The sequence below is a fragment of the Nocardioides sp. NPDC047086 genome (assembly GCF_040643685.1).
Classification (GTDB): Bacteria; Actinomycetota; Actinomycetes; order Propionibacteriales; family Nocardioidaceae; genus Nocardioides.
The window spans coordinates 56004-166477 of sequence record NZ_JBEYUV010000008.1 but is presented as its reverse complement, the minus strand read 5'-3'; the positions used below and the strand labels follow the sequence as shown (position 1 = coordinate 166477).

Here is a 110474-nt window from a genome sequence, read left to right as displayed (position 1 = left end):
TTCTTTTTGTTGGGGGCCACTAAAGTCGAGGTTCGTCGCCCACAACTGCAGACTCGGCCGCCACAAGTGCGGACTCGGCCGCCACAACTACCGATTCGGCGATCAGGGAGTACGCCGCCGCAGCGTCGCCGAGCCGAGAGCGAGGCCGGCCACGACGAACCCGGACACGACGGCCAGGTCGGTCCAGACGTCACCGGTCTCCGAGGAGGTGACGAGGTGGGTCATCGCGTCGACGGCGTAGGAGAGCGGGAGGAGGTCGGAGATGGTCTCGAGGACCGCCGGCAGCGAATCGCGGGGCACGAGCAGACCACACAGCAGGATCTGCGGGACCACGATCGCCGGCATGAACTGGACCGCCTGGAACTCGGTCGTGGCAAAGGCCGAGACCAGCAGCCCGAGCGCGGTGCCGAGGACGGCGTCGACGATCGCGACGACCACGAGCAGTGCGACCGAGCCGTCGATCTCCAACCCGAGCAGACCCACGCTGACCCCGACCGCGACACCCGACTGGACGGCGGCCAACAACCCGAAGGCGAGCGCGTAGCCGAGCAGGAAGTCGCCCTTGCCCAGCGGCATCGCGAGCAGCCGCTCGAGCGTTCCCGAGGAGCGTTCGCGGAGCGTGGTGACCGAGGTGACCAGGAACATCACGATGAACGGGAAGATCGCCAGCAGGGCCGGACCGATCTGGTCGAAGACGGGCGCGGGCGAGTCCTCGTACATCCACCACAGCAACGACATCAGCAGCGTCGGCAGCACCACCAGCATCACCAGGGTGCGGTGGTCACGCCGGATCTGGGCGAGCACCCGCCCCGCCACCGCGAGGGTCCGTCGCAGACTCATCGTGCCGCCTCCTTCACCAGCGTCAGGAAGGCATGCTCGATGTCGTCGGCGTCCGCCTTCTGCTTGATCTCGGTCGGGCTGCCGTCGGCGAGGAACACGCCCTCGCGCATCAGCAGCAGCCGGTCGCACCGGTCGGCCTCGTCCATGACATGGCTGGACACGATGACAGCCGCGCCGGCCTCGGCCAGGGCCCGGAACGTCCCCCACAGCTGCTCGCGCAGCACCGGGTCGAGCCCGACCGTCGGCTCGTCGAGCACCAGCAGCGACGGCGAGCCGAGCAGCGCGGCCGCGAGCGAGACCCGCGAGCGCTGGCCGCCGGAGAGGTCGCGTACGACCTGGTCGGCATGGGACACCAGGTCCACCGTCTCGATCGCCGACGTCACCGAGGAGGCGGGCGCGCCGAGCACCTTCGCGAAGAAGCGGAGGTTCTCGGTGACCGTCAGGTCGTCGTAGACGCTGGAGGCCTGCGTGACGTAGCCGATCCGCGAGCGCAACGAAGCAGACCCCGCGGGCTCGCCGTGGACGGTCAGCGTCCCGGTCACCTTCGCCTGCACCCCGACGAGCGCCCGCATCAGCGTCGTCTTGCCACACCCCGACGGCCCGAGCAGCCCGGTCACCTCACCGGCCCGCACGGAGAAGTCGAGGTCGTGGAGGACCTCGCGCTTCCCGCGTACGACCCGGAGGCCGGACACCTCAACCACGTTATTCATCACACGATGAAATGTCGCACGCCGGCCGTCGCCGCGCAAGAGGCCTACGGCAACGGTCCGGTCAGATATCCCTGGACCACCGGCGCGTACGTCGCCACCAGCGTCTCCGCGGGCGCAGAGGCCAGCGGCTCGATCCGGGCGACGTAGCGGAGCACGACGATCCCCACGAGCTGCGAGGCGACCAGGGTCATCCGCCGGTCCGGGTCGTCGAGCTCGAGCGCCTCGCCGACCGGCCCCAGGATCAGCCGGCCGAACGCCTCCGGCACCAGCGCCTTTCCCTCTGGCTCGAAGACGCTGCGCACCAGCGCCAGCAGCGGGAGCCGCGACTCCTCGTCGTCCCACACGCTCAGCAGCAGCCTCACCAGGCGCTCCCCCGCACCGTCGCGCCCACCGGCGGTGATGATCGGCGCGATCTCCCGTGGGTCGATCCGCAGCTCGAGCGAGGCGACGAAGAGGTCCTCCTTGGTGCCGAAGTAGTGGTGCACCAGCGCGGAGTCGACACCGGCGGCGGTCGCGATCCCGCGGACGGAGGTCGCGGCGTACCCCTGCTGCGCGAAGCGCTGCCGAGCCGCCGCCAGGATCGCCGCCCGCGTGTCCGGCGAACCGGGCCTGCGTCCTCGCCGCGGTGCTGTCGTGCTCATGCGGCCACGCTAACCCGACGGCGTCGGCTCGCGGCGCGGCTCCGTCCGGCGCAACCAGGCGGCGGGTCGCCCGACGAGCCATTCGAGCGGCCCGGGCCGGCCCCACGCGGTGACGAGCGCGCCGATCCCCATGACGACGAGCACGTGGAAGACGTACGTGTCGGGCGTCTCCGGCGGCCAGACGGCATCGGTCCTCATCACCACGTGCAGCGTGTAGAGGGTGAGGGTCATCGTGCCGGCGCCGAACAGCACCGCCATCGCGGTGCGCCCTCGCTCCGGCAGCCGCAGCGCGATCATCTGGCAGGCGCCGATGACGAACATCGAGCTGCCGATCGACTGCGCCAGGTCGAACGGCGTGGACGAGTGCGGCGCGACGACCAGCAGCCACTGCCAGCCGCCGTCGACCGGCGTCTGCCCGTAGAGGCCGTAGCTCATCGCGGTCAGCGCCCCGTCGATGTCCGTCCCCGGATAGCTGCGCAGCAGCACCTCGGCCACCGACGGCAGCCGGGTCAGCCTCTCCGAGAGCCAGGTGGCCGCGACGGAGATGATGATGCCGCCGGTCCAGAGCATCGAGACCACGAGCCGGTTCCGCAGGTCGATGCGGCCGATGGCCATCCCGATCAGCAGGTACGCCAGCCACGGGACGGCCGGGTAGTAGCCGGTGAAGAGCAGCTCGGCGAGCAGGCGGCCCGGCTCCAGCAGCTGGGATGGCTCCGGGCTGGCGAACTGCCGCGGCGGCAGCATCGGGCGGACGACCTGCGACAACAGCGGTCCGACAACGACCCAAACCGCACCGAGCAGCCACAACCACCGTGCCCGCAGCCCGAGGAACGGGATGCCGATCAGGAACAGCACCCCGTAGTAGGTCAGGATGACCGCGATGTTGGTGCCGAGCGACCCGAGCACCAGCCCGAGCGCGGCGATCAGCACCGCCCGCGCGGACAGCCCCAGCGACCGGGACGCGAGCACTCGGCCCCGCACGGGTTCCTGACGTCCGGTCATCAGCGCCAGGCTGACCCCGGCGAGCACCGCGAAGAGCGCCGCCGACCGGCCACCGGCGACGGCCTGGATGCGGGTCAGCTCCCCGGAGGCGTCCACCGGCTCGAGCACGTGCGTCGCCATCATCCCCAGCAACGCCAGGCAGCGCGCCACGTCGACACCGACGAGACGCGTCGAGAGTCGATCGGAGAGCCGATCCGTCAGCACTGACATCGCCCCCAGAGTAGAGATATCTCACGCACGCCGCGGCTTCACCCACCCACAGCACCTGCTTTACCGTGAGAACGATGTCCGTCGATGCCTCCCTGAGCCGCCCCTGGGTCGGGCACGATGCAGGCAGCAGCGGCTACCGGCGGATCCTGATCGGCCTCTTCGCCGCCGGGATCGCCACGTTCGGGCAGATGTACTCCACCCAGGGCATCCTCCCCACCGTCGCCCACGCGCTCGAGGTCAACGAGGCCTCCGCCGCGCTCACCGTCTCGATGGCGACCCTCAGCCTCGCGGTCAGCGTCCTCGGCTGGTCGTGGGTCGCCGACCGCATCGGCAGGGCGCCGGCGATGAAGATCGCGCTCTCGATCTCCCTCGTCCTCGGCCTGCTCACCCCGCTCGCCCCCGGTTTCACCACCCTCCTCGTGCTGCGCAGCCTCGAAGGTCTCGCCCTCGGCGGCGTACCCGCCCTCGCGGTCGCCTACCTGGCCGAGGAGATCCACGTACGCCACGTCAGCCTCGCCGCGGCCATCTACATCTCCGGCACCACCGTCGGCGGTCTTCTCGGCCGGGTCATCACCGGGCCGTTCGCCGACCTCGGCGGCTGGCGCCTGGGCGTCACCGCCGGCGGCGTCCTCTCCGCGATCGCCGCGATCATCGCCATCACCCTGATCCCGCGCGCCCAGGGCTGGGTCAGGCCGACCGGCAAGCCGACGACGTCCGTACGCGAGGGGGTGCTCGCCAACCTCCGCGACCCGGGCATGCTCGTGCTCTACGGGCAGGCCGCGCTGATGATGGGCGGGTTCGTGGCGACGTACAACTATCTGGGGTTCCGCCTCGAGCGCGAGCCCTTCGGGCTGCCGGTGGCGATCTCGAGCCAGATCTTCTTCGCCTACCTCGGCGGCACCGTCTCCTCCTCGGTCGCGGGCCGGCTGGCCGCCACCCACGGTCGGCGAAAGGTCATGCTGACCTGCGTCGTCATCACGATCGTCGGCATCGTGATGACCTTCCCGGACAACCTCGCGACGGTCCTGACCGGCCTCGTCGTCCTCACCACCGGCTTCTTCGGCGCCCACGGCGTCGCCTCGGGCTGGGTCGGGGCCCGGGCACAGGTCGGCAAGGCCCAAGCCAGCGCCCTCTACAACCTCTTCTACTACGGCGGCTCGAGCCTCTTCGGCTGGCTGCTCGGCTACGCGTACGTCGTCGGCTGGTGGGGCGTCGCCACCGCCGTCCTCGCCCTCACCCTGACCTCGCTCACCTGGTCCTGGCTCGCCGCCCACGACTGATCCCGCTCGCGGCTCGACCGACGGAGAGGCTCAGGCCTGGAAGTGCTTCCGCGCGAACTCGAGCGACTCACGGAGGTCGGCGACGCGCTCGGAGCGCGAGCGGGCGCGTCGGGTGCTGATCTCGAGCACGATCTCGCCGTCGAAGCCGGAGGCGGCGAGATGGCGCAGGAAGCGGTCGGCACCCATGTGGCCGCGGCCGGGCACGAGATGCTCGTCCTTGGCCGAGCCGGTGCCGTCGGTGAGGTGGATGTGCCGCAGCCGCGGACCGAGCCGCTCGGCCATCTCGATCACGTCGTCCCCCGCGATCGCGGCATGGGAGAGGTCGATGGTCGTGTTCGCATAGGACTCGGTCGAGGGGTCCCAGTGGGGCAGATACATCTGCGTCGCACGCTTGGCCGCCCGCCACGGATACATGTTCTCCACCGCGAACTTCAGCCCGGTCGAGCGCTCCAACGTGGCGATCCCGTCCACGAACCCGGCCGCATACTCGCGCTGCCAGCGGAACGGCGGATGTACGACGACCACCGCTGCCCCGACCTCGGCGGCCATCTCGGCGGACCGCTCGAGCTTCCCCCACGGCTCGAAGCCCCAGACCTGCTGGGTGAACAGTAGCGTCGGCGCGTGGATCGCGACGATCGGCAGGCCGTGGTGCTCGGCGAGCTGCTTGACCGCATGGGTCTGCTGCGACAGCGCGTCGATACCGACCATGATCTCGACCCCGTCGTAGCCCACCTCCGCGGCGTACGTGAAGGCGTGGGCGGTCGACTCGGGATAGGTCGAGGACGTCGACAGCGAGATCATCGCGGGCCTCCTATTCGGGCCTTCCCGGGTTGGAACTGCCGATGAAGGACAGGTGATCGAGACGGTCGAGGATCAGCCCCTCACGCAGTGCCCACGGGCAGATCTCGAAGGCGGGAAGGTCGAAGATGTCGAGGCATGCCTCGGCGACCAGCGCGCCGGGCACGATCTGGTGGGCCCGCGACGGGCTGACCCCGGGCAGCTCGGAGAGCTCCTCGAGCGACATCTCCAACAGCTTCGGGATCCAGCGCTGCAGCTCCGCCAGCGGCAGCTGGCGGCGCACGCGCAGCCCCTCACCGCTCGGCGCGGCCCCGCAGATGCGTGCCAGCGAGCGGAACGTCTTCGAGGTCGCCACCGCCATGTCGGGCTGCCCGTCGCGCAGTATCTTGCCCGCGTCCTCAGCGATCGAGGCGCGGATCGTACGACGCAGCTCCCGCAGCTCCTCCTCCGTCGGCCGATCACCGAAGTAGGTGCGCGCGAGCCGGCCGGCGCCCAGCGGCAGCGACCAGGCGACGTACGGCTGCTCGTCCAGGCCGGCCGCGATCTCCAGCGAGCCACCGCCGATGTCGAAGACGGCGAGCCGTCCGGCGGACCAGCCGAACCAGCGGCGTACGGCCAGGAAGGTCAGCCGCGCCTCGTCGTCGCCGGGAAGGACCTCGATCTCGACCCCGGTCTCGGCATGTACGCGGTCGAGCACCTGCTCCGAGTTGCCGGCATCGCGCACCGCCGAGGTCGCGAACGCCAGCATCTCCGAGACGCCCTTCTCCTCCGCGACCGCCACCGAGTCGCGGGTGAAGGCGGTCAGCGCCTCGATCCCGTCCTCGGTCACCTCGCCGGCCTCGTCGAGGTGCTCGGCCAGCCGCAGCGGCTGCTTGAACGAGTACGCCGGTGACGGGGCCGCCCCGCCGTGGGCGTCGACCACGAGCAGGTGTCCCGTGTTCGATCCGATGTCGAGTACGCCCAGACGCATAGGTCGACTTTAGTGCCACACCGTCATCCGCGCGGAACCCATGTGCACGGACGAGGCGCTACCAGCAATCGCGCTTGTGCACCTTGTACGTCACCGGCATCTGCCATCCCAGGTGACTCGCAATCCGATCGCCTGCGTAGTCGGGGATCGAATCCTGGATCATCCCCACGACGAAGTCCGTGAACGACAAGTCGTACGCAGTCCACTCCAGGAATCCTCGGTCGAAGACGATGATCGGCATCGAGTCGTCCGCCAAGTCCCAACAGTATTGGTTGGCGTCACTCGACACCGCCCAGCACAGCAACCTCGGCGAAGCCTCAGCGAGCCGCCCAACTTTGGGCACCGTCTCGATCTCCCAGCCGTGTTGGGCATCCCGAGTCTCGATCGCCATGTCGAATACCCCGACATCTCCAAGATCGGCTGTGGGAGCCGCGCTCGCAAGGTGGTTGCCGAGTGTCTCGGCGTCGGCATCTCGCATGGCTTCGAGGTCGGCGGTTGGAGCCATGATCGACAGATGGTCACCGAGTTCCCCGGGACCCACGTCTCGCATGAAGTCGAGGCGCGGGAGCAGCTTCTTCATGGCCTCGACAATGCCCATCGCATCGTCCAGAGCCTGGTGGGTCTCACCAACGGTGATGGGCGCGTCACCCAGGGACGGGTACTCGGTGTCGTGCCGACGCAACCGCATCGGCCCGAACGGGCGTACCACGCCTGCGGCACGTCCCAACCGAGCCTGGACAGCCTGCTGAGTCGCCTTGTGGGCACCGATCTCCGAGCGTGCGTGCGGTCGAAGCCCCTGCTTGGCGAGAGTCGCCGTGAGCGCCTTTCGTGCTGCGTCGTAGATCAGCGGGAACGCCGAAGTCGGGTGCGTGTCCACCATCAGCTTGGCTGCTTCGAGGTGCTAGTCGGCGTGGCTCATCAGCAGATCGGCATGCTCAGTCGACGGGGCGACCCGCTCGAGATCACCGTGATCGATCATCGTCTCGAGCTCTGCGTCGCCCTGGGGCCAGTGTCCGGGCAACGCTTCAGGCTGATCAGTCATCGCCGCTTCCCATCAGATGAACGAGAGGACGGGCCAGGATCGTCGCCTTGAAGGAGCCCCCGTCAGCCGTCCACGCCTCCGGCGTCACCACACGGTAGTTCACCTCGCGGCGCAGCGTGCGCTCGACAGGCTCGATCGCCTCGAACAGCTCGTCGCGGTCGGGGGTGCCGATCACCAGCAGGTCGATGTCACCAGGCACGGCGCCTGGCTGTTGGGCATAGCGAGCCGCCCACGAGCCGTGGATGAAGGCCTCATCGATCCCCGACACCTGTTCGAGTGCCTCTCGGAGAAGGCCGACGGGCCCGAAGGTCAGCGCCATGACTTCAGCCAGCGGGCGGTACAGCGGATGGTCCGTGGTAGGGGCGACGGCCCGATTGCGCCCACGTGCCGTGCTCTGGACCAGGCCCGCTTCCTCGAGACGATCGACTTCGCGCTTGACGGTCGGCACCGTCGTACCGACCGCCGCTGCAATCTCGGACAGGCTCGGCTGCTCGTCGGGGTGTAGCAACACCCACGCCAGCACTTCTCCCTGCAGCCGCGAACGCAGCAGCGGCAGAAGAGTCGGACTCGACGTTTTCATAAAACGAACCATACCGTGCGTTTTACGAAAAGGTCACCCCGTTCAGCGGTCGGCGGTAGCCACCGCGCGCTCGGGGCTGGGAGCCGCAGCGGGCACAGGCCGCTCACCGATCCGGGCGTTGACGGCCCCGGCGAGCACGACCACCAGAGCGGCGACGGCGGGCAGGAGGAGCGCCGCGTCGGTGCCCCAGCGTTCGGCGACGCCGCCGGTGACCGCGGAGGCGAGGGACTGGCCGAGGATGACCGCTGAGCCGAGCAGGGTCATCACGGTGGCAGACCGGCCGACCGGGCTGCGGCGGGCGCCGAGGCCGTACTGCGTGACCAGGGTCGGCCCGATGCCGAGACCGATGACGAGGAGGGCGAGCACCATCCCGGTCACCGAGGAGACGCCCGGCAGCGCGAGGGCACCCACGAACATCATGCCGCCGAAGACCAGCCAGCGTGCGGCCGAGGTGAAGCCCACCGGGAAGAGGGCGACGCCCAGCGCCAGCGCGGCCGATCCGATGCCCATCGCGGCGTAGACCAGGCCGGCCTCCTCGGGACGGCCGTGGTCGGCCATGAACGCGGTCAGCGAGGTGAGCATCGAGCCGAAGAAGAGCCCGACGCCGAGGATCCCGACCACGATCACGACCACGCGCGGACGGGCGAGCTCACGCACGGAGCCGGCGACCGGCGTACGGCTGGAGGAGGCCTGCGCGGTCGCGGCGCTCGGGTGGAGGGCGAAGGCGGAGACGAAGACCAGGGTGAGCATCGCGGCGGCGACGACCGGCGCCCACGGGTCGATGGCGACGGCGAGGACACCGGCGACGACGGGTCCGACGATGAAGACGATCTCGTCGGCCGCCGACTCGTAGGCCATCGTCGAGTTGAGCACCCGCACCCGGCGCCCCGGGACGACGCATGCGGAGATGATCGCCACCAGCCGCGAACGCGACAGCGGCGCGATCTGCGGGGCGGTCGCACCGACCAGGAACGCCACCGCGAGCACGGCCACGTCGGGCAGCGGGCTGTAGACGACCCAGGCCATCGCGCCCAGCGCCGCGGTGCTGGCGACGCTGATCACCAGCAGCACGCTGCGCTGGCCGAACCGGTCGACGCCGGCACCGAGGATCGGACCGCACACCGCGGCACCGATCCCGACCATCGCCGAGTTCAGACCGCCGAGCGCCAGCGAGTCGCGGCCCGCGACGACCAGCGTCAGCACCCCGACGACCACCATCGCGTACGGCAGCCGCGCGACCAGCGCGAGCGGGAAGTACGTCCCCCCGACGGCGCGCACCAGACTCTGCTCGCCCTGCTCCGACATCTCTGTGACCTCCCGCTGCGAACCGCGGCTCTGTGCCGCCTTGGTCCGCCGGCGGGGCCAGCGCGAGGTGATACACACAATGGATACGGAGCGGTCGCTCCGTCCCTACAAGAATACGCCGCCCGCCCCGCCCCTCCGGAATCGCCGCCGAGTCGTCTCCGTCACGGTTCGAGGTCGACCAGCCCCTTGCCGCTGAGGATGTCGAACGGCACCGACACCTGGTCGTGGGCGATCACCCAGGTGCCGTCGATCTTTCGCAGCCCGTAGGTGACCCGGACCCACATCCCGGTCGTCACGACCCCGTTCCTCATCGTCCCGCTGAGCCGGCCGAAGGCGTACCCGTACGCCACCTCGTCACCGACGGTGAGCGTCAGGTCCCGCAGCTCGTAGTCCACGGTCTCGAAGACCTCGAAGACCCTCGCCCAGTTCGCGAGCTTCGCCTCGATCCCGACGTGCTGGAGCGGCGGCTCGACGTCGAAGGAGATGACGTCGGGTGCGTACGGCTCCCGCAGGGTGTCGAGGTCCTTGGCACGCAGGCCGTCGATGACCCTCTCGATCTGGCCGCGGATCGCGGCCTCCTCGTGCACGCTCATGACCGCCCCACCTCGGTGCCGACTCTGATCATGTTGGACTCCTTGTTCTCCGTGGTGGATGTTGCCCTCCGACGACGCAGGCGACCGAAGTGTCAGGCCGGTCTCACAGATCGGGTCGCCGTTTCGTCGGATCGGTTGTAGACATGCAGACCGCGCAACCCCGAGAAGCTGCGTCCGTGGAGCGCTCGGTGAACCACCGGTCATCGACTCACCACGTAGGCTTGCGAGGTGCCTGAGGTACCCCTGGATTTCCCGCGCGCGTGGGTGGAGTTCGTCAACCCCGACGACCCCGACGAGCGGATGCGCTGCGACCTGACCTGGTTGACGTCGGCGTACTCCTGCATCTTCGGCAACGGATGCCCGGGGATGTTCAAGAGCTCGCCGGACGTGGGGTGCTGCACGCTGGGGGCGCACTTCGCCGACGAGGAGGACGAGGCCCGGACGGCGGGGTTCGTCGCCGAGCTGACGCCGGAGATCTGGGAGCAGCACCCCGGCCGCAAGGTGAAGACCGACGACTGGGTCGAGCTCGACGACGACGGTGAGCGGAAGACCCGGGTAACGGAGTTTCGCGGCCAGGAGTCCTGCGTCCTGGCCAACCGGCCGGACTTCGCCGGCGGATCGGGCTGCGCGCTCCACATCCTGGCGGCGAAGGAAGGCCGCGAGCACTTCGAGACGAAGCCGGACGTGTGCTGGCAGCTGCCGATCCGGCGTACGTTCCGTGACGTCGAGCTGACCGACGGGACGACCTACACCGAGGTGACGATCACCGAGTACGACCGGCGCGGCTGGGGTCCGGGCGGCCACGACCTGGACTGGTACTGCTCCGGCAACACCGAGGCCCACGTCGCCGTCGAGCCCGTCTACCTCACCAACGCGGCCGAGCTGACCGAGCTGATGGGCAAGGCTGCGTACGCCGAGCTCGTCCGTCACTGCGAGGCGCACGTCCGGTCGAGGTCCGCGCTCGCCCTCCATCCCGCCAGCCCACGCTGAGCGGCGCTGAACCCCGGGGTGTATCTCGACATCAAGAGATAGTGACCCTGGATTGGTCTCTCTCTCAGCGAGAGTTCAGAATCGTTACATGCGCCTGGACCATGTTTCGTACGCTGCAGGACCCGATGGCTTGGCACAGACCGCCAAGCAGCTCGGTGAGCTGCTCGGCCAGGAGTTCGTCGACGGCGGCGTCCACCCTCGCTTCGGCACCCGCAACTACATCCTTCCGATGCGTGGTGGTCTCTACCTCGAGGTCGTCGAGGCACTCGAGCACCCCGCCAGCGACAAGGCCCCGTTCGGGCAGGCCGTCAAGGCCCGCTCCGCCCTAGGCGGCGGCTGGATCGGCTTCGTGATCGGCGTCGACGACATGACCCCGATCGAGGAGCGGCTCGGCCGCAAGGCGGTTCCCGGCAACCGTCACCTCCCCGACGGCCGCGAGCTCCACTGGCAGCAGATCGGCATCAACGGCCTGATCGCCGACCCGCAGCTGCCCTACTTCATCAAGTGGGAGACCCCCGAGCTCCACCCCGGCAACGCCGGTTCCGACATCACCCTCACCGACCTGGAGATCTCCGGCGACCCCGAGCGGGTCAAGGACTACCTCGGTGACGAGCTGCGCGAGCGCGTCGACCCGTGGACCGGCAAGCCCGCCGAGAACGTCCACATCGACTGGGTCGCCGAGCACGGCACCCCCGGCCTGCTGGCCGCCAAGTTCGTCACCCCGCGCGGCGAGGTCCGGATCTGACCCGGCTCGACCTGCCGGGGGCGACGGGAGCGATCCCGAGCCCCAACATCTGGAACCACACTGCGACGTACGAGATCGAGAACCGTGCGCTCGACCCGCACGGCCGGCTCTGGGCAGCCATGGCCGACGCCGCGCCGTGGGCCGGGCGCGACGTCCTCGACCTGGGCTGCGGGACCGGGTTCTACCTGCCGAGGTTCGCCGAGACCGCCCGCACCGTCACCGGCATCGAGCCCCATCCGGATCTCGTGACGCTGGCCCGGCGGCGTACGAAGCGACTTCCGAACGTCACCGTCCACAACGGCGTCGCGCAGCAGCTGCCGCTCCCGCCGGCATCCGTCGATGTGATGCATGCCCGCTGGGCCTATTTCTTCGGTCCCGGCTCCGAGCCGGGGCTCGGCGAGCTCGACCGGGTGATGCGCCGCGGCGGCGTGGCGACGGTGATCGACAACGACGGCTCCCGGTCGAGCTTCGGCGCGTGGTTCCGCCGCGGCTACCCGAAGGTTCCGCCGCCGGAGGAGCAGGAACGGTTCTGGTCGATGCACGGCTGGACACGCGTCCCCGTCGACATGGACTGGTCCTTCGGCTCGCGCGCGGACCTGGAGGCGGTCGTACGCATCGAGTTCGACCCCGCCACGGCGGCCGCGATCCTGGAGGAACACCGGGGGACGTATGTCGACTACGCGGTGAACCTCTGGTGGAAGCGTTTCTGAATCACCGCACACGGCTGTGGAAAAAGCGTGACCATTGAGACTCCCCCCAAGGAAAGGAGTTTCACCATGCACCACATCCCACGTCTCGGGCGTCGGCTCGGCACGGTCATCGGCACCCTCCTTCTCACGGTCGCGGCCTCCCTCGCCGCGGTCAGCGTCACGGCCGCGCCGGCTCACGCCGATGCCTGCTACACCTGGAGCGGCACCCTGCAGCAGGGGTCCTCGGGCAACGCGGTCACCCAGCTGCAGATCCGCGTCGCCGGCTGGGCGGCCTCGGGCACGGTCTTCTCGATCGACGGGTCCTACGGCCCGGCGACGACGACCGCGGTCCGAAACTTCCAGGCCGCCTACGGGCTCTCCGCCGACGGAGTCGCGGGCACGAACACATTCAACAAGATCTACGCCCTCCAGGACGATGACTGCACCCCGATCCACTTCGACTGGAGCGAGGTCGACGACGTCTGCTACGGCGGCTGGCCCACACCGATCTCCGGCGTGACGGTCGCGCAGGTCAAGGCCAACCTGATGCAGGCGATGTGGCGTGCCGAGGCGATCCGGCACCGGCTCGGCGACAACCCTCTGCGGGTCACCTCGGCCTACCGCTCGAAGGCGTGCAACGACGCCGTCGGCGGCGCCTCCAACAGCAACCACCTCTACGGACGGGCCATGGATCTGGTTCCCGGCAGCAGCGCGACGACCATGTGCGGCATCGCGCGTGCCTCACGCCAGTCGTTCCCGCAGGTGCTCGGGCCGGGCTACCCCGACCACAGCGACCACATCCACCTCGGCATCCAGTCGAGCGTCTACCACAGCGCCTCGCAGTGCTTCTGACCCTCTCAGGGTGACTCGGTGAGCTGGTCGGGATCGGCATCGGTCCCGACCAGCTCGCGAAGCTTGTCGTTGACGTCCCAGATCCCGACGTTCATCGCGGCGGTGATGGTCGCACCACGCCGCCAGTAGGCGATGAACTCGTCACCGTCGGCGTTGCCGCGGAGCAGCACCTCGTCCTCGGGCGCGGAGCGGCCGACGTACTCCATCGAGAACTCGAACTGGTCGGTGAAGAAGTAGGGCTGCCAGTCGTAGGCGCCGCCCTTGCCCAGCATCGACCTGGCCGCCAGCCGGCCCTGCCGGATCGCGTTGTCCCAGTGCTCGACCCGAAGCGGGCCGAGGACCGTGTGCTTCGCGAGCGCGGCGTCGCCTGCCGCGAAGACCCGAGGATCAGACGTACGCAGCCCCTCGTCGACCACGATGCCGTCGCCGACCTCGAGGCCGGCCGCCTTCGCCAGGTCGGTGGCCGGTGCCGCACCGACGGCGACGAGCACGATGTCGGCGGGGATCTCGCCGGCGCTGGTGCGTACGACTCCCGGCTCGATCGACTCGACGGTCGTCCCGGTGTGGATCTCGACGCCGTGGCGGGTGTGGAGGTCGGCGACATGCTCGGCGAGCACCGGGCCGAGGACGTTGAGCAGCGGCTGTGCGGCCGCCTCGAGCACCACCGCCCTTCCGCCGAGCGCGGTCACCGACGCCGCGACCTCGAGGCCGATCCAGCCGCCGCCGACGGTGACGACCCTGGTGCCGGGCTCGATCGCGTCCTTGAGACGGCGGGCGTCCTCGACGGTGCGGAGGGTGGTCGCGTTCTCGACACCGGGGATCGGCGGGGTCTTCGGCTCGGCGCCGGTGGTCAGGAGCACCTGGCCGAACGGCAGCTCGTCGCCGGTGTCGAGCACGACCTTCCCGTGGTCCAGGTCGAGGGCGGTCGCGGTGGTGCCGGTCAGGACGGTGACGTCCTTCTCGGCGTACCAAGCCTCGTCGTGGGAGAGCTTGAACTCCTTGGCGCCGGAGAGGAAGTCCTTGGAGAGCTGCGGTCGCTCGTAGGGAAGCTCGGGCTCCTTCCCCACCAGGGTCAGGCGGCCGGCGTACCCCTCGTCACGAAGGGCTTCGATGGCGCTGACTGCCGCGAGACCAGCACCGATGACGACGATCTGCTCAGTTGCCATGACCCCATCGTCGCGCGGAACCGGTGAACTATGAAGACCCTCGGACGGTGAGGGCGGGTTTCAGCATCACCCCGGGCGCGGCGTAGGACGGGGTGGCGAGGAGCTCCTCGAGCGCCTTGACCAGCTCGCGGGCGGCCTCCTCGAGCGGGGGACGTACGGAGGTGATGCCCGGCGGCACCGTCTGCGCCACCTGGGAGTCGTCGAAGCCGACGACGGCGATGTCCTCGCCGAGGCGGAGGCGGCGCTCGAAGAGTGCGTGGAGCACGCCCATCGCGAGCGTGTCGGAGGCACAGACGAGCGCGGTGGGCTCGGTCTCGTCGAGGAGCGCGTCGGCGGCAGCCTTGCCCGAGCTGATCGAGTCCTCGGTGCGCGAGGCCAGACCGGTGGTCGAGAGACCGTTGGTGTGCATGGCGTGGATCCAGCCGCTGCGTCGCTCCTCACCCAGGAGCGAGTCCTTGTGCCAACCGATCCAGGCGATCTTGGAGTGACCGCGCTCGATCAGGTGCTCGGTGGCGATCTCGGCACCGTAGGCGAGGTCGACGTCGACCCAGGGATGCTTGGCGTCGGGCTGGGTCCAGGGGCGCCCGAAGGAGACGAACCGCGCGCGGCGCGACTGCAGCCAGGTCGTCTGCTGGCCGCCGAGGTGGGTGTCGGTCACGACGAACGCGTCGACCGCGGTCGACCTGAGCAGCTCGTCGTAGCCGTCGAGCGGATCGGCGGGGTCGCCGTAGAAGAGGAGCACGTGGTAGCCGGTCTCGGCGGCGGCCTCGACGAAGGTGTGCACGAACCGGTCCATCATCGCGTTGGCGGTGCCCTCCTGGAGGGCGGGCATTCTGAGTCCGATCAGATGACTGGCTCTCGTCCGCAGGCTCCGGGCGGCCCGGTTGGGCTGATAGCCCAGCTGGTCGATCGCTTCCTGCACCCTGGCCAGGGTGTCGGCACGCAGCAGATCAGGGTTGTTGACCGCGTTGGAGACCGTCTGGCGGGACACGCCGGCCAGCTCCGCGACGTCCGCCAGGGTCGGCGGAGCGGCCGAGATATGACCGCCGGAACGCGGCACCGCCACGCTCTGCCTCCCTTGATGCCGATGTGGAACTCTGGATCGTTCCAAGCCATGGTAACGAAGGCTGACCTGTTGGGATGCTTTCGGGCTCATCTCGCTCCCCGTCATCGGCCAGGTCTCGACCCGCTTCGCGGGTTCGCAAGCTCACCCGCTGCCCTCGCTCGACCTCCTCCCGTTGCGTCCCCGCTCGTTCCTCGCGGGAACGCAGGCTCGGATGTCGGTGCCGTGGTCTAGGTTGCTGGCCATGGCTACCGCTCGCTCGTCCAAACGCGCCACCTACCGCTGCTCCGAGTGTGGCTGGGAGACCGCGAAGTGGGTCGGTCGCTGCGGCGAGTGCCACGCGTGGGGCTCGGTCGCCGAGGCGGCAGCCCCGATCGGACGTACGCAGGCGGCCCCCGTCTCCACCGCGGCGGTGCCGATCGGGACGGTGTCGGTGACCGAGTCGGAGCGGCGTACGTCGGGGGTGCCGGAGCTCGACCGGGTCCTCGGCGGCGGCCTGGTGCCGGGGGCCGCGATCCTGCTCGCCGGGGAGCCGGGCGTCGGGAAGTCGACGCTGCTGCTCGAGGTGGCGGCGCAGACCGCCCGCTACGGGCGCCGCGCGCTCTATGTGACCGGTGAGGAGTCCGCCTCGCAGGTGCGTCTGCGGGCCGACCGGACCAACGCGATCCAGGACGAGCTCTATCTCGCCGCGGAGACCGACCTCGGCGCCGTGCTGACCCACATCGAGGAGACCCGGCCCGACCTGATCGTGGTCGACTCCGTGCAGACCATCGGCGCCTCCGGGGTCGAGGGCGTCCCGGGCGGGGTGACCCAGGTGCGCGAGGTGGCGGCGGCGTTGATCCGGGTCGCCAAGACCCGCAACATCACCACGGTCGTCGTCGGGCACGTGACCAAGGACGGGGCGATCGCCGGGCCGCGGGTGCTGGAGCACCTGGTCGACGTGGTCCTCCACTTCGAGGGCGCGCGCGACTCACGGTTCCGGATGGTGCGGGCGATGAAGAACCGCTTCGGCCCGGTCGACGAGGTGGGCTGCTTCGACCTGTCCTCGGACGGCATCGTGGCGGTCACCGACCCGTCGGGGCTCTTCGTGGAGACCCATCATGTCTCCGTCCCCGGCACCTGCGTCACCGTGACCATGGAGGGTCGCCGGCCGCTGCTCGCCGAGATCCAGGCGCTGACCGTGCTGGGCGCGGAGGAGCGGGCGAAGCGTACGACCTCGGGGTTGGACGGTTCTCGGCTCGCGATGATCCTCGCCGTGCTGCAGCGCCACGCGAGGGTCGGTCTCTCCGGTCGTGACGTGTTCGCCTCGACCGTCGGCGGGGCCCGGATCAGCGACCCGGCCGCCGACCTGGCGATGGCGCTCGCGGTCGCCTCGAGCCACACCGGCACGCCGACGCCGCGTGGCGTGGTCGCGCTCGGAGAGATCGGCCTCGCCGGCGAGCTGCGCCGGGTGCGTGATCTCGACCAGCGGCTCTCCGAAGCGGCTCGACTCGGGTTCACCGTCGCCGTCGTCCCGGCCGAACCGGGGGCGCCCGTGCCGAACCGCCCCAAAGAGCGCGATGTCGACGGGATGCGTGTCTTTGAGGTCCACAGCATCAGTGCCGCGCTGGAATTCCTCCGCTTGGTGTGATCGGCTTGGTGACTCGTGGCCGAACGTTCTCGGCATTACGGTTGGATCCACGGTTAGAATCACCTCATCCCACTCCGAAAGGATTCTCGTGCCCGCCGACCGCACCGCGGACTCCATCCGACTGCGCGAGACGCTCGCGCTGATCGCGCCCGGAACACCGCTGCGTGACGGGCTCGAGCGCATCCTTCGCGGCCGCACCGGCGCGCTGATCGTGCTCGGCCACGACAAGATGGTCGACGGCATCGCGACCGGTGGCTTCACCCTCGACGTACCGTTCACCTCCACCGGCCTGCGTGAGCTCGCCAAGATGGACGGGGCGATCATCGTCGACGACTCGCTGAGCCGGATCGTCCAGGCCGCGGTCCACCTGATGCCCGACCACACCATCCCCTCGACCGAGACCGGCACCCGGCACCGCACCGCCGACCGGGTCGCGAAGCAGACCGGTCGCCCGGTGATCTCGGTGTCCCAGTCGATGCAGATCATCGCTGCGTACGTCGGGGAGACCCGCCACGTCCTGGAGGACTCCGGCCAGATCCTCTCCCGCGCCAACCAGGCGCTGGCGACCCTTGAGCGCTACAAGCTGCGCCTCGACGAGGTGGCCTCCACCCTGTCGGCGCTCGAGATCGAGGACCTGGTGACCGTACGCGACGTCGCCGTCGTCGCCCAGCGCCTGGAGATGGTCACCCGCATCGCTCGCGAGATCGAGGACTACGTGCTCGAGCTCGGCACCGACGGCCGGCTGCTTTCCCTCCAGCTGGAGGAGCTCATCACCGGCGTCGACGCCGAGCGCGAGATGGTCATCCGCGACTACCTCCCCCGCGGCCGGCGTGCGCGTTCCCCCGAGGAGCTGCTCGCCGAGCTCGAGGCGCTCAACTCCGCCGAGCTCGTCGACCCCGCCGCCACCGCCCGGGTCCTTGGCCTGACCACCTCGGACGCGCTGGACGGCGCCGTCGCCCCGCGCGGCTACCGCCTCCTCGCGAAGGTCCCCCGCCTCCCACCCGCCGTCGTCGACCGCCTCGTCGACCACTTCGGCACCCTCCAGAAGCTCCTCTCCGCCAGCGTCGACGACCTGCAGGCCGTCGAAGGCGTCGGCGAGCTCCGCGCCCGCTCCGTACGCGAAGGCCTCTCCCGCCTCGCCGAGTCCACCATCCTCGAACGCTACGTCTGACAGGCCGAGGCGTCACCCCGGTCGGCCCAAGCGTCAGCCAGGTCGGCCGAAGCGTCACTTACGTCGGCCGAGTTGGCAGCCAGTGACGCCTCGACCGACACGGGCGACGTCTCGGCCGACGTAACTGACGTCTCGGGCGACGCGGGTGACGGCTCGACTATCGGCTGACCGGGGAGTCGGGTTCCGTACGCGACAGGGCGGTGCCCGGCTTGTAGAGGCCGAAGGTGGCCGATGACGGTTCGCCACCGAGGGCCGAGGCGACGATCACGAAGAAGTTCGGCTTGACCCACGGGCCGTGGCCGGTGCACTCGCCGGCGACGACACGGCGGCCGGTCCAGGTGAGGGGGAGGGTGGTGACGACATCGCGGCGTACGACGATCTCCTTGGTCGGCACCGCCTTGGCGCAGTCGACCGTCGACCAGACCAGATCGCCGCCCTTCTGCGAGATCCGCACCTGGAGCGCGTCGGCGGACAGCTTCCAGGTGCAGGCAGAGGCCTTCACCGTGCGCAGCTGCAGCGGGATGGTGACGTTGTCGTAGGAGTAGCCGTCGGCGATGGCCGGCTCGACGACGATGTCGGAGGGCGAGCACTCGCCGGTCGGCTCCGGCGGGGCGCTGCTCTTCGGCTTCTCGGGCTTGTTGCCGCCCGCGTTGCCCGCCTCCTTCGACGGCTTCGTCGTGGGCGTCGGGGTGACCGTCACGGTCGCGGTGGGCTCGTCGGCCACGGGGGTCGCGGCGTCGTCCGAGGCGTCGGAACCGCTGAAGAAGAACCGCGAGATCCCGACGATCAGGAGCAGGACGATGCCGAGCACCGCCAGCCGCCGGCGCCAGTAGACGGCGGCCGGCAGCCGCCCTCCCGTCCTTCTCGCACGCGCCATAGGCGACACCGTAATGATCCCGTGCCCGGGTTTCGGGGTGCCACTCCGTGGCAATACCTGTCGCACGGCACAATCTGGGTGTGACCGCTCTCCACGACGCCGTTCTGCACTGGTACGACGCCAACGCCCGTGACCTCCCGTGGCGCTCCGCGACCGCGTCACCATGGTCGGTGATGGTCAGCGAGTTCATGCTCCAGCAGACCCCGGTCTCCCGCGTGCTCTCGATCCACGAGGTCTGGATGGAGCGCTGGCCGACCCCGGCCGACCTCGCCGCGGAGCCGACCGGCGAGGCCGTACGTGCCTGGGGCCGCCTCGGCTACCCCCGCCGGGCGCTGCGGCTGCACGCGGCCGCCACCGCGATCGTCGAGCACCACGGCGGCGAGGTGCCCGCGGAGTACGACGAGCTGATCGCGCTCCCGGGCGTCGGCGACTACACCGCTGCGGCGATCGCGACCTTCGCCTTCGGCAGGCGCCACGTGGTCCTCGACACGAACGTACGCCGCGTCTTCGCCCGGACGCTGAGCGGTGTCGAGTTCCCCGCCCAGTCGGTCAACAAGGCCGAGCGTGCGCTCGCCGCCGACGTACTCCCTCAGGACGATCCGACCGCGGCCACCTGGTCGGTCGCCGTGATGGAGCTCGGCGCCCTCGTCTGTACCGCGGCCAACCCGGCCTGCACCCGCTGCCCGGTCGCGGACCAGTGCGCGTGGCGCGCCGCCGGCCACCCGGCGTACGACGGTCCGCCTCGTAAGGTCCAGACCTGGGCCGGCACCGACCGCCAGTGCCGCGGCCGACTGCTGGCCGTTCTCCGTGACGCCGACTCCCCCGTCCATCGGAGCCGTCTCGACGTCGTCTGGTCCGACGAGACCCAACGGCAACGTGCCCTGGAAGGCCTCCTGAAAGACAACCTGGCCACCGAGGTGGAACCAGACTTCTTCGCCCTCCCCTAACCAACCGCCGAAACCGCAGAAATGGCGGACGAAACTCTACTTTCGTCCGCCACAACTAACGACTCGGCCACCAATTCCACCGATTCGGGAAAGCAAACGCCCCGGCCGCGGTGGCCGGGGCGTTGCTTGGGGTCGAACTACTCGGAATCCGACTTCGGCTTCTCGATGTTGGTCGGCTCGTCCTGGTCGGGGAGCTCGATATCGGACACGGTCGCACCCTCCAGCGGAGGTACGTCCGGAACGACGGAGCGCTTCTGACCGGTGAAGGTGAACTGGGCGGCAGGGCCCTCACCCTCGACGTCGACCAGCACGATCTCGCCCGGGCCGATGTCGCCGTAGAGCATCTTCTCGGCGAGCACGTCCTCGAGCTCGCGCTGAACCGTGCGGCGCAGCGGGCGAGCACCGAGAACCGGGTCGAAGCCGCGCTCGGCGAGCACCTTCTTCGCGGCCGTGGTGAGCTCGATGCCCATGTCGCGGTCCTTGAGGCGGACCTCGACGGCCGCGATCATGTTGTCGACCATCGAGATGATCTGCTCCTGCGACAGCGGCGGGAACACGATGACCTCGTCGACACGGTTGAGGAACTCGGGCCGGAAGTGCTGCTTGAGCTCGTCGGAGACCTTCGCCTTCATCCGGTCGTAGGAGCCCGCGGCGTCGCTGGCCTGGGAGAAGCCCAGGTTGACCGACTTCGCGATGTCCCTCGTGCCGAGGTTGGTGGTCATGATGATGACGGTGTTCTTGAAGTCGACCACGCGGCCCTGGGAGTCGGTCAGACGACCTTCCTCCAGGATCTGCAGCAGCGAGTTGAAGATGTCCGGGTGAGCCTTCTCGACCTCGTCGAAGAGGACCACGGAGAACGGCTTGCGGCGCACCTTCTCGGTGAGCTGGCCACCCTCCTCGTAGCCGACGTAGCCCGGAGGCGAACCGAAGAGCCGCGAGACCGTGTGCTTCTCGCCGAACTCCGACATGTCGAGCTGGATCAGCGCGTCCTCGTCGCCGAAGAGGAACTCGGCGAGCGTCTTGGACAGCCACGTCTTACCGACACCGGACGGACCGGCGAAGATGAACGAACCGCCGGGGCGCTTCGGGTCCTTCAGGCCGGCACGCGTGCGTCGGATGGCGCGGGACAGGGCCTTGACCGCCTCGTCCTGGCCGATGACGCGCTTGTGGAGCTCGTCCTCCATGCGCAGCAGTCGCGCGGACTCCTCCTCGTTGACCTGCACGATCGGGATACCGGTCGCCACGGCGAGCACCTCGGCGATGAGCTCCTCGTCGACCTCCGCGACCTCGTCCATGTCACCGGCACGCCAGGCCTTCTCACGCTCGGCCTTCTTCGCGATGAGCTGCTTCTCCTCGTCGCGGAGACGCGCTGCGGCCTCGAAGTCCTGGCCGTCGATCGCGGCCTCCTTGCGCTGGCGCACGTCGGCGATCTTGTCGTCGTACTCCCGCAGGTCGGCGGGGGCCGTCATCCGACGGATCCGGAGCCGGGAGCCGGCCTCGTCGATCAGGTCGATCGCCTTGTCCGGCAGGAACCGGTCGGAGATGTAGCGGTCGGCCATGGTGACCGCGGCGACCAGCGCCTCGTCGGTGATCGTCACCCGGTGGTGGGCCTCGTAGCGGTCGCGGATGCCCTTGAGCATCTCGATCGCCACCGCGATCGTCGGCTCCGGCACCTGGATCGGCTGGAAGCGGCGCTCGAGAGCGGCGTCCTTCTCCAGGTACTTCCGGTATTCGTCCAGCGTGGTCGCACCGATGGTCTGCAGCTCACCACGAGCCAGCATCGGCTTGAGGATCGAGGCAGCGTCGATCGCGCCCTCGGCCGCACCGGCACCGACGAGCGTGTGGATCTCGTCGATGAACAGCACGATGTCGCCGCGGGTCTTGATCTCCTTGAGCACCTTCTTGAGGCGCTCCTCGAAGTCACCGCGGTAACGCGAACCGGCGACGAGCGCGCCCAGGTCGAGCGTGTAGATCTGCTTGTCCTTGAGCGTCTCGGGAACGTTGCCCTTGACGATGTCCTGGGCCAGGCCCTCGACGATCGACGTCTTGCCGACGCCGGGCTCGCCGATGAGGACCGGGTTGTTCTTCGTACGCCGCGACAGCACCTGCATCACGCGCTCGATCTGGCCCTCGCGACCGATGATCGGGTCGAGCTTGCCCTCACGGGCGTCCTGGGTCAGGTTGCGGCCGAACTGGTCGAGCACGAGGCTCGAGGACGGCGCCTCGGTCGAGGTCGTGCCGGTCGACGCGGTGGCGCCGGAGGTGCCGGCCTGGCCCTCCTTGCCCTGGAAGCCCGAGAGCAGCTGGATGACCTGCTGGCGGACCCGGTTGAGGTCGGCGCCGAGCTTCTGCAGGACCTGGGCGGCAACGCCCTCGCCCTCACGGATCAGGCCGAGCAGGATGTGCTCGGTGCCGATGTAGGAGTGGCCGAGCTGCAGCGCCTCGCGCAGCGAGAGCTCGAGCACCTTCTTGGCGCGCGGCGTGAACGGGATGTGCCCGGACGGCGCCTGCTGACCCTGGCCGATGATCTCCTCGACCTGGTTGCGGACCGCCTCGAGCGAGATGTCGAGGGACTCGAGGGCCTTGGCAGCGACGCCTTCGCCCTCGTGGATCAGGCCGAGCAGGATGTGCTCGGTCCCGATGTAGTTATGGGAGAGCATGCGGGCCTCTTCCTGGGCCAGCACGACCACCCGGCGGGCTCGGTCAGTGAACCGCTCGAACATGTACGCATCTCTCCTAAGAATTCTGGGGCGTCACCAAGATTCAACCCCGCAGACAGCCTACGCGTTCCCGACAACACAACGCGATCCGTGCGCTGAGAGCGAACACGCGTTCCGTACGCCGGACAGACGCCGGGTCACGGCCGACCGCACACAAAGGCGGCTGCCGCGCCCCGGAGGGCGCGACAGCCGGACGTTCGGTGCGGTGAGACCCGTTTGTCAGTGAGCCGCTTCGAAAGCCGCTCGGACCTCAGCCGGAATGCGACCACGGTCGGGAACGGTGTAACCGTTGGCCTTCCCCCACTCGCGCATCACCTTCGGGGTCGAGCCACCTGCGGCGGGCGCCTTCTTGGCGCTGCCGCGACGGCCACTCACCTTCTGGGCGTGGCCGACGAACAGCGCGAGAGAATCACGAAGCTTTGCCGCATTGGCATCGCTGAGATCAATCTCGTAGGAGGTGCCGTCCAGGGCAAAAGACACCGTTTCTGCAGCTTCCGAGCCGTCGATGTCATCCTCGAGGATGATCTGAACCTTCTTTGCCATGTTCCTACCTTCACTGCTCTTCACCCGGAAACGGGCCGAATATAGCCATCGCCGTTAAGCGAGATGCCCATAGCATTACATACGATCCGGATGAATCAACAGGTCGCCATACTGAAAAGACTAACGAACGGCATTTCGCTGGAATATGAGTTCCAGCCCTTGCAGAGTCAGCCACGGAGAATACGCCGAGAAGCATTTACTCTCATCGAGAACGAACTCCGCCAGATAGCCGGTCGCAATCACCGTCGTCCCGTCGCCGTCCACCCCCAGCTCGGCGATGATCCGAGCGACCAGACCCTCGACCTGAGCGGCGACTCCGAAGACCATTCCGGACTGCAGCGCCTCGACCGTGTTCTTGGCGATCACCGACCGCGGACGAGCGAGCTCGACCTTGCGCAGCTGCGCACCACGCCGCCCCAGCGCCTCCAGCGACAGCTCGATCCCCGGCAGGATCGCGCCACCGACGTACTGTCCCGCCGCGTTGACCACGTCGAAGGTCGTCGCCGTGCCTCGGAAGTCGACCACGATCGCGGGGCCGCCGTGGAGGGCCACGGCGGCGACCGCGTTGGCGATCCGGTCGGTGCCGACCTCGCGCGGGTTGTCCATGAGGATCGGGATGCCGGAACGTACGCCTGGCTCGACCACGACGCTCTCGACCGAGCCCAGGTGGCGGGCGATCATCTCGCGCCACTCGTGCAGGACCGAGGGCACGGTCGCACAGACCACGACCCCGGAGACACCCGCGACCAGCGAGTCGCCCATGGTCCCCCGCAGCAGCGCCCACCACTCGTCGGCGGTGCGGTGCTCGAGCGTGGAGACCCGCCAGTCCGCGGACACGACGCCGTCGGCGATCAGCCCGAGAACCGTGTGGCTGTTGCCGATGTTGACAGCGAGCAGGGACATGGCGGGACGCCTCAGCCCTCGGACAGGTCGAAGCCGATGTCGAAGACCTTCACCGAGTGGGTCAGCGCACCGACGGAGAGATAGTCGACACCGGTCTCGGCGACCTCGCGGGCCCGGTCCAGGGTCAGCCCGCCGGAGGCCTCGAGCACCGCACGGCCGGCGGTGATCTCGACGGCCTCCTTCATCGTCGCGGTCGACATGTTGTCGAGCATGATCCGGCCGCAGCCCGCCTCGAGCAGCGCCGAGAGCTCCTCGAGCGTGGTCACCTCGACCTCGATCGGCACGTCCGGGTAGGCGAACTTCACGGCCTCGTACGCCTGCACCGCGCCGCCTGCGGCGACGATGTGGTTGTCCTTGACCAGTGCCATGTCGGAGAGCGACATCCGGTGGTTGGCGCCGCCGCCACAACGCACCGCGTACTTCTCCAGCGCGCGGAAGCCCGGCAGCGTCTTGCGGGTGTCGAGGACCTGGGCGCCGGTGCCCTCGAGGGCCTCGGTCCAGGCCGCGACACCGGTGGCGACGCCGGAGAGGTGGGAGGCGTAGTTGAGCGCCGTACGCTCCGCGGTCAGCAGCCCGCGCGTCGGTCCGGCGATCCGCATGATGACGTCCCCGGGCTTCACCTTGGAGCCGTCCTTGACGCGGTCGGTGACCGTGACCGAGTCACCCATGACGTACGCGAAGACGAGCTCGGCCACGCCGAGGCCGGCCACGACGCCGTCCTCACGAGCGGCGAAGACACCGATCCCGGTCGAGTCGGGGGCGATGGTGGCCACGGAGGTGACGTCCTCGCTGGGCATGTCACCGGGAGCGGACGTGGGCAGGTCCTCGTCGAGAGCGAGCTCGACGGCGTCGTAGACCTCGCCGGCGTCCAGGCCGGCCTTGGTCAGCTCGTCACGCAGCTGCTGCGGGATCTCGTCGAAGGGCACGCGTCGGATGGTCATCAGGCTCCTGCCAGGGTTGAGGGGTCGGTCGCCGGCGTCGGCGTGAACGAGGCAACAGTCTCGCCGTCCCGGAGCCGTACGTCGAAGTGGCCGGCGAACCCGGCGTCGTCACGCTCGGCGAAGTCCTCGCGCCAGTGGGACCCGCGGGTCTCCTCGCGCAGCAGCGCGGACCTGGCGAGCGCGAGCGATACGGTCAGCAGGTTGGTCGTCTCCCAGGCGGCCGGGTCGATCTCGGTCGCCGGCGTGCCGCCGAGCTGCTCGAGCTCGCCGACCGCCTCGGCGAGACCGGTCGCGTTGCGGAGGACTCCGACCTTGGTCGTCATCGTCTCCTGCAGCTGCTTGAGCGCGGCGCCGGGAACGAGCGCGCGGCCGATGCCGGGACCGGGGGCGGGATCCTCCAGCTGCCGCAGCTCACCGGGCAGCACCTCGGCGATCCGGCGCGAGAAGACCAGCCCCTCGAGCAGCGAGTTGGAGGCGAGCCGGTTGGCGCCGTGCACGCCGCTGCAGGCGACCTCGCCGGTGGCGTAGAGCCCGGGCACGTCGCTGCGGCCCCACAGGTCGGTGCGTACGCCGCCCGAGGCGTAGTGGCACGCCGGGGCGACCGGGATCAGGTCGATCGACGGGTCGACGCCGTGCTGCTCGCAGGAGGCGAGGATGTTGGGGAACCGCTTCTCCCAGAACTCGCGGCCGAGGTGGCGGGCGTCGAGCCACATGTTGGGGTGGCCGGTCTCGAGCATCCGCTTCATGATCGCCTTGGAGACGATGTCTCGCGGCGCGAGGTCGCCGAGCTCGTGCACGCCCTCCATGAGCCGAGCCCCGTCCCAGTCCACCAGGAAGGCGCCCTCGCCGCGTACGGCCTCGGAGATCAGCGGCTGCTGACCACGGGAGTCCTCACCCAGGTACATCACCGTGGGGTGGAACTGGACGAACTCCAGGTCGCGCAGGGTCGCGCCGGCGCGCAGCGCGATCGCCATCCCGTCCGCGGTGGCGACCGCGGGGTTGGTGGTCTGCGAGAAGACCTGGCCGAGACCGCCGGAGGCCAGGACGACGGCCCGGGTACGCACGATCCCGACGCCATCGACATCGCCCTCGCCCATCACGTGGATGGTCAGGCCCGCCACGCCGCCGTCGGCGGCCGTCAGCAGGTCGACGACCATCGCGTGCTCGAAGACCAGGATCTCGGGAGCGCGGCGGACGGCCTCCATCAGCGCGCGCTGGATCTCGGCGCCGGTCGCATCGCCGTCGGCGTGCGCGATCCGGTCGCGGCGGTGGCCGCCCTCGCGGGTGAGCGAGAGGTTGCCGGCCGGGTCCTTGTCGAACTCGGCGCCCCACGCGATCAGCTCACGGACCGCCTCGGCGCCCTCACCGACCAGGACACGTACGGCCTCCAGGTCGCACGCCCCGGCACCTGCCACGAGGGTGTCGACCTCGTGCTGAGCGGGGGTGTCGCCCTCGCCGAGGGCCGCTGCGATGCCGCCCTGGGCCCACTGCGTCGAGCCGGCCTGGAGCACGTCCTTGGTGACGACGGCGACCCGCTCGACCTGGTCCTTCAGCCGTAGTGCCGCGGTCAGCCCGGCGATGCCCGAGCCCACCACGATCACGTCCGCCCACTCGGTCCAGCCCGGATCGCGGGCGGACAGGAGCTCGATGTTCATGCTGGCACGCTACTGCGTGAGAACGAGCGGTCCACGCATCTGGTCGGTCCCTGGAACCGGCTCGCTCCGGTCGGAGCCGAGCGCGACGATGTGGTTGGCCTCGTCGACATGCACGACGTGCGGCTCGAAGGCGCGAGCCTCCTCGGTGCTCATCTGCGCGTACGCGATGAGGATGACCAGGTCGCCGGGGTGGACGAGGTGGGCGGCGGCGCCGTTGATCCCCAGGACCCCCGACCCGCGCTCGCCCGCGATCGTGTAGGTCTCCAGCCGGGCACCGTTGGTGATGTCGACGATGGAGACCAGCTCGCCGGGGAGGATGTCCGCGGCGTCGAGGAGATCGGCGTCGACGGTGACCGAACCGACGTAGTGGAGGTCTGCCTGGGTGACCGTGGCGCGGTGGATCTTGCCGGTCATCATGGTGCGCAGACGAGTCATCGGGATGCTCCGATCGTGAGGCTCATGTTGTCGATGAGTCGGGTGGTGCCGACCCGGGCGGCGATGAGGATCCGGGCTTCGGTGGCCGGCTCCGGGTCGGTGGGCAGTGCCGCGAGCGCGGGATCGGTGACCACGAGGTAGTCCAGGTCGACCCCCTTCGCCCGGCGCAGCTCGGCTCGAGCCGCTTGGAGCGCGGCGTCGATACCGTGGGGGGCCGCACGCTGTGCGGCGTAGAGCGCCCGCGACAGCGTCGTCGCCTCCTCCCGCTGCTCGGCCGAGAGGTAGCGGTTGCGCGAGGAGAGGGCCAGGCCGTCGGGCTCCCGCTGCGTCGGTGCGCCGACGACGTCGACACCGAGGCACAGGTCGGCCGACATCCGGCGGATCAGCGCGAGCTGCTGGTAGTCCTTCTCGCCGAAGACGGCGACGTCGGGCTTGACCAGCCCGAACAGCTTCGCGACGACGGTGAGCACGCCACCGAAGTGGCCCGGCCGGGTCGTGCCCTCGAGCACGTCGGCGAGCTCGCCGGGAGCGACGGTCACCTGCGGCAGCCCGCCGGGATAGACCTCGTCCACCGACGGCGCGAAGACGACGTCGACACCCTCGCGCTCGCAGACCTCCAGGTCCGCCTCGAACGTGCGCGGGTAGCGATCGAGGTCCTCCCCGGCGCCGAACTGCAGCGGGTTGACGAAGATCGAGACCACGACGGGACCGCCGCCGACCCGCTCCCGGGCGACCCGCATCAGCGACGCGTGGCCCTCGTGGAGGGCACCCATGGTTGGCACGAAACCCACGAGAGTGCCCTCACGACGGGCAGGGTCGAGGAGCTTCGCGAGCTCCTCGCGGGTGGATGCGACTTCGCTCATCACTGGTTCCAGGTGTGGATCGGACGCGGCAGCGGCTGCACGGCGGCACGGTCGGCGTCGTCGAGCAGGTTCTTGATCTTGAGCGCCCGGATCGGCAGGAGCCGCCCGTCCGAGACGGCCCGGTCGAGCGTGGCCCGCGCCATGGAGACGTACGACGCCAGGGTCTGCGGCGCGTTGGTGCGGATGTCGTCGAGGTGGGCCGCCACCGTGCCTACGTCGCCGCGGACGATCGGGCCGGTCAGCGCCGCGTCGCCGTGGTCCAGGGCGTTGTCGAGGGCGGCGGTCAGCAGCGGCCGCAGGGTGCCCGCGGGGTCGGTGGCACCGGCGGCGGCGAGGATCTCCATCGCCTCGGTGACCAGGGTGACCAGGTGGTTCGCGCCGTGGGCGAGCCCGGCGTGGTAGAGCGTCCGCATCTCCTCGGGCACCCACATCGGCGTGCCGCCGAGGTCGTGGACCAGCCCCTCGGCGAAGCCCCGGTCGGCGGGCGTGGCAGCGGTCAGGCCGAAGACGCAGCCGGAGAGCCGGGCGAGGTCGACCGAGGTGCCGGAGAAGGTCATCGCCGGGTGGACGGCCATCACGTGGGCGCCGATCGCGGCGGCCGGCTCGAGGATCGCCAGGCCGTGGCGGCCGGAGGTGTGGGCGAGGTACATCCCGGGCCGGATGGCGCCGGCGTCCGTCATCGTCGTGACGACGTTGCCGAGCATGTCGTCGGGGACGGTGAGAAGAAGGAGGTCGCACGCTCTGGCCACAGCCGTGGGCTTGGCGACAGGAACGCCGGGAAGAAGGTCCGCGATGCGTCCGCGAGAGGCGTCCGACTCGCCCGCGACCGCCACGATCTCGTGGCCCGCGGAGCGCAGTGCTGCGGCAAGGGCGGCCCCGACGCGACCAGCGCCGACGACGCCCACCCTGAGTGGGTTCATGGTTGTAGACCTTTCGTTCCAGTCCCTCCGACCACTCCCCCTTGTGAGCGGAGCCGGGATGGGTACCAGACGTTGTGCCTGCCTGCTCGGCCACCGTGACCGAGCCGTATTGCTTCGGGCTCCGCTTCAGCAGAGCCGAAACAACCGTACGCCGCCCGTCATCCATCCGAAACATCAAGATCACGTGACTGCCATCACACCAGCATGGCCGCGGTCACGGGCAACACGCTGAACCAACGGCTGGGTATCACCTCGCCCCCAGCATTGGAGTCCCCGGTGCGCGGCGTGGAACAATCCACCCCTCCTCGCCATCTACCTAAGGGTTTGTGTTCAGTGCTCCGTAACGTTGCCGTGCTGCTTGCCGGCGGTGTGGGCTCCCGCGTGGGTCTCGACATCCCGAAGCAGCTCATCAAGATCGCCGGAATGCCGATCATGGAGCACACCCTCGGCGTGCTCGACCGCCACCCGCAGATCGACGAGATCATCATCCTGATGGCCCCCGGCCACCTCGACGCCGTGCACGCGATGACCCGCGACGGCCGCTACCCGAAGGTCACCAAGATCCTCGAGGGCGCCGACACCCGCAACGAGACGACCAAGCGCGCCCTGGCCGCCCTCCCCGAGGGCGAGGACTGCAACGTCCTCCTCCACGACGCCGTACGCCCGCTGCTCAGCGAGGACGTGATCACCGACTGCTTCAAGGCGCTGGTGACCTACCAGGCCGTCGACGTGGCGATCCCGTCCGCGGACACGATCATCGAGCTCAACGACGACAACACCATCTCGCAGATCCCGGACCGCTCCCGGCTGCGCCGCGGCCAGACCCCGCAGGCCTTCCTCGCCTCGACCCTGAAGCGCGCCTACGAGATCGCCGACCAGGACCCCCACTTCAAGGCGACCGACGACTGCAGCGTCGTACTGAAGTACCTCCCCGACACCAAGATCTGGGTGGTCGACGGCCACGAGCAGAACATGAAGGTCACCGAGCCGATCGACGTCTACATCGCCGACAAGCTCTTCCAGCTCACCGCGCACCAGCAGTTCCCGCAGAAGGCCGAGGCCGACTACCGGGCCGCGCTCGAGGGCAAGAACATGGTCGTCTTCGGCGGCAGCTACGGCATCGGCGCCGACATCGCGGAGCTGGCCGAGTCCTACGGCGCCAACGTCGCCTCCTACAGCCGCTCGGCCACCAGCACCGACGTCTCCAAGCGGGCCGACATCGTCGCCGCCGCGGCCGACGCCGGCAAACGCTTCGGCTCGATCGACTTCGTGGTCAACACCGCCGGCGTGCTGCCGCGCGGCGAGCTCGCCACGGTCTCCGAGGAGACGATCTACAGCGCGACCGAGATCAACTACATCGCGCCGGTCCTGATCGCCCAGGAGTTCTTCCCCTACCTCGCCCGGGCGAAGGGCTCGCTCCTCTTCTTCACCTCGAGCTCCTACACCCGCGGCCGCCGCGGCTACGCGCTCTACTCCTCGGCGAAGGCGGCCACCGTCAACCTGACCCAGGCCCTCGCCGACGAGTGGGCAGACCAGGGCGTACGCGTCAACGCGATCAACCCCGAGCGCACGGGCACGCCGATGCGCACCAAGGCGTTCGGCCAGGAGCCGTCCCACACGCTGCTCGAGTCGAAGGCGGTCGCCCGGGCGTCGCTGGACACCCTGATCGCGTCGAGCACCGGCCATGTCATCGACCTGCGCCGCATCGACCCGATCCAGGAGGCCCTGGACGCTGCGGCGGGGAACTGACCCGATGACCAGCGCTCCCACGGTCCAGGCGGACACGGCCCCCGCCTCTGAACCCGCCCCCGAGCCCAAGAAGCCCGTACGCCGCTCCCGGCTCGGCGCGCTCGACGCGCTCCGGTTCATCGCGGCAGCCGTCGTCGTGGGCTATCACCTGACCGGGATCGCGACGCCCTACTGGGGCATCGACCCCCGTGAGGTCTTCCCGACCCTCAACCACGTCACCCGCTACGGCTACCTCGGCGTGGAGCTCTTCTTCATCATCAGCGGCTTCGTGATCCTGATGACCGCATGGGGACGTGACCTGCCCCGGTTCGTCTCCTCCCGCGTCGCCCGGCTCTTCCCGGCCTACTGGGTCGCGGTGATCATCACGCTGATCCTCCAGGCCTACTGGAAGGGCGGCCGCGACCAGGGGTTCGTGGGCGGCCTCATCAACATGACGATGACCCAGGACGCCTGGAACGTACTCAGTGCCCAGGGTGCGTTCTGGACGCTCTGGATCGAGCTCAAGTTCTACCTGCTGATCGGGGTCTTCCTGCTCGTCGGGATCACCAAGCAGCGCGTCATCGCGGTCGTCTTCCTGTGGCCGCTGCTCGCCCAGGTCGCCCGCGCGACCGACTCCGGCATGCTCAACTCCCTGCTCTTCGCCGAGTACGCCCCGTTCTTCGCGATGGGCATGGCGCTGTTCCTGATCTACCGGTTCGGCAACTCGTTCATCGCCTGGCTCGCGGTGGCCTACAACGTGATCCTGGGCATCCGCCAGGCGACGGAGTACGCCGACCGGGCCACGGAGCTCGTCGGCGCCACCGTCTCGCCGGTGGTCACCGGCTGGGCGATCGTGGGGTTCGCGGCGCTCGTCTGGCTGGTCTCGGCCGGCCCGCTGGGCCGGGTGGAGGCGCGCTTCCTGACGACCCTCGGGGCGCTGACCTATCCGCTCTACCTGATCCACGCGCAGTTCGCGTTCTGGGTGATCGACACGTTCCACGGCCGCTACGACGAGTACGTCGTCCTGGCCGCCGCCGTCTCGACCGCCCTCGTCCTGGCCGTCGCGCTCCACTACCTCATCGAGCGCCGCCTGCACGATCCGGTGCGTGACGCCGTCCTGCGTGGTTTACGGGAGACTCCGCTCCAGCAGCGCTAATGTCGCTCCATGCGGCCCCGGCACGTCAATCCATCCCGTGTGCGTCTGCGCCAGGAGATGGCGCGCTTCGCCAGGGGCACCAAGCGTGGCATGCGTGTCCTCGACGCCGGTGCGGGCCGCTCGCCCTACCGGAGGCTGTTCAAGCACGCCCGCTACGAGGCCGCCGACTTCGCGCAGCTGGACTCGTCGTACGCGCCCCTGGACTACGTCTGCGACATCACCGACATCCCGGTCGATGACGGGTACTTCGACCGGGTGATCTGCAACCAGGTCCTCGAGCACGTGCCCGATCCGGAGAGGGCCATCGCCGAGCTCTACCGCGTGCTCAAGCCGGGCGGCCGGATCTTCCTATCGGCGCCCCTCTTCTTCGCCGAGCACCAGAAGCCCTACGACTTCTTCCGCTACACCCAGTTCTCGCTGCGGAAGATGTTCGAGGAGGCCGGCTTCGAGATCGCCAGGATGAACTGGCTCGAGGGCTACTTCGGCACGGTCGCCTACAACTACCAGATGATGGCCCGCAACCTCCCCACGAACGTCGGCGAGCTCCGCGGTCGCGGCCTGCGCTGGAAGCTCGCCTACATCGCCCCGATCGTGCTCCTCAACCGGAAGGTCGCGGTCCACCTCAGCCGCCTCTACGCGCGCCTGGAGGTCTCCGGTCGCCGCTTCGAGCGCGGGATGCCGAAGAACTACGTCGTGGTCGCGCGCAAGCCCGCCGCGGGGACGCCGCCCGCGTCGAGGCTGCCCGCGGCCGAGACGAAGACCGCTCCGACCACCGCCGAACTCCAGGCCGAGGTGGAACGGCTGAGGACCGAGACCGTACGCACCCGGGAGTCCGTACGCGACCCGCTCGTCGACCTCGCGCTCCCTGCCGAGGTCCGCACCGTCCTCGACGGCGTCCGCGCCGAGCACCTGACCTACCTCAAGCCCGAGAACCTGCAGGTGCTCGCCCGCCAGGTGCTGGACGCCGACCTCCACGACCGGCCCGGCCTGATCATCGAGACCGGCACGGCGCTCGGTGGCTCCGCGATCGTGATGGCGGCGGCGAAGGACCCGAAGCGGCCGATGCGGGTCTACGACGTCTTCGGGATGATCCCGGAGCCGTCCGAGCGTGACGGCGAGGACGTGCATCAGCGCTACCGGAAGATCGTCAGCGGCACGTCGAAGGGGATCGGCGGGGACACCTACTACGGCTATCGCGACAACCTCTACGACGAGGTGAGCGCCTCGTTCACCAGGCACGGAATCGATCCGGCGCAGCACCACGTCGAGCTGGTGCAGGGCCTGTTCCAGGACACCCTGAAGATCGACGAGCCGGTCGCCTTCGCCCACCTCGACGGCGACTGGTACGAGTCGACGATGACCTGCTTGGAGCGGATCGTCCCCCACCTGGTCGTGGGCGGACGGATCGTCCTCGACGACTACTTCCACTACAGCGGGTGCCGCGACGCGGTCGACGAGTACTTCCAGGACCGCCCCGGCTTCCGGCTGGAGCGGCGGACGAAGCTGCACGTGGTCCGCACGGACTGACGTCCGCGCGCGCCGATCAGCGTCGCTGCAGGTGCAGGACGTCGTTCGGGCCGAACGACACCTCGAAGTTCGGGCGCACCTCGCGGGGCCGGCCGAGCCTGGTCTGCCAGTTCCAGTTGTGGACGGTGAACCGGAGCCGCAGGTCCAGGTTGCGCGCGTCCTCGGAGAACTCCTCGAAGACCTCCGCCAGGTCGAACCGGGAGGCGAGCCGGAAGGCACCCCGGCCCTCGGGCGAGACCTCGAGCGGCAGCGCGGCCACCTCGCCGGTCTCGTTGCAGACGGCGTCGAGGGTGACGATCCGATCGGCCATCACACCCTTCGGCCACTCGCCCGTCACGTGGAGCGTGGCGTCGAAGCGGAGCGTACGAGAGTCACGGAAGGCGGCCGAGCTGGCCTGGGTGCGCCCCAGCCGGCTGGCCGGACCCGGGAGCCGGGTGGCGACACCCTCGGGCATCGGCCGCGCCCAGCCCAGGGCGTGGACGTCGAGCCGGGCACGTGCCTTCTCGATCCGGCCCGGCCGCTGCGCGACCGCACCCTCGAAGGCGACCCGCCAGTCCTCGAGGAACGCGCGCCAGGTGTGTTTGTCGGCCTTCTCCAGCGCCTTGCGGGACATCTCGGCCACCATCTCGGGGGCATCGATCATCCGGATGCAGCGGTCGGCGACGGCGTCGATGTCCTCGGCGTCGACGATGAAGCCGTCGACACCGTCGCTGATCTGCTCGCGCGGACCGTAGTTGATGTCGTAGCTGATCACCGGGCAGCCGAAGGAGAGCGACTCCAGGGTGGCCAGCGGGTAGCCCTCGTTGACGCTGGTCATGATGAAGCCGGTGGCGTGCAGCAGCGCTTCCTTGGCCCGCGGGTCGTGACCCATGAGCTGGACGTTCTTGCCGACGTCGAGGGTCTCGATCAGGTCGGCGAGGGGTCGGTAGAGCTTGCCGTCGCCGTAGATCTGGAACTTGGCCTCGGGCCGCTTCTCGATCACCTTCGCGAAGGCCTTGATGGCGTGCTCGAGGCGCTTCTGCGGCTCGAGCCGGGCGACCGTGACGAACGTCGCCGGCTCCCGCTCGGGCATCGTCTCGGGCAGCTGCGGAAGCTCGACCGGGTTGGGCACGACGAACCGGTGCGAGGTCGCGCCGTAGCGCATCGCGATGTGCTCGGACTGGCGATGGGTCAGGTTCACCAGGGCGTCGTACTCATGGATGTTGTCGAGCAGCGGGGAGTACTTGCCCGAGAGCTGGGAGTTCCAGCGGCGCTCCTTCACGACATGGTTGTTGTGCATGAGGTGGAGGAAGTAGAAGCGGTCGTCCTGGCGGGGCATGACATCGCGCAGCGCGAACCGGGAGTCGGTCACGAAGAAGACCCGCTCGGCGTCGCCGGCGAGGATCTCGAGCCAGTGCCAGAGCCAGCCGCCGACGGTCTCCCAGGACCGGATCGGACGTCCCTCGGTGTCGGTGAGGATGTAGGGCACCCGGGACGCGGCCGGGGCACCCGGACCCGGCGCCCGCAGGTAGATCGACCCGTCGGCGCGACGGTAGTCGCGCGCCAGGTCCTTCCCCGACTGTGAGTGGGCGGTGTAGTAGACGGTGCCGTCGGGGTGCAGTACGTCCGAGGTGGTCGTGCCGGCCACCTCGGCCAGGCGTCCCCCGAGCGCGGCCACGGACTCGTCCGGCGCGTCGGTCGGGGTGTTCTGGCGGTACCACTCGTAGAGGTTGAGGAGGTCCATGCCCTCGATCAGCTGGCCGGACTCGCGCAGCACCGCGCGCACCTCGTCGTAGACAGGCTTCGACTCGGTGGTCAGCAGCGTGGTCGGGATCCCGGTGTGCTGCGTGATCAGGCGGTTGCGCATGATCATTGCCCGCGTCTGGCCGCCGAACTTGGTCGCGATCTCGTTGCACATCGTGAGGTAGCGGCCCTCGGGGAGCGCGACCTGCTCGTGGGGGTTGGGGATCGGCATGCGCAGAGATTAGTCGGCGTCTTTGGGGAATGCCGATTCTTCGGGCAGGATATCCGGCCTGGATCATAGGGGGAAACGTGTGAACGGACCGCGAACATCGCGGCTCCGCCCGACGACACTGCGTCGAACCATCAATGAAGGAGTCCCATGGCCAGCCCAGCTCGACGACTCGCTCGCCAGCTGCTTCCCGAGCGCCTGCGTCAGAGCCTGACCGCCCGGGTCCCGTCCATCTCGGAAGGAACAGCGCAGCCCGCGAAGCCGGCGCCGATCTCCATCGAGGTCGAGCCGCTCGTCGTCGCCGCTGACCTCGACGGCGCGGTGAACGCCGCCGGCGGCGGCTTCTACGAGCGCGCCTGGGCTCTGTTCCAGGGCATCCCGGTGGAGACGTGGGCCGTCAAGGCCGCCGACGAGTACGTCATGTCCGGCCTCCACGTCGACCCCGACACGACCCGCGCGACCCTGCGCGACCTCGCCGAGTCCGGCGCTGCGGACGTCCCGGGGCGCGCCTGGCTCGCGATGACCAGCCGCGTCTTCGGCTTCGGCGACCAGGAGCTGGCCCGCAGCCTCTACGCCCGGCTCGACGAGGCCGTCGGCGACGGCACCAACGGCGACACCAAGTGGGTCGTCGAGAGCCGTGACTGGCTGCGCCCGTGGGTGGCGGCCGACAACGACGAGCCCGACGCCCCGGCCGCACCGGAGGGCACCGTCTCCTACGCCGTCGTCGACTACGGCCACCCCGGCCGCTCCCGCGCCTCGGCCAACATCGGCGACCACGTCCAGACCGTCGCCTCCCTCGGTCACGTGGTGCGCCACAAGGACCTGGAGTTCACCGGCGAGTCCGAGCTCGACGACCTGGCCAACCGGCTGCGCGAGCGGGTCCGCCCCGAGCGCGTCCGCGAGGGCCTCTCCGCCAAGGTCCAGCTGATGACCCTGCAGCGCGACGCGTCGATGTACCAGCCGGTCCCGGAGGACACCTGGATGCTCGGCTTCGGGTGGTACATGCACCCGATCTTCGAGATGCGCTACGGGATGCCGTTCCACAAGAACCTGCGCCCGATCTTCGTCTCGTTCCACTGCAGCACCCGCGCCATGATGACCGACGAGACGATCGAGTACCTCAAGAAGTACGCCCCGATCGGCTGCCGCGACTGGACGACCGTCGACATCCTGCTCTCCGTCGGCGTGCCCGCCTTCTTCTCCGGCTGCCTCACCACCACGGTCTCGACCGTCTTCCCCGACGCAGACGAGCTGCCCGGTCCCGACGCCCCGGTCGGCTACGTCGACGTCTTCGACGGCTCCATCCCCGAGGGCGCCCCGACCTACGCCCAGGGCGGCCTCGACGAGGTCCGGTTCCGCCCGTTCGTGCAGAACATCGACGACGCGATCACGATGCTCGAGGGCTACCGCCGCGACCACCACACGCTGGTCACCAGCCGCCTGCACTGCTACCTGCCCGGTCGCAGCATCGGCATCGACATCGACTTCCGTCCGAAGAACCTCTCCGACCCGCGCTTCGCCGGCCTCAACCCGCTCACCCCCGCCGAGTTCGACGGCATCCGGGAGAGCATGAACGACCGGCTCGAGACGATCCTCACCAAGATCTTCTCCGGTGCCAGCGTCGAGGAGGTCTACGCGCAGTGGCGCGAGATGAACGCCGCCGACGTCGAGATCGCCCGTCAGCGCCGGGCCGGCGCCCGCAAGGTCGGCGAGCTGGTCAGCTCGATCGCCGAGGACGTACGCAGCAACCCGGTCAACACCCCGGAGCAGGTCCCGGCCGACGCCATCCACGTCGCCGTCTCCGCCCGCCCGAAGCAGCGCCCGAAGCTGCGCCGGCTGATCAAGTCCATCGCCGCGCACTCGTCGCGTCCGGTCCACCTGTGGGTCCAGACCGGCGGCGCCGACCTGCGGCTCGACGAGCTCGCCCGGCCGGGGATCACGCTCAGCGCGCTGGACGTCTCCGGCTTCGACGGCATCAAGCAGCCCGACGGCAGCACGCTCCCGATCGGCCAGGTCGAGCGGCTCGTGGTCGCCGACCTGCTGCCCGACGTCGACAAGCTCGTCATCCTCCCGGTCTCCGCCGTGCTGACCGAGGACATCGCCGGGCTGGCCGACACCGACCTGGCGGGCAACCTGCTGGCCGCCGCCGACGTCGTCGGCACCCGCGGGATCAGCGGTTTCCAGCAGATCCACGCCGCCGCCAACAAGCAGGCCGAGCGCACCACCGAGGCGGCCGAGCTGCGTCGGGACGGCCACCAGCGGCATGCTTTCGACTTCGACGCCTTCGACATCGAGGTGCTCGTGCTCGACGCCGCCCAGTGGCGCGACAAGGGCCTGCTCGCCTCGCTGGCGCCCTATGTCGAGACCTACGGGATGACCTACCGCAACGCGCTCCTCCTCGAGGTCGGCCCGCACCGCGTGGTCCTGCCGGAGCGCTGGAACGCGATCCCCGACAAGACCTCGGTGAACAAGCCGGCTCTCGCCCGGCTGCCGTGATCCTGGGCTGAGCCCGTAGACACGGCGATGGCGCGGTCCCCGCAAGGGGCCGCGCCATCGCTGTCTCTGTGCGAAGCCCTCAGGGCTTGTCGAAGAACCGTTCCACGACCCGCTCGGTCGCCTTGCCGTCCTGGGTGTACTGGTACTTGGCATTGAACGCGGCGATCCGGTCGCGGTGCTCCGCCTCGAGCCGGTCCAGGTCGGACAGGGCTGCGACGACCTGCTCGGCGGTGTCGAGCATCGGCCCGGGGGCGGTGTCGGCGTAGTCGTAGAGGAAGCCGCGGATGCCGCCGGTGTAGTCGGACAGGTCGGGCACCAGGAACACCATCGGCCGCCCGGTGAGGGCGAAGTCGAAGCGCAGGCTGGAGTAGTCGAGCACCGCCGCGTCGGAGGCCAGGATCAGGTCGTTGATCTCCGGGTAGTCGGTGACGTCGATGATCCGGGCGGTGCGCTCGCTGCGCTCGCTCCCCTTGGAGTTGAAGCGGTGACCGCGCAGGAGGATGACGTACTCGTCGCCCAGCGCCTCGCTGGCCGCGACCACGTCGAGGTGCTCGACCATCTTCGCCGAGCGGTAGTTGAGCGCCAGGTGGTCCCGCCAGGTCGGGGCGTAGAGGACCACCTTCTGGTGGGAGCCGATCCCGAGCAGGTTGCGCGTACGCTCGCGGTCGTCCGCCGCCGAGGGGCGGACCAGCGCGTCGTCGCGCGGATAGCCCTCGCTGTGGATCGGGCCGTCGTAGGCGTACTCCTCGCGGTAGTAGCGGTCCATCTCCGGCGTCGGGGTCAGGATCAGGTCCCACCCGGCGGTCGTACGGTCCAGCTCGGCCTCGCAGCGCAGCGGCGAGAACATCTTCGCGCGCCACATCCGCAGGCCCATCGACTTGGCCGGGTAGCCGTGGAAGGTCTGCAGGAACCGCTGTCCCTCCCGCTTTCGCCACCAACGGTCGAAGTCGATGTTCTGCACGAGGTATTTCGCGGTGCCGATGACCCGGTACCACTCCGGGCTCTGCAGCACGACCGGGATGCCGCCCTCGGGGACCCGGGAGGCGTGGTCGGCGACGCCCCAGTAGAGGGTGAGGTCGGGCCGGGTGCGACGCAGGTGCTCGTGGATCGCGAGCTGGGAGTCGGTGGCGGTCGAGCCGGCGTAGGTGGAGAGGTAGACCGCGGACTCGTCGATCGGCTCCTCGGCCGCCAGGACGCGCTCGCGGGCGAGGTTGTGGGCGTAGCTGCCGGCGTGGTCGACGGGGATCGGCGGCTGCAGGGTGATCCCCGGGCCGTTGCCGTTGACCGGGCGCAGCCGGACCTCGTCACTGGTCTGGAACTCGGCCTGGTGCTCGAGGAACGCGGTGGTGTGGCGTACGTTGCCCGGGCGCTTGGCACCGCAGGTGAGCTGGAACTGGTAGACACCGCTGGGCAGGACGGACTCGCCCAGGCCCCACTCGTTCCAGCGCAGCGAGAAGACGACCTCGAAGGAGGCGGTGCTGCTATCGGGGCCCGTGTCGATCTTGACGGTCTCGCTGTGCCGCGAGCCCGCGAGGGTCAACCGGGCGTGCTTCGGGATCGAGCTGAGCCAGCGGCCCCGCACGGTGATGCGGCCCTCGCCGAGCTCGACGCGGTCGATGGCGACGGTGTCGGCCACCTCGATGATCTGGGTGTAGCCGCGGCCGTCACGCGAGGCCAGCACGCTGCCACCACATTCGCCGGCCCACGGCTCCCCGAGCGGGTCGGTCCAGACGATCCGGCCCGAGGTCCCGTCCTGGAGCGTCTCCAGCCGCCAGGCGGCGGGCGTCCCGGGCTCGACGGCCCCATGGGCGGGCAGGCTGAGCGTGACCTTGCCGTCCTTGACGGGCGCCTCGATGCGTACGCCGCCACCGATCGCCCGCACGGCCTGCGGCAGCTCGCCGGCCAGTGTCAGGGAGACGGTGCGGCCCTCGACCTGCGCCTGCTCCAAGGAGGTGGCCGTCGTCGGGACGGCGCGGAAGCTGAGCTGGTCCAGGAAGCGGTCGCAGGCCACGGACAGGCCGGCGGAGGTGTGCACCCTCGGCCGGTAGCGCGTGGCCAGGTTGCCCGCCGGGCCGCGCGTGTCGATCTGGACCTCGCTGGTGGTGCGGACGACGCCGTCGACGCCGACGGTGACCTCGAGGTGCCAGCGCCCGGCGGTGAGTCGGGTGAGGTCGATCTCGGCGCGGCACCCGCCGGCGCGGTAGTCCTGGTACTTGTGCCCGATGGTCATGTTGGCCTGCTCGTCACGTCGCGACGTCACGGTCAGGTCGATCGGCTCGGGAAGCGTCGCGTCGGGATCACTCGCGGCGCCGTCCTCGTCGTCGGCGTCGACCAGGTCCGGCACCAGGCGCGCGGTGAAGAACGGGGTCGTCTCGGCGAGGTCGACGAGCTCGATCCGTGCCACCAGGTCGACCACGACCCGGTCGGAGTCGAGCGGGCGTACGTCTCGCACCAGCACCCGCGCCGGTGTCTCGTGCTCGTTGAGCGTCGTCACGGCCTCGGGCAGGTCCGTGTCGGGGAAGATCCCGCGCACCTGGCCGCCCACGACCTTGGTGCGCAGGTTGCCCCGCTCGAACCAGCGCGACGCGACGAACGCGGTCAGCTCCTCGCGCCGGTCGGCGATGAGGTAGGTCAGCCGGGCCCGCACCTCGACCGGCAGCTTGAGCCACACCTCCGACGAGACGTCGCGCTCGATCTCGATGACGAGGTCACGCAGGCTGGTCCACTGCTCGGCGCTCATCCGCTCGACGTCACCGAGGATGGTGTTGGCGCGGCCGGCGAGCCCGCCGAGCGCCCAGTGATCACGCAGACCGGAGTCCAGCTCGCCGATCGCGACCCAGGTCGACCGGGTCTGCTCGATCCACTCCTCCATCCCGAGGGTCTGGTCGTGGAGCTGCTCGACCGGGGTGCCGTCGGCACGGTCCATGTCCACGCAGACCGGCGCGGTGACCACGTCGAAGCGGTTGGCCTTCAGGTAGCCGTCGAACCCCACCGCGTCGGCACCGCCACGGCCGCCGAAGCTGAAGCCCTGCCGGCGCCAGAACGAGGTGCGGAAGAGCCGGTTGCTCACGCCGACATCGCTCAGCGCCTCCGGGAACTCGTCCAGGGTGAGACCGGAGCGGTTCTCCGCGTGCACGAGGTCGTAAGCCGGCACCACGGGCGGGGAGAGCCGCTGGCGGCTCTCGATGCGACCGACCGCGAGATCGGACCCGCTTGCCTCCAGCGAGGTGACCAGCGTACGCATCGCGTTGGGGGTGAGGAGGTCGGCGGCGAGCAGGAAGCAGACGTAGCCTCCCCGCGCTGCGCGGCCGCCACGGTCGCGGGCCTCGGCCTGCGTCGCGGAGCTGTCCAGCAGCCGCAGGCGGTAGTCGTCGGGGAGGTCGCCGAGGATCTGGTCGCTCACCACGCTGGCCTCGCCATAGGGCGCGATGAGGATCTCGAGGGTCGTGTGCGTCTGCTCACGCACGGAGAGGAGCGACTCGGCGAGGTACTGCTTGTCCTGGTCGGTTACCGTCACCACGACGGAGACGAGCGGACCGCGCTCGTGGCCGAGAACGCGATGCCCGGCGTCACGAGCCAGTCGACGGACGCCCTGAGGCATCCTTCGTTCGGCGCGACGCAGGACGTCGACGATTCCCTGACCCATGCACATTCCTTCTCGGTACGAGGGCGTCCCGGATGACGCGCCCGCGAATCTGATCGAACTCAGAGGTTACAGGCGAACGAACAGTCTCCCGCACTCCGGCCGATACCCCACAGGGAACCCTCGCGGTGGAGTCTGCCGACCGAGACGACGATGTCGCCCGGCAGATGCACGGTGCTCAGGCACACTCCCGCGCCGGGTCGCTCGCCTCGAACAGCGTCGTCGTCGATCAGGTCCACGATGTCGACGACACCACGGCCGGTGAGCTTCACGACGCACTCCGCCCGGGTCCATCGTTCCCAGAACCCGTCGGTGCCGAACCGCCGCCCGAGGGCCATCGGGACCGTACGGTCCACCTCGGCGTCGACCGCCACCGGCACGTCGTAGGAACCCGCCCAGGCGACCACCCGGCCGTCGTGGAGGTGGCTGCGGGCGCGATATCCGGCGAGCTCGGCATCGCTGCCGACGCGGAGCCGGCCGTCGAGCATCAGATCGAGCCGCCGCCGTCGATGACGATCGACTGGCCGTTGATGTTGGTCTGCTCGAGCAGCAGCATCCGCACGGTCGGCACGACGTCCTCGGGGGTGGTCATCGCACCCGAGGGCGTACGCCGCGCGATCGACTCGAGCTGGTTCGCACCGAGCACCGCGGACATCTCCGAGGCGAAGAACCCGGGAGCGACCGCGTTGACCAGCACCCGGCCACCGAGCTCACGGGCCAACGAGCGCGTCGCCGCGTCGAGACCTCCCTTGGTGGCCGAGTAGGCCACCAGGCCCTGGTAGCCACGCTGGCCGCAGATCGAGGTCACGTTGACGACCCGGCCCTTCAGGCCCTTGCCGATCAGGCGCCGCAGCACGAACCGGGTGAGCACCAGGGGCGCGGTCAGGTTGGTCTCGATGATCTGCGCGATCCGGTCCGAGGAGGTGTGCACGTGCAGCGAGTCCTGCCCGATCGCGGCGTTGTTGACCAGGCCGTCGATGACGCCGAGCGTCGCCTCGACCTCCTTGACGAACGCCTGGGCCGCCTTCTCGTCGGTCACGTCGACCGAGCCGAAATGGGTGGCCTCGGGGTGCTTCGAGGCGAGCGCCTCGAGCTCGGGGGTCACCGTGCGCGCGAAGGCCGCGACCTTCACACCGCGCTCCAGCAGGTCGGCGACGATGGCGAGGCCGAGGCCGCGCGAGGCACCCGAGACCAGCACGACCGATGCAGGCGGGAAGGGTTCGAAATCAGACATCGCTCTTCAGCGTCTCCTTGGCCGGGATCTCGGCAAGCATCTTGATGCGCCGCGGGACGGCGTACTCGGGCAGCCGCTCGGCTGCCCAACGGGTCAGGTCGTCGACGGTCACGTCGGAGTCCTGGTCGGCGACGACGTCGGCGACGACCATGGTGCCGACCAGCGGCGCCTTCCGGCCGCGTACGGCCGCCCAGGCGATCGCGGGGTGGGACTGCAGCAGGTCCCGGACGGCACCGGCCGACACCTTGGAGCCGCCGACGTTGAGCTCGTCGCGGTCCAGGCGACCGGTGACCAGCACCCGGCCGTCCTCGACGCGGGCGGCGTCGCCGGTGCGTACGGCGCCGGCCAGCTCCGCGCCGGTGGCGTCGATGCCGTGGTGCGGCGAGGTGATCACCAGCTCACCGTCGACCACGGCCAGTCGCGGGCGACCGGGGACGTCGCGGTCCAGCCACTCCACCGGGAACCCGGCGCGACCGTCGTGGACGACGATGGAGGCACCGACCTCGGAGGAGGCGTAGATCCAGGACACGCGCGCGTCCGGGAAGACCTCGCCGAGCTGCGACAGCACCGCCTGGTCGACCGGTTCGCCACCGAGCGTGACCTGCTCGAGCGGCAGCTTCCGCAGCTCGGCGCCGTGGCGCATCAACGTACGCCGCCAGAACGTCGGGGTGCCGGAAACCGCGGTGACACCGTGCTCGAGCGCGGGCGCCAGCCAGTCGTCCAGGTCGGCCGGGTCGACGAGCACCAGGTCCTGGCCGGGCACGCCCAGCCCGAGAGTGATCACCTGCCACCAGGCATAGGTGCCGGGCGAGTAGGGGCACAGCCAGGTGCGCGGGGCCAGTTCGCCGGTCACGGTCGAGAGCGACTCCAGGGTGTGACCAACCCGCTTGGGCCGGCCGGTCGACCCGGAGGTGAGCAACCAGACCCGGCCGTCCTCGGCCGCGCGCGGGCTGGTCGCCGCCTGGACGTCGTCGCCGGCGACGAGGTCGAAGCCGGCCCCACGCAGGTCGCCCGCGAGGGAGTCATCGAGCCGTCCGGCGGCGACGACGAGCAGCTCGCCGCCGTCCTTCGATGACGCGACCGCGGTCAGCGCATCGATGCTGCGCTCGACCGCGTACGCCGTCGGTGTCGGTCGCGTCCCGCCCGACCGCTGCGCGAGCTCACGCCACGTCGTACGGCTACCGCTCGCGGCGTCGACGACGAGGTTGTCGGCGATCACTGCCCCTGGATCTCCACGAGCAGGTCGAGCACGTCTCCGATCGTCTCGATCGAGCGAAGCCCGGCCGCCTCGAAGTTGAGCTCGTCCCCGATCTCGTCCTCGACCCGGAGCGCGAGCTCGGAGAAGTCGAGGGAGCGGAAACCGATGTCGGCCAGCTTCGCGGTGTCGTCGTCCGGAAGGGTCTTCCCCTGCACGGCCAACACCTCGGCCATGAGCTTGCGGATCGCCGGTCGGTCGAGAGTCTCCATGGCCTCGGACCATATCGTGACGCCCGGCGAGGAAAACCTCACCGGTCCTGAACGTGCGAGTAACGTGAGCGCGCATTCCCTGACGTCTGAGGAGATCGATGTTACGACGGGCGACCGCCGACGACCTGCCGAACATGTTGGCCTGGCGCAACCAGGAGGCCAACCGTTCGGTGAGCATCAACCAGCATCTGATCACCGCCGAGGAGCACGCCGCCTGGTGGACCCGGGTCGCCCAGGACCCCACCCGGCGGGTGCTGATGTTCGAGTACGCCGCCCGTCCCCTCGGCGTGGTGACCTACTTCGACCACGACCCCGCCGCGAGGACCGCCTCGTGGGGCTTCTACCTCGACCACGACGGCACCACCGCCGACGGCACCGCGCTGCTGGCATGGACCAAGATCATGCGTGAGGCCGTGGCGTACGCCTTCGCCCCCGAGCCGGACGGACTCGACGTCGACGTCCTCGAGGGCGAGGTGCTCCCCCACAACGAGTCCGTGCGCGCGATGAACCGCCGGCTCGGTTTCACCGAGGGCGAGCCGTTCGAGCAGACCGTCGGCGACGCCTCGGTGACAGCGATCCCGGTCCGGCTGCACCGCGACGACCGACCCACCCGACGTTCCGGCAAGGAGCAGTAATGAGCGAGCATCAGCGAGCGACCATCAGATCTTTCATCGGGCCGCGTCCGTACTCTGGCGCTCGCGCTACGGAGGTGGCCCGATGACCACCCACGAGATCACCGTCGGCGACCGGCTGATCGGTCCCGGGCACGAACCGTTCGTGATCGCGGAGATGTCCGGCAACCACGGCGGCGACCTGGAGCGGGCGCTCGACATCGTGCGGGCGGCGGGCGAGGCCGGTGCGCACGCGCTCAAGATCCAGACCTACACCGCCGACACCATCACCCTGGACGTCGACACCCCCGCCTTCCGGCTCTCGGCCGACCACCCGCTGTGGCCCAACCGCCGCCTCCACGAGCTCTACGAGGAGGCGCACACGCCGTGGGAGTGGCACGAGCCGATCTTCGCGCTGGCCGCCGAGCTGGGCATGGTCCCCTTCTCCGCCGCCTTCGACCCCACGGCGGTCGACTTCCTGGTCGGGCTCGGGGTGCCGATGCTGAAGTCCGCCTCCTCCGAGATCACCGACCTGCCGCTGGTCCGCGCGATCGCCGAGACCGGGCTGCCGACGATCATCTCCACCGGCACGGCGACGCTCGCCGAGATCGACGCAGCGGTGCGTACGGCACGGGCGACAGGCAACGACGACCTCGTGGTGCTGGCCTGCACGGCGTCCTATCCAGCTCCTCCCGAGGCCTCCAACCTCCGCGGGATCCCGGTGCTGCGCGACGGGCTCGACGTCGCTGTCGGCCTCTCCGACCACACGCTCGGCATCGGCGCCTCGGTCGCGGCCGTCGCGCTCGGCGCGTGCGTGATCGAGAAGCACATCACGCTCTCGCGCGCGGACGGCGCCGTCGACTCCGACTTCTCCCTGGAGCCGGACGAGTTCGCCGCGCTGGTCAGCGAGACGAGGATCGCCTGGCAGGCGCTCGGCGAGGCCCGGATCGGCCCGAAGTCGGCCGAGCGCGAGGGCCTGCGGTTCCGTCGTTCGCTCTTCGTCACCCGCGACGTGAAGGCCGGTGAGCTGGCCTCCCCCGACAACGTCCGATCCGTACGTCCCGCCGATGGTCTCCCGCCGGCCGACATCGACATCGTCATCGGCCGTCCGTTCACCCAGGACGCTTCCGCCGGTACGCCCCTGAGCTGGGACCTGGTCTGACCCAACCGATTCGCCGAGTGGGCTCGTCATAACGAGCCGACTCGGCGAGGTTTTTGGTCAAGACGAGCCGACTCGGCGAGGTTTGGACAGAGACAGCAGAGCGTCGGCCACACGGGCGGGGCCGAGGCCATCGACTCTGGACCAGACCTGGGCGCGAAGGCGGGCGCGGTGATCCGGGTCGGTGAGGAGCTGCTGAAGTCGGAGAACGGCAGCAGACGGATCGCTGGAGAGCTCATCGAGCGTGGCCACTCCAACAGCCAGGCCGTCGGCAGCCATTCGGACGTACGCGTCCTGCTGGTTGTCGGCGACGCAGACGAACCCGACCGCGGCGCCGAGGCAGAAGAGCTCCCAGGCCGAGGTCCCCGCGGCGCTGAGCACGACGTCGGCGTCGGCGACGAGCTCGGCCAGGGTGTCGGTCGGCCCGATCACCCGAACGGACTGGCCGGGCGCCGGCACGATGCCGGCGATCTGCTCGGCCAGCTCCGGGGTGGCCGCGATGACGGTCAGCTCCACGGCGACCCCGGACCGCACGACCAGGCGCGCAACCCGGGGCGAGACGCCAAAGGCGTCCGTCCCACCGAAGAACGCCAGCACCCGTAGGGGCGTGTGCTCGTCGGCGGCGGACTTGGGCGCGCTCGGCCGCTGCCGGACGATGTCACGTCGCTGCTGGGCGTAGGCGAGACCACCGAGATACCTGGACCCCTCGGGGATGGGCCAGGTGGAGGCCTCCGCGCCGAGGTTCTGGTCCAGGTACAGGTCGGCCTCCCGTCCGCGCGGGTCGCCGTCGGTGAGCGCCAGCAGCGGCCAGCGTCCCCTCAGGTCGGCGTAGACCGAGGCCGGGAGGAGATAGGAGTCCACGACCACCGAGGACGGCTCGAGCCGCGTGAGAACGTCGCGGACATCGCCCGGTCCCGGCGATGCGATCTCGATCCCCCGGCATCGCACCTGCTCCGCGGCCCACGGCACCCGCCCCAGGTCCGCGACCAACACCACACGTACGCCTCGGGCGACGAGCTCCTCGCCGAGGGCCAGGCAGCGCATCACGTGCCCGATCCCGACATCGGGACCGGCGTCACACACCATGGCCACGCAACGACCTTCGGTCTCGACCGATCCCACGGACATGTATGCGCAACCTCTCGGATTCGTCCGTTTCGGCGGACGGCACGGCATGTGTCACCTTTTGCGCGCCGTGTCGTTGGCGCACCAGTGAGGCCCAGAGTAGAGAGCATCCCTGTGACAGTGCCCAATTCGGACGTTCGAGAGTCCGACGCCCCGATCAACCATCCTCTCGATGGCGCCAGCATCCTGATCACCGGCGGGACAGGCTCGTTCGGGAAGGCGTTCATCCGCCACGTCCTGGACAACCTCAACCCGAGGCGCGTGATCGTCTTCTCGCGCGACGAGCTGAAGCAGTACGAGTGCCGCCAGCTGTTCGGCAACGACCCGAGGCTTCGTTGGTTCATCGGCGACATCCGCGATCGCGACCGGCTCCACCGGGCGCTCCACGGTGTCGACTACGTCGTCCACGCCGCTGCGCTCAAGCAGGTCGACACCGGGGAGTACAACCCCTTCGAGTTCATCAAGACCAACGTCCTGGGTTCGCAGAACGTCGTCGAGGCCTCCATCGACGCCGGCGTCAAGAAGGTCGTCGCCCTCTCGACGGACAAGGCCTCTTCGCCGATCAACCTCTACGGCGCGACCAAGCTGACGGCCGACAAGATCTTCATCCTCGGCAACAACTACGCCTCCTCCTACGAGACCCGGTTCTCCGTGGTGCGCTACGGCAACGTGACCGGCTCGCGCGGCTCGATCATCCCGAAGTGGAAGGCGATGGCCGAGCGCGGCGAGCCGCTCGGGATCACCGACCTGCGGTGCACCCGGTTCCTGATCACGCTGCCGCAGGCGGTGCAGATGGTGCTCGACACCTTCGAGCTCATGCAGGGCGGCGAGCTGCTGGTCCCGCACATCCCCTCCCACAAGGTCGTCGACCTGGCCAAGGCGGTCGCACCCGACGCGACGCTCGTCGACATCGGGCTGCGCCCCGGCGAGAAGCTCCACGAGGAGATGATCAGCCCGGAGGAGGGCCGCCGCGCGGTCAGCATCCGCGACGGGAAGTACTACGTGATCGAGCCCGAGAACCCGCAGTGGGGCTACAAGCCGATCATGGACGCCGTGCCGGTCCCCGACGGTTTCCACTGCGCCTCGGACAAGAACGACATCTGGTACGACGCCGAGGACCTCCGCAAGGTTCTGGAGTCGGGGATCTGAGCATGCTGCCCTACGGCCGCCAGTCGGTCTCCGAGGACGACATCGAGGCTGTCACCGCGATCCTGCGGGGCGACTGGCTCACCACCGGGCCGACGGTCGACGCGTTCGAGCGGGCGCTCTCCGACCTGGTCGGTGGGCACCGGGCGGTCTCGTGCACCTCCGGCACCGCTGCCCTCCACATCGCCTACGCCGCCGCCGGCGTGGGTGCCGGTGACGAGGTCGTCACCACGCCGATGACGTTCGTCGCGACCGCGTCGGGGGCCTCGCTGCTCGGCGCGAAGGTCGTCTTCGCCGACGTCGAGGAGGACACCGCCCTCCTCGACCCGGCCGCAGTCGACGCGCTCGTCACCGACCGCACCACGGTGATCGCCGCCGTCGACTACGCCGGCCACCCGGCCGACTACGCCGCACTGCAGCCGATCGCCGACCGGGTCGGCGCCCTGACTCTCGCCGACGCTGCCCACTCGATCGGTGGCTTCTCCGACGGGCGTCCGGTCGGAGACCTGGCCGACCTGACCACGCTCTCGTTCTTCCCGACCAAGAACCTCACCACCGCCGAGGGTGGCGCCGTCGTCGCCAAGGATCCCGCCATCGCGCAACGGGCCCACGAGTTCCACTTCGTGGGGCTGATGCGCGACGCCGACCGGTTCCGGATCAAGGACGAGGGGCCGTGGCACCAGGAGGTCCACGAGTTCGGGCTCAACTACCGGCTCACCGACCTGCAGTGCGCCTTCGGACTCTCCCAGCTCACTCGCCTGGCCGGGTTCAAGCAGCGGCGTGCCGAGATCACCGCCCGCTACAACGACGCGCTCGCCGACGTCGACGGGCTGCGGCTGCCGGTCCGGCGCGAGGGCGTCGACCCGGCGTGGCACCTCTATCCGGTGCGCATCCTCGAGGACCGTCGCCGCGAGGTCTTCGAGAAGATGCGGGCGGCCGGCATCGGCGTACAGGTCAACTACATCCCGGTCTACTGGCACCCGGTCTACGCCGACCTGGGCTACCGGCGCGGGATGTGCCCGAACGCGGAGGCGTTCTACGCCGAGGAGCTCTCCTTGCCGCTGTACCCCGACCTGACCGACGACCAGGTCGACCAGGTCGTCGAGACGCTGGTCGGAGTCCTGTGAAGACCGCGGTCATCACCCAGGCGCGGATGACCAGCACCCGCCTCCCCGGCAAGGTGCTTCTCGAGGCGGCGGGCGTCACCATGCTCGAGCACCACCTCGCCCGGCTCACCGCGGCCGGGCTGCCGGTGATCGTCGCGACGACCACCAACCTCGACGACGATCCGGTCGCCGTCCTGGCCGACAAGCTCGGCGCCGGCGTGGTCCGCGGCAGCGAGCACGACGTGCTGTCGCGCTTCGCGCTGGCCGTGCGGGAGTTCCAGCCCGACGTCGTCGTCCGGGTGACCAGTGACTGCCCCCTGATCGACGGCGAGGTCGTACGCCGCGGCATCGACGCCTGGGCCGCCGCCGGCGATCCCGCGCTCTATGCCAGCAACGCCCTGGCGCGCACCTACCCGCGAGGGCTCGACTTCGAGGTCTTCTCCGCGGAGGCGCTGCTGGAGGCCGACCGGCTCGCGACCGAGACGCCTCACCGTGAGCACGTCACGCCGTGGCTCTACACCGACGACGCCCGGCCCCAGCTCAACCTGCCGTGGGAGCGGGACGCCTCGGCGTACCGGATCACCCTCGACACCCCCGAGGACCTGAGGCTCCTGCAGGTCCTCATCGAGGACCACGACGCCCATCGTCTCGACACCGGTGGCATCGTCGCCCTTCTGGAGGCCCATCCCGAGCTGGTCGCGATCAACGCTCAGATCGAGCAGAAGAAGCTCGGCCGATAAGCCCCGGCGGGTAAGATTCGTGCCACGCGGGGACGTCGCGCCGCACCCCATCCCAGCAGCGACATATGGAGAGGTGCATGCAGAAGACTCTGATCGTCCATTCCGGCACGTTCAAGACCGGGAGCACGGCGATCCAGACCTTCCTCGCCCGCGCGAGCCGCGAGGGGAACCTGCCTCCCGAGGTCGCGTACCCGACGATCGGTCGAGGCACGCACAGCGTCCAGCACCAGAACCTCTACTCCCAGCTCCTCGGCGAGGTGCTCTTCACGCCCTCCCTCGGCACGTGGGAGCAGCTCGTCGAGTCGATCGCCTCGGGCACCGCCGAGACCACCGTGATCTCCTGCGAGGCGTTCTCGCTGCTCAAGCCCGAGCACATCAGCGCGATCGGCGAGTACGCCCGCCAGGCGGGCGCGAAGGTCCGCTGGGTCCACTACGTCCGCGACCAGGCCACGTTCTACAACGCCTTCTACGTCGAGCGACTGATGGTGATGAGACCCGAGCACGCCGAGCTGGTCGATCTCCCCTTCGAAGACTTCCGCGAATGGTCACCCCTCGACATGAGCTTCCTGCGCTACGGGCAGTTCGCGGACACCATCACCACGGCCATCCCCGACGTCGACCTGCGGCTTCGCCCCTTCATCCGCAAGGAACTGCGCCACGGGAACGCCGTCGCGGACTTCCTCAGCACGTGCGAGCTCCCGATCCAGGGCGAGGGGGCGGCCTCGAGCAACGTCGGCTCCGGCTGGCGGACCGTCGAGACCGCGCGGCACCTGGCTCCGATCGTGGCCGCGGCACCGATGCGGGGCCGGCTCCGCGGCGTCGACTCCTACAAGGCCACGCGCCTCAAGTGGATCCAGATCCTCCGCGGCGAGCTCGTCACCAGGGCCACCCAGCTCGGCTGGAACGACACCAGCGCGGTCTACATGACCCCCGAGTTCCGCCAGGAGCTTCTCGACGACTATCGCGAGGACAACCTCCTCATCGGCAAGCTCGGCGGCTTCTCCTTCACCGAGATGATCGAGCAGAGCAGCTTCCCCGACTACAACATCGGCGACTACGCCTCGATCCCGGGTGATGAGGTGATGCAGGTCGTGAAGCTGGTCATGCAGGGCCTGCACACGATGCCGGAGGAGATCGAGCGGGAGGTCGAGGAGGCCCGCGCCCGCAGGAGGGCAGCGGCGCCACCGCCGCGGCGCAGGCTGCTCCGCGGCGTCCTGCGCCGCTGACAGCCCTCGATCGTCAGCGGCCGCCTTCCTGATGCAGGTCGAACACGGAGTAGAGCCCGCGCTTGAAGCGTGGCTGGCCGAGCTCGCGGCGGATGCCGGGGAGGTCGGCCCGGTAACGACGGTCGACGACGAGCCAGTCGACCCCGTACTCGTCGCGTAGCGTCGCGATCGTTGCCGGTGACGGGTCCGTGATCGCGGCGTCGTTGGCCGCGAGCAGCTCGGGGTCCCAGAACGGCAGGTAGGCCGAGTTGTTGAGATCGGTGGACGGCAGCCCGACCACGAGCGGGTCGATGTAGGCCCAACCCTCCACCAGGACCCGGCGCTCGGCGTACGCCGCGATCCAGAAGTTCCTGCGGTCGCAGTCGGGCACGGGGAGCCCGATGCAGTGCGCGTTGGTCGCGATCAGGTCGTCCGGCTGCGAGCGCTCGCGGACGAACCGTGCGGCGGCGACTCCCCCCGGGCCGATGATGTCGGTGTCGGACTCCCGGGGAACCGCCGGCCCGATGGTGGCCAGGGCGACGGTCTGCGGGGCCCCGGAGAGCACGACGCCCAGCATCAGCGCCACGACGGCCGGGACCGCCGCGATCGCCGAGCGCCTGGCGTACACCAGCACGGCGGCGACCGCGACGACGAGCACCAGCAACCCGATGACGAGCTGGGTCAGCAGCGTCGGTGTGAAGGCCGAGCCGCTGGCCGGCATGTCACCGCCCGTCAGCAGTCTCACCGACACGACCGTGAGCCAGCCGAGAGCGGCGCAGCCGACGATCCGGAGGCCGTCGCGCCGCGACAGGTCGTCCGGGACGATGTCCGACAGCGACACAGCCGTCGCCACGGCGAAGAACCCGGCGGCGCCCAGGAGGAAGTACGCCTGGCTCAGCGCCGGATGGCTCAGGACCATGAACGCGCCGGCACCCGCGGCGAAGGTGCCTGCCAGGAAGACGCGGTCGGGCCGTCGCCAGCCACCCCGCAGCAGGCCCACGATCACCGGCACGGCGACGAGGACGAACCCGACGGTGAAGGAGATCCAGATCGACACCGGTGCGGACCCGGGGAGGCTCTCGCCCTCCGGCAGCATCAGGATGCCCAGGCGCTGGACGGTGCTCCCGTTGAGATCGATGCCGGTCGCCCGGGTGCCACCGCCGTAGAACAGCTGCTGAGCGACCAGGAAGACGACGACGGCCGAGCCGAACAGGATGCCGAGGGTGCGGACCGTCTGCATCCGACGCAGCACGACTGCGACGACCAGCGCGAGGAACAGGGCGGCGATGACGGTCGGCAGTGCGGACGACTTCGCGCCGGCCACCGCCACCATGACTGCCACCGTCAGCAACCACGGCCACCATCGCCACCGGTCGCGCCGGACCGTCTCGACGATCAGCACCATCAGCACCATCTGGAGCGGCATCACCAGAGCGTGCGTCGGGCTGTCGAAGGCCCGGGTGACGGAGTCGAAGGCGAGCTGCGCGGGGCTGACCAGGCTCGTCCAGCCGAAGAAGTCCGGGGTCACCCCCGTGGCAAGAACGAGAGCAGCGACGAACCCGGGCCACGTCTTTCCGGTGAGACGGGTCGCCGCTGCGTACGCTCCACCGACCGTGAGCAGGACGAGCAGCGCGATCGACAGGCTGCGCAGGAGCACGATCAGCTCGATGTGGGTGACCGTCGCCGCCGACGCCACGTGGACATAGACCAGCCAGTGGTAGAAGAGCGGGGTGCCGTCCACCCACGGCATCTGGGCGGGAAAGTGGTGCAGCAGATCGCCGGCGATCGCCAGGTGGAAGGGCTCATCGACGTACGGGGCCCGCAACGCGTCGATCGGCCGCGGCGACCACACGTACTTCGCAGCCAGGAGCACCTGTACGCCCGCCACCGCCGCGCCGGCCCACGACCACAGCCGCGCCCTGCCGATCACGACGGGACCCACCCGACCGACCCGGCGGCGGCGTCGAAGGACAGCCACCACGGCGACGAGCACCACGACCGGATAGCCGTAGATCAGCTGGGTGAGGTCGAAGAGCCGCAGCAGCACGTAGAGCGGAGCCTCGAGGACGAGCCCGAGGATCGTGCCGAGCACCAGGTCGTTGCCGAGGCTCGGGCCCGGCTTGGCGACCGCTCGCCACACCACGGTGCCCGGGAAGGTGAGGAACGCCAGGACGTACCCGGTGAAGAGCAGGGCGTCGACGAGGTCGACCCCGGCGACGAGGATCGCAAGCATGAGCGTCGCGCTCACGACGAGCACGCCCGGGAGAAGCCCCGACCAGGATCGTCCCGGAAACATGCGGTCCGAAGGGGGCTTCGTGCGGGGTGCGACGCTCACGGTTGCCGGGTCTGCAGTCACGCGGGCGATCATGCCAACAAAACGCCTACACGGAGTACACCGAAGCCTCTCCGGATGCGCTATTTTCCTAGCGATGTCCCTCACCCACACCGTCTCCGTCATCATCCCGGTCTACCGCGGTGCCGAGACGCTTCCGGACGTGGTGAGCGAGGTCGTCGACCTCGCCGAACCGTTCGTCACTCCGGACGGGAACCAGGGACGTGTCACCGAGATCCTCCTGGTCCACGACCACGGTCCGGACACGTCCGATGTCGCCATGCGGCAGCTCGCCGAGAAGTACGACATCGTTCGACCGATCTGGCTGAGCCGTAACTTCGGCCAGCACGCCGCGACCCTCGCCGGCCTGGCTTCGTCGGGATCGGACTGGATCGTCACGATGGACGAGGACGGCCAGCACGACCCGGCCTACATCGGGCCAATGCTCGACACCGCGCTCCGGGAGCGGGCCGCCCTCGTCTACGCCCGGCCCACCAACGCGGCGCCTCACGGCCCGCTGCGCAACCTGACCTCGCGTGGTTCGAAGGTCGTCATCGACCGCCTCATGCCCGGGGGCAGCGCCCGGCAGTTCAACAGCTTCCGCCTGATCCTGGGCGAGTACGGCCGCAGCGTGTCCGCCTACGCCGCCAACGGGGTCTATCTCGACGTCGCGCTGAGCTGGGTGATCTCGGACGTGGCGACGTGCCCGGTGGAGCTGCGCGAGGAGGGTGAGCGGCCCTCCGGCTACAACTACCGCTCCCTGATGTCCCACTTCTGGCGGATGGTGCTCACCGGCGGCACCCGTCTGCTGCGGGCGGTCAGCATCTGCGGAGCCCTGCTCGCTGCATCCGGCATCGTGCTGGCGGTCGTACTGGTCGTCGCCCGCCTTGCCGGCGGGGTCCCGGTCCAGGGCTGGACCTCGTTGATGGCGGCCGTCCTGGTCTGTTCCGGCGCCATCATGCTCACCCTCGGAGTGATCGCCGAATACCTCGGTGTCTCCGTCAACATGGCCATGGGCAAGCCGCTCTACGTCATCGTCAGCGACCCCGCGAACGGCCCGCTTCGCGAGGGACCCCGGCCAGGTCACCCCGAGTGACCAAGGACCAAGCCCCCGCTGGTCGAGCCGCCGGAGCCGCTAGGCGGAGGCGTGTCGACACCAACACAGTCCCGCCGCGCGCCGACGGGACCGTGTTGGTCTCGACACGCTCGGCCGCGGGCGGCCTCGCGGCTCGACCAGCGGATCCGTCCCGACCGCCCGCGCTCGTCGTCGGTGGCGGCGGTCTGCTCGGCCGCCACGTACGCGCCGCGCTGGAGCGCTCCGGAGCGCCCGTGCGGACGGTGAGCGTGCCCTGGGACGACCCGGTGGCCGCCCGCGCCGTCCTGAGGTCCGAACTCACCTCCTTCGTCGGCTCCTCACCGGACGGCCGCGTCGACATCGCCTGGTGCGCCGGCGCGGGCGTCGTGGCCAGCCCGGCGGACGAGCTCGAGACCGAGGTGTCGCTCTTCCGCGACGTGCTCGCCGACCTCCGTGCAGCGCTACGGCCCGAGACCCGGCTCGCGTTCTTCTTCGCCTCCTCTGTCGGTGGCGTCTATGCCGGCTCGGCCGATCCTCCGTTCACCGAGCTCTCCGAGCCTCGGCCGCTGGTGGCGTACGGCAGGGCCAAGCTGGCCATGGAGGAAGGACTGACCGCATTCTGCGCCGAGACCGGCTCGGTGGCGCTGCTCGGCCGGATCACCAATCTCTACGGGCCGGGACAGAAGCTCTCCAAGCCCCAGGGCCTCGTCTCCCAGCTGTGTCTGGCCCAGCTGCGCGGCACCCCGCTGCCGGTCTGGGTCTCCTTCGACACCATCCGGGACTATCTCTATGTCGGCGACTGCGCCGAGATGGTCGTCGACGCCCTCGACGGGCTCCACGAGCATGTCAGCCGTGCCGGATCGAACGCCGTCGTCAAGATCTTGGCGGCCGGCACCGGAGTGACCCTCTCGGCCGTCATCGGCGAGACCAACCGAGTCTTCAGACGACGCGCGAGGCTGCGCATCCCGGGAGCCGGGACACCCGGCCAGGCACGCGACCTGCGGGTCCGCAGCGTCGTCTGGCCGGAGCTCGACAGACGGACACAAACGCCTTTCTCCGTCGGCGTGCGTCGCATCGCCGATGAGATCGCGCTGGCCTACGCTGCTGGTACCTCCGCCCCCGGCCACAAACATCAGTCGACCAACGTGAGCGAGGTCTCCATCCGATGACCGAAACGGGCATGCTGCTGGGCACCAGGTCCGGCGGCTCTCCCTCGATCGCCCAGAGCGACTACTGGTGGTACCGAGCGCGCACCCGGATCCTCGAGACGGTCATGAAGCCGTACGTCGGGACACCACGCCGACTCCTCGACGTCGGCAGCGCCGACGGGCCCAGCGTCACCTGGCTCGAAGGCACCGCCGAGCATCACATCTCGCTGGACGTCGACCCGCGTGGCTTGGCCGACGGCGGCGTGTGCGGCTCCGCCGACCGGCTCCCGTTCGCCGACGGCTCCTTCGACGTGGTCGCGGCCTTCGACGTGATCGAGCACTGCGATCCCGAGGCCGCCGCCCTCGCCGAGATCGAGCGCGTCCTCGCCCCCGGCGGCCGCCTCCTGATGTCCGTGCCGGCGTACAACTGGGCCTGGACCCGCCACGACGACCTCAACCACCACTATCGGCGCTACACCCGGCGGCGGGCGGTGGCGGCGATCAGGGCAGCCGGGCTGTCGCCCGTGCGGGCGACGTACGGCTTCGCGGGTACGTTTCCCGTGTTCGCCGCTCAACGCCTGGTCACCCGGGTCAAGGAGCGCGGTCCGGCCGGTGCCCAGCAGCTTCCCGACGGCGGCGTCGCGCCGCTGCCCGAGGTCTCGCCCGCGATCGAGAAGGTCCTGCTCGGCGCCACCCGCGTCGACGAGCGCCTGCTGACCCGGCTCGACCTGCCGTTCGGCTCCTCGGTGCTGGTGGTCGCGGTCAAAGAGCACTGAGAATCACGCATACACTCTGACATGCCTCGGCATGCGGCCTAAGCCGGCCGACATGGTTCGCTAGATCTCGGAGACTGAGACTTGGACACGAGCAATCACTGGTACGGACACGCCCACATCCTCTCGGAGTACTGCGGCCTCCCGTTCGAGCAGCCGCGCCCGATCTGGGGCGTGCTCCAGCACGGCTGGAACCTTCTGCACGGCTTCGGCCCGGGCCACGAGCCGCCCTACGGCTTCCCCAAGTTCGTCTGGTCCCACGCGAACCTGCGCCGCGGCCAGGCGGTCGGCTGGCGCGACTACGCCGTGATCGGCGCTCCGTGGAACTATTTGCTCGAGCTCAAGAAGGACGTCGAGCCGGTGCCGCCGGCCGCCGAGCGCGAGGGCACGATCTTCTACCCGTTCCACACCTGGGACCACGGTGAGGTCAGCGGCGATCACGACCGGCTGATCACGGAGATCCGGGACACCGAGGAGGGCCCGGTGACCGTCTGTCTCTACTGGATCGAGTACGACATGCCCGAGATCCGCCGCCGCTACGAGGACGCCGGATTCCGGGTCATCTGTCACGGCAAGCGCGGCACGTTGCGCCAGGGCACGGACATCCGCTTCCTCCACAAGCAGTACGCGGAGCAGATCCGCCACCGCCGGGTCGCGTCGAACCGGCTGACCACCGCGATCTTCTACGGCGCCTCGGTCGGTGCCGAGGTCGCGGTCTACGGCGACCCGATGACCTTCGCCGACGTCCGGGACGCCAGCGTGCGGGACGGGAACGAGCAGGCCAAGCGGCTGTTCCCCGAGTTCCACGGGGTGGAGACCAACGCAGAGGAAGTACGCGCCACGACCGTGCGCGAGCTCGGGCTGGATGCCATGGCGTCGCCTGCTGAGCTGCGCGCGCTCTTCGGATGGGAGATCACAGGATGAACGACATCGACACGGCTGCGAAGGTCGCCGCCTACAGCGTCGTGCCGGGCGACATGTACGACTGGTCCGACATGACCGGCGCCCGGGCCCTTCCTCGCGGACCGGTCCTGACCCGATTCGCGGTCTCGGCGGCAACCGGCGCCTCACACCTGCTCGTCGTCGGCCCGCACGACCTCGACCTGCTCGACGCGGTCGTCGACCGAGCCGCGACGACGACCGTCGTCCTCCGCACCCACGCCGACGCGGAGCTCGTCTCCGAGCGTTACGCCGACCGGTCCGTCGACGTCGTCTGCGGTGATCTGCGCGCCTGGACCCCCGATCGGCCGGCCGACGCCGTGCTCGCGCTGGACGGGTTCAGCCGAGTCGCGTCGATCGACACGGACGCGGCGGACTGGCACGTCATCTCCGAGCACCTGGCCGGGCTCTCCACCGGCGATGCTCGGCTGGCGCTGGTGGTCCCCAACCCGGGATCCCCGCTCTCGCAGCTCACGGCGGTCGCCCCGGAAGCATCCGACGACAATGCCGACTGGTCCTTCCCCGTCCATGATCGTGCGAACCCGCGAAGCCTCGTGGACGCGAGCGCCCGCTTCCGCGGTCGCGGCTACACGCTGTGGCCCGACGCCGGTTCTCCGACCTTGGCCGCAGCTCCCGAGGCCTGCTCGGTGGCGCTCGCGGTCGCTCACGGCCGGCCCGCGGAGACGCCCACGTTGCGCGAGGTCCAGCCCGCTCTGGGCCAGGCGCTGGACACCCTGGACGCCGCAGCCGCAGCCGGCGGCTGGCTGGTCACGCGAGGCCTGGACCCGATCCCCTCGGTCGTCGGTGTCGATCGGACCGGTGACGAGACCTCCTGGACCGCGGCCGAGCGGTCCTGGCTGGTCGAGGCCATGCGCGACTCGGCACGCCGGGACGTGGCGGGCCTTCGCCACCACGTACGCCGGCTGCACGACGCGGTGGCCGCCGCGCCCGAGCAGTGGTGCGGTCTTCAGGTCGACGAGATCGGCCTCGACGCCGGGCGCGTGGTCCCTGTCCACGAGTCGACCGTGAAGCTCGGCGAGTCGGCCGACGAGATCCTGCTCGGGCTCCTCGACGAGCTCGCCGCGTTCATCTGCGCGGCTGGGTGGCGCCACCCCTGGCCCGCAGGTCGCGGCAGGGACGAGCTCACCGTCCTGCTCGCGGCGACCATCGATGTCGCGGTGACGGCAGCGGACGTACGTCGGGTACGTCAGCGGCGAGGGTCCGCGCTCGCCTCGACCGGCATGACACCCGTGGTCGCACGTCGGCAGACGCCGCAGGACGCCGATCCGAGCGACCGACAGAGGCTGATGGATGAGAACGAGGCACTGCGCGGCCAGGTGACCTGGTTCAAGCAGCAGATGCGCCAGCGTCAGACGATGACCCATGAGGTCCGCACCGCGGCCCGACGTGACGTCGCGGCCCTGAACGATCGCATCAAGGAGCTGGAGGACCAGCTGAACGCTCGGCTGGCCACCCCCGTCAACCGGGCCGCCAAGCGCGCCTCAGCCGTCCCCGGGCGGGCGCGTGCCGGCTTCGGACGGGTGCCCGGGGCACGACGTGCGGCTCGCCTGCTGAGAAGGGTTCTCCGCGCGTTCCGACGCGTGGTCACCCGTTAGCGGAGCTCAGCCGGTCACGCGTCGGTGGGCGTGGCCGGCGCGAGCCGCAGGTGGATCTCGTCCGACCAGCCGAACTCGAGCTTCGCAGCCTCGTTCGCGGCGGGCTGAGGCACCCGTTCGCTGAGCTCGCGGGCCACCACGACCGGCTTGTGGTCGCGGCCGTCCAGCAACGACCACGGCGCCGTCTCGCAGGCACCGTGCTCGACCGCCGTGCTCCGCAACGTACCCGCGGGCACGGTGATCAGGAAGACCCCGTCACGGTCGACCACGTCCAGGGCGACGTCGAGGGGCTTCTCCGGGGTCGGCCAGGTCCGCAGCACCGCCCCTGTGGACTCCAGCCGAGGACCGTCCGGACCCCGCAGGATCAGATCCTCACCCTGCCACCAGGCATCGTGGACGACGGGACGGTCGGGCGTCGCGGTGATGACGAAGGACCCGTTCGGGTCGCGGGTGGCGTTCACCGCGCGCCCCTTCATCAGTGATCGCGACCCCAGGAAGTCCGGATGCACCGGCAGCGGAGACGTACGTCCCTTCCGGGCCAGCTTCACCCGGGTGGGCACGATCTCCTCCATGGGCATGTCCAGCCCGGACTTCTCGAGGACAGCCTCGACGGGCACGGTCAACCGCCACGGGGTGACGCCGCGGTCGCCCCGTTCGCCGATCGTCAGCGGGTGGGTCACGACCGAGCCGCTGCGGTCGGTGAGCGTCAGCTCCGCCGACTCAGGAGGAGCGCCTCGGAAAGCGCCCCGGATCTCGATCTCGTCGCCGAGGTCCGTGGTGTGATCCACCCAGGCGTCCGGGAGGTCACGGACGGTGACCCCGAAGCCCCCGGGGAGGCGTCCCGGGCGACACCAGCGGTTGCCGATGCGCCGCCAGCCCTGCCACCGTTCCCGCCCGTCCCCGGACGTCGTCACCTGGATCACGTCGCGGACGTCGCGGTTGCGGATGCCGATCATGAGCCGCCACTGGCGGTCACCGGCCAGTCGGGAAGGGTCGATGCTCAGCTCGAGCGTCGACCTGTCCACCTGGCCGAACGGGATCGCCCGCGGCAGCGCGACGTGCTCCACCGGCACCCGGCCGCCGGTGGGACTCTCCAGCCACACCTTGAAGCGGGTTCGTGGCGCCAGCGCGAGGGTGTTGATGCCGATGTTGACCCGGACCGCGACGCGGGAGCCGTTCCACCAGGCCTCGGTCGCCACCGCCTTGGCCTTCATGTACGCGGGGGCCAGCCGGAACACCGAGTCCGGGACGCCGACGGCGGCGTCCTCGAAGGACGGGAGCTTCGCGTACCAGCCATCCTTGCGACGGGCCAGCGGCGCCTGGGTCCCGTACTCGGCCCGATACCGCGTCAACGCCGTGAGCGCTTCGCGCTGCCGACGCTTCAGCAGATCGAACACGAGTCGCTCGAACGGTCCCTGGCGGTTGAGGATCGCGTCGTCGACGCGCGCCAGGTAGCGCTCCGCCAGGTCGAAGATGCGTCCGGACTCGTCGGTCGGATGGTCCTCGATCGACCGGGCGAGCACCTGGACATCGGTCGCCGCGAGATGCGACTTGACCAGGTCGGACAGGTAGGGAGCCTGCTCCTCGACCATGTCGAACAGCATCTCGGCCGAACGTACGCGGTCACGGAGGTTGTCGAGATTCCAGTGGCTCTGCGTGATCGAAGCCTCGCCACCGTCGCGGTGGCGCCAGTAGTAGATCGGCTCGGCGAGAACGTCGACCTGCCGGGCGCGGATGTGCGCGGCAAGGGCGACCGGGTAGTCCTCGTAGAGCATGTCCGGGTAGCTGAGGCCGGCCGAGTCCCAGAAGTCGCGCCGGTAGACCTTGTTCCAGATGTAGCGATCGATGCCGAGGATGTGAGTCCGGCTGCAGTGCGTCGCGATCCGGGTGGTGACGAACGGGCGGCGGTGGGACCACGACTGCCAGACCGACACCGAGTCGAAACGGCGGGCATTGCCCGCCACGAAGTCTGAGCCCGAGCGCGCCAGCGTGTCCGTCATGAGCTGGTAGGCGTACTCCGGGACGTAGTCGTCGGCGTCGACGAACGCGAGCAGGTCACCCCTGCTCTCCTCGACCCCGATGTTGCGGGCCACCCCGACACCGACCTTCTCCGAGGAGACCACCCGGAAGCGCGCGTCGCTCGACGCGAACCGGTCGGCCACTGTCGCGGACCCGTCGGTGGACGCGTCGTCGACCATGACCACCTCGAAATCCGAGAAGGTCTGGGCACGAAGCGACTCCAGGCACGTCTGGAGGAAGGGCTCCACGTTGTGAAACGGGATGACGATGCTCAGAGCGGGGTGCGGCACGTTCTCACCTTATGTGGCTCCGTCCTCGAGCCTCCGCAACCGCTCCTCGAAACGCGTGGCCGCGGTGATGCGGGCGCGCACCTGCTCCTGCTGACGCTGGATCTCGGCCCAGATCGAGGCGGCGTCGACATGGCCCTCCGACGGGGCGCCGGTCGCGATGCTGCCGCGCTCGACGGCATCACGCAACGTCTCCACGCGCGCCTCGAGGGCCGCGACCTGCGGGCTGACCCGAGCGAGCTCGCGCTCGAGGTCACCGATGCGGACCCGCTGCCGGTCCGTGATCGCACGCAGCTCGTCGATGACGGCACGAGCCTCGTCCAGCTCGGCTGCGGATCCGGCCTTCCGGATGACCTTGCCGCGCAGTCGGTTCATCGCCATAGGGAAACGCGCTCCTCCTCGAGCCAGTCGGTCATGACACGCGCCTCTGCCTTGATCCGGTGCTCCGGGGCCACGGGCGAAGAGCCGCCCGCCTGGTAGGTCCACTCCTTCTGGCCGGGGTTGTCGACGAAGGAGAACCCCGACAGGAGGATGTCGGACTCCGGGAACAGGCTGACGGCGAGCCACGCGGCGGTGAATCCCGTGGTCGGCGCCAGCTTCTCGGCGCGCCAGGGGATGTCGAGGTCGTTCCCGATACGGGTGAGCAGCTCCCTGTTCGGGAGAGGTACGAAGCCCAGATCGGGCGGCCAGGACATCGGCCACACCTCGAGGCGGCCATGGAAGCGCATCGGTTCGGCGAGGAGGTAGAGACGCTCGCGGTAGCGGTCGAAGGTGAACCGTGTCGGTCGGGTGATCCGGTTCCAGATCACCACGTCGGCCCGTGAACCCTGGACACGCGGCTCACCAGGAGCATCCAGCACGAAGCTGTTGACCCGGATGACCAGATCGGAGTCGTCGATCGCCTGCGCTCGCTCGTCGCTGGGCCCCAGCGGAGCGTTCCCGAGCACGGCGACCGATCTCACCGGCCTCCTCCTGGCGTACGCAGCCATGAGCTCGCGCAGGCACACGAGACCTTCAGGGACCGCGACTGCCTGGTCGACGGTCAACGTCACCCGGCTTCCCCCTTCCAACGCCCCCTGACGGCAGCATCGCCACCGATCGCGGGCCGTGACAGGCTCGTTACCCGCCCGGAGAAATTATCACGGTGACACCTGTACCGCAGTTACCTGCCCGAGCATCTAGTGGGTGTCCGCCGCGTGAAATCACACATGCCGACGCAAACTGCCGCTTCATTCCAACAGCCGGCAGCCGATCCTCGGTCAGGCGGACTGGGCCCCGGTCCAGCTGGTGCGCTCGGCCTCCAGCTCGGCACGTACGGCGTCCAGCTCGGACTCCAGCTCGGCGACCCTGATCGCCGCCTCCGCGGCGTCGGCCTCGACGGCTTGGAGCCTCGCCTCGAGCTGCTCGCCGCGCAGCTCGGCCTGGGCGGCCCGGCGGGCCTCCTCGCCACGGCGACGGACGGCCTCGGCAGCGCGCTGGTGGGCGGCGGCCAGAGCGGCCTCGAGCTCCTCGACGGCCTGGACGCGGCCGGCGAGCTTGGCATCCATGTGCTCGCGGAACTCGGCGTTCTCCTCGGCCCGCTTCTCGGACTCGACACGGAAGGCCTGGGCCTGCTCGGCGCGGTCACGCGCCCAGTCGCGGCGGGTCTGGAGAAGCTCGGAGTGGGTGATCTTGGTTGCGGCAGCGCCACAGGCGAGCCCGAGAACGGCCGCGATCACGACGACCAGCCAGGACCCGGAGGCCACCGCGGCGGTGATCGTGACGGCGGCCAGCGCCAGCAGGGCTACAGCAACCGTCAGGCGTGTACTGCGCTGACGCCTGCGTGTGACTGAAGTTGCGGATGGGGAAGGCATACTCTCACGGTACGGCTAGTTTTCATCCTGTTTGCGGACCCGGCACGCGTGTTCGAGGAGTCGAGAGGCCAGGACGATCGCGATTCCGGCCACGGCCGCCAGGGCCGAGCGCACCAGCCGCTCGCCGGCGGCGGTGCTGACGTCGTAGCCCAGCCAGCTCACCGCGTAGCCCAGATAGCCCCCGGCGAGCAGGGCGCCGACCAGGGTGCAGGCGCGGGCGAGCACCAGCCGGTTGACCGCCTGATGAGCCTCGATGCGCTCGCCGCGTACCTGCAGCTGGCGGTGGGTGATCCAGGCGGTCACGCCGAGGGCGGCCGCGATCAGGAGCAGCACCACCGGCTGCGCCCAGGTGACGACCGGAGCCACCCCGCGCCAGGTCTCCAGCACGGGGTGCGCCAGCCAGCCACCGACGATCCCGATGACCGCCCAGGCCGTGATGGCTCCGCCCGACATCGGGCGGAGCCGGCGCTCCTCGTCGGCGGGGTCCTTCTGAGGACCCTGGTCGGGGTCCTCGGGTGCCGTGCTCAGATCCGGCTCAGAGCTCGAGGGCGAGGTCGTCGCGGCGGGTGATGCCGGACTGGTCGGACTGCTCCAGCAGCTCCGCGATCGGACCCACGCCGGGAAGATCGGCGCTCGGCTCCAGGTCGAGCCACGGCTTCAGTACGAAGGCCCGCTGGTGCGCACGCGGGTGCGGCAGCGTCAGCGACTCCTCCTCGAGGATCTTGTCGCCGACCGAGATGACGTCGATGTCGAGCGTACGCGGCTCGTTGAAGATGCCGCTGCGCGAGCGCCCGTAGGCGTCCTCGATGGTGAGCGCCCGCTCGAGCAGACGCGTCGGGGTGAGAGTGGTGTCGGCAAGGACGATCGCGTTGAGGTAGAGCTCAGCGCCCTCCGGCGAGTCGACCGGCTCGGTCTCGTAGACCGGCGAGATCGTGGTCACCCAGACATCCGGGGTCTCGGCGAGAGTGTTCAACGCGTCCTGCAGATTTGCCAACCGGTCCCCGAGATTGGAGCCCAACGACAGCACCGCCCGTCGGATCGGCCGCATCTCCCCGGTGAGCGTGTCGGCGTCGATGATGTACGGGTTGGGTACCTCTGTCACGTGCTCTGCCTCCGGGTGATCGTCAGGGTGACGTCTTTGAACGTCGCTTCGATAGGCGCCCCCGGTTTGTGAACCGTAACACGTACCCAAAGTGCGCGGATGTCTGCAAGGCAAATGTCCGCGATCCGCTGGGCAAGCGTTTCGATGAGGTCCACCGGGTCGCGCTCAACATTGGTTTTGACCGCCATCGCGAGACTTCCGTAATCGACGGTGTCTTGCAAGTCGTCCGTGTCCGCAGCCTTGCGGGAGTCGGTGCCGATCACCAGGTCGATGATGAACTTCTGCCCCTCACGGCGCTCGAAGTCGAACACTCCGTGGTGGCCGAAGCACTCCAGACCGAGGATCTGGATTTCGTCCGCAGGTTCGGTGATGTTCATCGAATGGTCTCCTCGCTCCGCTCGGCCACGCCCAGCTTCATCGCCGCCGCGAGTGCGTCCTTGGCGGCACGTACGTCATGAACACGCGTCGCCCAGACTCCGCGTTGCGCGAGAAAGACGGTGATCGCGTCGTGGGCGCTCTCGCGTTCGGTCACCGGACGCAGCGTGCCGTCGGGTGCGGCCAGCAGGCGGCCGAGGAAGGTCTTGCGGCTGGCCCCGATGAGCACCGGGAAGCCGAGCTCGTGGAACTCCTCCACGCCCGCCAGCAGCCGCCAGTTGTCATCGGCCGTCTTGGAGAAGCCGAGCCCCGGGTCGATCACGATGTTGTCGTCCTGAACTCCCGCGGCCCGCGCCGCCTCGATCCGCTGCTCCAGCTCCGCCTTGACGGTGGCGACCACGCCGTCGGCGTAGACGAGATGGTCCTCGTGCTGCATCTCCGCGCCGTGCGCGCGCCAGTGCATCACGACGTACGTCGCACCGTGCTCTGCCGCGACCTTCAGGATCCCCGGGTCGGCCAGGCCGCCCGAGACGTCGTTGATGATCTTGGCTCCGGCCTTCAGGGCCGCGTCCGCGACCTCGGGGCGCATCGTGTCGACCGAGAGGGTCGCCCCCTCCTCGGCCAGCGTCTCGATGACCGGCACCACCCGGGCCAGCTCATCGGCCACCAGCGGCCTGGTCGCCCCCGGCCGGGTCGACTCGCCGCCGATGTCGAGCAGGTCGGCCCCCTGCTCCAGGAGCGCGTGACCGTGAGCCACCGCGTCATCGGTCGCCAAGAAACGTCCGCCGTCGCTGAACGAGTCGGGCGTGACGTTGACAATCCCCATGACCTGCACGTCACGACCCTATCCGGAGGCTCCGGAGGAGCAGACTTGACCAGGTGGCCCGCTCAGCCGGGCTGCCCGCCAGCGCACATATCCGGGAGACACCGTGGCCAAGATCCTGCTCCGCTCAGCGAGGGACCCCTTCGACGTGATCGAGGCGGATGACCCGCGTGCGTGGGGCATCGGCTTCTACGGCACGAACGTCGGCAACCTCCTCTTCGCCGACTCGACCCACCGGCTCCTCAGCGTGCCCGGGACCGAGATCGTCGCGAACCGCTTCGTCCATGAGCGACGTGCGTTCACCGCCGACGAGGTCGCGGCGACCGACGACGAGTACGACCACTTCGTGGTGCCGCTGGCCAACGCCCTCCGGCCGGAGTTCACCCGCCCACTGACCCGTCTGACCGCCTTCATCGAGCAGCTCTCGATCCCGACCACCATCGTCGGCATCGGCGCGCAGCTCTCCCTCGACGAGCTCGACACCGCTCCCGACGACGAGCTGGCTGCTCTGCACCGCCGGTTCATGGACTGCGTGCTCGAGCGGTCCCCGAAGGTCGGCGTACGTGGCGAGATCACCGCCGAGTACCTGCGACGCCTCGGCTACGGCGACGAGCACGTCGAGATCATCGGCTGTCCGTCGATCTACCTCAACGGCCCCGAGCTCACCGTCCGCGACGAGCACTCCACCCCGATCGCCGACGAGGACCCGATCGCCGTCTCGATGAGCCCGCTGACCTCACCCTGGTTCGAGACGTACGTCGACGCCTTCGCCGACCGACATCCGCGCATGACGTACGTCGGTCAGACCCACCACGACTTCGCGATGCTCCAGTGGGGGCGGCACCGTCAGCCCGAGATGGATCTCGACCGCGACCATCGGCTCTACCACGAGGACCGGACGCGGATGTTTCTCGACGCCGGGTCCTGGATGCGGCTCCTGGCGACCCAGCGGTTCGCCTTCGGCACGCGTATCCACGGCAACGTCGCCGCGGTTCTTGCCGGCACCCCTGCCATGGTCATCGCCCACGACTCACGCGTGCTGGAGCTGTGCGACTACCACGGTCTGCCCTACACGATGCTCGACTCGATGCTCGACCCGTCCAGGGCCGCGACCACGGTCGACGAGCTGTTCCAGGCGGCCGACTACACCAGCTTCCACAACCACCTGGCCGAGGGCTGGAAGCGGCTGACCGCGTTCCTGGACGATGCCGGCCTGGCGAACGTCGCGCAGCCGGGCCGGTCGAGCGCGGCCTACGACGCCGAGCTCGCCGCGCTGGAGCCGGCGGCACCGGTCGCCACGCTCCGAGGATCGGGGCATGACGCCCTCCGGCGCATCGAGGACCGGATCCATGCCCTCAAGATCGCCTCCGAGCACACCGACACCGCCGCCAAGCGGCGTGAGCGTGAGCTCGAGAAGAAGCTCACCGCTTCGGTGAAGCGCCAGGCCGAGCGGATCGCAGCTCTCGAGTCGACCACGCGCAAGCAGCAGACCCGGATCGAACGACAGGCCCGCCGCCTGGGCCGCCAGCGCGCCAAGATCCACGAGCTCCGCGCGGACCTCGCCCGCCACCAGGAACGAGCGGGTCTGCGCGGCCTCGTCCGGCGGCTCCGCCGCCGGCTGGGTCGCTCCGCCGACTAGCGGGTTCCGCCGCGGATCAGGGCCATCGCCTCGGCCCGGGTCGTGGCGTTGGAGCGCATCGTGCCGCGTACGGCGCTGGTGATCGTGCGGGCGCCGGCCTTCTTGACGCCACGCATGGTCATGCAGAGGTGCTCGGCCTCGATCACCACGATGACGCCGCGCGCCTCGAGGATCTCGGTGAGGGCGTCGGCCACCTGGGTGGTGAGCCGCTCCTGGACCTGCGGTCGCTTGGCGTATACATCGACCAGTCGGGCCAGCTTGGACAGGCCGGTGATCTTGCCGGACTCGGCCGGGATGTAGCCGACATGGGCGACACCCGTGAACGGCACCAGGTGGTGCTCGCACATGGACCAGAGCTCGATGTCACGGACCAGGACCATCTCGTCGTGGCCGAGGTCGAAGGTCGTGGTGAGCACTTCCTCGGGCGTCTGGTGCAGCCCGCGGGTCACCTCCTGGTAGGCGCGGGCGACCCGCGCCGGAGTCTCGAGCAGCCCTTCACGGTCGGGGTCCTCCCCCATCGCGTAGAGCAGCTCGCGCACGGCCGCCTCGGCCCGCTTCTGGTCGAACACCGGCACCTCCGCCACGTCCCGCTCGGGGACGTGGACGGGCGCAACGTCATCGAAGTTGTCGGACATGTGTTCCGTCTCAGGCGGGCGGGGTGGCCTCGGGCGAGCCGGCCTCGGTCGGCTTGGCGAGGTCGACGCCGTTGGCGGACTGAGCACCGGACTGGGCGCCGGACTGCTTCCCGGCGGCACGGATCGCCTTGGCGAGGTTCTCCTTGTCGCGCTCGACGATCCACCGCGGGATCTCGACCGCAGGACGGTCGGAGGGGCGGCGGGTGTCGGAGCCGGTCCAGGCCGGACGCGGGTCGCGGCGACGCAGCGGCTCGAAGATCTCGGCCACCTCGTGCTTGGACAGCGTCTCCTTCTCGAGGAGCTGCAGCACCAGGTTGTCGAGGACGTCCCGGTTCTCCTCGAGGATGTCGAAGGCCTCCTGGTGCGCGGTGGCGAGGAGCTTCTTGGTCTCGTCGTCGACGACGGCCGCGACCTCTTCGGAGTAGTTGCGCTGGTGACCGATGTCGCGGCCCAGGAACGGCTCGCCGTTGGACTCACCGAGCTTGATCGCACCGAGGCGCTCGGTCATACCGAACTGGGTGACCATCGCGCGGGCGAGGTTGGTCGCCTTCTCGATGTCGTTGCCGGCGCCCGTGGTCGGGTCGTGGAAGATGAGCTCCTCCGCGGCACGGCCACCGAGCATGTAGGAGAGCTTGTTGAGCATCGAGGACCGGGTCTGGCTGTACTGGTCGTCGTCGGGCATGACCAGGTTGTATCCGAGCGCCTTGCCGCGCGGCAGGATCGTGATCTTCTGGACCACGTCCGGCCCCGGCAGCGCCGCGGCGACCAGCGCGTGGCCACCCTCGTGGTAGGCGGTGATGAGCTTCTCCTGCTCGCTCATCAGGCGCGTGCGCTTCTGCGGACCGGCGATGACGCGGTCGATGGCCTCGTCGAGCGCCTTGTTGGTGATCAGCTTCTGGTCGCTGCGAGCGGTCAGCAGCGCGGCCTCGTTGAGCACGTTGGCCAGGTCGGCACCGGAGAAGCCGGGGGTCCGGCGGGCGACCGAGTCGAGGTCGATGTCGCCGGCCAGCGGCTTGCCGCGGGCGTGGACCTGCAGGATCTTCTCGCGACCGGCGAGGTCGGGAGCGTCCACCTGGATCTGGCGGTCGAAGCGACCCGGGCGCAGCAGCGCCGGGTCGAGCACGTCGGGACGGTTGGTCGCCGCGATCAGGATGACCCCGCCGCGTACGTCGAAGCCGTCCATCTCCACGAGGAGCTGGTTGAGCGTCTGCTCGCGCTCGTCGTGGCCACCGCCCATGCCGGCACCGCGGTGACGGCCGACGGCGTCGATCTCGTCGATGAAGACGATGGCGGGAGCGTTCTCCTTGGCCTGCTCGAACAGGTCGCGGACACGGCTCGCACCGACACCGACGAACATCTCGACGAAGTCCGAGCCGGAGATCGAGTAGAACGGCACCCCGGCCTCGCCCGCGACGGCACGCGCGAGCAGGGTCTTACCGGTGCCCGGCTGGCCGTAGAGCAGCACGCCCTTGGGGATCTTGGCGCCGACCGCCTGGAACTTCGCGGGCTCCTGCAGGAACTCCTTGATCTCCTGGAGCTCCTCGACCGCCTCGTCAGCACCGGCGACGTCGGCGAACGTCGTCTTCGGCATGTCCTTGGTGATCAGCTTCGCCTTGGACTTGGCGAACTGCATGACCCCGCGACCGCCACCGCCCTGGACCGAGTTCATCAGGAACAGGAACAGCACGATGATCAGCACGAACGGAAGCAGGAAGCTCAGGATCGAGCCGAGCACGGAGGGCTTGGCGACCTCGGAGTTGAACTCCTTGAGGTTGTCACCCTCGGCCTCGGTCTTGCGCACCATCTCGATGAGCGCTTCCTGATCGCCGTCGACCCACGAGGTCGTGACCTCGGCGCCGCCGTCGCGGACACCCTTGACCAAGGTCGCCTTGATCTCCTGGTCGCCGTCGACGAACGTGATCTCCTTGACCTCGTCCTTCTGGATGTACTGGGTCAGCTCGCTGGTGGTGATCTCGTCACCGCCGTTGCGAGGGGCCAGATACTGCAGCGCCAGGATCACACCGAGCACTGCCAGGATGATCCAGAGCCAAGGACCTTTGAATATGCGCTTCACAGGCTTCTTTCAACCGTTACGGGGTCAGACACGCACGCAGGGCAGCGTGCTCGTCATTTAGAACGACGGTACACGCCAAATCGTGCCCGAACCCACCTGAGCGGTTCCGCCATCAGCGAAAGCGCGGCTCCGGCCGAGCGCTGACCTAGGGTGTGGCCATGACCCAGAACGGGGCGGGGACGCCTGCTGCCAGGAGCAGCTCCGACAGCCGTGTCGCCTGGTTGATCATCGGGGTGCTTGTCTTCCTCGCGATCGCCCTCGTCATCGCCGCCGGCGTGGTCGCCACGCGGCTGGTGGTGCAGGCCTCCGGTGACGAGCCGGCCCCGCCGGCCTCGCCGTCGGGGGCTGCGCCGACGAGCACGCCCCCACCCGCCTCGGTCCCGCCCGCGCCAGTCCCGGACGGCGCCTGGAAGCCGGTGACCTCGGCCAAGGACGGGATGAGCTATGACGTACCTCCGGACTGGGAGCCGGGACCGGACACGCTCGCCGGGTTCGAGTCACCCGCCGGCGAGGTCACGGCGCTCATGCACGGCATCGCGACCTACGGCGACGACTGGTGCGACGACAACTGGCACACCCTGGTCGGCTTCGTCACCCCGGGCTCGATCTCCGACAAGGGTTCGATCGAGGCCACCGCGATGCACTGGGCCAAGGCGGCCGCTCAGGACGACGGCGGCGGCAACCCGACCGGATCGCTCGGTGAGCCGCGGACGGTCGAGGTCGACGGTGGCCGGACCGCCGCCACCTCGGTCACGGCGACGGTCACGCCGCTCAGCCAGAAGTGTCCGGTGCCCACCATCGAGGTCACCGTGGTGTCGGTGCCCAAGCCGTCGGGCCAGGCGCTCTTCGTGGTCGTCGCCGACCGGGGCGCCGAGGGGTCGAACCCGGACGCAGCGCTCGCGAAGGTGATCGCCAGCGTGCGTCCGGCCGGCTGAGACCGGCTGGGGCTCAGCTGCGCCTATCGCTTCGGGCTCCGCTTCAGCTGTAGATGTGCGGCGCGAGGGTCGAGATGTCGCGCAGGTTGCGGTACTTCTCGTTGAAGTCGAGGCCGTAGCCGACCACGAACTCGTCGGGGATGTCCCAGCCGACGTACTTCACGTCGACCGGCATGCTGACCGCCTCGGGCTTGCGGAGCAGGGTGGCGATCTCGATGCTCGCCGGACCGCGGCTGGTGAGGTTGGAGGTCAGCCAGGTCAGGGTCAGGCCGGAGTCGATGATCTCGTCCACGACGAGCACGTGCTTGCCGGTGACGTCGGTGTCGAGGTCCTTCAGGATCCGCACCACACCGGACGACTTGGTGCCGGAGCCGTAGGAGGAGACGGCCATCCAGTCCATCTCGACGTGGCGGTTCAGGGCGCGGGCGAGGTCGGCCATGATCATCACGGCGCCGCGCAGGACGCCGACGATCAGCAGCTCCTGGCCCTCGTAGTCCTTCTCGATCCGGCGGGCCAGCTCTTCGACCTTCGCCTGGATCTCGTCGTGGGTGAACAGGGTCTTCACGAGGTCGTCGCCGACGTACTCGGTGTCCATGTCCGTCACTCTAAGCGCTCGGCGTGAACGGTCCCGATTCGAAGGCGATACCACCGTTCGTACGCTTCGCGCGGAGGTGTCCCGGGAGGTCGATCCAGCGCTGGCCGCGCCAGCCGGTGACCAGCTCGTCGACGGCCTTGACGTGCTCGCGGGTGAGCTCCGCGGGCGGGCTGCCGGCTTCGAGCGCGGCGATCCGGAGGACTCGGGTGCGGACGGCGGCTGGATACTGCGCGAGGGTCTCGACCGGAAGGGATCCGCCTAGGTCGCGGTGCATCGCCTCGGCGATGTCGTCGATGAAGTCGGCGTCCTCACGGAGCTGCTCCGCGGTGCGGGCCAGCGCGTCGGCGACCCCCGGGCCGAGATCCTCCTCGAGCGTGGGCAGGACGCGGTGGCGGATGCGCGCGCGGGTGTAGGCGAAGTCGCGGTTGTGCGGGTCCTGCCAGACCTCGAGCCCCTCGACCTGACAGGCGGTCTCGGTGTCGATCCTGGTGGTGCCGAGCAGGGGCCGTCGGTAGCGGTCGAACTGTGCGCGCATCCCGGAGAGACTGCGCGCACCCGAGCCCCGGGTGAGGCCCAGCAGCACGGTCTCGGCCTGGTCGTCACGGGTGTGGCCGAGCAGGATCACGCTCGCGCCGAGGCGCTCGGCGAGCTGGTCGAGGACGGCGTAACGGGCCTGTCGCGCCGCGGCCTCGGGCCCCTCGCCGTCGGCCTGGATCTCCACCGTCGCGGTCACGGTCTCGTCGACGCCCATCTCGGCGAGCTGTCCGACGACCTTCGCGGCCTGCACGTCGCTGCCGTCCTGCAGCCCGTGGTCGACGGTCGCGCCGATGATGTGCAGCCCGAGCTTGTGGCCCTCGAAGACCGCCGCGGAGGCCAGCGCCAGGGAGTCGGCTCCCCCGGAGCAGGCCACCATCACCTTCTCCCCCGGCTCGAGCCGCTCGAGCGTGGCGCGGACCGGGCGGCGTACGGCTGCGAGGGAGGGGTGCAGGCTCACTCCGGACTCACAGGACGCGGGTGACCCAGGCGTCCGGGTCGACGATCTCGGCCTTCGTGGGGAGGTTCTCGGGGCCGACGAAGACGGCGTTGAACTCCTCCATGCCGACCCGGTCGACCACGTGGCGTACGAACTTCGCGCCGTCGCGGTACTGCGCCATCTTGGCCTCCAGCCCGAGCAGGCGGCGCAGCAGGCGGTCGAGGACGCCGATGCCCTGGCGGCGCTTGTTGAAGGCCTTGCGGATCGTGGTGACGCTGGGGATCACGCCGGGGCCGACATCGTCCATGACCACGTCGGCGTGGCCCTCGAGCAGCGACATCATCCCGGTGACCCGGTCGATGATCTCCTTCTGCTCGGGCTTGGCGAACGCGTCCACGATGCTGCCGTTGCCCTTGAGCGCCTCGGCGACGCGCTGCAGCCCGCCGTCGAAGAGCGAGGCCGGGTCCATCGCGTCGGAGAGGCCCTCGATCTGGGCGAAGAGGTGGTCGCGCATCCACGGGCTGGCGGTGAACTGGACCCGGTGAGTCTCCTCGTGGAGGCAGACCCAGAGCCGGAAGTCGGTCGGGTCCAGGCCGAGCTCGCGCTCGACGTGGACGGCGTTGGGGGCGACCAGCAGCAGCCGTCCCGACGGGCCGTAGAACGGGTCGAACTGGCCGAGGATCTTCGAGGACATGAAGCCGAGCAGGCCGCCGACCTCGGCCGCGCTGATCTTGGAGCCGACCGCCTGGGTGAGCACTCCCGGGGCGCGCTTCGCCGTGATCCGGTCGACCACGGGCGAGATCACGTGGGCGAAGGTGTCGGCGTTGGCCTGGATCCAGCCCCTTCGGTCCACCACCAGGACCGGCGCGGTGTCGCGGGGCGCGTCCAGGCCGGTGAAGGCGCGGACGAACTCGGTCGCCTTGGCGGCGTCCGCACGCAGCTCCTCGACCGCGTGCTGGGCCTCGCTGCGCGAGACGATCGGGCCGTCTCCGGCGACCGTCGCACCGAGGCGTACGGCCAGGTCCCAGTCGACCATGGTCGCTCCGGACGGGGTCGGGTCCTCAGCACGATGGGTCATGCGTACGACCGTAGCCGACCGGACCTATGCCGAGCATCGACACGTCGCGACGGCCGTGATCGCGTCATCGAGGGCGTCGCGTACGTCCAGGGTCTGCTCGGGTTTGAACCCGTCGGCCATGAGTACGACGACGAACGGCGTGCCGCGGGCGTCGACCGCGATGCCGGAGAGCCCGGAGACGCCGGTGAGGGTGCCGGTCTTCGCCCGGACGCGGCCGCGACCCGGCTCGGCGTCGAAGTTGAACCGCCGCGAGAGCGAGCCGACCCAGCCGGCGACCGGGAGGCCCGTCAACGCCGGGGCGAGCTCGGGGCGGTTGGAGCTGGCGGCGGTCTGGAGCGTGCTCACCAGCAGCGTCGGCGGGATCCGGTTCTGCCGGGAGAGGCCGGAGCCGTCGACGAGGACCAGGCCGGTGGTGTCGATACCGAGCTCCTTCAGCGTCGCCGTGATCGCCGCGGTGGAGCCGTCGAACGTCGGTGCTCCTTCTGCGAGCCCGACGTGGCGAGCGAGGATCTCGGCGAGCTGGTTGTCGCTGTGCTGCAGCGTGTATTCGACGATCGCGCGCAGGGTGTCGCCCTGACGTACGGCGAGCTGGGTGCCTGCCTTCGCTCCTCTCGCGGGCTTCCCATGGACCTTGATCCCGTGCTTGGCCAGGGCCTTCTTGAACTGCTCGGCGGCCTGCGCGGACGGGTCCCGGCTGTAGCCCGACGACTGGGAACCGCCGTGGTCGACCGACAGCGCGGTGATCCCGCCGACCTCCTCGCCCAGGTAGGTGCGTCGCCACGTGGGACTCACCGTGGGACCACCGAAGAGACTGTCGTCGTAGGCCAGAGTGACCGACTTGGTGGTGCCGAGCTCTCGGGCCGTCTCGGCGGCGAGGGCGTCCAGGTCGCTGGTGCTGAGAGATGCGTCACCTCCGCCGACGAGGGTGACGGTGCTCCCCTGAAGGGTGGTGCTGGTCTCGAACCGGCGCTCGGGGCCGTACGCCTCGAGCACCGCGACGCTGGTCAGCAGCTTGGTGACGCTCGCCGGGGTCGCGGCCCCGGTGCCGTGGGTGACCAGCGGGTCGCCCGCGAGCGGCGCGATCGCCGCCTTGAGGTGCTTGCCGAGCCGCTTGTCGCGGACCATCTCCCGCATCACCTGTTCCAGCGCGGCCTGATCAGGCTTTCCCGGGGCCTTGGTCTGCTCGCCCGCGACCGCCGCGGGACTGACGGCGGCGATGCTCAACGGGGCCGGCGGAGGGGTCGGCGCGACGTTGCCGCGGGCGTAGCGGACCCACCCCAAGGCGTACGCCCCTGCCGCGGCGGCCACCAGGAGCGCCAGCACCAGCGGCACCACGATCGCCAGCTTCCCGCGGCTCTCGTCCGTCTCCTCTGACGGCCACTTGGGCGAGGTGTCAGGCTCCACGGATATCCTCCTCGATGCCGGGTCTGACGCCGATCGGTGTCAGACTGTCCGGCATTCCGTTTTTGGGTTTGTCTGGAGGCAGAGAAGTGACGCAGGAGTTCGACGTACTGATCGAGGTCCCCAAGGGATCCCGCAACAAGTACGAGGTGGACCACGAGTCGAACCGGCTTCGACTCGACCGCGTGCTGTTCACCTCCATGATGTACCCCGCAGACTACGGCTACATCGAAGACACCCTCGGTGGGGATGGTGACCCGCTCGACGCGCTCGTGCTCACCCCGTATCCCTTGTTCCCCGGTGTGCTGGTCCAGGCGCGCCCCGTCGCGATGTACGTCATGGAGGACGAGAAGGGCCAGGACGAGAAGGTCCTCTGCGTCCCCTGCGATCCCCGCTTCGACCACATCCAGGACCTCGCGGACGTCGACGAGTGGACGCTGAACGAGATCAAGCACTTCTTCGAGCACTACAAGGACCTCGAGCCCGGCAAGACCGTCAAGGGTTCCGACTGGGTCGGCAAGGCCGCCGCGGAGTCGGAGATCGCCGCCTCCATCGACCGGTTCAAGAACACCGCTCACTGAGGCCCGGCACCTCGACGTTGACCGAGGCGATGTCCTGAGCTTGTCGAAGGGTGGCTCGGTCGGGCGGCGGATGCTGACCGAGGTAACTCGGTCGGGCGGCGGATGCTCACCGAGGTAACTCGGTTGAGTCGCACTGCCTTCGTGGAGTTCCACGAAGGCAGTGTCTGTTCACCGAGGTAACTCGGTCAGCATTCACCCAGCGCGGCACGCAAGGAGTTGTACGCCGCGTCGACCTCGCCCGCGACGCTCTGGACGACCTTCGTCGCGGGGCGTTGTGCCACCAGTTCGGCGAGCCTGGAGGCGTATGCACGGAGGTGCTCGTCGCCGCCGGACTCCGCCACGATCTCTCTCACGATCGGGTGCCAGGGATCGCTGCCGTCATCGCGCGCATGGAAACGGCGTAGCGCGTCGTCCTCGACGGCCTCGAGCATGACCTCCACGAACTCGGCGCCGGCGTCGTGCGTCGCCCTCTCGAAACGTTCGAGCTCGCTGACCCTGGCGAACAGCTGTGGAAGCACCACGTCGCCGGACTCGCTGAGGTAGCCGTGGATCAGCCCTAACGCCGCTGGCCGGATCCGGGCTCCGGCGCCGAGGAAGTCGTCTCGCCATCCGCTGATGTAGGTGCGCAGCAGGTCGATGTCACACACCAGCGTGCCGGGGTGGTCGGTGGCGAAGCGCCTGGCGAGCGTCGACTTTCCTACGCCGGGCATTCCGTTGATGAGGATCAGCCTGGCCACCTGGTCAGTCAACCACCCTGGCAGGATCAGCCCGCGATCCGCATCCGGGACTCGAACCTCCCCAGCGTCCGGCGCGGGCTGTCCAGGTCGTCCCAGACGACGCGCACGAAACCGTAGTCCGTGATCTCCCGGATCTCGTCCTCACGCCGCTTCTCCTCGAACACCGCGTCGCTGGGTGACTGACCGGGCCTGAGCAGCTTTCCGTACTTCACCTTGCCGTCGAACTCACCGAACAACCTGAACTGCGGCCAGGCCCAGTCGACGATGCCGACGAGCGAACCGTCCGCACGGTAGATCGGCACCTGCAGCTCCGGGCGAGGCAGACCTCCGACGCGGAACAACCACAGACAGCGCGACTCCGCGATCGATCCCGACAGCGGATCAGCATGGGCGACAGCGGCTCCGAGCGGATGGCTGAAGGGCCACTGGTTCATCCGCTGGTATTCGGCGATCAGCTCTTCCTTCGTGAATGCCTTCGCTCGGAGGCCGGCATCAAGGAGGCACTGTGTGACCTCGTCGTTGGCCTGGAGGCTTGTCTCCAGCGCGCATCGAACCGCAGGCAACGTACGCAGCCCGTCCTGTGTCCCGACCTCGTCCTCGCCGACCACGCCCAGGTGGTGGACGACGTCTCCTTCGAGCGGCCTTCCGGCGCCATCGAGCCTGGTCACATGCACCTTGGTGAGGTCGACACCCCACAGGTCGATCCCATGAGCGACCATGCCGGACACGTGGCTCAGAGCGATCTTGCCGCCCAGGGACCGCTGCACCGCCCGGGCACGCACGCGGTGGCGCCCGACCGCGTCAAGCGCTGCCCACTCATCGGAGAACACATACGCACCGCGTCTGATCCGGTGCCACGCGCCCTGGCGGACGACCGCGGTGATCTCGCGGTCTGCGTAGCCGGCGTTCTTGGCTTCGCGGCGGGTGAAGAAGCCTTCGCCAGCGGTGATGATTCGTAGTGGGTCCATGCGTCCAGGCTTCGTCCCTGCACCGACATTTCCGACCGCAAATGGGCTCGCTGTGGATAACCCCGTCCCGAACGTCGCCTGTGGAGAGCCAGCGGCCCATGTCTTGCATCATGTGCGGGCGGATGCTCACCGAGGTAACTCGGCGAGCGACCACTGCCTTCGCGGAACTCCACGATGACAGTGACACCCGACCGAGTTACCTCGGTGAGCATCCACCCCCGCCGCCGCCCCGCCGCCGCCCCGCCGCCGGCCCGCCCCAAGCCTCAGCCGATCAGATCCTTCGCGCGCAACAGCTCCTCAGGCACACCGAAGCCGTCGACGAGCAGCCGCGCGTGCGGGCGGAGCTCGCGGCAGAGGCGGTTGACCTCGGCGGTGATGGCCTTGGAGCGCTCGGAGGAGAGGCGGCCGTGCTCCATGAACCAGGCGCGGTCGGCCTCGATGACCGAGAGAGCGCTGAGGTCGCAGACGAGGTCCATCAGGTCCCGCACAGGCCCCGAAGGCAGCCCGCGGACCTTCTCCCGGAACGCCTCGTGGATCAGCCGCTCCACGTGCGCGTGAGCGACGCCGATGACATGGTCCTGCACCCTGGAGAAGACGGCACCGGGCTCGTCCCCGGCCTTCACCCCGGACTGGAGTCGACGGGCGACGCCGGCGAGCATGTGCTCCTCGCGGAAGCGCAGCATCGCCAGGTGGTAGTCGGCGTCGAGGATGTCCGGCTCCCGCTCGCCCGCGACCGGAACGACGTCGCGGACGCGCTCGAGCAGCTTGTGCACGGCCGTCCGCTCCAGGACCGTCTCGACGGCGAGACCGGCGACGAAGCGTACGAGGTCCAGCTGGTCCATCTCCTCGAACTCGCTGGAGTAGCCGGTGAGCAGGCCCTTGGCGACCAGCTGCAACAGCACCGTGTTGTCGCCCTCGAAGGTCGTGAAGACGTCCGTGTCGGCCTTCAGAGCAGCGAACCGGTTGGCGGCCAGGTAGCCCGCCCCGCCGCACGCCTCCCGGCACTCCTGGATGGTCCGGGTCGCGTGCCAGGTCGCCAGGGCCTTGGTGCCGGCCGCTCGGGACTCGAGCTCACGCCGGGCGTGCTCCGAGGTCGAGACGCCGGAGAAGACGTCGTGCAGGTCGTCGCGTACGACCTCCTGCGCGAAGCGCAGCGCGTAGGTCCGCGCGACCAGCGGCAGCAGCCGCCGCTGGTGCTGGCCGTAGTCCAGGAGCAGCGACTCCTCGGCGTCCGACGACGTCTCGAACTGCCGGCGCCGCAGCGCGTAGCGGACCGCGATCGTCAGCGCGACCTCCGACGCCCGGATCCCGGCGCCGCCGACCGAGACCCGGCCCTGCACGAGGGTGCCGAGCATCGTGAAGAAGCGCCGCCCGGCCGACTCGATCTCGGAGACGTACTCGCCCGCTTCGGTGACGTCCGCGAAACGGTTCAACAAGGACGTACGCGGCACCCGCACGCCGGAGAACCACAGCCGCCCGTTGTCGACGCCGTTGAGCCCCATCTTGGGGCCGTCGTCCTCGATCCGTACGCCGGGAGCGGGTGCGCCGGCGACCCGGATCGGCACCACGAGAGCGTGGACCCCACGCTCCTCGCCCCCGACCACGAGCTGAGCGAAGACCACCGCGAGCTCACCGTGAGCCGCGGCGTTGCCGATGTAGTCCTTGTACGCATCCTCCCGGGTCGTCTCGATGACGAACTCCTGCGCAGCCGGATCGTAGGTGGCCACGGTCCCCACCGCGGCCACGTTGGACCCGTGGCCGTGCTCGGTCATCGCGAAGCAGCCGAGCACGCGCCCGGACACGATGTCGGCGAGATACCGATCGTGGTGGCGCGCCGTGCCGAGCTGCAGGATCGCACCACCGAAGAGCCCGAACTGCACGCCCGACTTCACCAGCAGCGACAGGTCGCCGCCGGCCATCTCCTCGAAGGCGGCGATGGAGGCGCCGACGTCACCGCCGCCGCCGTACTCCTTCGGGAACCCGAGCCCGGTCAGACCGGTCGCGGAGACGTCGAGGAGCACCTCCCGCACACGCTCGCGATACTCCGGCCGGGCCAGTTCCTCGACCTCGTCGAGGAAGTCGGCGCGCTCGATCAGGGACTTGCGTACGTCCTCCCGGACTCCCGCGTACCGCCCGTCGAGAAGTGAAGTCAGTGCTGTGGCATCGATGGCGTTCACGCCGCCACCCTATGCCGGGTCGGGCCAGGATCAGGTCAGCTCGTGGGCGACCTTCGCCTCACGCTCGGCGATCTCGTCGGACTCCGGGACGAGCCGCCGCACACCCTTGCGCTGGAACTTCTGGTTGGCCACCAGGCCGCCGACGTAGTAGGCGACGAGCGCGATCATGCAGCCCGCGATGTCGTCGGCGAGGTAGTGCCAGCCGAAGTAGACGGTCGCGACGACGGTGATCCCGAAGTTGATCCAGCCTGCCCAGCGGGCGATCTTGTTCTTGACCGTGGCCTGGATCATCAGCGCCACCAGCAGCGTGATGCCGCAGTGCAGCGAGGCGAAGCCGCCGACCGACTGCACCACGTTGGCGTCCACGTCGAACAGGACGTGTTGTCGGGTGAAGACCAGCGACTCCATCAGGCTGCTCGCGGGCGTGTCCGGCAGGTCGGCGTAGAGATAGGGGTACTGCAGGCCCGGGCCGACCGTCGGCAGACAGTAGTAGGAGACCGTGCCGAGGATCCAGGCGATGCACTGCGAGCTCACGAACCAGTAGCCGTAGGCGAGGTTGCGCGACCACACCAGCCAGCCGGCGACGGCGAACGGCACCAGCGGCAGGAACCACATGTAGATGTAGGAGAGGAACCAGGCCACCCAGCCGGTGCCGAGCAGGTCGTGGAGCAGGATCGCCGGGTCGGCGCCGAAGAGCACCGCCTTGTCGATCAGGTGCAGCTCGTGATCGAACTCATAGGTCTCCGGCACCACGAACGGCAGGAACGACTTGAGGTTCCGGTAGCAGACGTAGACCAGGTAGAAGCAGACGATGCCCATCGCCACGAGCGTCAGCCGCTCACGGGTCCAGTGGGTGCGGACCCGCTCCTTGAAGATCGGCCCCATGGCCTTCCACTTGAACTTCGCCAACCACAGCGTGCGTGGCACGAGGTCGACGAGGAGCGCAGCCCCGACGAGGAGGGGAAGGCGGAGCCAGGACGGTCCGAGGAAGCCCTCCGGGTCGAGCATGCGCTTGTCGACGATCTGCGCGGTCACGACTGCGATCAGGCCGAAGATCAGCGCGCTGCTGACGAGGAAGATCTGAGCGCGGCGATACATAGCCGCTGATTCTAAGTGGCGGATGGTTACGGTGCCGATTCCTGGGCGCATGATTTCCGGCCGCTCGATCCGGGGATGGCCAGCCGGTTCGGCTCGACCCTCAGCCTGACCGTCTCCCCCGGAGCCGACGCCGAGTCGGCGACGGCGTCGACCTCACCGACATCCTCGAGACGTACGACGATCCGGTGCTGCTCCGGCGTAGCCCTGGCCGAGATCACGGTGCCGGTGAGCGGGCCGGCCGGGTCGGCGACGAAGGCGGAGCGGCGCAGCGCGACCGAGGCGGCCGGTGCCATCCCGGCGGCCTTCAGGACGATGGCCGCCGCCGGCCCCTCGAGCACGCGGGCGTAGCCCAGGAACAGGGCGGCCCAGGTGTCCGTCGGCCGCGCCCACACCTCGCGGAGCGTGCCCTCCTGCACCAGGCGACCCTCGCGCAGCAGCGCGATCCGGTCGGCCACCGCGAAGGCCTCCTCCTGGTCGTGGGTGACCATCAGGGCGGTGGTGCCCGCCTCGTGGAGGATTCGTCGCAGGTCGCCCGCGAGCCGTTCCCGCAGCCCGGCGTCGAGCGCCGAGAGCGGCTCGTCGAGAAGCAGCAGCCGCGGCTCGACAGCGAGCGCTCGAGCGAGCGCGACCCGCTGCCGTTCGCCGCCGCTCAGTGTGCCCGGGAGGCGGTCCTGGTACCCGGCCAGCCCGACGAGCTCGAGCAGGTCGGCGACCCTCCGTGCCCGGTCGGTGGCCGAGATTCGTCGCAACCGCATCGAGTAGGCGACGTTGTTCGCGACGCTGAGATGCGAGAACAGCTGCCCGTCCTGGAACATCAGCGCGAAGCCTCGCTTGTGCGTCGGCACCCCGCGCATCGGCCGCCCGTCCCAGCTGATCTCCCCCGTCGCCGGCTCCAGCCCCGCCACGGCCCGCAACAGCGTCGACTTGCCCGATCCCGACGGCCCGAGCAGCGCCAGCACCTCCCCGTCCGCCAGCTCCAGGCTGACGTCCGAGACGGCCGCCTTCCCGTCGTACGCCACCGACACCTCACGCAGCGACAGCATCGCAACCTCGATCCCGCCGAAGCGTCAGCCCGGTCGCCCGAAGCGTCAGTCCGGTCGGCCGAAGCGTCAGCCCCGTCGGCCGAGTCGGCATAGCCGTGACGTCTCGACCGACGTACGTGACGTCTCGGCCGACGTACCTGACGTCTCGGCCGACGGGGCTGACGTCTCGACCGACCGGCGTGACGCTTCGGCCGACGTACGTGACGCCTCGGCCGACGGGGCTGACTTCTCGGCGTGGGATCACAGTGCTCCGATCGAAGGTACGCGGAGACGCTCGACGAGGAGCATCACGACGGCGGTGGCGGCGGCTAGGACACAGGCGGCGGCGAGGGCCATGCCGTAGTTGTCGGACCCCGGACGCGACAGGAGCCGGAGGATAACGACAGGGAGCGTTGGCCGCTCCTCGCGGACGAGGAAGGACGTCGCGCCGAACTCCCCGAGCGATGCCGCGAAGGCGAAGCCGGAGGACGCGAGGAGGGGCTTCCAGATGGCAGGTACGTCGACCGTCATGACCGCGCGCAACGGCCCGGCACCGAGCCCGGCGGCGGCCTGGCGGAGGCGGTCGTCGACCGACGCCAGGACCGGCACCAACGTCCTCACCACCAGAGGCAGCGCGACCAGCGCCTGCGCCAGCGGCACCAACCACGGCTCGTCGCGGAAGTCGAGCGGGGCCGACCCGAGTGTCAGGTAGAGCCCGAGTCCCAGCGTGACGGCGCTGACCCCGAGCGGCACCATGAACAGCCCGTCCAGGAGGGAGCGCACCCGGCGCTCGGCCACCGAACGGGACCGGCGGGTCACCGCGAACGCCACCAGCAGCCCGAGCGCCAGCGCGACCAGCGCGGCCTGCACGGCGACCGCCAGCGAGGTCAGCAGCGCGGTCGTGACCGGCACCGGCAGCGGTGGGTCGAACCCCGGGGTCTGCAGGGCCGTGTAGTTCCGCAGGCTCCACCGGTCATCGGCTCGCAGCGACCCGAGCAGCAGGGCGAGCAGCGGCCCGGCGACCAGCAGGACCAGCACCGACGTGGCCGCCAGGGCCGGGATGTCCCGCAGTGTGACCCGACGGCGGCGTACGACGACCCGGGACTGCGTGGGGTCCGGCACCGAGCGCAGCCGGCCGGCGACGACGAGCAACCCGATGACGACCAACAGCTGGAGCACCGAGAGGACAGCGGCGCCGGGAAGGTCGAACAGCGTGAAGGTCAGCTTGTAGATCTCGGTCTCGATGCTGTTGTAGCGCACCCCGCCGAGGGTGAGCACGATCCCGAACGCGGTGGCGCAGAAGAGGAAGACCACCGACGCCGCCGAGACGATCGCGGGACGCAGCGCGGGCAAGGTGATCGTCAACAGCACCCGGGAAGGCGACGCCCCGAGCGCGGCAGCAGCCTCGCCGGGACGCGGGTCGAGCGACTCCCAGGCCGCCCCGACCGCACGGATCACGACCGAGGCGTTGAAGAAGACCAGCCCGAGGATGATCGCGGTCGGCGTCCCGTCGAGCCCCAGCCCGGACAAGACGCCGGCTTCGCCGATGAGCTCGCGGAAGGCGACCCCGACGACGACGGTGGGGAGTACGAACGGCACCAGCAGCCCCGCCCGGATGACCCGCTGCAGCGGAAAGCTCAGCCGATGAAGTGCGAACGCAGCAGGCAACCCCAGAGCGACGCTCAGCACCGTCGCCAGCCCCGAGGACCACAGCGTGAACCAGAGCGCCCGCTGGATCTCCGGGCGCCCCACGACCCTGGAGACGACCGACGGATCGAAGGATCCGTCGAAGAACAGGCCGCGCTGCACCATCCCCACGACCGGCAGGACGAAGAAGACCGCCAGCACGGCCACCGGGAGGGCGGCGAGCGCGACCAGGGTCGCGATTCGCCGGGTCACAGCGCGACGGGTGGAGCTCACTGCGCGATCGTGTCGCTCCAGGTCGCCAGCCACGCTTCCCGGTTCTCGTCGATCTTCTCGGGCTCGACGGAGAGCGGTGAGGTCGGCTGCTGGGCGAACTTCGCCCAGTCGACGGGCAGCTCGACGCCGGAGGAGACGGGGAACACGTACATGCTCTCGGGCAACGCCCTCTGCACGCTGTCGGAGAGCAAGAAGTCGATCAGCGCCTGGGCGCCCTCGGGGTGGTCGGCCCCCTTGAGCACGCCGGCGTACTCGACCTGTCGGAAGCAGGTGTCGAGCAGCGCGGAGGTCGTCGTCTTGCCGTCCTTGACGGTGAAGGCCGGCGAGGAGTCGTAGGAGACGACGATCGGACGCGTCCCCTTGCCGCCGCCCTGGGTGAAGTCGGAGTAGTAGGCCTGGTCCCAGCCGTCGACGACCTTGGTGCCGTTGTCCATCAGCTTGCCCCAGTAGTCGGCCCAGCCGTCCTCGCCGTACTCGGCGACGGTCGCAAGCAGGAAAGCCATCCCCGGCGTGGACGTCGCGGCGCCCGGCGTCACGAAGAGATCCTTGTACGCCGGTTCGGCCAGGTCGTCGAGCGACTCCGGCGGCGTCAGCTTCTTCGCCGCGAACCACTCGGTGTCGATGTTGACGCACACGCTGCCGTTGTCGACCGGGGTGAGGAAGTGCTCCTCGTCCCCCGGGAGGTTGAAGTCGGAGACGCCCTCGGGGACCTCGGAGGGCGTGTACGCCTCCAGCGCGCCCTGGTCGATCGCCCGGCTGGCGAAGGTGTTGTCGACGCCGAAGACCGCGTCGCCGTCGGGGTTGCCGGTGTCCATGGCGATCTTGGTGGTCAGCTCGCCGCCGTCGCCCGCGTGCCGGATCTCGGCGGTATAGCCCGTCTTCTCTGTGAACTCGGCCAGCACCTCCTTCGGCAGCGTGAAGCTGTCGTGAGTCAGCAGCACGACCGACTTGTCGTCGGCGCCGCTCGACTTCTCCGCGTCCGGCTCGGCGGGGGTGCCCCCGCAGGCGGACAGCAGCAGCGCCGAGACCGAGGCGATCGCAGTGGCAGTGATGGCAGGCGTACGCTTGCGCACTCTGACTCCCTTCGCCGGTGTCAACCGGAGCAGGTTCGGAGGGTCTGCGGCGCTGTTCGCCGCACTCTCAGGCCTCCCGGCCTCCCCTGTCTGTTCCCGCAAACCCTACTGCTTGCGAGAATCCACCCATGACCGACGTCGCCATCTCGTCCTTCGACGACCTCCCCCCGAAGACCGCGTACGCCCTGTGGCAGCTGCGTCAGGAGGTCTTCGTCGTCGAGCAGGACTGCCCCTACCTCGACCTGGACGGCCGTGACCTCGAGCCGGGGACGCGTCACGTGGTGCTGACCGACGGCGACCAGCTCGCCGGCACCGCCCGGATCCTCGACGACGGCGACGTGTGGCGGATCGGCCGCGTCGTCCTCGCTCCCTCCCACCGCGGCCAGGGCCTGGCCGACGTGATCATGAGGGCCGCCGTCGAGGCCGGCACCGACCGCGACATCGTGCTCGACGCCCAGACGCCACTCGCCGGCTGGTACGCCAAGTTCGGGTTCGTGAAGGACGGCGAGGAGTTCCTCGAGGACGACATCCCGCACACCCCGATGCGGCTCACTCGCTGACGGGGACGAACAGGACGCTCGCCTCGGTCTCCTCGCGCGTCGCGAGCCCTCGAGCCGCCAGCAGCTCGAGATGGGCCTTGGTCTCCATGACCGCGAGGCCGGCGTTGAAGTAGTCGAGCTCGGCGAAGGCACGCTCGTGACGGGTCCAGCCGAGGTCGTTCGCGACCTCGAGCGCCGAACGCCGCCCGGCCTGCAAGGACGCGAGCGACTGGGCCAGCCGCGACTCGTGATGGGCCAGGAGCTCGTCGACGCGGGCGTGCGACGACGAGCCGACCGGGCCGTGGGCGGGCAGCAGCCGCAGGTCGGGCAGGGTCCTGACCTTGGTCAGCGACGCCATGAAGTCGCCCAGCGGGTCGATGACCGGAACCGGCTCGAAGCCGATCGAGGGTGTGATCGTGGGCAACACGTGGTCGCCGGCGAACAGGACCGAGCCGGCCAGGTCCGCATAGACGTAGTGACCCTGGGTGTGGCCGGGGGTGTGCACGGCATCGAGGTCGCGCCCGGCCACATCGAGGCGTACATCCCCTTCCAGCCACTGCGAGGGCATCCGCCAGTGGGACAGGTCGGGCGCGGGCGGCGGGTTGGCGGCCCACTCGGCGGCCAGCTCGTGCGCACCGGCGTACGCGAGCAGCCGGTCCGTCGAGACCCAGCCGTCGAGATCGCCGTTGGTGAGCTCGAGCGTGGCCCGGTCGCCGGCGCCGAGCAGCACGTCGGCACCGAATTCCTCACCCAGGACCGAGGCGAGCGTGTAGTGGTCGCGATGCACGTGGGTGACCAGGAACCGCCGGATGTCGCCGAACTCGAAGCCGAGCTTCTTCAGCCCGGCCTCCAGGGCGGAGCGCCCTTCGGTGATCGCCCAGCCGCCGTCGACCAGCGAGAGCCCGTCGTCGCCCTCGAGGACGTAGATGTTGACCGCCTTGAGCCCGTCCATCGGCAGCGGCAGCGGGATCCGGTGCACGCCGTCGGAGACCGTCCAGGCCCCCGGAGCGGACCAGTGCTCTCCCGAGTCAGGCGAGATGGCGGTCGCTGTCGACTGACTGATCGGCTGGCTCATCGGTCTCCTTCGGGTCGACCTCTCCAGAGCCAGAGCAGACCCAGGATCGGCAGCAGAGCAGGAACGAAACCGTATCCGCTCCCGAACTTCGACCATACCGATGCATCCGGGAACCAGGACGGCACGACCAGGGACAGGACACCGACGACGATCACGCCGGCCAGCTCGATCCACAGCATGATCTTCGCGAAACCCGCAGACCCGGCGGCCGCCCGGCGGATCGCGAACCAGCCGGCGACGTAGGTCGCGGCCGCGACCACCGAGAGCGAGTAGGCGATCGGCGCCTCGTCGAACCGGGTGAAGACCTGCACCAGCGACCGGGCACCCGCGGCGAGCACGAAGATCGCGTAGACGGTCAGCAGCACCAAGTGCGGACCGGAACCGGTCTTGGCGGGCGAGGTCTCGGTCACCTGACCATCATGACGCGTACGGCCACGACCCCTGTCGCCAGGGCTGCCGCCGCGATCACGCCCGAGGACCAGGTCGAGCGATCACCGCGCATCGTCTGCAGCGCCAGCGGCATCAGGCACACCAACGCCCCCACGTAGCCCAGGAAGGTCGACAGCGACTCCGGCCTGCGCCCGGCCGACCAGGCCGCCAGCGCACCGATAGCGAGCACGACCGCCAGGATCTCCAGCATCCATGCCACCTGGTCCAGCCACGTCGGCCGCGGCGCCTTCAGCACCACGCCGAGCACGGCCGCGATCGTCACGAACGCGGCATATCCGGCCACGATAAATCCGATCAGGGTCACGGCGTCCACGTGCCAATCTTCTCCAATGACCTCCGATACGCCCGATCCGGGGCTCGTCGCCCGCCTCCGCGCCGCCGGCTGCGTCTTCGCCGAGGACGAGGCGGCCCTGCTCGAGGCCGCGCCGGTCTCCACACACGAGCGGGAGGAGATGGTCGTACGCCGCCTGGCCGGCGAGCCGCTGGAGCTCATCCTGGGCTGGGCCGAGTTCTGCGGGCTCCGGATCCGGGTCGCGCCGGGGGTGTTCGTGCCCCGGCAGCGATCGGCACTGATGGTCGACCTCGCCTGCCGGAGGGCCGGGCACGGCACGGCCCCGAAGGTGCTCGACCTCGGCTGCGGGACCGGAGCACTGGGTGCGGCCGTCGCGGCCCGCGTCCCGGACGCGGAGGTCTGGGCCACCGACATCGACCCGGCGGCGGTCGCGTGCGCCCGGCTGAACCTTCCCCCTGACCGAGTGCTCCTCGGCGACCTCTACGACCCGCTCCCCCACGACCTCGAGCTCGACGTGATCGTGGCCAACGCTCCTTATGTGCCGAGCGACCAGATCCGGAACATGCCGCCCGAGGCGCGCGACCACGAGCACCACGTGGCCCTCGACGGCGGCACGGACGGGCTCGAGGTGCAGCGTCGCGTGATCGAGCAGGCGCCGAAGCATCTCGCCCCTGGCGGCGTACTCGTGATCGAGGCCGGCCAGGAGCAGGCGCCCGTCACCGCGAGCCTGATGCGGGAGCAGGGGCTCGTCGCGGAGGTCCATCACGATGAGGACCTCTACGCGACCGCGGTGACCGGAACGGCTCGCTGACGAACTGCTCCGAAAAGCAAGGCGTCCCTCTGATTGCACACCACCCCCGCGGTGTGCATTCAGAGGGACCGCCACCTTGAAGGTCGTCCACCCCCCACCGGCGGACGACCTTCTCGCCGATGAAACGGGCCACCCGCCGACCCATGACGCGGGTTGGGAAGAATTATTTCGAGAATCCCGTCAGACTTCCGATATGCAGGCTTACGGTCTGACCCACCTGGTGCCGTTGTCCCTGCTCACAGCAGGGATCGTGGCTGTCGTCTGGCTGGGCAGGCAGCAGCGTTCCGACGCGAAGCCGTCGAGATTCTCCCGAGGATTCGCGCTCGCGCTTCCGCTCACGGTGATCCCGCTGCTGGCCCACGAGTGGGTCACCGACTTCGACCTCTTCATCGACCTGCCGGTCCAGCTGTGTGATCTGGCGTGGATCGCGGCGGCGATCGCGCTGTGGACCCACCATCCCTACCCGACCGCGCTGACCTGCTTCTGGGGCCTCACCCTGACCACGCAGGGTGTGTTCACCCCGGACGTGATGGACTTCCCCGACGTCAGCTACATCACCTTCTGGGTGATGCACCTGATGGTCGTGCTGGCCGCCGTCTACCTGGTCTTCGGGCTCAAGCTGCTACCCCGCTGGCATGACTACGGCTGGACGGTCGCGACCACCGCGGCGTGGGCCGCGGCGGCGTACGTCCTCAATCTGATCCTCGACGCCAACTACGGCTACCTGCGGCGCAAGCCGGAGTTCGCCTCGATGCTCGACCTGCTCGGTCCGTGGCCGCTCTACATCCTCAGCGAGATCGCGCTGGTCGCCGCTGTCTGGGCGCTGATCACGCTCGGGCTGCGGGTCTGGGCGCGTCAGGACGGGTCGACGAGGACGCCGGTGCGCTCGTAGTCGGCGAGAGCCGAGGCGTACGGGGCCAGGTCGATGCCCTTCTCGCTCACCCAGCCGTCGTCGTAGTAGGACGAGCGGTAACGCTCACCGGAGTCGCACAGCAGCGAGACGACGCTGCCCTCGGTGCCACCCTCCCCCATCTCGCGTACGACGCCCAGCGACGCCCACACGTTGGTGCCCGTCGAGGGGCCGACCGAGCGGCCCATCCGAGCCGAGAGCCAGCGCATCGTCGCGATCGAGGCCGCATCGGGGACCTGGACCATGTCGTCGACGACCCCGCCGACGAAGGACGGCTCGACCCGCGGCCGGCCGATCCCCTCGATGCGCGACGGCATCCCGGTGGCGTAGTCGGAGGTGTCGGTCTCCCAGCCGCCGTAGAAGGCGGAGTTCTCCGGGTCGGCGACGAGAAGCCTGGTGGGATGCCGGCGGTAGTGGAGGTAGCGGCCGATGGTCGCCGAGGTGCCGCCGGTGCCGGCCGAGACGACGATCCAGGTCGGCACCGGGTGCCGCTCCTGCGACATCTGGTCGAAGATCGACTCGGCGATGTTGTTGTTGCCGCGCCAGTCGGTGGCGCGCTCGGCGTAGGTGAACTGGTCCATGTAGTGGCCGCCGCACTCGCGGGCGAGACGCTCGGCCTCGGCGTACATGTCCGGAGCGCGGTCGACGAAGTGGCAGCGGCCTCCGTGCCACTCGATCAGGCGCACCTTCTCCGCGGAGGTCGAGCGCGGCATCACCGCGACGAACGGCAGCCCGAGGAGGCCGGCGAAGTAGGCCTCCGAGACGGCGGTCGAACCGCTCGACGCCTCCACGACGGTCGAGCCCTCGTGGAGCCAGCCGTTGCAGACCGCGTAGAGGAACAGCGACCGCGCCAGGCGGTGCTTCAGCGAGCCGGTGGGGTGGACGGACTCGTCCTTCAGATAGAGGTCGACCGCGCCGCTCGCACCGTCGCGGACCGGGAGCGGAACTACGTGCAGATGGGTGTCGGCCGAGCGCTGTGCGTCGGCCTCGACGCGGCGTACGGCTTCGTCGATCCAGGCACGGTGGGAGTCAGAGAGGCGAGGCACCGGCCGAGCGTAACTCCACCCTGATATGTCCCCGGCATGTGCGGTGAGTCACAATGACGGAACCGAAACACGATCGGGTCCGCAGTGAAGTTGCCCACAAGTTAGACCGATCTAAGGACCCCGATTAACCATTGCGGCCTCAAAAGCGAGACAAAAGACCTGTGGACGAACCTCTTGACGTAGTGCTGATCGGCGGCGGCATCATGAGCGCCACCCTTGGCGTGCTCCTCCAGGAGCTGGAGCCCAGCTGGTCCATCAAGATGATCGAGCGGCTCGATTCGCTCGCCGTCGAGTCCTCCGGCCCGTGGAACAACGCCGGCACCGGCCACTCCGCGCTGTGCGAGCTCAACTACAGCCCGCAGAACGCCGACGGCTCGGTCGACATCTCCAAGGCCGTCAACGTCAACGAGCAGTTCCAGCTCTCCCGTCAGCTGTGGTCCTTCCTGGTCGAGAACGGCCGCATCCCGGACCCGGACAAGTTCATCCACACCGTCCCGCACATGTCCTTCGTGTGGGGCGCCGAGAACGTCGACTACCTGCGCAAGCGCTACGAGGCGCTCTCGGTCCACCCGCTCTTCCCGGGGATGGAGTTCTCCACCGACCCCGAGGTCATCAAGGGCTGGGCGCCGCTGCTGCTCGAGGGCCGCTCGGCCAAGGCGCTCGCCGACGAGCCGGTTGCGGCCACCTGGACCAACGCCGGCACCGACGTCGACTTCGGCTCGCTCACCTCGATCCTGACCCGCACCCTGGTCGACAAGGGCGCCGACCTCGAGACCGGTTCCGAGGTCACCGACCTGCACCAGACCATGGACGGCTTCTGGCACATCTACGGCCGCAACGAGTCCGGGAAGTACCACCTGCGCTCGCGGTTCGTCTTCGTCGGCGCCGGCGGCTACGCGCTGCCGCTGCTGCAGAAGGCCGCCATCCCGGAGATCCGCGGCTTCGGCGGCTTCCCCGTCTCCGGTGAGTTCCTGCGTACGTCCAAGCCCGAGCTCGTCGCCCAGCACCGCGCCAAGGCCTACGGCAAGGCGGCCGTGGGCGCTCCGCCGATGTCGGTGCCCCACCTCGACACCCGTTACGTCGAGGGCAAGACCCACCTGATGTTCGGTCCGTACGCCGGCTGGAGCCCGCGCTTCCTCAAGACCGGCTCGCTCACCGACCTGTTCCTCTCGGTGCGGCCCCACAACCTGGTGCCGATGCTGCGGGCCGGGCTGACCAACATGGATCTCACCGTCTACCTGGTCAAGGAGCTGCTGCGCTCGCCGCGCAAGAAGTTCGACGACCTCCTCGACTTCTTCCCCGCCGCGGACCGCAAGGACTGGGAGCGGATCATCGCCGGCCAGCGGGTGCAGGTCATCCGCCCCGACGGCGTGCTCCAGTTCGGCACCGAGGTCATCACCGCGGAGGACGGCTCCATCGCCGGTCTGCTGGGCGCCTCCCCCGGCGCCTCGACCGCCCCGGCGATCATGGTCAACGTCCTGCGCCGCTGCTTCCCCGACCGCTGGGACGCCTGGCAGCCGCAGCTCAAGACGATGATCCCGGCCACCGGTGCCGAGCTCAGCGCCGACCCCGAGCTCGCCGCCGAGACCTTCGCGCGCACCGACCGCCAGCTCCACCTCGGCTAGTAGCCAAGCCGACCGCCCACCGCAGCCCACCGCTGTCCACCCGCTGGTCGAGCCGCGAGGCCGCCCGCGGCCGAGCGTGTCGAGACCAACACGGTTCCTTCGGCGCTCGATAGGACCGTGTTGGTCTCGACACGCCTCCGCCTAGCGGCTCCGGCGGCTCGACCAGCGGTGCGAGCGGTGGGGGTCAGCTCGTGAGGTGGTCGGCTACCGCGGCGGCTTGGACCCGGATCTCGGGGATGGCGGTGGCCTCGTAGAGCGCGCCCTTGCAGGGCGGGCCGACGGTCAGAAGATTGGGTACGACGCTGCCGCCTGCTCCGATGACGTGGCCGCCCTCGGTGACGTCGATGCCGAGGCGGAGGGGGTCGGGGGCGATCAGGCCGCGCTTCTGGAGCGCGAGCAGGAGCGGGTTGTCGGTGCGGGTGATGTCGGGTGAGGGGCCGGTGCAGTTGATCACCGCGGTGACCTCACGGTCGCCGTCGGCCAGCGTGATGACCGGCTGGGCGGCCCCGTCGACCCGAGAGCCGAGGACCCCGCCGCCGAGGATCTCCAGGCGTCCCTCGGCCTGGTAGGTGTCGAGGAGGGCGGCGATGCGCGGGGCCATGCGGTGGCGGCGTACCTCCCACTTGCGGGCGTAGACCTCGCGGAAGCGGCGGCGCTCCGGCTCGGGCAGGCGGCGCCAGATCGACTGGGTCGGGCCGCGCAGGCCGTCGATGACGGCTCGCCAGTCGACGCCGAGGCTGGTGGCGTGCTCGATCTGGTCGCGGACGAGGGAGGCGATGCCGTCGGCGGTCAGCGGGCCGTCGGGGATCGGGGTCACCCAGGAGGTGAACTGGTCGTCGACATGGGGGTTGGGGACCAGGCCGTGGCGGCTCACCATGATCACCCGGCGGTCCGGGGCGTCGTCGAGGAGCGTGACGGTTGTGTCGACGGCGGTCAGGCCGGTGCCGACGACGAGCACGGTCGCATCCTCCGGCAGGGCGCTGATCCGGGCCACGTCCCAAGGGTCCGACAGGTTCCACTGCGCCTCGGTGAGTCCCGCCAGCGGCTGGGGCGGCGGGTTGCCGTAGGCGAGGACGACGGCGTCGGCGACGTGACCTTCATCGTCGCTGGTCAGAATCCGAAAACCGGCTCCGACCGGCTCGACGTCGATAACCGTCTCGCCCACCGTCTCCAGCGTCCCGGAACCGTTCTCGGCAGCACCGGCGAGCCGGTCGCGCAGGTAGCGCGCGTAGTCGCGCCGGGGCAGGAAGTCGATCGGGCCGAGCTCGATGCCGGCCTCGGCCGCCCAGTCGAGCAGGTCGTCGCGGTTGTCGGGGAAACCCGACATGTTGTTGGCCCGGACGTTGAGGAGATGGCGACCGTCGGTGGTCGAGTAGGCCACTCCGTAACCGGCCTCGCCGCGCGACTCGAACAACGTCACCGAAGCACCGCGGCGAAGCAGGTTGATCGCGGTCAGCGTGCCGCTGGCTCCTCCTCCGATGATCGCCACCGTCGGGGTGGAGGTCGGCGTGGGCGGCGCGGCGTGTGTCGTCACTCCGACAGGGTAACGGCGCTATCCACGCTTTGTTCACTTGGTTACTCGATTTTCATCGACGATCACACAAACCTGTTTGCAAAGATCTCTTTGCGGTCTATCGTGGAGCCATGGCAGCCCGCGAGATCGTCCCCGGAGTCGACCAGCTCAAGGCCCTCGCCCACCCCGTGCGCGTACGCATGCTCGGCATCCTCCGCGTCGACGGCCCGGCCACCGCGACCACACTGGCCGCCCGGCTCGGCATCAACTCCGGCGCGACCTCCTACCACCTGCGGCAGCTCGCGCAGCACGGGTTCATCGAGGACGACGAGAGCCGCGGCAACGCCCGGGAGCGCTGGTGGAAGGCGGCCCATCAGATGACCGTCACCGGCGACAGCGACGTCCCAGACACCGTCGAGGGTCGCGAGACCCTGGACGCGTACCTGCAGACGGTCGTCACCATCTACGCCCAGCGGCTCCAAGAGGCGATCGAGGAGCGGGCGATCCTCCCCCAGGAGTGGCGCGAGACCTTCGGCCTCAACGACCGCGTCGTCCGGCTGACCCCCGCTCAGACATCGCGCGTCGAGGCGCAGGTCAACAAGCTCGTCGACGACCTCGAGGAGGACCCCGACGGCGAGGCCGTGATGTTCCAGTTCCACGTCTTCCCGCTGCCGGGACACCTCGGCACCGACACCAGAGACGACTCGGAGAGATAGGCCATGAAGCTCCCCCTCTACGGCTGGCTCGCGGCCGAGACCATCTCCCTGGTCGGCACCCGGATCTCCATGCTCGCGCTGCCCTGGTTCGTGCTCGAGACGACCGGCAGTCCCACCAAGGCCGGTCTGATCGCGCTCTTCGAGATGACGCCGCTGGTGCTCAGCAAGATCTTCGGCGGCCCGGTCATCGACCGCATCGGCCCACGCCGCGTCGCGATCGCCTGCGACCTGGGCTCGGCCGTCGTGGTCGGCCTCATCCCCGTGCTGTACGCAGCCGGCCTGCTGCACTTCCCGACCCTGCTCGCCCTCGTCGCGCTCGCCGGTGCGCTGCGCGGTCCCGGTGACGCTGCGAAGTCCGCGATGATCCCGCAGCTGGTCGAGGCGGCCGGGGTGCCGACGGAGCGGGCCACCGGTCTCCACTCGTTCGTCGAGCGCACCGCCTCGATGCTCGGCGTCGCCGCGGCGGGCCTGCTGATCGGGCTCGTCGGCGCCACCGACGCGATCGTGATCGACGCCGCCTCGTTCGCGATCGGCGCGCTCGTTCTCGCCGCGACGACCGCCGGGCTCGGCCGGTCCCGGCAGCACGAACCCGAAGCTCCGTCCGAGAATCCGGTCCCCTACGGTGCCCAGCTCGCCGAGGGCTGGCAGTTCCTCCGCCGCGACCGGGTGCTCCTCGGGATCGCGTTCATGGTCGCGCTGACCAACCTGATCGACCTCGCCTGGAGCAGCGTGCTGATGTCGGTCTGGGGCCAGCAGCACGCCGGCCCCGAGACGATCGGCCTGTTGTTCGCCACCTTCTCCGGCTTCTCCGCGCTGGGATCGGCCGTGGCCGCGGCGCTCGGCGACCGGATGCGGCGCTACCCGACGTACCTGGTCTGCTTTCTCATCACCGGGATCCCGCGGTTCCTGGTGATCGCCTTCGGGGCGCCGCTGTGGGTCGTGTTCGTGGTGTTCGCGATCGGCGGGACCAGCAGCGGGTTCATCAACCCGATCCTCGGGGCGATCCAGTTCGAGCGGATCCCCGCTCACGTGCTCGGCCGGGTGATGTCGCTGATCTCGGCCTTCGCCTGGGGGCTGATGCCGCTTGGCGGGCTGCTCGGCGGCGGCCTGGTCTCGGCGTTCGGCCTCACCACGGCGTTGGTGGCCTGCGGGATCGCCTACTTCATGGTCACGATGTTCCCCGCGATCGACCCGACCTGGAAGCAGATCGAGCGGCGGCCGGATCCGGCGGCTAGCAGGCTTCCCGCAGTCGCGGAATCCTAGGGATGCCGCCGAGCCGCTTGTTGTAGCGAACGTTGTCGGAGTAGTCCTCCAGGAGCGTCCACAGCGCCTTGTGGGCCGGCCACGGGATGGCCTCGCCGGGGAAGGCCCAGGTGGAGCCGAAGCCGACCCAGACCGGGACCCAGTCCTTGGCGCAGTCCCACTCGCCCCGCTTGGACATCAGCAGCCGGTTGCGGACCTGGAACGCGAGCCGCTGCCCGTCCTTCACGATCGGCGCCGCGCACACCCGCCACAGCGGCATGTCGAGCGACATCAGCTCGATCTCGATGTCGCCCAGAACGCGCGGGTCCACCAGGACCGTAGCGACGTTCTCATGCGGGCGCCTCATGTACATCACGCTAGCGGCGAGCACCGACATCCGTGGCTGGATCCGCCAGAAGCGAACAGCGCGACCCGATTCGCCACCCCGCCGGACAGGACGTACGCCGCGGGCCTATCATCCTCCCCAATCTCGATCGGGCAGGGAGGCCCGAGTGGAGGATCGAGGAAGGACCCCTACGTTGGCACCCCCGAGGCAGCCCAGAACCGGCGAGGAAGCCGAGAAGTACGCCGCGGAGCATCTGCATTCCCTCGGCTGGCCCGACGCTGCCCCCTCGGGCAGCACCGCGGCCGCCGACATCGACATCATCGGCGGCCGGCCGGCCAACGTCGTCGTCGCACAGGTGGTGCTCACCCGATCCCCGACCGAGGCGCGCAGCGTCTGTGCCGTACGCGGCGCCGGCTACGCCTACGACGCCCGGACGGTCGCGCTGTTCAGCCGCGCCGGCTACACCGTGGACGCGGTCGAGTGGGCCGACCGGATCCGGGTCGCGCTGTTCGAGTTCGCCGCCGACGGCTCGATCCGGACGCACGGGAAGCACGCGGCCGAGCTGGTCACCACCGCCACGGCTCCGGCGCCGACTCTCGGCCGGGCACCCGAGCCGACCCCCGGCAAACACATCGACCCCACCCGCACGGGCAGCTTCACCTTCACCTCGAAGATCCCCGCGATCAAGCCGCGCCGGAGGGCAGCCGAGAAGGCAGCCGACGAGACCGCCCCGGCCGTGGCTCCGGGCGTCGCTCCGGAAGCGACCGCTCCGACCGTCGAGAAGATCGCCGGCCCGTTGACCGGCCAGTTCCCGGCGTACACGACCACGTACATCGTCCCGGGCTCCCCTTCGACGATGAGCATCCCCAAAGCGCCCACCCCGCCGCCGGGTGAGCGGTGGGTGCCGGACGGGCTCGGGCCGATCCTGAACGCGATCGCGCGGGCGTCGCAGCTGCCCGTGGTGCTCGTGCTGGGCTCGGACCAGCGGGCCGAATGGGTGCGGCAGACCTTCCAGGTCGCCACGATCACGGTCACCGACGAGAGCGTGCTGCCGATGCTGCTCTCGCTGGTGACGGGCCGGGAGTCGCAGTACACCAGCGGTGAGTCCTATCACAAGGTCGGCGGCCTCAAGCCGCAGGGCGAACGGGCCCTGGAGTCCTGGCGGGCGTGGGAGGCCTACGACCGGGCGATGGCCAACTACCGGCGCGCGGTCTGAGCCTCGGGTCGGCCGCTCAGCAGTAGCCGAGCATCTCCCCGAGCGCCCGCCGCTCGCTGTCATCGACGGCGAGCGACCAGCGCGTCTTGGTCTCGACCCAGCGGGCGGCGTACGCACACTGGAACCCCTTCCGCGGACGCCAGCCCGCCGGGTCGTCGTCGCTCTTGCTCATGTTGGTCGGGCCGTCGACGGCGAGCAGGTTGGCCAGGTCGTTGGCGAAGGCGCGGCGCCGGTCCGGTGACCAGCCGCTCGCACCGGAGCGCCAGGCCTCCGCGAGCGGCACGATGTGGTCGATCTGGATCGCCTGGGCCTGCCGGGGGTCCTTCAGGTCGGTGAAGACCAGGCGCCGGCCGGTGTAGGGATCGACCCAGGTCCCGGCGAGCACGTCGTGGTCGCACCTACCCTGCTGATCGGTCCGCACCTCGACGGCGTCGCGCCTCAGCACGTCGTCGCGCTGGTTGCACCCGTTGCCGTCGCTGTCGGCCCAACCGCCGCCGAACACCGAGCGTTCGTACGCCGCCAGCCCCTCCGGCCGCCTCGCGACCGTCGCCAGCGCGGCGAGCTCACCGCGCACCTTCGAGACGTCGACCGGCCCGGCCGAAGGATCCGCCGTCACGACCGGCGGCGGCGCGCTCCTGGTCGCCGGCGCCTCCTCCGGCAGCCACAGCGAGACCGCCCAGCCGGCGATCGCCAGCAGGACGACCAGGACCCCCAGCGACGTACGTCTCCCCACGGGATCGCATTGTGCCCGCGACCACCGACAACGCGGGTCAGTCGACCGGCGCGCCCTCCAGCTCGTCGACGAGCACGAGGCCACGCTCGGCCCAGGCGATCGCTACGCGCGCCTGGTCGATCAGGCCGTCATAGGCGAAGATCTTGTAGCGCACGATCCGGTCCCACTGGCTCGCGTCGTAGTGCTCGAGCCGCCGGGCCAGGGTGGGGTGGCTGCGGTCGACGAGCGTCGCGCGGGTGGCCTCGAGCATCGCCAGGTGCTCGGTCCAGTGGTCGCGGAACTGCTTCAGCTCGACGCGTGCGGCGCCGGGTTCGGCCCACTCCAGGTAGGCCGCCTTGAGATAGGCGGGCTCCCGCTGCCGGCGGATCTCGATCGGCGCGTCCATCCAGTCCCGGAAGGCCTTCACCCCGGCCTCGGTGACGGTGTACTCCTTCTTGGTGCCCTTCTTGCCCCACGGCACGACCGTGGACTCGAGCAGGCCGTCGCGCTCCATCCGGTTGAGCTCCGGATAGATCTGCGAGTCAGGCGCGTGCCAGACATGGGCCACCGACTGGCTGAACTGCTTGGAGACGTCGTAGCCGGTCATCGGGCGTGAGGTGAGCAGCGCGAGCAGCGCGTACCTCAGCGACATCGTGCCCCCCTCTTCACACAGTGATCGTGGCGCGAGCGTACCTGCCTCTTGCCACTAACTATAGAGATAGGTAGTTTGTGACGAGCACAACACCTATCCCCATAGGGAGTTTCCCCATGACCGTCCTGGATTCCCCGCCGATCACCGCGGCCAGCAAGATCTTCAACTTCCCCCGCAACGCCTGGTACGTCGCGGCCTGGGACCACGAGGTGACCGCGAAGCAGCCGCTCGCGCGCACCATCGCCGACCGCCCGCTGGCCCTGTGGCGCAACAGTGACGGTCGTGCCGTCGCCATGGCCGACGCGTGCTGGCACCGGCTGGCGCCGCTGTCGAAGGGCAAGGTGCTCGGCGACGAGATCCAGTGCCCCTACCACGGGCTGCGCTACAACTCGGCCGGCCGCTGCACGAGCATGCCCGCGCAGGAGACGATCAACCCGAGCGCGATCGTCCCGTCCTACCCGGTCGTCGAGCGCTACCGCTACGTGTGGGTCTGGGTGGGCGACCCCGACCTCGCCGACCCCTCCAGCGTTCCGGACATGCACCAGATGGATTCCCCGGAGTGGGCCGGCGACGGCGAGACGATCTACGCGCCCTGCAACTACCAGCTGGTGCTCGACAACCTGATGGACCTCACCCACGAGGAGTTCGTGCACAGCTCGAGCATCGGCCAGGACGAGCTCTCCGAGGCCGAGTTCGAGGTGAGCCACTCCGACCGCGAGGTCACGGTCACCCGCTGGATGCGCGACATCGACGCGCCCCCGTTCTGGCTGAAGAACATGCGCGACAAGTTCCCCGGCTTCTCCGGGAAGGTCGACCGCTGGCAGATCATCCACTTCGAGGCGCCCTCGACGATCCGCATCGACGTCGGCGTCGCCAAGGCCGGCACCGGCGCCCCCGAGGGCGACCGCAGCCAGGGCGTCAACGGCTTCGTGATGAACACGATCACTCCCGAGACCGCGCGCACGTCGCACTACTTCTGGGCCTTCATGCGCAACTACCGCCTGGAGAGCCAGACGATCACGACCCAGCTGCGCCAGGGTGTCCACGGCGTCTTCGGTGAGGACGAGGACATGCTGGCCGCCCAGCAGCGTGCGATCGACGCCAACCCGGAGCACGAGTTCTACAGCCTCAACATCGACGCCGGCGGGATGTGGGTGCGCCGGATCCTGGACCGCATGCTGCAGGCGGAGGGTCTCCCCGCCGCCGCAGCGGCGAAGTGAGGCCGCCGTCATGGCAGTGAACACCCAGACCTGGTGGCAGCAGGGCCGCGTGCTCGAGACCGATGACCCCGCCGAAGGCGTACGCCGCGTCGTGCTCGCTCCCGACCGCCCCGTCCACGCCGCGCCCGGCACCCACGTCGACCTCCGGCTCGACCTCTCCGGGCACGTCCGGAAGCGGTCCTACTCCATCGTCCGCTCCGAGGACGGCGGCCGCAGGCTCACCCTCGGCGTCCAGCTGGCACCCACCTCCCGTGGCGGGTCCCGCCACATGCACGGCCTCGAGGCCGGCGACGTGGTCGAGATGACCGGCCCGGTCCAGAGCTTCCCGCTCGGGGTCGGCGCCGACCGCTACGTCCTGGTCGCCGGCGGCATCGGCATCACCGCGCTGGTGGCGATGGCCGACACCCTGCGCCGCCGCGGCGCCGACTACACCCTCGTCCTGGCCGGCCGGCGGCGCGCGGTCATGGCCTACCTCGACGAGCTCGTCGACACCCACGGCGACCGGGTCCGGGTGTTCGTCGACGACGAGGACGTACGCCTCGACGTGGAGACGCTGGTCGGCGAGATCGCCGGCTCGTCGGCGGCGGCGCGGACCGAGATGTACATGTGCGGGCCGATCCGGCTGATGGACGCGATCCGCCGCGCCTGGGTGGCCCATGAGCTGCCCGAACCCAACCTGCGGTTCGAGACCTTCGGCAGCAGCGGCGGCTGGGCGGCGGAGGACTTCGTCGTGCACCTCCCCCAGCTCGACCGGTCGGTCCGCGTCGGCAAGGACAGCTCGATGCTGGACGCGCTCGAGGACGCCGGCGTCGACGTGATGTGGGACTGCCGCAAGGGCGAGTGCGGGATCTGCCAGGTCAAGGTCCTCGACGTCAGCGGCCGGATCGACCATCGCGACGTCTTCCTGAGCCAGCAGCAGAAGGAGACGTACGCGTCCTTGTGCCTCTGCGTCGCCCGTGCCGCCCGCGGCGAACCCGGCCCATCGTCCGCCGAGCCGGCGGCCGTGACCCTGCACCTCCCGTGAACCCCCACCCCGAAAGAGACCCGAGATGAACCTTCGTGCGCGCATCGACGCCGCCGCGATGACCCCGTATCAGTGGATGGTCGTCGCCCTCTGCGTCCTGCTGAACTGCCTGGACGGATTCGACGTGATGGCGATGGCCTTCACCGCCTCCTCGCTGAGCGAGGAGTTCGCGCTGAGCGGCTCGGAGCTCGGCCTCCTGCTGAGCGCCGGGCTCGTCGGGATGGCGGTCGGCTCACTGGCCCTGGCCCCGGTCGCCGACATCATCGGACGCCGCCCGCTGATCCTGATCAGCGTCGGCCTGGCGACCCTCGGCATGCTGCTCTCCGCGGTCGCCCCGTCCGCCGTCCTGCTGGGCCTGGCCCGCGTCGTCACCGGGCTCGGCGTCGGCGGCATCCTGGCGAGCACCAACGTGATCGCGAGCGAGTACGCCTCGGCGCGCTGGCGCGGTCTGGCGATCGGCCTCTACACGGCCGGCTACGGTATCGGCGCCACCCTGGGCGGCGTGGCCGCGCGCGGCATGCTGGCCGACCTCGGCTGGCGCAGCGTCTTCGTCGCCGGTGGTGTCGCGACCGGGATCGCGCTGGTTCTCCTCGTGGTGCTGCTGCCCGAGTCGGTCGACTTCCTGGTCCAGCGCCGGCCGCGCCAGGCCGTGGAGCGGATCAACCGGATCCTCGGGCGGCTCGGACAGCCCGCGATCACCTCGGACACGCTCGAGGCCGCGCCGCGGGCGTCGACCAGGCACCGCAACGGCAACCCCGGCGTCCTGCTGGGTGCTGACCTGCGTCGCTCGACCCTGCTCATCTGGGTGGCGTTCCTGGCCACGATGTTCGGCTTCTACTTCGTCAACAGCTGGACCCCGCAGCTGCTCGTGACCTCGGGGATGTCCGAGGCGGACGCGGTCACCGCCGGCATGATGCTGGCGCTGGGCGGCACCGCCGGCTCGGTCCTCTACGGCCTCGTCGCCTCCCGGCTGGACAGCCGCCTGGTCCTGATCGGCTTCACCGTGCTGTCGGCACTGACGATGGTCGTCTTCATCACCAGCACGGCGCTGCTCAGCGTCGCGCTGATCATCGGCGTCGGGGTCGGAGCCCTCATCAACGGCTGCATCGCGGGCCTCTACACGATCACCCCGGCCGTCTACGGCACCGAGATCCGCAGCACCGGCATGGGCTGGGCGATCGGCATCGGCCGCATCGGAGCCATCCTGTCGCCGATGCTCGCCGGGCGCCTGCTCGACGCCTCGTGGACCCCGGTCAACCTGTACGTCGGCGCTGCCGTCGTCGTCGCGATCTCCGCCGTCGCGCTGCTCTTCCTGCGGACCGGGCGGACTGCTCGGACCGTGCCCGACATGGCCTCGGCCTAGGCGTTTCGATCGGCCCGCCGCGGATGCAACCGCGGCGGGCCGTGAACCGTCTGGATCGGCAGGACGCCCGCTCGGGGCGTACGACCGACGAGGAGTCACCATGTCCACACCCCGCATCCAGCTCCGTGCCGCGCTCGCGGCGACCGCCGTGGTCGGCCTGCTCGGCCTGGCCGGGTGCGGGACCGACCCGGCCCCGTCGGCCGGGTCCTCCTCAGCCTCTCCCTCAGCCTCTCCATCAGAGTCGGCGCCGTCCTCGGAACCGTCGATGACGCCCACGCCGGCCCCGTCGGAGGTCCCGGTCTCGGCCGCTCCCTCGCCCGCCGAGCCGACGCCGAAGCTCGACTGGAGCGGCCCGCTGGCGCCCGGGGCGTTCGGGAGGATCAAGGCCGAGGGCAACGTACGCTCTCTCGTGCAGCAGGGCTGGATGACCCGCGACACCGGGCGCGAGGAGGCCTGCGAGGGCAAGCACTGGAAGTGGGCCGAGCAGCTCGGCGACGGCGTCGACGTCACCTATGACCAGCAGGGCAACATCGGCTCGTTCGGGATGAGCAAGCCCGTTCTCGAGACCGCCCGCGGCGTCACGATCGGCGACTCCCTGATGGTCCTCAAGGACGTCTACGGGATGGGCGCCCAGCAGACCAACGACTACGGCCAGACGACCTGGGTCGTCCAGGACGGCGACCGCTGGATCGGCTTCCTGCTCTCCGGCAGCTCCCGCGACGCGAAGATCGAGTTCATCGAGGTCTCCGTCGGCCACCGGCCCGGCCTGCTCCGCGACGGTTGCTGATCCCCTCACGATCCGGTCACCTCCGCTGCCGCGTACGGTGGGGGTGACCGGATCCCGTTCTCGTGGAGGTATCCCATGTCTCGTCGTGCCACGGCTGCCGCACTCGCTGCTGCCGGTTGCCTGCTGACTCTCGCCGCCTGCGGGGAGGGGACAGACCCTGACCCGGACGACCGCAACGAGGTGAACGCGAAGTTCGCCGATCCGGACGGGAAGAAGGTCGGGACCGTCGAGATCGAGGAGGACGACGGGGCCACCCAGATCAGCGTCCGGGTGAGCGGGCTCGATGCCGGCTACCACGGCTTCCACGTGCACACGACCGGCAGGTGCGAGGCCGACAGCGCGGCTCCTGACGACCCGGCCAAGACCGGCGACTTCCTCTCCGCGGGCGGCCACCTCAACCCCGACGACAGCGCCCACGGCGAGCACCTCGGCGACCTGCCCGCGCTCCTCGTGAACGAGGACGGCACCGCCAGCCTGGAGCTCACCGCCCCCTTCACCCTCGACGAGCTCCGCGACGCGGACGGCAGCGCGGTCATGATCCACGCCGGCCGGGACAACTACGCCAACGTCCCGGACCGCTACGCCCCCGAGGGCCCGGACGAGGACACCACCAAGACCGGCGACGCCGGCGACCGCATCGCCTGCGCGGTGATCGAGGCCGGCTGACGATTTCACCGCTTCGTGCCAGGCTCCACCCTCAGAATCGGACGGGCGCTCCTACAGAAGGCGTCCGATGATGAGGGAAGGACGGATGCCCGAGGCCTTCTCCATCAGGTCGATGTCGGCCTGACGTAGTGAGCGCCTCGGCGTTCACCGACGAGCAGAAGTGCCCCGGCATCTGTAAGGCGTTTGAGCGCAACACGTGCCTGGTTGGGCGTCAGGTGACACAGTTCAGCAGTCTTGCTTCGGGTGATGCTGCCGAACTGGTCGACGTACGCCAAGATCATGTGGTCCTGCTGAATCGGATCGGTGTCCTGGAGTCGCACATACGCGCTGGCTTGAGCGAGTCGGAAGAACGAGGCCGTCAGGTGATGTCGACGGCTACGACCATTCCCGCGGGATTCGACCAGGCCCATCTCGGACAACCTCGCAACGTTCGCTCGGACGACTGATTCAGACTCGTGCGTGGCCTGCACAAGTTCATTGGTGGTCTCGGGTCCCATCGCCTTGATCTCGTGCAGTATTTGCAGCTGGGTGAGTTGGAGTGTCCGTCCGTTGGCGTCCTCATGCTCGACCACGAAGCGGACCATCTCGAGGTCTGCGTCGCTGGTGGGGATCTGGACGATGACGGCGCTGTTGTTGGTCGCCGAATAGTCGGGTACGCCGCGACCGGCTCGCAGCAGCTGGCCGTACATCTCTCGGATGCCTCGTCCGGCGCGGTCCACGATGCCTGCACGTTTGAAGGCCTCGGCCAGGATCGCGCTGCGTGGCTTGGAATCGTCGAGAAAATTCTTCAGCGTGATGCCAGCAGGAAAGCCGCCCGGACTCTTGACGCGGAACTGGTCGTCGGTGAGTTGCACCGTGATCGGGCCGACTTCTGAGTAGTCGCGGTGCACAAGAGCGTTGGCAATCGACTCACGAACGGCGCCACTCGGTACTCGGGCAATGCCGACCCGGTGTAGCCCGACCATGAGCTCTTGCTCGGAATTTCGCACGTCAACCAGATCGAAGAGGCGGTCACAACGACCATAGTTATGCATAGTTATGGCAGTCACGAGCAGACGCGGACCGACACGCCATAAGTATGCAAATCCCCATCCATCCGAATGAAGCCTTGCCAGGAAATAGAACGACATCAACCGTGGCTCGCCGCAGACTGGAACGGTGACCACCGATCTCACCCCGACTGACATGGCCCACCTGCGACGCTGCCTGGAGCTTGCGGCCGAGGCGCTGGCGGACGGCGACGGGCCGTTCGGGTCCGTCCTGGCCGACGGCGACGGCAACGCGCTCCAGGAGGACCGCAACCGAGAGACGTCGACGGGCGACCCGACGGCACATCCTGAGTTCGCGCTCGCCCGCTGGGCAGCGATGAACCTCGACCCCGAGACATGCGCCGGCGCCACCCTCTACACCTCCGGTGAGCACTGTCCGATGTGCTCAGCAGCGCAGGGCTGGGCCGGCGTGGGCCGAGTCGTCTACATCGCCTCCTCCGAGCAGCTGACGCAGTGGCGGGCAAACTGGGGAGCGGGCGAGTCCCCGGTGCGAGCACTGCCGATCCAGGAGGTCGCGCCCGCGATCGAGGTCGTCGGCCCCGTCCCCGAGCTGGTCGAGGAGATCCACGCGCTCCACCAGGCGGCGGCCCGTGTTACCCCCACCACACACTTCTTGCATTGACTGCAACTTGCACTCACTGCAAGAATAGTGCGGTGTCCACGTCCACCCCGCCTTCGAACGCTCGCGAGCGCCAGAAGCGGGAGCGTCGGCTGGCGCTGATCGAGGCTGCTCAGCGACTGGTCGGCGAGCGTGGTCTCGATGACGTCACCGTGGAGGAGATCAGCTCCGCGGCGGGGTTGTCGACGCGTACGTTCTTCAACTACTTCGACTCCAAGGACGATGCTGTCCTCGGCATCCAGGAGGTTGATCTGGACGCCGAGGTGCGCGCCCAGTTCGTCTCCGGCGGGCCGTCGGGACGGCTGATGACCGACCTGGAGGCGCTGGTGGCGGGATTCCTGGGGAGTGCCGCCCCCAACATCGAGCAGGGCGAGCGGGCGATGCGGCTGATGATGTCCGAGCCCCGGCTCGTGCAGCGACACATCGCCTGGCACCAGCGCGTCGTCGGTGAGCTGGAGCAGCTGCTCGCCGAGCGCCGCGAGGCACGGCCCTCCCCTGTCGACGACGACACGATCGGGATGGTCGCCGGGCTGCTGCTGCGGGCGAGCGCGCTCGCCTGGGCGCGGTCGGGCTACGAGGGCGATGCGGCAGCGCATCTGCCCGAGGCCGTGGCACAGCTCCGCCTGCTCCTCGACGACTAGCCACAACCTCTCGGGACTTTCACGTCACACGGGATCCGTGTGTCTCCACCTCTTCAGCCCCCTGTTCAACTCCTGCCTGGAAGGTCCAACCCATGAGTCACACGGTCGCGCCCGACGCGCCCGAGAAGCCGTTGGTCGTGCTGACGCCGCGTACGATCTGGCTGATCTTCGGGGCCCTGATGGCCTCGATGTTCCTGTCCTCCCTCGACCAGACGATCGTGAGCACGGCGATGCCGACGATCGTCGGAGAGCTCGACGGGGTCGAGCACCAGGGGTGGGTGATCACCTCCTACATCATGGCGATCGCGATCGTGATGCCGCTGTACGGGAAGTTCGGTGACCTCTGGGGTCGCCGCTGGCCGTTCCTGGTCGCCGTCGCCCTGTTCACGCTCGGCTCGCTCTTCGGCGGGATGGCGCAGACGTTCCCCGAGCTGGTCGCCGCCCGCGGTCTCCAGGGGCTCGGCGGTGGCGGGCTGATGATCCTGTCCCAGGCGATCATCGCCGACATCGTGCCGGCCTCCGAGCGCGGCAAGTACATGGGCCCGATGGGCGCCCTCTTCGGTATCTCCGCCGTCATCGGGCCGCTCCTCGGCGGCTGGCTCACCGACGGCCCGGGCTGGCGCTGGACCTTCTGGATCAACGTACCGATCGGCATCATCGCGTTCGCCGTGGCCTGGTTCGCCCTGCGGCTGCCCTCGCACCGCTCCGGACGCCCGGTCGACTGGCTGGGGATAATGTTCATGGTGCTCTCCACCTGCGGCATCGTGCTGCTGACCTCGTGGGAGTCGCTCGGCCAGGACGGCTACGACTGGTCCTCGCCGCAGCTGCTCGGCCTGCTCGTCGGCACGCTGGCCTCGGTGGCCGCGTTCATCGTGACCGAGACCCTCGCGCCCGAGCCGCTGATCCCGCTGCGCCTCTTCAAGAACCCCACCTTCACCGTGACCACGCTGATCGGTCTGGTGCTCGGGATGGGCATGTTCTCGGCGATGGCGATGCTGCCGACCTTCCTGCAGATGTCGACCGGTGCCTCGATCACCGGCTCCGGGCTGCTGATGCTGCCGATGATGGCCGGCCTGATGCTGACCGCGATCGGATCGGGCATCGCGATCTCGAAGACCGGCCGCTACAAGATCTTCCCGATCGTCGGCCTGCTCATCACCGCGGCCGGGATCGCCTGGATGACCACGATCACCGGCGACATGTCGATGATCGTCTTCGGGCTGATGATCTTCGTGCTCGGCGCCGGGATGGGCCTGGTCATGCAGACCATCGTGCTCGCCGTCCAGAACGCCGTCGACCCGCACGAGCTCGGCACCGCGACCTCGGCGAACAACTTCTTCCGAGAGATCGGCGCGACCGTCGGTACGGCGCTGTTCACGACCGTGTTCACGACCCGACTGTCCGACAACTTCGGAGGCCTGGCCGAGAAGATGGCCTCCTCGGGGATGATGCCTGCCGACGGCGCCGGGTTCTCCGGTGGCAGCCTCACCCCCGCCGCCGTCGAGAAGCTGCCCGAGCCGCTCCACACCTGGGTCGTCGACGCCTTCACCGAGGCGCTCGCACCGGCGTTCTGGTATCTCGTGCCGCTGATCCTCCTCGGCTTCGCGCTCGCGCTGTTCCTCAAGGAGGTCAAGCTCTCCGACGAGGCCGGCATGGTCGCCCGCGGGGAGGCGGTCGCCGGCTGAGGCTTGCTCGACGGCTTCCTTGACGCTCGCCGTGGCAGGGGGCATTCTCCTGTCACGGCGAGCGTCTGTTCGGGGGACGTGCGCAGCTCTCGGAAAGGCACGCCATGAACCGCGCCCTGCCTGTCTCGATCGCGACGGTGTCCGCTCTCGTCGCAGGTCTTCTGCTCGGGGTGACGCCGGCATCCGCGGCGCCCGCGCCCGACATCGTCCTGGAAACGGTCTCCAACCGGGCCGACCTGGTCTCCGACGGCAACGTGCTGGTGCGGATCACGCTCCCGGAGGACGACGATGCGGCCGACCTGAAGGTGGCACTGAAGGGCGGCCGCGACGTCACCGGTGTTTTCGCTAAGCGGCCAAACGGCGAGATCGAGGGCGTCGTACGCGGCCTGCGACTTGGGAGCAACCAGCTGACCGCGCACCTCCCCGACGGTCGCGGCGCCCGGCTCACGATCACGAACCACCCGCGCGGCGGGCCGGTCTTCTCCGGGCCTCAGCTGCAGCCGTGGCGCTGTCAGCCGACCGCGACGGACGCGCAGTGCAACCAGGAGCCGACGATCAGCTGGCTCTACAAATCGACAAATCCACTGCTCGACGGGCTCCAGCCGTATGACCCCGCGAACCCGCCCCGCGACGTCGCCACCACGACCACCGACGAGGGCGTGACGGTGCCGTTCGTCGTACGTGTGGAGACGGGCTACCAGAACCGCGACCAGTACCGGATCGCCGTGCTCTGGCAGCCGGGCGAGCCGTGGCAGCGCTGGCGCCCGCAGGAGCAGTGGAACAACAAGCTGTTCATCCCCCACGGCGGCAGCTGCGGGGTGGACCACGAGACCGGGACCGCGCCGACCACCGACTACGCCGGCACCTTCGACCTCGGCATCCCCGTCGTCGCCGACGCCCTCGGCGACAGCCCGACCGTCGCCCTCGGCCGCGGCTTCGCCATGCTCTCGACGGCGCTGGCCAACACCGGCCACAACTGCACCGTGACCAGCGAGGCCGAGTCGCTGATGATGGCCAAGGAGCACCTCGTCGAGACGTACGGCGACCTGCGCTACACGATCGGCAGCGGTTGTTCCGGCGGCTCGATCGCGCAGCAGACGATCGCCAACGCCTACCCCGGGATCTACCAGGGGCTGGTCGTCACCTGCTCCTACCCCGACTCGCTCTCGCCGGGCCTGCAGTTCTCCGACTACCACCTGCTCCGCAAGTACTTCGAGAGCTCCGAGCGGCTCACCGACGGGAAGTTCTGGAACCCGCTGCAGTGGGCCGCGGTCGAAGGTCACCTGCTGCCGCTCAACGCGGTCACCGCCGACGAGGGCCTCTTCAAGCAGGCGGTCATGCCGACCCACCCGTGCGGCGGCATCAGCGACGAGGAGCGGTACGACGCCGCGACGAACCCCGGCGGCGTACGCTGCTCGATCATCGACGCTGCGATCAACGTCTTCGGCCCGCGGCCGGAGAGTGTGTGGACACCGCAGGAGAGGCAGATCGGGCGGGGCTTCGCGGGCTCGCCGCTGGACAACGCCGGCGTGCAGTACGGCCTCGAGGCGCTCCGTTCCGGGGCGATCACGCCGGAGCAGTTCGTCGACGTCAACGAGAAGATCGGCGGGCTCGACATCGACGTCCAGCCACGGGCGGAGCGATCCGTCGCCGACCTCGGCGCGTTGACGAACGCCTACCGCAGCGGGATGGTCAACACCGCCGGCAACCTGTCCGAGGTGGCGATCATCGACCACCGCGGCCCCGACCCGGGCGTGGCGCACGACGCGCGCTGGGCGTGGGCGATGCGCGACCGGCTGACCCGGGAGCAGGGGCACGCGGACAACCAGGTGATCTGGTACGGCGTGACGCCTCTCATCGGCGACCCCAGCTACTCCAAGGAGGCGCTGCTCGCGATGGACCGCTGGCTGGCATCGGTCGAGGCCGACGGGCGCACGGTGGCGCTGGCGGACAAGATCGTCCAGGACCGCCCCGGCGACCTGCACGACCGGTGCACCCAGACGCAGGGGGTCTCCAGCGAGGACGGCCTGTTCCTGCCGGTCGCGGACCCGCTCGTGGACGACCTGACCGGCGGCGCGCTCGACGGGCTGAACGGTGCCCTCAACCCGGTCCTGGATCCCGCGCTCAACCTCGTCGTCGACCCGGTCTCGGACCTGGTGTGCGGGCTCGGGCCGGTCAGCGACCTGGTCAAGACGGACTTCGCGACGCCGCGGATCGTGGCCGGCGACAACAACTACTCCGACAACGCCAAGTGCCACCTCAAGCCGCTGCGCCGCACCGACGACTACGGCGCCTTCGGCCTCACCGATGCGCAGTGGGCCCGGCTCGAGGCGGCCTTCCCCGACGGCGTGTGCGACTACAGCAAGCCGGGCGTCGGATTCACCGAGACGGTGCCGTGGCTGACCTACCAGCGTGCCGACGGATCCGTCGTCTACGGAGGTATGCCGATGGGTCCCGCCCCACGGTCGGCGCCGTTCGAAAATTGACCGGTGACCCGCGCCGGGTCGGCGCTAGGGTCGCGGCCATGTCTTCACCTGAGCCGACCTTCGTCCTCGTCCACGGCGCCTTCGCCAACTCGTTCTCGTTCGCCCCGCTCCAGGCCGAGCTGGCGCTGCGCGGCTTCCGTTCGCTGGCGGTCGACCTGCCCGGCCACGGCTTCGCAGCGACCTTCCCGGTGGCCTATCAGGCACCCCAGGACCTCGCCACGCTCGCGACCGCGCCCGGCGGGATCGAGGGCGTGACCCTTGCCGACAACGTGGGCCATCTGGTCTCGGTGCTCGAGCGGGCGAAGGCGAACGGTCCGGTCGTCGTGGTCGCGCACAGCCGCGGCGGGATCACCCTGACCGCGACCGCCAACGCTCGTCCGGACCTGATCGACACGATGGTCTACGTCTCGGCCTGGGCGCCGGTGGAGCTCGATGCGGTGGCGTACAACGCCGAGCCGGAGATGGCCTCCTTCGACGCCTCGGCGCTGATCGGCGCGGCCGCCGCGAACCCCGCCGACGTGGGCCTGCTGCGCTGCAACTTCCGCACCGCCTCCCCCGAGGTCCTCGCCGGCCTCAAGCACGCCTTCCTGGCCGACGGCACCGACGACGAGTTCCGAACGTTCCTCAACACCTTCCAGCCCGACGAGAACCTCGACGCCGGCGGCCCCGGCGACCGCGCCCAGGCTTCGACATGGGGCACGGTGCCCCGCGCGTTCGTACGCCTCAGTGAGGACGTCAGCATGCCGCCCGCCATGCAGGACCGGCTGATCCGTGAGGGCGACGCCCTCACCCCCGAGAACCCGTACGCCGTCCACACCCTGGAGTCGAGCCACCTCGGCTGGCTCGTCCACCCGGCACCCGCCGCGGACCTGCTCGTGGAGATCGCGACCAGCTGAGCTCAACAAGTGGGTCATTTGTCCAGGACCCTTGACCCACAGTGCGGCGGGCGGGCATCCTCCGGATATGACTTGGGTCACCTGGAAGACTGCGACGGCCACGGCGGCGGTCACGCTCGCCGCGCTCGGACTCCCGGCAGCACCGCCGTCGGCGAGCGGCGCGACCACCGTTCCGTCGAGCGCTGCACGGGTCGCGACCGACCATGGCGAGAGCTTTCTCGTCGGCCGCGGCATCGCCGACGTCACGGGCGAGGTGGCCGAGGCCGGGAT

Annotated in this window: 104 protein-coding genes and 1 riboswitch (1 of these 105 only partly in view); of the genes, 44 read left to right on the top strand and 60 right to left on the bottom strand. The window is 69.6% G+C overall.

Annotated features, from left to right (window positions below):
* Positions 1-102 precede the first annotated feature (102 nt).
* Genes ABZ796_RS08930 through ABZ796_RS08915 form a run of 4 tightly spaced genes read right to left on the bottom strand, consistent with a single transcriptional unit; the run spans position 103 to position 3403 of the window.
* Entirely contained in the window at positions 103-840 is a 738-nt protein-coding gene (locus ABZ796_RS08930) for an ABC transporter permease (RefSeq protein ID WP_357336268.1), read from the bottom strand.
* Complete coding sequence (ccmA, locus tag ABZ796_RS08925) at positions 837-1550, bottom strand: heme ABC exporter ATP-binding protein CcmA (RefSeq protein WP_357336267.1); 714 nt, start codon at positions 1548-1550, stop codon at positions 837-839. The genes ABZ796_RS08930 and ccmA overlap by 4 nt, the downstream gene beginning before the upstream one ends.
* 44 nt (positions 1551-1594) lie before the next feature.
* Positions 1595-2191 (bottom strand): TetR family transcriptional regulator, encoded by a 597-nt coding sequence (locus ABZ796_RS08920; protein WP_357336266.1) that lies wholly within the window; start codon positions 2189-2191, stop codon positions 1595-1597.
* Positions 2192-2200: 9 nt separating this feature from the next.
* Positions 2201-3403 carry a heparan-alpha-glucosaminide N-acetyltransferase domain-containing protein gene (locus tag ABZ796_RS08915; protein WP_357336265.1) on the bottom strand — a complete coding sequence of 401 codons (1203 nt, stop codon included), beginning with the start codon at positions 3401-3403 and terminating at the stop codon, positions 2201-2203.
* A 74-nt stretch (positions 3404-3477) separates the two neighbouring features.
* Between ABZ796_RS08915 and ABZ796_RS08910 the strand changes: the two genes are divergently transcribed.
* On the top strand, positions 3478-4683 hold the full coding sequence (locus ABZ796_RS08910; RefSeq protein ID WP_357336264.1) for an MFS transporter: 1206 nt from the start codon (positions 3478-3480) through the stop codon (positions 4681-4683).
* 30 nt (positions 4684-4713) lie between these two features.
* Here ABZ796_RS08910 and ABZ796_RS08905 read toward each other — a convergent pair whose 3' ends face one another.
* The 7 genes from ABZ796_RS08905 to ABZ796_RS08875 form a co-directional block, all read right to left on the bottom strand.
* Positions 4714-5484 (bottom strand): sugar phosphate isomerase/epimerase, encoded by a 771-nt coding sequence (locus ABZ796_RS08905; protein WP_357336263.1) that lies wholly within the window; start codon positions 5482-5484, stop codon positions 4714-4716.
* A gap of 10 nt (positions 5485-5494) precedes the next feature.
* The gene (locus ABZ796_RS08900) at positions 5495-6451 is read right to left on the bottom strand and encodes a Ppx/GppA phosphatase family protein (protein ID WP_357336261.1); all 957 of its coding nucleotides are present in this window, start codon (positions 6449-6451) and stop codon (positions 5495-5497) included.
* A gap of 58 nt (positions 6452-6509) precedes the next feature.
* Positions 6510-7331: a hypothetical protein gene (locus tag ABZ796_RS08895; RefSeq protein ID WP_357336260.1), complete on the bottom strand. Its 822-nt coding sequence runs from the start codon at positions 7329-7331 to the stop codon at positions 6510-6512.
* A gap of 21 nt (positions 7332-7352) precedes the next feature.
* Complete coding sequence (locus ABZ796_RS08890) at positions 7353-7493, bottom strand: hypothetical protein (RefSeq protein ID WP_357336259.1); 141 nt, start codon at positions 7491-7493, stop codon at positions 7353-7355.
* Positions 7486-8073 carry a MarR family transcriptional regulator gene (locus ABZ796_RS08885; RefSeq protein ID WP_357336257.1) on the bottom strand — a complete coding sequence of 196 codons (588 nt, stop codon included), beginning with the start codon at positions 8071-8073 and terminating at the stop codon, positions 7486-7488. The genes ABZ796_RS08890 and ABZ796_RS08885 overlap by 8 nt, the downstream gene beginning before the upstream one ends.
* Positions 8074-8115: 42 nt before the next feature.
* The gene (locus ABZ796_RS08880) at positions 8116-9378 is read right to left on the bottom strand and encodes an MFS transporter (RefSeq protein WP_357336256.1); all 1263 of its coding nucleotides are present in this window, start codon (positions 9376-9378) and stop codon (positions 8116-8118) included.
* A 161-nt stretch (positions 9379-9539) separates the two neighbouring features.
* A complete protein-coding gene (locus tag ABZ796_RS08875; protein ID WP_357336254.1) occupies positions 9540-9971 on the bottom strand; it encodes a nuclear transport factor 2 family protein in 432 nt (143 codons plus the stop codon).
* 228 nt (positions 9972-10199) lie between these two features.
* Here ABZ796_RS08875 and ABZ796_RS08870 point away from each other — a divergent pair, with 228 nt between their 5' ends.
* The 4 genes from ABZ796_RS08870 to ABZ796_RS08855 all read left to right on the top strand — a co-directional run bounded on the left by ABZ796_RS08870 (position 10200) and on the right by ABZ796_RS08855 (position 13247).
* Positions 10200-10961 (top strand): hypothetical protein, encoded by a 762-nt coding sequence (locus ABZ796_RS08870; RefSeq protein ID WP_357336252.1) that lies wholly within the window; start codon positions 10200-10202, stop codon positions 10959-10961.
* An 88-nt stretch (positions 10962-11049) separates the two neighbouring features.
* Positions 11050-11706, top strand: coding sequence for a VOC family protein (locus tag ABZ796_RS08865; RefSeq protein ID WP_357336251.1), 657 nt, complete (start codon positions 11050-11052; stop codon positions 11704-11706).
* Positions 11707-11825: 119 nt separating this feature from the next.
* Entirely contained in the window at positions 11826-12416 is a 591-nt protein-coding gene (locus ABZ796_RS08860) for a class I SAM-dependent methyltransferase (protein WP_357336250.1), read from the top strand.
* Positions 12417-12482: 66 nt separating this feature from the next.
* On the top strand, positions 12483-13247 hold the full coding sequence (locus ABZ796_RS08855; RefSeq protein WP_357336248.1) for a M15 family metallopeptidase: 765 nt from the start codon (positions 12483-12485) through the stop codon (positions 13245-13247).
* Between the two features lie 5 nt (positions 13248-13252).
* Here the strand turns inward: ABZ796_RS08855 and ABZ796_RS08850 are convergent, their stop codons facing one another.
* Together ABZ796_RS08850 and ABZ796_RS08845 are read right to left on the bottom strand one after the other, a co-directional pair.
* Positions 13253-14413 (bottom strand): FAD-dependent oxidoreductase, encoded by a 1161-nt coding sequence (locus ABZ796_RS08850; protein WP_357336246.1) that lies wholly within the window; start codon positions 14411-14413, stop codon positions 13253-13255.
* A gap of 28 nt (positions 14414-14441) precedes the next feature.
* Positions 14442-15479, bottom strand: coding sequence for a LacI family DNA-binding transcriptional regulator (locus ABZ796_RS08845; RefSeq protein ID WP_357336244.1), 1038 nt, complete (start codon positions 15477-15479; stop codon positions 14442-14444).
* A gap of 241 nt (positions 15480-15720) precedes the next feature.
* Here ABZ796_RS08845 and radA point away from each other — a divergent pair, with 241 nt between their 5' ends.
* Together radA and disA are read left to right on the top strand one after the other, a co-directional pair.
* Entirely contained in the window at positions 15721-17106 is a 1386-nt protein-coding gene (gene radA / locus ABZ796_RS08840) for a DNA repair protein RadA (RefSeq protein ID WP_357336243.1), read from the top strand.
* An 88-nt stretch (positions 17107-17194) separates the two neighbouring features.
* Positions 17195-18277, top strand: coding sequence for a DNA integrity scanning diadenylate cyclase DisA (gene disA, locus ABZ796_RS08835; RefSeq protein ID WP_357336241.1), 1083 nt, complete (start codon positions 17195-17197; stop codon positions 18275-18277).
* A gap of 157 nt (positions 18278-18434) precedes the next feature.
* Here the strand turns inward: disA and ABZ796_RS08830 are convergent, their stop codons facing one another.
* Positions 18435-19154 carry a hypothetical protein gene (locus ABZ796_RS08830; RefSeq protein WP_357336240.1) on the bottom strand — a complete coding sequence of 240 codons (720 nt, stop codon included), beginning with the start codon at positions 19152-19154 and terminating at the stop codon, positions 18435-18437.
* Positions 19155-19234: 80 nt separating this feature from the next.
* Between ABZ796_RS08830 and ABZ796_RS08825 the strand changes: the two genes are divergently transcribed.
* The gene (locus tag ABZ796_RS08825) at positions 19235-20101 is read left to right on the top strand and encodes an A/G-specific adenine glycosylase (RefSeq protein ID WP_357336238.1); all 867 of its coding nucleotides are present in this window, start codon (positions 19235-19237) and stop codon (positions 20099-20101) included.
* Positions 20102-20238: 137 nt separating this feature from the next.
* Here ABZ796_RS08825 and ABZ796_RS08820 read toward each other — a convergent pair whose 3' ends face one another.
* From ABZ796_RS08820 to ABZ796_RS08785, 8 genes are all read right to left on the bottom strand, one after another.
* Positions 20239-22824: an ATP-dependent Clp protease ATP-binding subunit gene (locus ABZ796_RS08820; RefSeq protein WP_357336236.1), complete on the bottom strand. Its 2586-nt coding sequence runs from the start codon at positions 22822-22824 to the stop codon at positions 20239-20241.
* Between the two features lie 216 nt (positions 22825-23040).
* On the bottom strand, positions 23041-23364 hold the full coding sequence (locus ABZ796_RS08815) for an Lsr2 family protein (RefSeq protein WP_357336234.1): 324 nt from the start codon (positions 23362-23364) through the stop codon (positions 23041-23043).
* A gap of 120 nt (positions 23365-23484) precedes the next feature.
* Positions 23485-24267 carry a type III pantothenate kinase gene (locus ABZ796_RS08810; RefSeq protein WP_357336232.1) on the bottom strand — a complete coding sequence of 261 codons (783 nt, stop codon included), beginning with the start codon at positions 24265-24267 and terminating at the stop codon, positions 23485-23487.
* An 11-nt stretch (positions 24268-24278) separates the two neighbouring features.
* The gene (nadC, locus tag ABZ796_RS08805) at positions 24279-25208 is read right to left on the bottom strand and encodes a carboxylating nicotinate-nucleotide diphosphorylase (protein ID WP_357336230.1); all 930 of its coding nucleotides are present in this window, start codon (positions 25206-25208) and stop codon (positions 24279-24281) included.
* Complete coding sequence (locus ABZ796_RS08800; protein ID WP_357336228.1) at positions 25208-26863, bottom strand: L-aspartate oxidase; 1656 nt, start codon at positions 26861-26863, stop codon at positions 25208-25210. Before ABZ796_RS08800 ends, nadC begins: the two co-directional genes overlap by 1 nt.
* Before the next feature lie 9 nt (positions 26864-26872).
* Entirely contained in the window at positions 26873-27298 is a 426-nt protein-coding gene (panD, locus tag ABZ796_RS08795; protein ID WP_357336226.1) for an aspartate 1-decarboxylase, read from the bottom strand.
* Positions 27295-28161 (bottom strand): pantoate--beta-alanine ligase, encoded by an 867-nt coding sequence (gene panC / locus ABZ796_RS08790; RefSeq protein ID WP_357336224.1) that lies wholly within the window; start codon positions 28159-28161, stop codon positions 27295-27297. Before panC ends, panD begins: the two co-directional genes overlap by 4 nt.
* A complete protein-coding gene (locus ABZ796_RS08785; protein WP_357336223.1) occupies positions 28161-29081 on the bottom strand; it encodes a Rossmann-like and DUF2520 domain-containing protein in 921 nt (306 codons plus the stop codon). The genes panC and ABZ796_RS08785 overlap by 1 nt, the downstream gene beginning before the upstream one ends.
* Before the next feature lie 333 nt (positions 29082-29414).
* Between ABZ796_RS08785 and ABZ796_RS08780 the strand changes: the two genes are divergently transcribed.
* From ABZ796_RS08780 to ABZ796_RS08770, 3 genes are read left to right on the top strand one after another with little or no spacing between them, the layout of a single operon-like run.
* Positions 29415-30830 carry a bifunctional cytidylyltransferase/SDR family oxidoreductase gene (locus ABZ796_RS08780; protein WP_357336222.1) on the top strand — a complete coding sequence of 472 codons (1416 nt, stop codon included), beginning with the start codon at positions 29415-29417 and terminating at the stop codon, positions 30828-30830.
* Positions 30831-30834: 4 nt separating this feature from the next.
* On the top strand, positions 30835-31965 hold the full coding sequence (locus tag ABZ796_RS08775) for an acyltransferase (RefSeq protein WP_357336221.1): 1131 nt from the start codon (positions 30835-30837) through the stop codon (positions 31963-31965).
* Positions 31966-32004: 39 nt separating this feature from the next.
* Entirely contained in the window at positions 32005-33492 is a 1488-nt protein-coding gene (locus ABZ796_RS08770; protein ID WP_357336220.1) for a class I SAM-dependent methyltransferase, read from the top strand.
* 16 nt (positions 33493-33508) lie between these two features.
* Here the strand turns inward: ABZ796_RS08770 and ABZ796_RS08765 are convergent, their stop codons facing one another.
* Positions 33509-35446 (bottom strand): glycosyltransferase, encoded by a 1938-nt coding sequence (locus ABZ796_RS08765; protein ID WP_357336218.1) that lies wholly within the window; start codon positions 35444-35446, stop codon positions 33509-33511.
* A gap of 147 nt (positions 35447-35593) precedes the next feature.
* Between ABZ796_RS08765 and ABZ796_RS08760 the strand changes: the two genes are divergently transcribed.
* Entirely contained in the window at positions 35594-37939 is a 2346-nt protein-coding gene (locus ABZ796_RS08760; protein WP_357336217.1) for a hypothetical protein, read from the top strand.
* A 79-nt stretch (positions 37940-38018) separates the two neighbouring features.
* Here the strand turns inward: ABZ796_RS08760 and ABZ796_RS08755 are convergent, their stop codons facing one another.
* From ABZ796_RS08755 to ABZ796_RS08735, 5 genes are read right to left on the bottom strand one after another with little or no spacing between them, the layout of a single operon-like run.
* Positions 38019-41585 carry a CDP-glycerol glycerophosphotransferase family protein gene (locus ABZ796_RS08755; RefSeq protein ID WP_357336216.1) on the bottom strand — a complete coding sequence of 1189 codons (3567 nt, stop codon included), beginning with the start codon at positions 41583-41585 and terminating at the stop codon, positions 38019-38021.
* 59 nt (positions 41586-41644) lie between these two features.
* Positions 41645-42070, bottom strand: a complete 426-nt coding sequence (locus tag ABZ796_RS08750) for a hypothetical protein (protein WP_357336215.1) — start codon at positions 42068-42070, stop codon at positions 41645-41647.
* Positions 42070-42816 (bottom strand): SDR family NAD(P)-dependent oxidoreductase, encoded by a 747-nt coding sequence (locus ABZ796_RS08745; RefSeq protein ID WP_357336213.1) that lies wholly within the window; start codon positions 42814-42816, stop codon positions 42070-42072. The genes ABZ796_RS08750 and ABZ796_RS08745 overlap by 1 nt, the downstream gene beginning before the upstream one ends.
* Positions 42809-44035, bottom strand: a complete 1227-nt coding sequence (locus tag ABZ796_RS08740) for an AMP-binding protein (RefSeq protein WP_357336212.1) — start codon at positions 44033-44035, stop codon at positions 42809-42811. The genes ABZ796_RS08745 and ABZ796_RS08740 overlap by 8 nt, the downstream gene beginning before the upstream one ends.
* On the bottom strand, positions 44032-44283 hold the full coding sequence (locus ABZ796_RS08735) for an acyl carrier protein (RefSeq protein ID WP_357336210.1): 252 nt from the start codon (positions 44281-44283) through the stop codon (positions 44032-44034). The genes ABZ796_RS08740 and ABZ796_RS08735 overlap by 4 nt, the downstream gene beginning before the upstream one ends.
* A 98-nt stretch (positions 44284-44381) precedes the next feature.
* Here ABZ796_RS08735 and ABZ796_RS08730 point away from each other — a divergent pair, with 98 nt between their 5' ends.
* Positions 44382-44918, top strand: a complete 537-nt coding sequence (locus tag ABZ796_RS08730; protein WP_357336208.1) for a GNAT family N-acetyltransferase — start codon at positions 44382-44384, stop codon at positions 44916-44918.
* Between the two features lie 82 nt (positions 44919-45000).
* Positions 45001-46056 carry a pseudaminic acid synthase gene (gene pseI, locus ABZ796_RS08725; protein WP_357336206.1) on the top strand — a complete coding sequence of 352 codons (1056 nt, stop codon included), beginning with the start codon at positions 45001-45003 and terminating at the stop codon, positions 46054-46056.
* A gap of 57 nt (positions 46057-46113) precedes the next feature.
* On the opposite strand, the gene ABZ796_RS08720 is transcribed toward pseI, so the two are convergent.
* A complete protein-coding gene (locus ABZ796_RS08720) occupies positions 46114-47181 on the bottom strand; it encodes a spore coat protein (protein ID WP_357336205.1) in 1068 nt (355 codons plus the stop codon).
* 117 nt (positions 47182-47298) lie between these two features.
* On the opposite strand from ABZ796_RS08720, the gene pseB reads away from it, so the two are divergent.
* The 4 genes from pseB to ABZ796_RS08700 all read left to right on the top strand — a co-directional run bounded on the left by pseB (position 47299) and on the right by ABZ796_RS08700 (position 51396).
* Positions 47299-48327: a UDP-N-acetylglucosamine 4,6-dehydratase (inverting) gene (pseB, locus tag ABZ796_RS08715; protein ID WP_357336203.1), complete on the top strand. Its 1029-nt coding sequence runs from the start codon at positions 47299-47301 to the stop codon at positions 48325-48327.
* A gap of 2 nt (positions 48328-48329) precedes the next feature.
* Entirely contained in the window at positions 48330-49451 is a 1122-nt protein-coding gene (locus ABZ796_RS08710) for an aminotransferase class I/II-fold pyridoxal phosphate-dependent enzyme (RefSeq protein ID WP_357336202.1), read from the top strand.
* The gene (locus tag ABZ796_RS08705; RefSeq protein ID WP_357336201.1) at positions 49448-50170 is read left to right on the top strand and encodes a glycosyltransferase family protein; all 723 of its coding nucleotides are present in this window, start codon (positions 49448-49450) and stop codon (positions 50168-50170) included. The genes ABZ796_RS08710 and ABZ796_RS08705 overlap by 4 nt, the downstream gene beginning before the upstream one ends.
* Before the next feature lie 77 nt (positions 50171-50247).
* Positions 50248-51396: a hypothetical protein gene (locus ABZ796_RS08700; protein ID WP_357336200.1), complete on the top strand. Its 1149-nt coding sequence runs from the start codon at positions 50248-50250 to the stop codon at positions 51394-51396.
* Positions 51397-51409: 13 nt separating this feature from the next.
* Here the strand turns inward: ABZ796_RS08700 and ABZ796_RS08695 are convergent, their stop codons facing one another.
* Entirely contained in the window at positions 51410-53623 is a 2214-nt protein-coding gene (locus ABZ796_RS08695; RefSeq protein ID WP_357336199.1) for a hypothetical protein, read from the bottom strand.
* 181 nt (positions 53624-53804) lie between these two features.
* On the opposite strand from ABZ796_RS08695, the gene ABZ796_RS08690 reads away from it, so the two are divergent.
* The 5 genes from ABZ796_RS08690 (at position 53805) to ABZ796_RS08670 (ending at position 59258) form a co-directional block, all read left to right on the top strand.
* The gene (locus tag ABZ796_RS08690) at positions 53805-54803 is read left to right on the top strand and encodes a glycosyltransferase (RefSeq protein ID WP_357336198.1); all 999 of its coding nucleotides are present in this window, start codon (positions 53805-53807) and stop codon (positions 54801-54803) included.
* Between the two features lie 95 nt (positions 54804-54898).
* Complete coding sequence (locus ABZ796_RS08685; RefSeq protein WP_357336197.1) at positions 54899-55951, top strand: NAD-dependent epimerase/dehydratase family protein; 1053 nt, start codon at positions 54899-54901, stop codon at positions 55949-55951.
* Complete coding sequence (locus tag ABZ796_RS08680; RefSeq protein ID WP_357336196.1) at positions 55948-56706, top strand: class I SAM-dependent methyltransferase; 759 nt, start codon at positions 55948-55950, stop codon at positions 56704-56706. Before ABZ796_RS08685 ends, ABZ796_RS08680 begins: the two co-directional genes overlap by 4 nt.
* A gap of 81 nt (positions 56707-56787) precedes the next feature.
* A complete protein-coding gene (locus ABZ796_RS08675) occupies positions 56788-57627 on the top strand; it encodes a hypothetical protein (protein WP_357336195.1) in 840 nt (279 codons plus the stop codon).
* On the top strand, positions 57624-59258 hold the full coding sequence (locus ABZ796_RS08670) for a hypothetical protein (RefSeq protein WP_357336194.1): 1635 nt from the start codon (positions 57624-57626) through the stop codon (positions 59256-59258). Before ABZ796_RS08675 ends, ABZ796_RS08670 begins: the two co-directional genes overlap by 4 nt.
* Before the next feature lie 14 nt (positions 59259-59272).
* Here the strand turns inward: ABZ796_RS08670 and ABZ796_RS08665 are convergent, their stop codons facing one another.
* The 8 genes from ABZ796_RS08665 to folP form a co-directional block, all read right to left on the bottom strand.
* The gene (locus ABZ796_RS08665) at positions 59273-61567 is read right to left on the bottom strand and encodes a glycosyltransferase family 2 protein (RefSeq protein WP_357336192.1); all 2295 of its coding nucleotides are present in this window, start codon (positions 61565-61567) and stop codon (positions 59273-59275) included.
* A gap of 9 nt (positions 61568-61576) precedes the next feature.
* On the bottom strand, positions 61577-61945 hold the full coding sequence (locus ABZ796_RS08660; RefSeq protein WP_357336190.1) for a hypothetical protein: 369 nt from the start codon (positions 61943-61945) through the stop codon (positions 61577-61579).
* Positions 61936-62616: a hypothetical protein gene (locus ABZ796_RS08655; RefSeq protein WP_357336189.1), complete on the bottom strand. Its 681-nt coding sequence runs from the start codon at positions 62614-62616 to the stop codon at positions 61936-61938. Before ABZ796_RS08655 ends, ABZ796_RS08660 begins: the two co-directional genes overlap by 10 nt.
* 207 nt (positions 62617-62823) lie before the next feature.
* Positions 62824-63417 (bottom strand): hypothetical protein, encoded by a 594-nt coding sequence (locus ABZ796_RS08650; protein WP_357336187.1) that lies wholly within the window; start codon positions 63415-63417, stop codon positions 62824-62826.
* Between the two features lie 15 nt (positions 63418-63432).
* Positions 63433-63870, bottom strand: coding sequence for a DUF3180 domain-containing protein (locus ABZ796_RS08645; RefSeq protein ID WP_357336186.1), 438 nt, complete (start codon positions 63868-63870; stop codon positions 63433-63435).
* Positions 63871-63952: 82 nt separating this feature from the next.
* A complete protein-coding gene (gene folK, locus ABZ796_RS08640; RefSeq protein ID WP_357336184.1) occupies positions 63953-64519 on the bottom strand; it encodes a 2-amino-4-hydroxy-6-hydroxymethyldihydropteridine diphosphokinase in 567 nt (188 codons plus the stop codon).
* Positions 64516-64896, bottom strand: a complete 381-nt coding sequence (gene folB / locus ABZ796_RS08635) for a dihydroneopterin aldolase (RefSeq protein ID WP_357336183.1) — start codon at positions 64894-64896, stop codon at positions 64516-64518. Before folB ends, folK begins: the two co-directional genes overlap by 4 nt.
* The gene (gene folP / locus ABZ796_RS08630; RefSeq protein WP_357336182.1) at positions 64893-65720 is read right to left on the bottom strand and encodes a dihydropteroate synthase; all 828 of its coding nucleotides are present in this window, start codon (positions 65718-65720) and stop codon (positions 64893-64895) included. Before folP ends, folB begins: the two co-directional genes overlap by 4 nt.
* A 103-nt stretch (positions 65721-65823) precedes the next feature.
* Here folP and ABZ796_RS08625 point away from each other — a divergent pair, with 103 nt between their 5' ends.
* Positions 65824-67356, top strand: a complete 1533-nt coding sequence (locus ABZ796_RS08625) for a polysaccharide pyruvyl transferase family protein (RefSeq protein ID WP_357336181.1) — start codon at positions 65824-65826, stop codon at positions 67354-67356.
* On the opposite strand, the gene folE is transcribed toward ABZ796_RS08625, so the two are convergent.
* Complete coding sequence (folE, locus tag ABZ796_RS08620; protein WP_357336179.1) at positions 67353-67991, bottom strand: GTP cyclohydrolase I FolE; 639 nt, start codon at positions 67989-67991, stop codon at positions 67353-67355. The two genes, ABZ796_RS08625 and folE, sit on opposite strands and share 4 nt — an antisense overlap.
* Positions 67992-68001: 10 nt before the next feature.
* Complete coding sequence (gene ftsH, locus ABZ796_RS08615; protein ID WP_357336178.1) at positions 68002-70065, bottom strand: ATP-dependent zinc metalloprotease FtsH; 2064 nt, start codon at positions 70063-70065, stop codon at positions 68002-68004.
* A gap of 158 nt (positions 70066-70223) precedes the next feature.
* On the opposite strand from ftsH, the gene ABZ796_RS08610 reads away from it, so the two are divergent.
* Positions 70224-71000 (top strand): hypothetical protein, encoded by a 777-nt coding sequence (locus tag ABZ796_RS08610; protein WP_357336177.1) that lies wholly within the window; start codon positions 70224-70226, stop codon positions 70998-71000.
* Between the two features lie 43 nt (positions 71001-71043).
* On the opposite strand, the gene hpt is transcribed toward ABZ796_RS08610, so the two are convergent.
* From hpt to dacB, 4 genes are read right to left on the bottom strand one after another with little or no spacing between them, the layout of a single operon-like run.
* Complete coding sequence (gene hpt, locus ABZ796_RS08605) at positions 71044-71595, bottom strand: hypoxanthine phosphoribosyltransferase (protein ID WP_141801736.1); 552 nt, start codon at positions 71593-71595, stop codon at positions 71044-71046.
* A 10-nt stretch (positions 71596-71605) separates the two neighbouring features.
* Entirely contained in the window at positions 71606-72589 is a 984-nt protein-coding gene (gene tilS, locus ABZ796_RS08600; RefSeq protein WP_357336176.1) for a tRNA lysidine(34) synthetase TilS, read from the bottom strand.
* 7 nt (positions 72590-72596) lie between these two features.
* On the bottom strand, positions 72597-73646 hold the full coding sequence (locus tag ABZ796_RS08595; protein WP_357336175.1) for a zinc-dependent metalloprotease: 1050 nt from the start codon (positions 73644-73646) through the stop codon (positions 72597-72599).
* A 24-nt stretch (positions 73647-73670) separates the two neighbouring features.
* On the bottom strand, positions 73671-75050 hold the full coding sequence (gene dacB, locus ABZ796_RS08590; RefSeq protein ID WP_357336173.1) for a D-alanyl-D-alanine carboxypeptidase/D-alanyl-D-alanine-endopeptidase: 1380 nt from the start codon (positions 75048-75050) through the stop codon (positions 73671-73673).
* Positions 75051-75136: 86 nt separating this feature from the next.
* Here dacB and ABZ796_RS08585 point away from each other — a divergent pair, with 86 nt between their 5' ends.
* Positions 75137-75628 carry an inorganic diphosphatase gene (locus ABZ796_RS08585; protein WP_141796010.1) on the top strand — a complete coding sequence of 164 codons (492 nt, stop codon included), beginning with the start codon at positions 75137-75139 and terminating at the stop codon, positions 75626-75628.
* Positions 75629-75813: 185 nt separating this feature from the next.
* On the opposite strand, the gene ABZ796_RS08580 is transcribed toward ABZ796_RS08585, so the two are convergent.
* From ABZ796_RS08580 to ABZ796_RS08550, 7 genes are all read right to left on the bottom strand, one after another.
* Entirely contained in the window at positions 75814-76365 is a 552-nt protein-coding gene (locus ABZ796_RS08580) for an AAA family ATPase (RefSeq protein ID WP_357336171.1), read from the bottom strand.
* Positions 76366-76391: 26 nt separating this feature from the next.
* Positions 76392-77333, bottom strand: coding sequence for a type IV toxin-antitoxin system AbiEi family antitoxin domain-containing protein (locus tag ABZ796_RS08575; RefSeq protein ID WP_357336169.1), 942 nt, complete (start codon positions 77331-77333; stop codon positions 76392-76394).
* A 263-nt stretch (positions 77334-77596) separates the two neighbouring features.
* Positions 77597-79510 carry an acyl-CoA dehydrogenase gene (locus ABZ796_RS08570; protein ID WP_357336168.1) on the bottom strand — a complete coding sequence of 638 codons (1914 nt, stop codon included), beginning with the start codon at positions 79508-79510 and terminating at the stop codon, positions 77597-77599.
* Positions 79511-79540: 30 nt separating this feature from the next.
* Positions 79541-80608, bottom strand: coding sequence for a phosphatase PAP2 family protein (locus tag ABZ796_RS08565; RefSeq protein WP_357336166.1), 1068 nt, complete (start codon positions 80606-80608; stop codon positions 79541-79543).
* Between the two features lie 26 nt (positions 80609-80634).
* Positions 80635-81651, bottom strand: coding sequence for an ABC transporter ATP-binding protein (locus ABZ796_RS08560; protein WP_357336164.1), 1017 nt, complete (start codon positions 81649-81651; stop codon positions 80635-80637).
* Between the two features lie 240 nt (positions 81652-81891).
* Complete coding sequence (locus ABZ796_RS08555) at positions 81892-83550, bottom strand: ABC transporter permease subunit (RefSeq protein ID WP_357336162.1); 1659 nt, start codon at positions 83548-83550, stop codon at positions 81892-81894.
* Positions 83547-84623 carry a thiamine ABC transporter substrate-binding protein gene (locus ABZ796_RS08550; protein ID WP_357336161.1) on the bottom strand — a complete coding sequence of 359 codons (1077 nt, stop codon included), beginning with the start codon at positions 84621-84623 and terminating at the stop codon, positions 83547-83549. Before ABZ796_RS08550 ends, ABZ796_RS08555 begins: the two co-directional genes overlap by 4 nt.
* A riboswitch (TPP riboswitch) is annotated at positions 84613-84721 on the bottom strand. (Overlaps the previous gene by 11 nt.)
* A 30-nt stretch (positions 84722-84751) precedes the next feature.
* Between ABZ796_RS08550 and ABZ796_RS08545 the strand changes: the two genes are divergently transcribed.
* Positions 84752-85183 carry a GNAT family N-acetyltransferase gene (locus ABZ796_RS08545; protein WP_357336159.1) on the top strand — a complete coding sequence of 144 codons (432 nt, stop codon included), beginning with the start codon at positions 84752-84754 and terminating at the stop codon, positions 85181-85183.
* Here the strand turns inward: ABZ796_RS08545 and ABZ796_RS08540 are convergent.
* From ABZ796_RS08540 to ABZ796_RS08530, 3 genes are read right to left on the bottom strand one after another with little or no spacing between them, the layout of a single operon-like run.
* Positions 85173-86237 carry an MBL fold metallo-hydrolase gene (locus ABZ796_RS08540; protein WP_357336158.1) on the bottom strand — a complete coding sequence of 355 codons (1065 nt, stop codon included), beginning with the start codon at positions 86235-86237 and terminating at the stop codon, positions 85173-85175. The genes ABZ796_RS08545 and ABZ796_RS08540 overlap by 11 nt on opposite strands.
* Entirely contained in the window at positions 86234-86647 is a 414-nt protein-coding gene (locus tag ABZ796_RS08535) for a hypothetical protein (RefSeq protein ID WP_357336157.1), read from the bottom strand. Before ABZ796_RS08535 ends, ABZ796_RS08540 begins: the two co-directional genes overlap by 4 nt.
* Positions 86644-87000, bottom strand: coding sequence for a hypothetical protein (locus ABZ796_RS08530; protein ID WP_357336156.1), 357 nt, complete (start codon positions 86998-87000; stop codon positions 86644-86646). Before ABZ796_RS08530 ends, ABZ796_RS08535 begins: the two co-directional genes overlap by 4 nt.
* Positions 87001-87016: 16 nt before the next feature.
* Between ABZ796_RS08530 and ABZ796_RS08525 the strand changes: the two genes are divergently transcribed.
* Both ABZ796_RS08525 and ABZ796_RS08520 read left to right on the top strand, forming a co-directional pair.
* A complete protein-coding gene (locus tag ABZ796_RS08525; RefSeq protein ID WP_357336154.1) occupies positions 87017-87790 on the top strand; it encodes a putative protein N(5)-glutamine methyltransferase in 774 nt (257 codons plus the stop codon).
* A 193-nt stretch (positions 87791-87983) separates the two neighbouring features.
* Positions 87984-88682 (top strand): TIGR02206 family membrane protein, encoded by a 699-nt coding sequence (locus tag ABZ796_RS08520; RefSeq protein WP_357336153.1) that lies wholly within the window; start codon positions 87984-87986, stop codon positions 88680-88682.
* Here ABZ796_RS08520 and ABZ796_RS08515 read toward each other — a convergent pair.
* Positions 88646-89746 (bottom strand): PLP-dependent cysteine synthase family protein, encoded by a 1101-nt coding sequence (locus ABZ796_RS08515; RefSeq protein ID WP_357336151.1) that lies wholly within the window; start codon positions 89744-89746, stop codon positions 88646-88648. The genes ABZ796_RS08520 and ABZ796_RS08515 overlap by 37 nt on opposite strands.
* A 161-nt stretch (positions 89747-89907) precedes the next feature.
* Here ABZ796_RS08515 and ABZ796_RS08510 point away from each other — a divergent pair, with 161 nt between their 5' ends.
* Positions 89908-91371 (top strand): malate:quinone oxidoreductase, encoded by a 1464-nt coding sequence (locus ABZ796_RS08510; protein ID WP_357336149.1) that lies wholly within the window; start codon positions 89908-89910, stop codon positions 91369-91371.
* Positions 91372-91555: 184 nt separating this feature from the next.
* On the opposite strand, the gene ABZ796_RS08505 is transcribed toward ABZ796_RS08510, so the two are convergent.
* A complete protein-coding gene (locus tag ABZ796_RS08505; protein ID WP_357336147.1) occupies positions 91556-92905 on the bottom strand; it encodes an FAD-dependent oxidoreductase in 1350 nt (449 codons plus the stop codon).
* 110 nt (positions 92906-93015) lie between these two features.
* On the opposite strand from ABZ796_RS08505, the gene ABZ796_RS08500 reads away from it, so the two are divergent.
* A complete protein-coding gene (locus ABZ796_RS08500; RefSeq protein WP_357336145.1) occupies positions 93016-93600 on the top strand; it encodes a helix-turn-helix domain-containing protein in 585 nt (194 codons plus the stop codon).
* A 3-nt stretch (positions 93601-93603) separates the two neighbouring features.
* Positions 93604-94863, top strand: coding sequence for an MFS transporter (locus ABZ796_RS08495; RefSeq protein ID WP_357336143.1), 1260 nt, complete (start codon positions 93604-93606; stop codon positions 94861-94863).
* On the opposite strand, the gene ABZ796_RS08490 is transcribed toward ABZ796_RS08495, so the two are convergent.
* Complete coding sequence (locus tag ABZ796_RS08490; RefSeq protein ID WP_357336141.1) at positions 94832-95209, bottom strand: hypothetical protein; 378 nt, start codon at positions 95207-95209, stop codon at positions 94832-94834. The genes ABZ796_RS08495 and ABZ796_RS08490 overlap by 32 nt on opposite strands.
* 172 nt (positions 95210-95381) lie before the next feature.
* On the opposite strand from ABZ796_RS08490, the gene ABZ796_RS08485 reads away from it, so the two are divergent.
* Positions 95382-96404: a hypothetical protein gene (locus tag ABZ796_RS08485; protein WP_357336140.1), complete on the top strand. Its 1023-nt coding sequence runs from the start codon at positions 95382-95384 to the stop codon at positions 96402-96404.
* A gap of 16 nt (positions 96405-96420) precedes the next feature.
* Here the strand turns inward: ABZ796_RS08485 and ABZ796_RS08480 are convergent, their stop codons facing one another.
* Positions 96421-97137: an HNH endonuclease family protein gene (locus tag ABZ796_RS08480; protein ID WP_357336138.1), complete on the bottom strand. Its 717-nt coding sequence runs from the start codon at positions 97135-97137 to the stop codon at positions 96421-96423.
* A gap of 37 nt (positions 97138-97174) precedes the next feature.
* Positions 97175-97768: a PadR family transcriptional regulator gene (locus tag ABZ796_RS08475; protein ID WP_357336137.1), complete on the bottom strand. Its 594-nt coding sequence runs from the start codon at positions 97766-97768 to the stop codon at positions 97175-97177.
* 116 nt (positions 97769-97884) lie between these two features.
* On the opposite strand from ABZ796_RS08475, the gene ABZ796_RS08470 reads away from it, so the two are divergent.
* The 5 genes from ABZ796_RS08470 to ABZ796_RS08450 all read left to right on the top strand — a co-directional run bounded on the left by ABZ796_RS08470 (position 97885) and on the right by ABZ796_RS08450 (position 102828).
* A complete protein-coding gene (locus tag ABZ796_RS08470; RefSeq protein WP_357336135.1) occupies positions 97885-98988 on the top strand; it encodes an aromatic ring-hydroxylating dioxygenase subunit alpha in 1104 nt (367 codons plus the stop codon).
* Between the two features lie 10 nt (positions 98989-98998).
* Positions 98999-100012: a PDR/VanB family oxidoreductase gene (locus ABZ796_RS08465; protein ID WP_357336133.1), complete on the top strand. Its 1014-nt coding sequence runs from the start codon at positions 98999-99001 to the stop codon at positions 100010-100012.
* 25 nt (positions 100013-100037) lie between these two features.
* A complete protein-coding gene (locus ABZ796_RS08460; protein ID WP_357336131.1) occupies positions 100038-101375 on the top strand; it encodes an MFS transporter in 1338 nt (445 codons plus the stop codon).
* A gap of 100 nt (positions 101376-101475) precedes the next feature.
* Entirely contained in the window at positions 101476-102162 is a 687-nt protein-coding gene (locus tag ABZ796_RS08455) for a hypothetical protein (protein WP_357336130.1), read from the top strand.
* Between the two features lie 75 nt (positions 102163-102237).
* Entirely contained in the window at positions 102238-102828 is a 591-nt protein-coding gene (locus ABZ796_RS08450) for a superoxide dismutase family protein (protein ID WP_357336128.1), read from the top strand.
* Positions 102829-102932: 104 nt separating this feature from the next.
* Here ABZ796_RS08450 and ABZ796_RS08445 read toward each other — a convergent pair whose 3' ends face one another.
* A complete protein-coding gene (locus ABZ796_RS08445; protein WP_357336126.1) occupies positions 102933-103994 on the bottom strand; it encodes an ATP-binding protein in 1062 nt (353 codons plus the stop codon).
* On the opposite strand from ABZ796_RS08445, the gene ABZ796_RS08440 reads away from it, so the two are divergent.
* The 6 genes from ABZ796_RS08440 to ABZ796_RS08415 form a co-directional block, all read left to right on the top strand.
* Positions 103987-104499, top strand: a complete 513-nt coding sequence (locus ABZ796_RS08440; protein ID WP_357336124.1) for a nucleoside deaminase — start codon at positions 103987-103989, stop codon at positions 104497-104499. The two genes, ABZ796_RS08445 and ABZ796_RS08440, sit on opposite strands and share 8 nt — an antisense overlap.
* A gap of 32 nt (positions 104500-104531) precedes the next feature.
* Complete coding sequence (locus ABZ796_RS08435) at positions 104532-105137, top strand: TetR/AcrR family transcriptional regulator (RefSeq protein ID WP_357336123.1); 606 nt, start codon at positions 104532-104534, stop codon at positions 105135-105137.
* A gap of 92 nt (positions 105138-105229) precedes the next feature.
* Positions 105230-106822, top strand: a complete 1593-nt coding sequence (locus tag ABZ796_RS08430; protein ID WP_357336121.1) for an MDR family MFS transporter — start codon at positions 105230-105232, stop codon at positions 106820-106822.
* A gap of 104 nt (positions 106823-106926) precedes the next feature.
* A complete protein-coding gene (locus ABZ796_RS08425) occupies positions 106927-109308 on the top strand; it encodes a DUF6351 family protein (RefSeq protein ID WP_357336119.1) in 2382 nt (793 codons plus the stop codon).
* A gap of 38 nt (positions 109309-109346) precedes the next feature.
* Positions 109347-110204, top strand: a complete 858-nt coding sequence (locus tag ABZ796_RS08420) for an alpha/beta hydrolase (RefSeq protein WP_357336117.1) — start codon at positions 109347-109349, stop codon at positions 110202-110204.
* 67 nt (positions 110205-110271) lie between these two features.
* Positions 110272-110474, top strand: partial view of a neutral/alkaline ceramidase gene (locus tag ABZ796_RS08415; RefSeq protein WP_357336116.1) — the beginning only. The gene runs 1900 nt beyond the window's last position; 203 of the gene's 2103 nt are visible here — the first part of the coding sequence; it begins with the start codon at positions 110272-110274; its stop codon lies off the right edge, out of view.

Bases quoted from the DNA above. Each gene is read 5' to 3' on its own strand.
- ABZ796_RS08745 (WP_357336213.1), bottom strand. From the start codon at position 42,816: ATGTCTGATTTCGAACCCTTCCCGCCTGCATCGGTCGTGCTGGTCTCG.
- ABZ796_RS08465 (WP_357336133.1), top strand. From the start codon at position 98,999: ATGGCAGTGAACACCCAGACCTGGTGGCAGCAGGGCCGCGTGCTCGAG.
- ABZ796_RS08850 (WP_357336246.1), bottom strand. From the start codon at position 14,413: ATGGCAACTGAGCAGATCGTCGTCATCGGTGCTGGTCTCGCGGCAGTC.
- ABZ796_RS08470 (WP_357336135.1), top strand. From the start codon at position 97,885: ATGACCGTCCTGGATTCCCCGCCGATCACCGCGGCCAGCAAGATCTTC.
- ABZ796_RS08460 (WP_357336131.1), top strand. From the start codon at position 100,038: ATGAACCTTCGTGCGCGCATCGACGCCGCCGCGATGACCCCGTATCAG.
- ABZ796_RS08875 (WP_357336254.1), bottom strand. From the start codon at position 9,971: ATGAGCGTGCACGAGGAGGCCGCGATCCGCGGCCAGATCGAGAGGGTC.
- ABZ796_RS08775 (WP_357336221.1), top strand. From the start codon at position 30,835: ATGACCAGCGCTCCCACGGTCCAGGCGGACACGGCCCCCGCCTCTGAA.
- ABZ796_RS08680 (WP_357336196.1), top strand. From the start codon at position 55,948: ATGACCGAAACGGGCATGCTGCTGGGCACCAGGTCCGGCGGCTCTCCC.
- ABZ796_RS08710 (WP_357336202.1), top strand. From the start codon at position 48,330: ATGCTGCCCTACGGCCGCCAGTCGGTCTCCGAGGACGACATCGAGGCT.
- ABZ796_RS08880 (WP_357336256.1), bottom strand. From the start codon at position 9,378: ATGTCGGAGCAGGGCGAGCAGAGTCTGGTGCGCGCCGTCGGGGGGACG.
- pseI (WP_357336206.1), top strand. From the start codon at position 45,001: ATGACCACCCACGAGATCACCGTCGGCGACCGGCTGATCGGTCCCGGG.
- ABZ796_RS08860 (WP_357336250.1), top strand. From the start codon at position 11,826: ATGGCCGACGCCGCGCCGTGGGCCGGGCGCGACGTCCTCGACCTGGGC.
- ABZ796_RS08785 (WP_357336223.1), bottom strand. From the start codon at position 29,081: ATGAACCCACTCAGGGTGGGCGTCGTCGGCGCTGGTCGCGTCGGGGCC.
- nadC (WP_357336230.1), bottom strand. From the start codon at position 25,208: ATGACCATCCGACGCGTGCCCTTCGACGAGATCCCGCAGCAGCTGCGT.
- ABZ796_RS08475 (WP_357336137.1), bottom strand. From the start codon at position 97,768: ATGTCGCTGAGGTACGCGCTGCTCGCGCTGCTCACCTCACGCCCGATG.
- ABZ796_RS08425 (WP_357336119.1), top strand. From the start codon at position 106,927: ATGAACCGCGCCCTGCCTGTCTCGATCGCGACGGTGTCCGCTCTCGTC.
- ABZ796_RS08520 (WP_357336153.1), top strand. From the start codon at position 87,984: ATGCAGGCTTACGGTCTGACCCACCTGGTGCCGTTGTCCCTGCTCACA.
- folP (WP_357336182.1), bottom strand. From the start codon at position 65,720: ATGGGGATTGTCAACGTCACGCCCGACTCGTTCAGCGACGGCGGACGT.
- ABZ796_RS08560 (WP_357336164.1), bottom strand. From the start codon at position 81,651: ATGCTGTCGCTGCGTGAGGTGTCGGTGGCGTACGACGGGAAGGCGGCC.
- ABZ796_RS08595 (WP_357336175.1), bottom strand. From the start codon at position 73,646: ATGACCCATCGTGCTGAGGACCCGACCCCGTCCGGAGCGACCATGGTC.
- ABZ796_RS08670 (WP_357336194.1), top strand. From the start codon at position 57,624: ATGAACGACATCGACACGGCTGCGAAGGTCGCCGCCTACAGCGTCGTG.
- ABZ796_RS08915 (WP_357336265.1), bottom strand. From the start codon at position 3,403: ATGTCAGTGCTGACGGATCGGCTCTCCGATCGACTCTCGACGCGTCTC.
- folB (WP_357336183.1), bottom strand. From the start codon at position 64,896: ATGAACATCACCGAACCTGCGGACGAAATCCAGATCCTCGGTCTGGAG.
- ABZ796_RS08900 (WP_357336261.1), bottom strand. From the start codon at position 6,451: ATGCGTCTGGGCGTACTCGACATCGGATCGAACACGGGACACCTGCTC.
- folE (WP_357336179.1), bottom strand. From the start codon at position 67,991: ATGTCCGACAACTTCGATGACGTTGCGCCCGTCCACGTCCCCGAGCGG.
- ABZ796_RS08450 (WP_357336128.1), top strand. From the start codon at position 102,238: ATGTCTCGTCGTGCCACGGCTGCCGCACTCGCTGCTGCCGGTTGCCTG.
- ABZ796_RS08905 (WP_357336263.1), bottom strand. From the start codon at position 5,484: ATGATCTCGCTGTCGACGTCCTCGACCTATCCCGAGTCGACCGCCCAC.
- ABZ796_RS08645 (WP_357336186.1), bottom strand. From the start codon at position 63,870: ATGTCGGGCGGAGCCATCACGGCCTGGGCGGTCATCGGGATCGTCGGT.
- ABZ796_RS08920 (WP_357336266.1), bottom strand. From the start codon at position 2,191: ATGAGCACGACAGCACCGCGGCGAGGACGCAGGCCCGGTTCGCCGGAC.
- ABZ796_RS08455 (WP_357336130.1), top strand. From the start codon at position 101,476: ATGTCCACACCCCGCATCCAGCTCCGTGCCGCGCTCGCGGCGACCGCC.
- ABZ796_RS08650 (WP_357336187.1), bottom strand. From the start codon at position 63,417: ATGCCTTCCCCATCCGCAACTTCAGTCACACGCAGGCGTCAGCGCAGT.
- ABZ796_RS08855 (WP_357336248.1), top strand. From the start codon at position 12,483: ATGCACCACATCCCACGTCTCGGGCGTCGGCTCGGCACGGTCATCGGC.
- ABZ796_RS08575 (WP_357336169.1), bottom strand. From the start codon at position 77,333: ATGGACCCACTACGAATCATCACCGCTGGCGAAGGCTTCTTCACCCGC.
- ABZ796_RS08760 (WP_357336217.1), top strand. From the start codon at position 35,594: ATGGCCAGCCCAGCTCGACGACTCGCTCGCCAGCTGCTTCCCGAGCGC.
- panC (WP_357336224.1), bottom strand. From the start codon at position 28,161: ATGAGCGAAGTCGCATCCACCCGCGAGGAGCTCGCGAAGCTCCTCGAC.
- ABZ796_RS08820 (WP_357336236.1), bottom strand. From the start codon at position 22,824: ATGTTCGAGCGGTTCACTGACCGAGCCCGCCGGGTGGTCGTGCTGGCC.
- ABZ796_RS08540 (WP_357336158.1), bottom strand. From the start codon at position 86,237: ATGAGCCAGCCGATCAGTCAGTCGACAGCGACCGCCATCTCGCCTGAC.
- ABZ796_RS08895 (WP_357336260.1), bottom strand. From the start codon at position 7,331: ATGGTGGACACGCACCCGACTTCGGCGTTCCCGCTGATCTACGACGCA.
- ABZ796_RS08800 (WP_357336228.1), bottom strand. From the start codon at position 26,863: ATGAACATCGAGCTCCTGTCCGCCCGCGATCCGGGCTGGACCGAGTGG.
- ABZ796_RS08545 (WP_357336159.1), top strand. From the start codon at position 84,752: ATGACCGACGTCGCCATCTCGTCCTTCGACGACCTCCCCCCGAAGACC.
- ABZ796_RS08660 (WP_357336190.1), bottom strand. From the start codon at position 61,945: ATGGCGATGAACCGACTGCGCGGCAAGGTCATCCGGAAGGCCGGATCC.
- ABZ796_RS08525 (WP_357336154.1), top strand. From the start codon at position 87,017: ATGACCTCCGATACGCCCGATCCGGGGCTCGTCGCCCGCCTCCGCGCC.
- panD (WP_357336226.1), bottom strand. From the start codon at position 27,298: ATGACTCGTCTGCGCACCATGATGACCGGCAAGATCCACCGCGCCACG.
- ABZ796_RS08735 (WP_357336210.1), bottom strand. From the start codon at position 44,283: ATGGAGACTCTCGACCGACCGGCGATCCGCAAGCTCATGGCCGAGGTG.
- ABZ796_RS08815 (WP_357336234.1), bottom strand. From the start codon at position 23,364: ATGGCAAAGAAGGTTCAGATCATCCTCGAGGATGACATCGACGGCTCG.
- ABZ796_RS08500 (WP_357336145.1), top strand. From the start codon at position 93,016: ATGGCAGCCCGCGAGATCGTCCCCGGAGTCGACCAGCTCAAGGCCCTC.
- ABZ796_RS08930 (WP_357336268.1), bottom strand. From the start codon at position 840: ATGAGTCTGCGACGGACCCTCGCGGTGGCGGGGCGGGTGCTCGCCCAG.
- ABZ796_RS08420 (WP_357336117.1), top strand. From the start codon at position 109,347: ATGTCTTCACCTGAGCCGACCTTCGTCCTCGTCCACGGCGCCTTCGCC.
- ABZ796_RS08690 (WP_357336198.1), top strand. From the start codon at position 53,805: ATGTCCCTCACCCACACCGTCTCCGTCATCATCCCGGTCTACCGCGGT.
- ABZ796_RS08495 (WP_357336143.1), top strand. From the start codon at position 93,604: ATGAAGCTCCCCCTCTACGGCTGGCTCGCGGCCGAGACCATCTCCCTG.
- ABZ796_RS08865 (WP_357336251.1), top strand. From the start codon at position 11,050: ATGCGCCTGGACCATGTTTCGTACGCTGCAGGACCCGATGGCTTGGCA.
- ABZ796_RS08885 (WP_357336257.1), bottom strand. From the start codon at position 8,073: ATGAAAACGTCGAGTCCGACTCTTCTGCCGCTGCTGCGTTCGCGGCTG.
- radA (WP_357336243.1), top strand. From the start codon at position 15,721: ATGGCTACCGCTCGCTCGTCCAAACGCGCCACCTACCGCTGCTCCGAG.
- ccmA (WP_357336267.1), bottom strand. From the start codon at position 1,550: ATGAATAACGTGGTTGAGGTGTCCGGCCTCCGGGTCGTACGCGGGAAG.
- ABZ796_RS08490 (WP_357336141.1), bottom strand. From the start codon at position 95,209: ATGAGGCGCCCGCATGAGAACGTCGCTACGGTCCTGGTGGACCCGCGC.
- ABZ796_RS08830 (WP_357336240.1), bottom strand. From the start codon at position 19,154: ATGGCGCGTGCGAGAAGGACGGGAGGGCGGCTGCCGGCCGCCGTCTAC.
- ABZ796_RS08720 (WP_357336205.1), bottom strand. From the start codon at position 47,181: ATGTCCGTGGGATCGGTCGAGACCGAAGGTCGTTGCGTGGCCATGGTG.
- ABZ796_RS08700 (WP_357336200.1), top strand. From the start codon at position 50,248: ATGCAGAAGACTCTGATCGTCCATTCCGGCACGTTCAAGACCGGGAGC.
- ABZ796_RS08610 (WP_357336177.1), top strand. From the start codon at position 70,224: ATGACCCAGAACGGGGCGGGGACGCCTGCTGCCAGGAGCAGCTCCGAC.
- hpt (WP_141801736.1), bottom strand. From the start codon at position 71,595: ATGGACACCGAGTACGTCGGCGACGACCTCGTGAAGACCCTGTTCACC.
- ABZ796_RS08750 (WP_357336215.1), bottom strand. From the start codon at position 42,070: ATGCTCGACGGCCGGCTCCGCGTCGGCAGCGATGCCGAGCTCGCCGGA.
- ABZ796_RS08730 (WP_357336208.1), top strand. From the start codon at position 44,382: ATGTTACGACGGGCGACCGCCGACGACCTGCCGAACATGTTGGCCTGG.
- ABZ796_RS08890 (WP_357336259.1), bottom strand. From the start codon at position 7,493: ATGACTGATCAGCCTGAAGCGTTGCCCGGACACTGGCCCCAGGGCGAC.
- ABZ796_RS08755 (WP_357336216.1), bottom strand. From the start codon at position 41,585: ATGGGTCAGGGAATCGTCGACGTCCTGCGTCGCGCCGAACGAAGGATG.
- ABZ796_RS08765 (WP_357336218.1), bottom strand. From the start codon at position 35,446: ATGCCGATCCCCAACCCCCACGAGCAGGTCGCGCTCCCCGAGGGCCGC.
- ABZ796_RS08430 (WP_357336121.1), top strand. From the start codon at position 105,230: ATGAGTCACACGGTCGCGCCCGACGCGCCCGAGAAGCCGTTGGTCGTG.
- ABZ796_RS08910 (WP_357336264.1), top strand. From the start codon at position 3,478: ATGTCCGTCGATGCCTCCCTGAGCCGCCCCTGGGTCGGGCACGATGCA.
- ABZ796_RS08810 (WP_357336232.1), bottom strand. From the start codon at position 24,267: ATGTCCCTGCTCGCTGTCAACATCGGCAACAGCCACACGGTTCTCGGG.
- ABZ796_RS08565 (WP_357336166.1), bottom strand. From the start codon at position 80,608: ATGTATCGCCGCGCTCAGATCTTCCTCGTCAGCAGCGCGCTGATCTTC.